Source organism: Halohasta litorea (genome assembly GCF_024494645.1).
Classification (GTDB): Archaea; Halobacteriota; Halobacteria; order Halobacteriales; family Haloferacaceae; genus Halohasta; species Halohasta litorea.
In genome coordinates, this window is sequence record NZ_JANHDJ010000006.1 from 159,186 (window position 1) to 274,528 (window position 115,343).

Sequence of the window (115,343 nt, forward strand, 5' to 3'; positions counted from 1 at the left end):
GTGAGCGTACTCACTCCCATTCCTATCGAATCGCAGAGAATGTGGCCCTTCATATCCACTAGAGGAATATGATGCACCGCTGAGCGCCAAGTCGAAATTGCTGAACTCATCCGTGACCGGACCAGAGCCATCATTCATCATCCAACGGGCCACCCTACCTTCCGATATCTCACCTGTTTGAAGTGGAGATTGGCCCACTAGATCGTCGGCCACGAGCTCGACGTTCTCAGTGGTGCCAGCTTCCCAGTCCGCTTGACCAGCCCAAGATGCCTCTTGGTGAGTACGCCGATCGCTAGTAAACCGACTCGATCCATCAGTCATACGCTAACGCTCAAGACACGCAATATTAGCCATTCCGGTCGATCCATCTGGATAGGTATAAGCATCAAACTCAGCTACTCCAAGACCACGTAATCATACACTTCATCAGCTGTACCAGCCGAATTGAATCCGATCCCACCGGAACTCCAACGAGAGTCATTCCCGACTAATGGACCATCAAGAAGAGAACCGTCCTCACCGTATATCTCGACTACAAAATCACCGCTGCTGCCCCAGTCAATCCTGATTTGATACCACTCGCCCAATCGATAATTGTAATCCAGAGAGTGATACCCCGCATAGTAGTGTCCCAATTCGCCAATGTGGATTTCACCATGAGACAGTCGGGCAAGTGGATGTCGATATGGGATGACCGAACCCTCGAAATTTTGTCGATGGAGGGGCCAAAAACCCCGAGTAAGATCTCTGAGCGGGATAACATCCGAGTCGGATCGAGCAATATCTCGCGCCGGCTGAGTAAGCTCGCCGACCACAATCTCGTCGATCACCTAGGTAATGGTGTGTACAGGATCACCGACAGCGGCCACGCCTACCTCGCCGGAAAACTCGATACCGGCGATTCAGAGAACACATAACTCCTGATTTAGTTCACACAAATTCTCACGGCGCGACTCGCTTAACGACACAGTTCTAGCAGACTGTTAGATAACCGCATATACGCAAGTTCCAAGCAATCCCCGTAGAGGAAGTCAACCCCCTAGTCTTCGCTTACGTAGAACGTATCAGAATCCTCAGACCCTTCAGGAGCGAACATCGTCGAGATGTCGACGCTGCCCGTGAACGTCCCCGCCGTCCCAAGCTCCGCGCCCGGAGCACAACTCATCTCCGTCCGCCAGCACTCCTTTGCGATCAGCTGGACGAACTCGATACTCGTCGACTCATCCGGGGCGAGACTCTCCACAGCGAACTCCTCGCGAACAACGCGATCCATGTCGTGATTGTAGATGAGCAACTCCCCAGTCGTCGCCTCCGCCTGCGTCTCACCGACGTTCGTCACATCGACCCGGATCGTCGTCTCCGAACCCATTTGGACGTCGTCGATCGTCAGGTCGGCACGAAGGTCAGGAGAGATGACGCGGATGTCATCCTGATCTTCAGTCCCCAGCGGGAACTTCGGGTAGTTCACGTCGACGTGTGCTGTCGCATCCCCGCTCGTGTTGAGAGTCGCGGTGAACTTCTCGCTCTGTGAACCACGCTTGGCAAGCGAGCCTACCTCCATCACATCCGTAAACACCGTCTCACCGTTAGCATTGGTGATCCACACGTCAGCGGTGGTCGGCGCAGCGCCGTCGTTGCCGACGTTCTGGACGGTCACTTCGAATTGCGTCTCACTCTCAACAACCGTGTAGCCCTCATCGAATTCGACTTCACCGTTCAGGTGGCCGTGAATGATATCGATAGTTTCAGTGTTATCGGTCGTTCCTTCGGGGAACTCGGGGTCCTGTACCTGAATCCGACCGAAGTAGGAGCCAGGGCGGTCAAACACATGATCGACAGACACCTCATGGGACTCACCCGAACCGATCGGGGGGACATCAATCGTTCGCGTCCCGACGATGTTCCCAAACGAACCCAAGATATCCACGCTCGCCGTCGTCGATCGACTCTGTCCCGGCCCGACGTTTTCGATATCCACGTTCAGCGTTGCTGTGTTATCCTCGATGGTGGTGCTTTCCGCTTCGATGTGAGCGTGGAGGTTCGGCCAAGTGATGTGGAACTCCGTCTCAGCAACTGTCCCATCCGGACGATCGGCATCCTCCACATCGACAGTCGCCCGGTGTGTCCCGGCCTCCTCGGTCGTAAACTCGAGTGTCTCGCTGTACGAGCGACCAGCAGACAGCGCGGGAACATCAAGGTCAACACTCCGAATAGCAGAGCCATCCGGCGCTTCAATAACGACCTGGGCGGGCGCTGCGTCACTCCGGCCAGTCCCTTCGTTGACGACTGCAACCTGAACGTTGCCCTCGTTGACCCGCGTGACATCGTCAGCCGTGACGCTCGCAGTGAGGTTTGAGTACAGGACCTCGAACGAACGCACGGACTGGATCTGGTCATCGCTCCCCTCGAGCTCGCCGACCATCTCCACCTCATACACGCCAACGGCATCCAACTCGGTGTCGAACACCTGCTGAGAGTCGCTCTCGCCCTCCTCGAGGACGCCCACCGTGTATTGCTCATCAGCAACCACGTTACCATCAGGATCGCGCAGGACGGCAGTCACGTTCGTCTCCGGGCTTACGTCGGTCCCAACGTTATCCACCACGATATCAATATCCGTGGGATCGCCCTCATCGATATCGCGAGCATTCACCTGGCCCCGTAGTTCAGACCGGACAACCTCAATATACACACCCTCTCGGGGCTTGTTCTCTCCACCCGTGTCCACATCGACGATCACATCGTGAACACCAGCATCAACCAGCGTCGACTCAAACTGTAGCGTTTCCTCTTCACCGGGCTGGATCGGGCCAACAGTCGTCGAATCCGTAGAGACAGTCGAACCGTCTGGGGCGATGAACCGAGCCGTAACATCGTACGTCTCGGATTCGACAGCACCCGGATTCGAAACGGTCGCGTCGACGACGCCCTGTTCGCCCGGCGGGATGTGGCTCTCGACTTCCTCAACCTCAAGTGGCAAGGAGACATCTATCTCGGTCGAATCGGTGATTCTCCCAGACTCCGTGGTATCAACTCGGACGATAACGTCGTTCCTGCCGATGTCGTCGAGGACAGATTCGAACGCGAGCGTCGTATTCTCACCAACCCCGATACTCTCCACAGTATCCTGTTCAACAGCAATCGTCGACCCGCGGGGGCTGACGAACTCGACTTCAATATCGTACGGGTCGCTGCGGTGGTTCCCGTTGTTGAAGACCGTCGCTTCCACCCCACCAGTCGCCCCCGGTGGGAGGTCGCTATCGTTCGCACTGAGGCGCACCGAGAGATCCGACTGATACACGTGAATCTCCTCGGTGTGATCAACAGTGTTCCCCGGATAGAGGTCGTCATCGACATCTATCTTGACCTTATAGACGCCGGCACCGGGGAAGTTCACAGACACCCCCCGCTCTTGTTGCTCTCCGGCTTCAAGACTCTGAACAGAGATACGAGACGTATCAACTACGTCTCCATCAGCCGTGTCGTAGACCGTGATGTCCGCAGTTGTGCGATCACTCGCCTCAGAGCCCACGTTTCTGACCTTGGTGAGGACGTCCGTTCCAAGCCCGTAGACCTCCGTTTCCGTCGCCGTGATATTCCCCTCCAAGTTCGGCGACATACTGCTAAACGTCGCAGTGTCGGTGTCGCCATCCTCCTCATCGATTTCAACAGTCACGGTGTGAAGCCCATCAGAATCAAGCTCCACCGTGCGACTCCGCGTCTGTGAACGGCCAGGGTTCAACTCACCAAACGAGAGAGCTCGGCTGAAGACGATCGTATCTCCCTCGTCAGTAACAACCGAGTCAACATCAACGGACTCGCTTCGTCCGGTCCCTTCGTTCGAGACGGTTACGTGGATCCGGGCTTCGTTCGAACCAGAGAGTGGAGTCGCCTCTACATCGACAACGAGATCGACGTATCGCACCTCGAACCGATCCGAGTCCGTCGCCCGGCCCGTATCAGCAGTCGGGGCGACATCGACATCAACGTCGTAGAACCCCGCCTCGTCGATTACGACATCGAACGGCTGTTCGGTGTATCGCTCGCCGGCCTCGATCGGCGGCACATCCAGTTGCGTTTCGGCGACCACGTCACCGGACTCGTTTCGGAGAGTCACATCTGCGGTCGTCGCGAGTGACACGTCGGACCCGATGTTGGATATGTCCACGTCGATGTCCGTCGTGTCGCCCACATCGATCCGGGAGCCGTCGACGTTCGTCGCCAGGTTCGGCCCGATGCCGATGATCTGATCGGAGTCCTGAGTGCCGTACGGGAAGTCTTCGTCGTGAACGTCAAGCGAAACCGTGTGAACGCCACCGTATTCAATCGTCGACGTGAGCGTCGTTTCGAACGTCCCCCCCTCCTCGAGTTCAGGAACATCGACCACCCACTCATCAACGACATCGCCTTGGGAATTCCGAAGGTCGACATCAGCCGTCGTCCCACCACTCATGTTGAGATTACCGGCGTTTTCAACAACCACGTCGAAATCCGTCTCAGTGTCCACCCGCGAGTCTTCGTCGACGTTGACCAGTTCACCACGAAGATCGGGCGCGATAATATCGAAGTCTACCTCGTCGGTAGACCCCTCGGGGAACAGGGTATCGTGGACATCTATCTGGGCAGTGTAGCTCCCCGGAACCCGAAACACATGCTCAAAGTCAGTTCGTGTGACTTCCTGCGGATCCAATTCGGGGACCATCGGAGACCACGACCGGACCGTTCCACCATCCGAGTCGAGTATCCGCACGTCAGAGGGCGTTTCAAGGCTGTAAGCCGTCCCGTTGTTGAACACCTCAGTGCGAAGGTCGGTTTGATTGGCGCGCTCGACGTCGTCAGCATCAATCGAACTCTCGAGGTTCGCGTACAGAACATTGACCGTTCGAGTAGACCGCCCCGGCACGGTCGTCCGTTGGGACATCTCCCCATTCGGGTCGACCTCAGTAACGATCACCACTTCTCCAACAGCCCGAGCATCGATCAGCCCGTCGAACGAGACCTGTTCGTGGCTGAATTCACCACCGGTCAGCGGATCCTGCCGCCACGTCTGAGATGCTTCCGTGTGTTCACCCAAGAACCCAGTTCCATTAGCGTAGACACCAACGTCGAACGCCTCTCCCGTGGGCACGTGGCCGACGTTGTACACGCTGTAATCGATGTCAATCCCCTCACGAAGGATCACCTCCTCAGGTGCATCCATTTCCAACGCGATGGTGGGAAGAGCAACCGTCTGAAAACCAGTACAGAGCCGGTCGAGTTCCCCACCATCAGAACTGATCTGGATGGTCGCATCACCCTGGATTTCTTCGGTAAATGACGCCCGATATGTCGTCGTTTCATTCAGAACCAGCTCGTCGCCGTCGTACATCTGGATATGGAACTCATCTTCGCCGTACGAGTCCTGTGCTGGCGTGATCGAAACCATCCGATCGGCGTGGTTTGCCGCCGAGACACTCCGCTCTAGGGTCCCATCAATTCGGAGTGACCAGCCATCAGGCTGTATCTGGGCGCTTCCACTCGATGCCGACCACGCACCCATCTCACCATCCTTGAATTCTTGGCACTGCGACGTGAATCCGGGCGGGCCTTCACCGAGATCGACACCACTAGCAACACCAGTAGCCAGCCACGCCCCACCAGCAAGGATAGTCGGTGCTAACAGAAGCACGAGGACGATGATGACGCCCCCGCGGAACGACTGTTGTCCAAGATTGGTCTGAAAGTAATTCGACCTGCCCAAAAACACAAACAGGATCGAACCAAACACGATTGCGAGAATCCCGACGAAGAGAAGCGTTTCAACGTGTAGTGAGAGAACATTCTGTAAGGTCACCTCAAGTGGGTCGCTCTCGGCCGCTAACTGCTCCAAGAACGGGTGTTGAGAGCCCCCGAACAGCGAATCATACGGGAGTGATATCTGCGGGGAGACACGGGTGAACGACTCGTTCGGAGTGTACCAGCCAGTTGCGATCCAGCTGATAGCGTACAGAACCGGGAGGATGGAAAACGACACGAGCATCCCAAACGAAATGCGGTAGACGCGATCGCGACGGACCAGTGGGTCCACTTCGGACGGCCATTTCATCACGAGGAAAATCACCGACGCGAACACAAGAATCGAAATCAGGACGAACGTGACCGTCACTTGGTACGTGTAGAAGATGCTAACGAAGATGTCGGCCAGCATCCCGAGACCACCCGAAGCAGGCTCAGGTCCGATAAGACGCTCTTCCCACGAGGTCCCGAACACACCGCTCGATGGAAGATCGGCCGCCCGTCCATCATGCGACTCCGTCCCCGTGAGGAACCACATCGAAAGGTACAGGATGGGAAGGATGACGGAGATGGCAAAGAGACCGGTAGAGGAACGCCGAATCCGCCTGATCATCATCTCTGACCCGTAACTGCTGGGCCACAGACCGGCGTAGTAACTGACAACGAAGAAGAGCAGGATCGGGATGAAGATACTCGTCGTCGTGATAAGATACACTCGGAAGAAACCGATGAGGATGTCGACGAAGGCGTCAAGGCTCACCGCAGCGGCCTCCGTCAGGTCGCCGCCAAGCTGGAAACCGCCTTGCGGATCGTCGACTACCCCCGTCGCGTTGCCGTCACTACTCATAGGGCTTGTAGCAGGATACTCCAAGGGGTGTCATTACTCTTCCCCTCAGTCCCCCCGTGAAACACGGTGAGTCCGTTCCAAGTCACCGCTGTAGAACCCACAGTGAGGAGTGGAGGAGAGGAACCCCCGAACACCGAGTGTAAAAAGGAAGACTGAGATGAAAGATTGTTGAGGGGTGTTGAACAGGGTGACAGCGATGGAATCCTGATGTCCGCGATCGGCGATACCGGATGAACACCACTACCACATTTTCCGGCCAGACAGTATTGACACAGAACAAACACACTACCAACGTTCGTGGTTCAAAACACGACACAGAGGCCACCAAGACCGAGGATAGTGGAAGATCAATCTGTACGAGAGTCATGTTGGAGAATCCATTATGAACGCACAGTATGAACACCCATTGTGAACACCCATAACGAACAACCACCATTACGACTCTGTACCATCATACACACTGAACAGGAGGTGCTACAGTCACTAAGGTGATGTATGTCTTACGAACATTTATTACCCGCATGAACGATAACACGCACTATGGTCCTGCCATTAACCGTTTACAACCAGTCGGGTGGCCAAGCCAAATCGACGATCACCCGTGACCTCGCTGGCGCGTTCGCAGAACAGGAGCTGGACGTGCTCATCGTCGACTTCGACGCGCAAAACGGGAGCGTCTCGAACTACCTGGACCTCGACGAAGACAAGCACAACCCAGATGCCGACGACGTCACGCTCCATCTGATCGACCAAGGGAAAGGCCCGTTCGAGGATCTGATACGGAGTGTCGATGGGACCCAACACATCGATGTGATTCCGTCGCACAAACGATTCAACTCCGTCGACGACCGCCTCGACGACCACGCACAGTACCTCAAGTCGGGGAAGCCCGATGGGTGGGAGTACCCACGCTACAAGCGATTCCTCCAGATCCTCCAGCAGAACGACATCCAGAGCGAGTACGACGTGATTCTCGTTGACCCGAACGCAAAGGCCGACGAAGCACTCTACCTAGCCCTCTACGCCACCCGAAACATCCTGATCCCGGCCGTCCCCACTCGGGGTGGGTTCGAAAGCATCCAGGGGGTGAAAAACAGCACCGAGAACTTCGGCGATGCGATGGACATCACGATCACCAACGTCGGCGTCGTGCCCACGATGGTGAAGAAGTCCAAAAACATCCACCAGGAATACTCTCAGAAAATAAAGGAGACGTACCCCTCGCCAGTCTACTTCAAGAATCTGGGCGCGTACGAGAAGGCGGAGGACGAGTTCAACACGGTCTTCGACCATCTCAAAGGCCAGCGGATGCGCGATTACAACGCAGACATCATGCCGAAGTTCCGAACTCTCGCGGCATACATCGCACACCGGGCCGGTGCGGACCTACCGAACGGCGGTTGGGACGAAGACGAGCTGTTCCTTGGCGATGGCTTCTGGGGCGAGATCGACAGCTCCGAGTTAGCCGTCAAGGAGCCTGTCACGACGGAGGCCAGCCAATGAGCTTCGAGGACGGAAGCGAGCCGATGCAGGATCCGTTCAGCGAGGAGGAGGGTGGCGACGATACCGAGTTGGAACCGGACGAAGAAACAGAGCCCGTGGAAGACACGAGAGACGAGCAGAGCACGACCTCGGGAACAGAACAAGTAGGGACGCGAACAACCACCGCCGACCCCGCCCCGAAGGTGGAACAGGACTCGGCCCGCGGTAGAAACGTTCCAGAGCTTGGGGATGTCGACATTCTCCGACGCTACTCCCCGGAGGAGATAGCCCAGCTGCTCATGGATCGAGAGTACCACGAGGAAGACCCACAGGTCCCGTACGCGATGTGGAGAGACGGGACCTCGACCGGACGTAGCCGGACGACGATCGAACTAAACCCCGACCTCGACGACCTCGTGAAGACGGTGAGGCGAGAGTTCGAGAATCGCTACGACGCGGAGATCAACAAAGCAGACGTAAGAGAATTCGCCATGATCTACGGCCTGATGAACGCCGATGACCTGTTCGAAATGGCCGAGGAGTGGGGGCTTCAGTTCAACAGTTAGACGGCACTACTCTTTGTACGGTATCCGCGGCGAGTCCCCCCACAGGACCTTGTTCAGTTTCTCTTGACTCCGCCGAACCCGCTTCGAGAATCCCGACTGGGAAATCCCGAGTGACTCCGCAATCTCCGTCCCAGAGTCACCGCCGGTCAGGAAGTACCCACGCACGTACGCGGTGCGAAGTGTATCCAGTTCGATTTTCGTAAGGGTGTCACCAAGGATGGTGTTCCACGGGACCGTGTACGTAGACGAATTTGCCTCGTGGCAGTCGATCTTTGCGTTGGGGAAGAAGTCCTTAACTTCCTCGACAAATCGGGTCTGCGGCAGTTCAGGCGGCACTGTGTGTTTGAATCGGTAGCTCCCATCAGGCTTCGCGATTAACTCCCGAGCATTCATCCCATGCCCGCCGATTTTCGTCGGGATCGATTCACCGTCCACAGTCACCTCAAACAGAATCGGATCACCGTAAATCTCGTCGATATCCGTCACCCGTTCGTGAGACGAAGCCGCTTCAGCAAATTCACTCACGGAAATCGCCGAATCCGAGACACCGCAGTGGATGAGGTATGACCCCTCAGCGGTGGGAACGACATTGTGGACAAGCAGAGATGCCCCAAGCCGTTGAGCGATTAACGACAGCACACCCGTTTCTCCCCGCATATCGAATTCCATCTCGGTGGTTCCTTCGTTCATGAGACTGTGCTGCTGGCTGATCGAATTTAACGCGAAGCCGGTCAATAGACCAATCTCTGAAAGAACATCCACAGTCTGTGCGTCGAAGCGAGACGAGAGGGGGCTTTCAACCACCAGCACACCAAACCCGACCCCATCGTACGTGATCGGGACCGCAGCAACCGATCTGACTCCGTAATCGACCGACTCTTTCCGCCACGCAGGAGCGTTTTTCAGCCCCGATGCGATATTCGAAATCGCATCAGGCATCCCGGATGTCGAAACCTGCGCGGAGATGTGAGGTTGGTTGCTGTACAGATCGAAGTCCATCTCGTCCAGATACCAATCCGGAACACCAGACGACTCCATGGGGACGATCTCTTCGCGTTTTCGATCGGTGTAGCCGATCCACGCACCAAGGAAATCATCTATCTCGGTTAGGGAATCGACAACTGAAGCGTAGACCTCCGAGCGGGAGTCGGCACTCACAAGCGCGTGGTGAACTGCTCGCAGTTGCTCATTCAGGTCGTTTACATAATCCAGATGCTTCCGCTCGTTCCGCAGTTGCTTGTGCTTTTCACGAACAGATCTCACCTTCTCCGCCCGCGAAAGGGCAGATTCAACCGCTGTGGCGAATAGCTCAGCGATTTCGATATCGACCGGATCGAATTCCGACCCAGTACAATCAGAGAGTAGCAAGACGCCTTCATCACCTAACGGGACGATAATCTCACTCCCAACCCGATCACCCATACCGCCCCCCTCACCAGACAGCGTAACACCGTTGTAGATCTTGATTTGGCCATCGCGGTACGCCTCCCATGCGTTCGACCCGTCGGCCCCAAACGTGGGCTCAGTGACAACCCCCTCCGGCATCGGGCCAGACGAGCCCAACAATTGGAGCCTGACAGCATCCGAATCGAACTCGAACAACCCACACGAAGTGTAACCCAGTTCTTCAACCGCGGACTCGACAACCACTTGGGCGACATCAGACACGCCGTCGCGTTCGAGAAGGTCCGTTACGACGCTGTTGAGTGTTTTCAGACTGTCTTCATACTCAAGTTGTTCGCCGATGGGGCGGATAATCGTGTGTATGAAGTCGCTATCATCGATCCTCACCAGTTTCGAGTTGATACTAACAGGTACAGTCTCGCCCTGAGCCGTTTTCAAAATGATCGGCTCGCCATCGAAATATTCCTGGTGAGACCCCTCACCCCTGTCATAGATGTGGGAGAATAACTCCTCAGCACGGTCGCGATCTTTCTCTAAAGGCAGTTCATAGATACTCGTGCCCTCGAGTTGGAACGGCGTCTGATAGATATCACGTGCCGCCATGTTCGACTCTACGATCGTCCGGTCGGCTGGATCCACAACTAGAATTGGGTCCGGAGCGGCATTCAGTAGTTTACTGAACCGTTCCCGTTCAGTCTCCAGCTCACGCTGATACTCATACCGGCTGGAGACGTCTCGGACGACACAGATCAGCCAGCCCTCTGCGAGGCCCGTGAGAGAGACCTCCGTAGAGAACAAGGTCCCGTCTTCGCGACGGGCAGTCAACTCGCCCGCCCACTCACCCTCATCATCTACCTGTGGGAAGACCTCTTGTTCCAACCAATTCACCTCTTGAGGCCGGTAGCAGAGCTGCCACGTTTCTCCAAGGAAGTCATTAGGCCCGGTAAATCCGTAAATCTCAGCGTGGGCTTGATTCACGTAAACGTATTCCCCATCCGGGTTGAGAATCGCAATCCCGTCTTTCGCATTTTCGATCGCGTCGACTTGAACGTCGGCGATGTACTGGAGATAGTGCTTGCGTAACTCCTCGTTGATCTGGTTAAGCAGGACCCCATCAGAGGCCCCCTCCGTCGCCTTCGGGACGAAGGTCGTATGGGGTTCAGAAAGAATATCGCGCAACAACTCAGTATCGGAGTCCGCCGTCCAGAGAAGGAACGGGACCGGTCGGTCGATCGATCGGACGTCCGCAAGGAAATCCGCGCTGCTACTCGCAGGCACAGAAGAATTATCGACGATACAATCAACCTCTCCAGCTCGAACAGCATCAAGAGCCTCGTCATAGCTGTCGTGTCGCACCAGATCCCACAGTTGGTTCTCGGCAGCAGAAGCTAACCAACCACCACCTTCAGATTCACCGACAAGAACAACTGTCGATTCTGATATACTATCAATGGTGGCAGAATGTACCGTGTCAGAATGTACCGACGGAGAATCGCGGGACGTGGAGGCGGAGTTCTTCATAGTAGTCAGACCCTAAGCGGTAGTTCTTCAAATAACTATGGGGTTTATACTGTCGACCTGATTACGGGTGGAATATGATGAAGTCTGGCAACGGATTCGCAATCGGGGGTCAGCAGTAATGGAGGGCAGTGTTCTTATCGACGGCTCAACGGAGCGGCACCTTGCGCGGCTTGCGAGAGAATCAGGCTACTTCCAGCGTGAGTTCAACCCAGATCCCACCCGAACCATCCTCACTCAGGCAGGTATCAACTACGTCCCTATCCAGGACATCGAGATGGACACTGGTGAAATCGCGACGGTGTACAGCCTCGATCTGAACGGAGACTCGGAGAACAAGCTGGAGGAGGGCCTCATCTCCCACGGCAACACCGACGAAGCGTTCGCGACAGACTGGGCAGTCGACGCCAACCACGGGTACGACCACCTCACGTACTATTTCGATTCGCCCCCGACGAAGAACGACATCGAAAAGGCCCGGATCATTAACAAGGTCAAGCACGCAATCGAGATCGGGAAGCTCCAACAACAGTTCTCGTGTCGTAGCTGCGGGAAGAGGGTCCACTGGACGGATCTAATGCCGCCAACACCAGAACGTGAGAACGGCTACAAACAGCAGATAATCATGCTACGCGACCAACAGTGTAGCTGCTGTAACGACACCGACAACTTCGATCACATCGCCCACCCCAACGAAATAGACGAGTTCATCCAAGCACGGCCGGCGGATGTCATGGCGACAGCGCATGAGGAATAACTGACACAAGCCGACCAACCAACACCCACCCCAAACACACGAAAAACTGACAGACCGGAACCGGACCCACACCAAGATATTCACACCACCGGGTTGAAATACCCCCATATGTAATAGCCACGCCATTTTACACAAGCTTTGTATAGGAGTAAACCGTAGTGAATGGTAATATGGTGGGTTGCTGTAAGGTTGGGAAGGCTATCGACCGATACGACCTCAAAACCGACGTGGTAACTGGGGATCTGAATGACTACCTTCTAGCCCGGTGGAACGGGCATAACGAATTCCCGAAGACGGGGCTCCAGGAGCTAACGGATTACTTCAACCTCAGAATTCTCAAGAAGGTCTACACCGAGCACGATCGGAGGACCATCGAAACGCAGGTGGAATCCGACTATGAAGCCCTCACCGGGGATGACGAGATTGCGAAAGACGAGATAATCGCAGATCTGGAGCAAGATGGAATCGATGGAGAGCAGCTCGCGAGTGATTTCATCTCCAAGACAACGCTATACCGGCACTTCACCAACTGTCTGGAAGCGCAAAAGGAGTCCTCAGACGAGAAGACAGACTCGAACTGGGAAGCAGAGAGCATCCAGTACGCACTCAACAACGCACTCGACAATTCCCTCAAGGCGCTGAAGTCGTTAGAGAACAAGGGGAAAATCCCCCACGCGACGAAGGCAGAAGTGAGCGTGCCCCTGATGCTGTCCTGTCCGAAGTGTACGACGCGGGTCCGGTTCAAACGAGCTATCGATCGGGGCTACATCTGTAAGGAACACATGGGCGAAGATAGCGACTTCGCTGACGATGCCTCAGAAGATACCGCTGAGATGGAAGACGAGTTCCAGTCCTCGCCCGTATAGAAACCTTCCCAGCAGCCAACCAATCCACCTTCTACGGCGTTTTTAGGCAGTATATTGGGTAGGCTTTATTAGGAGAGACTCCTCACTATTCAATAACTACCATGTGGAAGCTTCAAGTCAAGAACATCGCCGGGATCAAATCGGGTACAGCGACGTTCAAGGAAGGCACAAACGTCGTACAGGCATCAAACTTTCAAGGCAAGTCGAGTCTCCTGAAGGCGATCCAAACGGTAATGGGGACTTCAGGCGTCGATGGTTCCCACCCCCTCACAGAAGGCCAAGATGAAGGATTCGCCGAGTTGGAAACCGACGACGGTACTTACCGAGTAGAGCTCAAGCGAGAAGGTGGGAGCGTCGTTCGGTCTGGGAACCCGTACCTGACTGAAGAGACAGATGTCACCTGCGCTCACCACTTCGCATTCCTCGGTGAGAACAACCCAGTCCGAGCCGCGGTGAGAGATCCGACCCCCGATGGTGACGAGCGGCTGACGGAGCTTTTGATGGAGCCGCTCGACGTCGACAAGATCGATGCTAAGATCGCCCAGCTCCAGAGCGAACGGAACAGCATCGAAAGCGAGATCGATGAAGCTGAGCGGGCGAACAAGAAACTTCCCAAAGCGCAGGAAGAAGTCACGAGACTTGAGAAAGAGCTTGAGGAAGCCCGAGAGCGCAAAGACGAGTTAGAAGACCAGGTAGACGAAGACAGCGAGCAAAAGGAACTCAGCAGCAAACTGAGCGACAAGCGGTCGCGTCTGAACAATACGAGAAACACAATCCAGAAGCTCGAATCGCGGATCGAACGCAAGAAGTCCAATCTCGAAGACAAACAGGACGAGCTGGACGAACTGGAGATCCCATCCGAGCCCAAGATCAACACGGACATCAACGAGAAAGAGGAGCGAATCGATGAGTTAGATCTTCAGATCGATCTCCTTCGGAGAGTCCACAGTGCGAACAAGCAGGTCCTCGACGAAGACGCAGTCGACCTTGTGACCGATGTCGAACACGGCATCGAAGGAGACAATATCGTCTGCTGGCTGTCGGGCGACAAGACCACCGCCGACGAGATCGAAGAACGGCTGGACCAGCTCAACGAAAAGCGACTCGAGCTCCGAGAGGAGAAGTCCGAACTCGAACAAGAAGTCGACGAGTTCGAAAGCAAAAAACGGACGATTCGGTCGAAAAAGCGAAAACGAGACAACCTCGAAGACGAGATCGGCAACCTCAAACTGGACATCCAAGAGGATGAACAGGAACTCAAACAGGCCCGTGAGCGTGTCGAGGACCTCCAAGAAGACATCGACGAACTGGAAAGTCAGTACGAGGAGGCCCAAGACGATCTTAACGAGGAGCTAACCGAGGTTCGCACAGAGATCGGCTCTCTGAAAACGAAACTCGAGAATGCCCGAGAAAAGCTCGAACGGCTTGATGAAACCGCCGGAAAAACCGACAATCTGGAAGACGAGCTCGAAACGATCAAAGACGAGATCGTGAACCTTCGCGAACGCCGCAACCAGAAGCACGAGGAAGTCGTCGATCGCTTCGAGACGGCGATGAAGAACATGCTCAAGCAGTTCGACCCCGGATTCGAGATGCTGCGTCTTGACCGGAGTGTCACCGATGACGGGTCGACCAAAGCCTTCGAACTCGTCGTCCTGCGAGACGGGCGCGAAACGTCGGTCGCAAACCTCAGCGAAGGTGAAGTCGAACTTATCGGCTTCGTGACCGCGCTCGCAGCGCACCAGGCGTTTGATGTCGACGAGATCGTCCCCGCTATTCTCGTGGACGGGGTCGGGCAGCTCGCCGCCGAGCACATCAAGGGTCTCACCGAATTCCTAGAGGGTGCGAGTGAGATGCTCATCACCACCGCCTACCCCGAGGCAGGCGACTTCGGTGGCCACACCCTCACCCCAGACGAGTGGGATGTGGTCTCTAACGAAGAGATGCGAGTCGTATAGGCAAACACTCCATTTTCCGGCCGTTAAACAACCTTTATACCCCCTTACGCGCTGATTTAGAGGTAGATAGCAAAGTCGGAAGGCACTTTGGAACGCCCTAAGTCCGTTTCAAAGACGAATACTCCGTTATACAACAACCACATGGGAACCAACACGACAGAGGAGAGCCACTATCAGGAGCTATCGATAGAAGAACGCGCACAACGGCGATTGGACAGACAGCACCGGTACACACAGCGGTATCTCGCGGTGGGTAGCATCTGTGGAGTGGGCTTGGTTCTTCCCCTGTTAGTACAGAATCCGGTCCTCGGTGTTGCCGGGTTCTGTGCCCTCACGATCGCAGGCCTCACGAGCATCCCAGGGATGGCCCATTCGAGTAAGCCAACATTTGCGCTTATCACCCTCGGCATGTGGACAGGTGGGTTCCTCGCGTTCGTTCTCGCCCTCCTGTACGTCGTGTTCGCCGATCTCCTTACCCTCGCCATGACCGGCGCTGTATAGCCCAGCCAATCCGCAAGGGAGCCGCGAGTTGTTTTTATCCCCCGAATGTAGTGAGGGATGACTTACGAGACGTCGGAATCTACGAAAGATGTTGAGGCAGTTGAACAGGCGCATGATGAACTCGCTACCGAACACGGCCGCGATAACGTCCTCGTGATGGAGGGTTCGGAGGGAGAAATTGTCGCTCTCATCGGCGACCAGATGGGTTTCGTCGAGCCGAACGATATCCAGACCTACGAGTACGTTCAGTCGCGCGTTCCGGATCACGGCCATCAGATCATTCGCGAACACCGGGGATCCGTCCTACAGGAAGTGATGAAGCTGGTGGACGGTGAGTTGAAGTACCAGCGTTCGGAGGTCCGAGAGACGTACAACAGTGAAATCGTCCTCTGTTGTACCGGGTGTGAGGAGACGTTCGCCCATCTCGGGGAAGCCACTGAGCACGTTCAAAAAGCGAAGGACGGAGAACTCGACACCGGAGTCCCTTCCGTGATCGTCACGGAGCCGGTCTTTCCGGACCTCGACGCCAACACCTCTCGATGGGCCACCTGCGAACTCAAGTGGGACGGCTCGGAGGAAGTCTTCGTCAACGAACAAGCGGATGTACAGTGGGAGATCGATGAAGACGCCGTCGACGACTCGACGTACCGGGTCAAGGATTCCGATGAGAAACACAGCTGCCTCTCCGACGCGATGCACGCGGCCCTCGAGGAAGCAGGCCACGAGATCGCAGAGCCCAAAGTGGAATTCCGACCGTCTGATACCGAAACGCCCGAGTGGGGCGGACACGCCTAATACAGAAATGACCACTAGAGAACGAGAAACCACCGAGCCACGCAGTTTCACACCGATCACCGAACACCCACTCCCGTTTAGCGACGGGCTCAGCGACTTCCTCGAGAGCCACCCACAATTCGACGCTGACGATGACGTCGGCGTCGACGAGCTCCACGAGGAGTACACGACGACGCTCGCAGACAACGGGTACTGGAGAGTGTTCCGCGTCGATCTGTACGGCTACAGCGACTGGGTGTATGTGTGGCATTCTGAGTTCGGCGACGGCCTGAAGATCCCGACGGGAGAGTGGCGATTCGGGAACTTTGCCGAAGTCTTCGCTCTCTTACTCAGTGACGAGCCGGGGACGATCGACGACCACACCGGAGACGGCTGTCCGTACTGCCAAGGCACCCTCAGTTCCAGCCTCCAACAGTCCGGGTCACACAAGCAGACCTGTACCCGCTGTGGGCGATCGCGAATAATCGGATAGCACAATGCCGTCACCGAAGTATCTACGAGGCACGCCACGGTTCGATAGAAACCACTGGCCCCAGACATGGACCCCAAAATGGCGATACCAAGTGGCGGATTACTTCTGTGGCAGAGGCGGTGTCGGAATTGCCCTCGATAAGTGGCTCCCCCGGCACATGTACTTCGGCGTCGATATCGAACCGTATGGAGACGACTACCCCGGACAGTTCCTCCAAGCAGATCTGATCAGCCCGTTCACCAGCCAGCACAGAGACTCCTCAGAGACCAACCTTCCCTTCTCAGGGACCATCGCCGACGTCGCGTGGGTCAGCTGGCCATGTACGGCCTACTCGAGTCTCTCAGCCACGCACTACGGGTCAAAGGAGGCCGCCCTCGAAGAGAACCCACGAATCCCCGATGCGTTCCGCGAGTGGCTTCTTGACAACCACGCGCACTACGTGCTGGAGAACGTTCCGCGAGCGACCGCCATCGGCGACCTCGACGCCAACTGCCGAGTGAACGGACTCGCCTTCGGCGAACCCTACAGCATGACCCGACATTTCGAGACGACCTTCGATGTGCCAGATGCGTACATCCAAGGAAATCCCGACCTCGCGATCGACACCCGAGGTGACCAATCGGTAAAGGAGCTCGCAGAGGCCAAGGGCGTCCCCGACTCGTGGAGCGGAAGAAAGCAAGACGTGCGCTCAGCGATACCCTGGCAGTACGTTTGGTGGATCCTCGGTCACTGTCCCGCCATCGAGATCCCCATCCCCAAGACGAAGAACCGATCAGTCGCAGAGTGGGGGGACGGCGTCGGCCACTACCTACGATACCCATCCGACCGTCTCGGAGGGACAGATCACACAGCAGACGACGAACTGAGCAGCGGCCCGCGCGGAGAAGTACGATAACACCAACTATGTGTCCACATTTTGAAGGTCCTGAGGACGCCCCAACAGCAGCGGATCTGTTCGCCGGCTGCGGTGGGATGACCTGGGGGCTCATGAGCGGCGGCTTCCGAGTCGTTGCGGCATGGGAGAAGGCAGACATGCCGCGGGTGACGTATCACCAGCACCATTGCGAGGCCAACAACATCGCCCTACACCGAGACGCGACCGACGTCGACGCTTCGAAGCTCCCCGACGATCTCGATCTCTTGGCCGGCGGCCCACCCTGTAAGGGATTCTCCTCCGCACAAGGCGAAACGAACACAGAGGATCCCCGGAACAGATTGGCGTTTTCCATGGTGGACTGGGCGGCGGCTGTGAACCCGAAGCTGGTCCTGATCGAAAACGTCACCGGACTCTACCACTCCCACCGAGACACGCTCACCGAGCTCACAGACGCCCTCGAAGATGTCGGCTACCAAGTCAAGCTACTCACCCTCAACGCTGTGAACTACGGAGTCCCCCAGACCCGCAAGCGGCTATTCATCCTCGGGGTTCGCGATGACATCACCCCACCGGACCAGTGGGAACCCCCGCGAGTCTGTAACGAAGGCCAGCAACGGCTGACGGACATCAACGGCGGGAACTGGCTCGAAGGATACACCACGGCTTACGAGGCGCTCAGCGACCTCCCAGAGCCTCTCAAAAGCCAGCCCGCAAAAGACGACCCGATACACCATACACTCGCGGAGCGGTTCCGCACGCACGATAACGCATACACCCGAACCCGTGTCGATCCCGGAACCGTCTCTGCCCCAGTCACTCGCGACGGCGAAGACGTTTGGATCCCGACGAACCACAAGCACCAGGACCACAGTCGGTCGCACCGTGAGAAGATGGCCGAGTACGAACTCGGGAAGTCCGGCCCGCCGACAACCGCCCGCCGGCTCGACCCCGAGAAGCCGGCCCCGACAATGACCCACTCCGATGGGACACCACCCGTCCACTACATCGGGAAGACCCCCTCAAATGACGGGAGCGTCGACGAGGTCCGCCGGCTCACCGTGCGCGAGGTCGCCCGTATCCAGACGTTCATTGACCCGTTCACGTTCGCCGGCACGAAGACAGAACAGTACGAGATGGTTGCGAACGCAGTCCCACCAGTCTTAGCGAGCAACATCGCGACGCACCTCCGTACGAACATCCTCTCAACCACCCCAGAACAGATCACTCCCGCGACCACCGCATCGTCGAAAAAGTCGGCGAAGGCGAACGAGTAAGAAAGTCAATCTGACCGAAGTGTTTTAACCACATACCAGCGAACCGTTCTTTTGCGATGGAAGAACTAACCTCCTTCCAGCGAGACATCCTGCATGTCATCGCTGGATTGGACCGCCCGCACGGACTGGCTGTCAAGCACGAGCTCGAAGACTACTACGGCAAGGACGTCAACCATGGTCGGCTGTACCCGAACATGGATCAACTCAGCGAACAGGGCCTCGTCGACAAGTCGAAGCGAGACGAGCGGTCGAACATCTACGTGATCACAGAACTGGGCAAGGAGATGCTGGCCGTTCGGCATCACTGGCAGAAGTCGTACTTCCAGCCCAGCGCGAAGCTCAACGCCGCCGTCCGGAGTGACTGACGATGTCGTTTCAAGAGAGCAAGACCGCGATCAGTGACCGGCTACTCGACCTGACCAAGGCAATCGACCACGAAAACGAAGCCGCCCGGCTTCAGTGTGGAGCACTCGCTGGCGCTCTTGTCGGCGGCTGGTCGATCGCCGCAAGCATCGAATTCGGATACAGCCCGCTCGTCGGCGCGTCCATCCTCACCATCGGCGTGATGGCTGGTCTCGCAGCGAGGATCATGCTGTGAAGAGTCTACCACAACGCTAACACCCCCAAATTAGAGCAACGCCCCGGCGGCTATGAGTTGTAACGCTGTTGCGGTTTTAGAACGTGACTGCCGGAATCGACGGCTAAAAACTCACACTGGGAGAGAGATTTTTAGCTCTCAGGGTGGGGTGATAGAAGTTGAATTGCTGATCTGACCCAAATGGGTTTATAATTGGTCCGTGAAGGTTAGATCAGTCAGCAGGACGTGACTATCCACAGATCATGAATATCAAATGCCAATACGCGAACCGGTCGAAGACGAGTGTACTCCTTACCGTTGAGGGGGTTCTCCAAGGACAGTCGGTGAACCTCCTTGTCGACCCCGGCCCAGGGGTCGATGTTGACGGGTTGCTCGGTCAGGACGAATACCTGACTGGGATCCTGCTCACCCACCTCCACATGGACCACTACGCCACGCTGGGTGAGAACATGCGAGATGGTGCGCCCGTATACACCTCTCAGACAAACATTGACCTCCTCGACGTCGCCGTCGACGACGCGAACAACTTTGTGGACACCGCCATCGACAAGTCAGAGATCAAACGCTCTGCCACCCCGGTGGACGACGGCGTTACCATTGGCGGGAAGATCGATATCACTGCCGTTCCAGCTGGGCACACGCCCGGCGCGATCGGATTTTACCTCGAGCTATCGAGCGGCGGGGAAACTGAATCCATCCTCATCACGGGTGATTTCACCCGGCGGCCAGTTGCCGGATATCCCGGTCTCCCACCTGTAGACGCCGATCTCGTTGTTCTGACAGGCGCAACAGAGGCAGACTTTGAGGACAACCTCACGGAGGCCGTCGCAACGACAATCCGACAGGGCCTCTCCGGTTCGCCCGCCCTTGTGACGGCTACAGCACTGAACGCCGTCCACTTCGCAACAGTGCTCGGAACGGCGATTGAAGAGGGCGACTTCGAGATGGGCGTGTCCGTCGTCGGGAAGGCCGCGAAGATGCTCGATAAACTCGGCCTCAACCCGCCTCATGTGACTGCGATCCCGAAGTACGCCCCAGAGACCGTCCTTTCCGAGAATCCAATCACGATCACCGGGCCGGACTTACCTACCGAAGGAGGTGCGAAGAAGCTCTTCAGGCAGATCAAAGACGATCCGAACGCTGGGGCCATTCTCCTGAGTGGTGACGAGGAAGCAGACATCGGTTCCTACAACTGTACTCTCAACCAGTTTCGGTTCAGCAATCACCCCACGGAGACCGCCGTCGACGAGTACATCGAACTCGTGAACCCGAGAGAGATCTACCTCACTCATCAGAAAGGGTCGGAACTCCGGCGATACCGGGACAAGTACAGTGCGATCGTCTGGGCACCCAGAGAGCGCAAGTGCTACACCCTGTACCGCAACGGCGAGTGGATCGCCCCCTTCTGGGTCAAAGACAAGGCGGCAAAACACCTCCTCAAGACGACACAGGAGCGATCGAACATCGAGTTCCGCTCCACTGGGGGCCACGCGCTGGACGCCCCTGACGGCGTCAGTCTCGCCGCTGAGGGGCTCGACATGAGCTCGATCACCTTCTCCAAGCCATCCCACCCCGTGGATGCGAAGTACAACACAACGTCCGGCGCGGAGCCGAAACCGGTCCGGACCGACGGGGCCGTCGCGGAAGCACCAACTCCCGAGAACACCCCACCAGCTCCGAAATCCGAAAGGGTCCTGGAAATAGAGTCGGCGATCGCGCACCTCGAGGAGCTCAAAGAAGAGATCACCGACGACACAACAGTCGCGACAGTCGAGAAGGTGACCAGCAAGCACGTCCTACTCAGGCCGATCAACGGCGGGACAGAAGGCATCACCGCCGGGGACACCATCGAAATTGGCCGTAGTAGAAGCTGACAGGCCCGAACCCGGAGCCACAGACAACAGTGGCATGAATAAACAGGGGGGCCAATGAATAATGGAACCAGCCAGGAACACTGAAAAACGATGTGGGGGGTCAATGAATAATGGATGTGGGAAAGAACACTGGAAAAACGGTGTGGGGGGTCAATGAATAATGGATGTGGGAAAGAACACTGGAAAAACGGTGTGGGGGGTCAATGAATAATGGAACGGTGAGACCCGTTAGTTGTAGAACTCGTTCAGTTTCGTATCCACGACCGAGGATATCAGTTCACGATCATCGAGCAAGTCGTGAATGCTACTGTCGTTCTCAGAGAGAGTCTCCACAAGTAATTCCGAAGAACGAGCCATTTTGATCTGGCGGTAAACACCGGTCGAAACCCCCTTGCTAGCATGTGAAGTCTCGATTAGACCGCCCTGTTCGAACTCGTCAACATACCGAGAGAGCGTCGGTTGTGATTTCTCAGAGAACTCAGTTATATCGCACATGAACGAGTACACTTGCTGCATGACAGGATTCGGGACAGAGTCAATCGGATCACTAGACCAAGCGTGGACAGCCGCCGTCGCGAACAGAACGAGTTTCTTCCCACTGCTGTAGCCATTTGCCTGCTCAAGCAGGCGATCGCGCTCGACCTCTTCTTGAGCCCGGTCGACGTGGTGTTTGTATACTTTCTCGGCGTCCTCATCGAGTGCTAGCGCCCCCGCGGTGCGGAGTAGGTCAACAGCCTTCCGAGCATCGCCGTGGTCTTGTGCCGCGAGAGCCGCCACATACGGGATGACGTCGTCCGAAAGGACACCCTCAACGAAAGCATCTTCACGGCGGTACAGAATCTGCCTCAGCTGGTTCGCGTCATAATCGGAGAAGACGATATCTCGGGGGTTAAACGAACTATCAACCCGTGGATCGAGCTCCTCGACGAAGTCGGGAGCGTTCGTGATTGCGATGACTCCCAACGTCTCGATATCTGTGAGATCCTCCGCGCGCGAAAGCTGGTACAGGAGAGACGAATAAGCCGGTTCATCTGTGTTGTCGACCGGATTCACCAAGTGATCGACCTCGTCGACGATGACCAACGAGGCATCGAAATTCTCCTCGAGTCGCTTGAAGAATTCCTTGAGAACCTTCTGAGTCGATTTTCCCTGAACGGTGATCGAGCCCGCTTCTGGGGGGAGAGATTCAGCAAGTTCGACGGCGGCCTGATAATTCGTATTCAGCCACTGGCAGTTGAGCTCGATTACAGCCAGAGACTTTCCAGATTCGGCAAGGACAGTCTGAAACTCGCTCGCAACACGGTGAGTGATCAGCGACTTCCCAGTGCCGCTTGGCCCATAGACGAGTATATCGGGCGGAGTATCGCCAGTCTTGAGCGACTGAAGCAGCGTGACGTACGACTGAATTTGCTCTTCACGACCCACAATACGATCCTCGTCCACGATGCGGGACGTGGAGAGCAGCTTGCGATTTCGGAATATGGCCGGCTCTTCAGTCCGGACCATATCACCAATAGAAAGATTGCCTGATCCTGTCATTGGAAACTACCTTACAGGGGAGGGGTTAAAAAGATATCCCCCTGTGAATATCTAAATACACTGTTTACAAGCCCTCTATCACACTATTAGGGCGATTTAGCCCGCCAGAGACACAGAGACGGATGAATAGTGGACGGAAAGCGTTCGGTCAAAAGGACGGACAAGGATTGTGTGGCCTAACTACCCATCAAACATTTGAAACACAGAATTGCCACCCGATCTCGAGATCACCACAGTCCAATCACGCAGATTATCGGTAAGGGTGGGGGGAGGGGGTCTATGAATAATGGATCGGGCTCAGAAGGTGTCCCCCTCACGGGAGATAACGACCAGAAAACACGGGAGATACCACGAGAGAGACACCGTAGCTACAGTCCACGGGAGAAGACAGAAGTCGATCTCACGGTGGTTCGGTCCTGTCAAACACCAATCGCGTTGTCTACTACACAACTTGATTATTTCCCATCGCGGATATGGTTAGCGTGTATCCTATATAAAACCCTCAGTTTTAAAGATAGGATCTTGGATATGAGGGTTTGGGAGGTCATGGAGCGAGTTATCGGCGTTTGACGGGGTCTAGCGGGAGATTCTGGCGACCCCCCCACCCCACCTTTTGGGCCGCTTCCATTATTCATAGACCCCCCCTCTCCCCCTCCTATACCAACATCCGATTCCGGAACCGAGTACTAGTCTTGGCGAGTGTAGAAACAATCAACAGAGAGAAACTAACCGACATCTGGTCGTGGCGCTCCGTCCAACGTGAGTTCGCTGTCTCTTCCGCCCCTACGTGTGGAACTACACCACAAACCGTATAGGAGCAAGCAACGAGTTCCGTCCTATGCTCTCAAGCCTACCGGCCCGCCCCCTGTCTGTTGACGAGCTCCAGTCTCTCCATAGGAGCGGCTCACTTGTCGCTGCCGCACCGATCAATGTTGTACTCGATCCGGACCAGGACCGCTCGCGATCGCTGGTCGTAAGCGCCGTTCTAGCCACCGAATCCTATGTCGTTGGCGTCAGCTACGATCCCGCCAAGCAGACTTGGAACAAGGTCATACAGAAAGAAAACAGACCAGACTCCGAGAAGGGACCAGATGGAACTGTCGAAAGCGTCGTCATGGAGGTCGAGGACGCACTCGAGCAAGAGGCAGAGCGGTTGGAAGAAGATGACGAGGTGGGTGAGATCTTCGATAGTGACGTGGAGGGTGGGGTTAATGCCGACTACCGGGATGGGACCGAGCTGAACAAAGTTCTTCAAAAACAGTACGACGAATACACGCAAGAGTGACACATACCCGGATTCAACACTGGGTTTGTGTTAATCGAACCGGTTGTCGCGTGGTTCAAGATCGTTCAGTCCTGTGTACTGGTCCCGTTCGTCTTCACGTGTGAATTCGTGGAAGATCACGCGTCGTAACATCGTGAGAGCTGCTTCGTAACCTGTGAATAAGTCGTCGAACGGAACATTCACCCGGTCATTATGGACGACAGCGTTCCGTGTCCCGACATAGAAGTACGCGTTACTCCCCTCTCCTGATTCTTCGAATCCGGTTGAGAAATCTGCGAGGTCGTTAACTGGTACACTAAGTTCATCAGCAAGATTATCGATAACCTCGTCCGTGCCACTCCCGACTTCGTCACTGTACGCTGCGTACCGCCGAGCGAGCGATTCGATTCCTGCTGCGATTGATGCGGTTTTCGCGTTTACAGTCCGGTTCTTCAGTAACGCGTCAAGGTACCACGATAAGCACCGCCGGTACTTGTACTCTTCTTCACGGCGTACGAACTGGTCGTACGCGTGGTCGAGAAAAGCGTACGGATCGTTTGCTCTACTGATACTCCGGCCGGCGAATGCGGATCCGATGTCCGTCCGCCATGATCCAACCCATTTTTCGTACTGCCAGTCAGGTTCCGTGCCGTTCACGGCCGTGATCGTGGCTTTGACTGGCGCTGGTAGAACACCTTGTGTGAATGCGAGGAGCCACGTGACTGGTTCGAGTGTGGAAGTTGCGTGACTGACTTGCCGATCGGGCGGGCCATTAACTTGCTGCGTGATGCGTAGTTTCCCGGTGCGGAGCGGGCGTCGCCATTCTTTGATTTCCTCGATTCGGCCGTCAGTGTCCGGGAGTTCGTTTGCGTGGATTTCGAAATCTTCGCGTTCAAGGAGCGGTGCGTCGTTGCTGAGCGGGACGTACGCGGTCGGCGGATCGAAGTTCAGCATGTCGAACTGGATAGTGACGGGACTGTCGAGGATTATTGTCTCGTCAGGCGCGGTACTTGTCGTGACGGCCCCGGCTCGGAACCCGATTTTATCGTCTTCAGTTCCGTGTTGTTCACGAATGTTCGTTGTAATGTACCCGTCACTGATTGTTACATGCCCACCGGTTTCCCGGTCAGTTCCGGTTACGTCGAACGTTGATTGTGACTCCTCGTTCACAAGTTTTTGAAGCAGTTCCATCCCGCCGACATCGTTTATCTCTGTGACTGCACCAACGATCGACCCATCCTCAGTAAGCGTCACACGGATTGTATTGAACTCGTCGTGCCCGGTAATATCGATTGTTCTCTCTCCGATCGCATCACTGAACATCTCGTGTCTACGACTGAGTGTGTGCTGTAGTATCGTAAATTATGATGCCCTGACGCGCTTCTGGACGGCGGTACTGCCCTGTGACTGGTTACGTCCCCGAATCAATCCCCCCTGTGAATTCTTCGATTGTACTGGAAATCGTGTCAAGCCCCTACGCTAAAGAAGTACATCACGCCCGCCGTCCGGCCCCTCACGCCAGTAGGATCAACCTCGTATCCTTCTCGACCAAGCAAGTCAACAGCTAACTGTTCCAGTCTGGCACCGTCTCCGATACCGCGGAGATTTGCTTCAAGAGCAGTGTTTGGGATCTATTAGTTCATCTGGAGAGTCCATGCTTACAAAACTACCCAGCTACTGTGGCTGCTTTGTTGACTTCTCGCGGTTATCGAGGAATTGATCACACCACGCCGGAAGAGAATCCATCGGTCCGTTTTCAGTTACTGTCCCACTAACTGCAATCCGGGTGAACACACCGTCCCGCCCCCACGCACACACTACTGGCTCCTGGTCTTGATCGGGTCGAGTCACGATTCGCTCTTGGAATCGCGACGGCTCCTCAGTTTCATCCAGTAGCACTGTGAGGAGCTGTCCGAGAAGTGGATGACCTGGCGCAAGGTGCTGAACCGATGGGAACTCATCAGCACACACAGCTGAGAACGTCACCGCTACTTCATCAGCAGCAGTCGCAATTGCCTGTGCAATCGTCTGTTCCCCATCTCCAGCTGGAACCTCAATCGGTGCGTTGCCTACTGAGAGGCGATATGTACTGTCCGCAAAGTCGAAGTCCCCGTCATCGTACTCGAAGTCGATGTCGTGAACCGGAGTGAATTCGACACCGGCCTCAGCAAGCGCGTCGTTATCGACCAACACTGACTGGAGGCTCGGCGTCTCGAACGGCGGCTGATACTCGTATTCCTCCTCGCCGACGTCGACGAGATCCGGGTGGCTGTAGGATTCCCACGCATCAAGTTTTGCTTCGTCGACGACGTCCTGAGCGACGAGGTCGTCGACGTCCTCAAGTGACTCACCAACATCAACGCGGTCGCCCTGATTGCGTTCTTCGAGCTCTTCGGAGAACTCACGGTCAGCTGATTCGACCGCAGACTGGTCGTCAGCGCTGTCGGCGTTCAAGGTCGCATCCCGAATCTGTTGGCTGACGCCGGAGAGTATGGGTTGCATCTCACCGACGACGTTTTCGAAGAGGCCAATCCGGTCGTCAAGGCGATCATAGATGTCCGTCTCAACCGTATCCTCGTAGCTGTAGTTGAGAATACGGATTTCGTCGAACCGTTGGCCGATACGGTCAATCCGACCGATACGCTGTTCTACCCGCATCGGGTTCCACGGCAGGTCGTAATTGATGAGCGCCCCACACTCCTGGAGGTTTAGCCCCTCACTCGCGGAGTCGGTACAGACGAGGATATCGACCTGCCCATCATCACGTGAGAATTCACGCTTCACACGCTCTTTCCCGACGTGCTCCCAAGATTCGGTCTCAGGGTCGTACAGCTCGCCGCCACGACCGGAGTACGTCGCGATAGTCGCTCCGAGAAGGTCCGCGAGACTGTCCCGGATGAAGTCCATTGTGTCCGCGTACTGCGTGAAGACAATCACCCGGTTGTGGCCAGCCCGGTCCAGCTCGTCAAGGTCGTCGTACAGCTGCTGGATCTTCGGGTCTGTTTCAACCAAGTCTAAGTCGTTGACGAATGCCTCCAGGGCCTCAATTTCTTCCTCGATAAGCTGTTTCCCCTCTTCAGTCACGCTCGGGATGAGTTCAGAGAGGTCCAAGTCGTCGCTACTAGCGTCGAGTTCATCCAGAACGTCCCCGTCGTCGAGGTCCGCGTTTTGTAGCGTTTCGAGGACGACCTGCTCCGCATCACCATAGTCCCGATCACGGGCGCGCTCTCGTCCGGCAAGCACGGTTCGTTGCGCCCGGAGTGTCTCAAGCCGGTGTTTCAGACTCTGACTGATGGCATAGACACTCGACGTGAGTCGCTGCCGGTACGTGGTCATCACGAACCCAATGGCGCGTGTTTGGGCTTCGTCAGTCTGTTGGGCTCGCTTGTAGAACTCACGTGTATACTCGTCGATCTGGTCGTAGACCGCCCGTGCCTCCTCCGTGAGTTTGATTTTCCGTTGTTCGGGATTCCGGTTCGGAACGGTCGTATCGAGGAGACCGACAGCCTCGTACTTCCGGAGAGTATCCCGCGTATTCCGGTGGATGAGCGCATCGACGGGTGTAGACGCCGCGAGAACATCGCGGATGACTCGCCAACCGCCCGGGGAGAGTTCGTCAAGTGCGTCCTGTCGGTCACTGCGCGACGCCATCAACCACTCGTCGGCGTCTTCAGGATAGAGGAGACGTTTGAGTTTCGTATCCTCGCTCGCCTCGAAGCGGTCGATGTCATAATCTGCCATCGCGTCGTCAACATGGTCAAGATAGCCGTCGTAGGCGTCTCCATAAGCTCGTGCGAGCCGGCACGCGGTCAGCACACGCTCTTTGGCGATGGCACGGTCCTGTCTGTCCTCATTTATCTCGAGCTCGTCTGCAAGGTGCTGGAAGACTTGTGAAGAGAATGGTCGGTCCGTCGGGAGCCGGTCTTGATGTTCCAGTCCATCGAGCGTAGCTTGCGTGTTCCAAGAGGCCTCCGCTTCGTCGGATTCTGAACTGGGAGTGCCGAGAACTTCGTTTAGGGCCTGCGACAGCCCGTCTCGGGTTTCGAAGAACTCCATGAAGGTGTCACGGTTATCCCAACCAGCCGGAAGATCCAGCAGCTGCATCAGATCGTAGAGCTCGCCAGCGTGCAATTGCATCGGGGTAGCAGTCAGGAGGTAGTAGGCGTGCGTATAATCGCGAAGCTGTTCGAGAAGAGCGTAGAAATTACTGCCGTGCCGGGCGTTATGCGCCTCGTCGACGATGACGGCGTCCCACACACCCATCCGGTCTTCCGTATCGTGGTCACGTCCGCGACAGCTTGCCGGGATGACGTCCCGAGACCGGTCGGATACCCGGTCTAAGGGAGCGACCTGATCCCATCGGTCGTCGAGACGAGCAGTATGCCAGGACATAATGACGATCGTCGGCCCATCCAGCGGCGACGATGCGTCAGTATCAGTCGACTGTTGCTCGTAGAGGAAGCGCCAGATGGGACTGTCCACCCACTCGGCCTCGCCGGCGAGATCGAGGTCCGTCACCGATGGTGGATAGTGGTCGCGACCACGGACATCTCGGAATACGTGATCTCCCGCTGTGTCCCGGTCAAAGCGAACGGCGTTGATGTTGAATTTCTCCCAGAGCTCTTCTTGCCACTGCCGTTGCAGACTCGCCGGAACCAGCAATAGCCCAGTTTCAAGCTCGCCTGTAAGCCCTAGCCGGGAGAGTGTCAGGCCGGCCTCAATCGTCTTCCCAAGCCCCACCTCGTCACACAGCAGGAAGCTCTGTGGATAGGTGTTGACGAGTGTATCTGAAACCACTCGTTGATGTGGCCACGGGGTAATCGTGCTTGCTTCCTCGGCGAGTGCGAGGCCGCCGGGGGAGAGGGGTCCATCTTGAATGATGTTCGCCTTGTCCCGCTCCGTCGGCGGTGCTGTCCCGTTCGCGATCTGAATCGCTTCCTGGAGGTCGCTCTCGGTGTCGGGAGCTTTCCAGTCGATAATGTCCTCTTCGATAGCCTTCGGGAGGTCATACACTTCGACGAAGGGGTGTTCATCATTCCACAGCCGCTCGAAGGTCTCCTCGTCGCCGGCGACGTAGTCCGCCTGCTCAGAAACCCACGAACGGTGGACTTTAAACCGCTCGTAGTTGCGAGCCCAGCCGCCAACAGTCTCGTTGACGCTACCCTCGAACGAAATCGTGTTGCCATCGCTATCGTGGAAGAGTCCGACTTTCGGGTGGAAGATCTCCCAATCGTGAGAGGGAGAGCGAGGATAGGCGACCTTGATGTGGATTCGGTCTTCGCGGAGGAGACGCGCCAGAATGCGAAGGTTCGCATCCAAACGTTCGTCGTCTAGGTCCTCAAGGTTCTCTTCGAGGCGGTCGGTGAGCGTCTCAAGAACCGGTCGATCCGACTCGTAGAGTTCGGTGCCGACGATGAGCCGCATTTCGCCGTCGTTCTCGACGAGGGCGTGAACGCCGTTAGCAGCAGCCGCGAGTGCCGTACTAGAGAAGTAGCCCGCGATCCGGTCATACTGCTGGCTGCGTTCCAGTGCGGGCTCGTAGAAGTCCTTGACTAAGTGGGCTCGTCCCTGCTCGGGTTTGCTCTCGTAGATGGACTGCCACTCGCGTTCACGTAGATTAGTCATGCTGGAAGGGTTTTGAGTTAAGCGTGGTCACCGAGTTCGCTTTGTTCGAGTGTATCTTCTGAAGGGTCAGTAAAATCGGTGGGAGTGAACTCGAGACCGAGAGCGTCGTGGGTCCGACCAATGGCGAGGTCGCGAGCAGCCTCCCATTCCGAACTGTTCTGGGGAAGAACTTGCAAGAGAGCTTTCAACGTCGCCTTGAATCCCGCGTCGGTGTCGAAGTTTCGTTCTTTGAGCCAATCGATTGTGACGTCCTCGCCCTGTTTCTCGTAAACGTGCATCGCGGCGTGAACCGCATCAAGGGCGATGGTGTAGGACAGTGCTTCGGGATCAACCGGCGTCCGGTTGGATCTTTCTTCGGGTGGGAGTGTGATGTCTTGGACACGGTCTTCGTGGGTCTTTAGCTGGATGTCACCACGTTTCTTCCCCCAGATTTTCGTAGAGCGTTTGATATCGTCGATATCAACGCCAACGCCGAGGCCCAGCTGGTGACCATCATCGTAATGGAAAGTATCGGACTCGTGAACCAGCCAGGAGAGAATATACCACTCTGTAATGTCATCCAGGTCATCCAGTCGTTCGCCTTCAAGGTATTCCTCGACGAGGACTCGCGTAACAGCTTCGCGTGCTTCTTCTAAGGCTCGACGGGGAGGAATTTCGTTGTCCTGGTCGTCAACCACAGGGTACGCATCTGCGTAGACCTGTAGTGTCGGTCCGAAAGCGGAAATAATGACGTCTGTTTTCGTCAGAGAGAGGCCAGCATCTAGCAAATCTCTCGCAGCCTCTTTCGCTACCTCACGAGTCTCAGCACGAACATCGCTCCACAGGGTGGGGAGCTTTTCAGATTCTGTCTTGCTTTCGTGCGGCTTTCTCCCTGTGAGCAGCAGGGTACTGTCAGCTGAACCTCCACCACGGGTGTCGGTCCGCTGGGGCATCTCGCTGGTGATTGGATGGGTAGATGTGATTGTGAAGCCAGACCGGATCAGCGACTTTGTGAGCGTATCCCACGCACTAGATTCCTTGTGGGTGAACATGACGGTCATGACTCCGCCGGGCTCAAGAACACGGTAGAGCTCCTGGAAAATCTCGGCCATCTTGTTCTCGTAGTCCTCGGCAGCTAATTCGGACTTAGACTTGGAGTCCGAAGCGACCTCCTCGTATTCAGCTACATTAGCGACTGCCTCCTGGCTTTTATCAGTAAGATCGCCAGAGAAGACGTCTGGATAGATATCTTGGAGATATTCTTTGAGCCAAACATAGCTCATATCCGACATTTCAGAATAGATGATGCTATCGTAGTAAGGAGGGTCAATTACGATGGCCTGAATGGAGTCTGATTCAAACGATAGATCAGCAGCATCTCTTTGTGAGACTTGGACATCTTCCGCATCCTCATTACGGAGATAATCAGCTATCTCTTCGTAAGAATCCCTAACTCTATCAACCGTATCCAGATAGCTCTGGTTCCCCGCCGACGGGTTGTTTTCGACAAACGACCACTGGAGTGTGAAGTGCTTACCACCAAGGGCATTTCCGAGGAGGCCATTACTGATGTCTAATGGCGCAAAGCGAACATTTCGATCTACAGTCTTACCGGCCACTAACGCCAATACTGCCAGTATTCCCTCTGCTTTTTGCTTACTGTACTGTTCAAAGATTTCATCTTGGCACTGCTTGTAAGCTTGGAGGTACTCATATTGGGTGACCAGCTGTCTTGGTGTGAACGCATCCCTCCACTTTGTGACCCCATATGGTCCTGCACGGTCTTCGTCACCGATATAGCGCGGGACATCCAGAAGCGAGCTAAGTTCGAAATCAGATTCAATTCGATCGGCGGCCTTTGATTGGGCCTCGTAATCCTCTGGAATAGGCGCTCGCCAAGCGGTCCCTCCACTCGATTTCTCATATTTCACGCCGTAGATTTCATACTCAAATTCGTAATTGCGGATCCGGTCTTGAATGGTGTCGGATTCCATTACAATACCGCAATTGAGACATTCGGCCCCACTCCGAGTATGAGGGCCCTCCTGGGGGTTGTATTCTGACTTTTCAACGTCATCGGGCAATCTAACAACCTCGTACTCAATTTCGGTGCCATCATTGGACACAGAGGGGCGTGCTGCCACACCCTTTGAGGAGGATTGCTTCTGAAGCCACCACTTCTTCGTTATCGGGATATCGCAGCCACATTCTGGACAATCGACTGCGTAGGTACACGCATAGTGAGAAGGAGTCTGGCGTTCACCATCACTCGGGAAATATGGCTCAAGTTCCTCGCTAGCCAGATTATTAATTCGGTCAGCCCACTGGTTGAGTTCACTCTGAAGTGAACCAACGCTTGGCGCATACTCAAGAAGAACCTTGAGCATCACAGTCGGGACGGGGTTAAGTTCGTTTGCTGCTGTCGGCAGGCCGTAGCGAAGAGATTCAAACGGAATGACGCCCCCGCCAGCAGTCGGATCTAAGACAGTGGGTAGCTCTCCATCCCAATGTTCCCGAAGTAACTCGTGCATCTCCGCTTTCTCATCTGTTGTCGGTGTCCGAGTGTACGGGCGAGGATACCCGTAGTGGTCCTCTAAGTTTCCATCTCGGTCATCTTCAGTACGCTTCTTTTCTGCCACGTACTCTTCAATATCGACATCAATGTCGTCACGGGGCTTGATCTGCATCCAATCAAGCAGCGTGTTGGCGTCCACTTCTGGAGGGAGTACAGACGAAAGAATAGCGAGTCTAGAAGCGGGAGTCGGACGGCGAGCAAACCACGGGTGAAGGTACCGATGCGGAGGCATAAAGTAAGGATTGGCCTCTTTCAGATTCTCGATACCAACCGCCTTCAGGGGAAGGTTCCCCTCAATTGCGACACGCTTCAGCTCCGAATCGCTATCCTGACTTTCCGGGTTTTGACTCATAGTTAGATCACTTGATGTGGTCCGTCAGCAACACTCGAAGTGCCTTTTCACCGTTCGGACTCGACGGAGACCGACACTTTGCGTACCAGTAGTAACACTCCTCATCGCTCATCCGTGCAACACCTCGAGCCAGCGACCGCATCCGGTCGATACGTTGGATCGGCTTCACGCCACGGAAGGCAACAGCAAGCCGCACGCCTGCCGTCTCGGGTAGGAACACGAATCCAGCCCCCCCGGTGAGAACTTCTGATGAATCTCCTGGCGTGCCCTCGATCGCTTCCCGGACGACGTCCTGGAGCGCACGGACGCGGGTCGGGTCAAGCCGTGCGACCTTTGCGCCGGCCCACTCATCCCACGTCCAACCATCGAGCTTGGAAAGGAGGTCGTCGCCAGCGATGTCCGAGACGAGATCCTCGACTGGAGTGATACTCAGCGAACGACCATCCCGCTCCAAGCGATCACGGCGGGCTTCGGCCTGCTCGCGAGGGAGTAGTTCGTGGAGCGTCCACTCGCCGCCACCGTCTGTCTCTCGGCGGACGAGCGTGAACGTTGGGCGACCACCGAACATACTCGTTCCGTAGCGGACCAACCGATCCTCCTCTGTTCCCTCAGCAGGTGAGGTCGCAAAATCCGATCCGCGGCTCGCCATCAGACCGTCACCTCCGAACTCGCCCGAATCGGGCCACGACCCTCGACCCGGACGTCGATGTTGCCCGCATCGAGGTCATTATCGAGGCCAGCGAGGAGGTCATCGCCCGCGTCGGTGATCGGTTCGGGCTCGTCGAACTGGAAGCGGAACTGGATTGTTTCTCGATCATCGCCGAACGAGCCGGGCTGGTCGATCACGTCCCGGAATCGGCTCGGTGACCCTGTGAATTCGGCGCTGTACGTTCCGTCGTCAGTCCGGGTTTCGTACTCCATTCGAACCGTCACCGCGTCTTCACGGGCTTTGAATCCAGGGCGCTGACTGACGAACTTGGCCGCCTGGAAGGGATCATCCCCGCCGACCTGGATAGTCACCTCTTCAAGTAGTGGCGTCCGGTCCGTCCCGGCCTTCGATTCCGCATCACGCCGGACTTCCGAGAACGCCCGTGAGGCAGACATCATCTTCTTGCTCGCGTCCCAGGACTCGTCGGGCTGGCACTCCTGGCAGCGACCGCGTTCGTCCAGCAACTGCTCGCTAGCGACCTCTTTGCCGCAGGAACTACAGGTCGTATCAGACTGGTGTTCCTCACAGTAGTGGGGTTCGGTACCTTCTGGGTTTTCAATCTCCGTCCCACATTCAGCACAGGTAGCGACCGTCTGTTCTGGTCGGTCGATTTCGTCGAGATGGTCGTCGACAAGCGCGTCGATATCTCGGTAGACGACGAAGGCACTCCCGATCTGGACGTTGCTGTCCCGAATCGATGTCTCAACATCGGGGGAATCCACGAACGGTTCGGGGTGTGGCCACGCCTTAGGCTCTGTTGTCCCGGCCCAGTACGCAGTTCCGGACTCGCCATCCCAATAGGCGTACCCGTGATCACTAACGAGGGTGGAGACAGTCTCGCGAATCGGTTTCGTGCTGAAGAGGTAGTCCAGTCCGGGCTTCTTCGCGTACTGGTTGACCAGCGCGTCGGTGGACATAACGTCCTGAGTCTGTTGCCAGAGTTTCTGTTGAACGTGCGCGGATCCACGAGCACCGGCGTCGCGTTTCACGATCTTATCTTCGAGCGTTGTCTGAACAGCATCGACCAACGTCGTCCCGCCGTTAGATTCGGTCGCGCCGATGGTGATGTGAGTTAGCCCGTTCCGGTCTGGGTAGTAGAGGTGACGATAGACGTTCCGTACGAGCTCCCCAAGCATCAGCTGTGCCTCGTCGCTTCGCTCTCGGAGCTCCTCGATTTGCTCCGACGAGAGGTCGGCCTTCTGCTCAGGACTATCAAGTAAGGCCTCAATTGCTTCGAGACGCCGAGCCTCATCGATCGCTGCATCCATCCGGTCAGCGTCAGGAGCGAGGAACAGGGCGTAGTTTTTGTAGATACGCGTCTCTGTCTCCCCCTCGTGTTTCGCGGCTTGCTGCTCGTAAAGCTGGGTCACACGGCTTGGCGGCGTATCACCACCATCCTCGACAGCAGCGGTGTCCGGATGCATAACCGCGAGTTTCGGTGTGTCGGGTGTATCAGGTAAGTCCGCCGGCGATTCGGGGAACACGACTGGCTGGAAGCCACCGTCCCCAATCTCCTTCGAAGTGAGACGGTTCTCGAAACGCGAATGTGCGGTCGCTTCTGGAGTGGACTCTATCCGCTGATCGATGATTCGAATCAGGTTTGGTTCTTGCTTGAACCGGATTCGCTCTTCCTCGTAGAGGAAATAACACGCGACGTCCATGTCGTCGCCCCGGAGCGCAGATAGTGCGGCATCGTAGTCGTCGAAGTTCAGGTCCGGGTGGCCGATGGCGAGGTTCAAGTCGGCGTGTGTCAGGCCGGCTGCCTGCTCACCATACGCGAGACTGTGCCAGAGAACCGTCGTTGTCAGGTGAGTGCCGAGCGGTGGAAGACCGTTTTCGGTCCATTTGCGGTCCTCAAGTTGGGCGTGAGCAGTCCCGTCATCGTCGTAGATGTCGGCAGTGACTGCAGGGCCAAGATCGACAAAGTCAAAGAGCCGCTCACGAAGAATCGTCTGAACCCCACCACCGGGATCGTCATCGGCGACTGTAAGGTCGTAAATCCGAATCCAGTGACGGTCATAACTCTCCGGTTGGTGATTCCAGAGATAGTAGACAGCTCGCGCAAGCAAGCGGAGGGCATCACGAGTACGCTGAAACCGGGGGATTGTATCGATCTTGTCCGTGAGCGCATTAATCAGTGAGGGGTGGAAGGGGTACTCACGTGCAAGGACATCTACGTAGCCGGCGTCAGTTGCTTCCTGTGGATATTGACGATCTTCCTGGTCGTAGAACTGGAAGTAGGTGTCAGCGGCTTCACGAGAAGTATCGTCTGGAACCTCAGTAAACAGCCGGTGTTGTAGCACTTTACCGATCTCATTTTCACCCGTGGGGGTGATTGTCTTGTGTTGTCGGCGACCAATCTCGTTGACCTCCTCGATGTGGTCATTAACGCTGTCCCGAACCCGGTCGGCCTGCTCGCCGAATGCTGTATCTGCGATAGAGTAGACGACCGTCACGTTATCCGATTCGGAAGCTGCTTCAAGCAGCGCCATCACAAACGAAAGCGTCTGATCGGCAAGCGTTTTATCGCCGACAGGCATGCCGGCGGCCTTGTTCATGTAGTCAGCAATCTCGTCGATCAGGATCAGCGCCGGCTGGTCATATTGAGCGAAGAGCTTTGAAAGAGTACCTTCACCAGGAGCAGCCTGGTCTTGATCGTAGTCTTTGACAAACTCGTAGCCATCAAGACCGTAGAGCTGGTAGGCCAGTTCGCCCCACATTGTACGGGTGTTTGGAGCATTCGGATCGTCGTCAGCGTGGCGAGCATCTTTGCTGTCGGCTTTCGTCCCGATGAAAACGCCGGTCGCAATATCGAGATTATCAGCAACTGCGTCCTGGTAGTTGGACGCAAGTGTATCGTCGCCATCCAAAAGATAGTGTGAGAGATTCTTGATCGTGCTCGGGTTTTCCGCGAGGTGGTAGGCAGCAATCAAGTCGTGTGTTTTCCCACCGCCGAAGCGTGTGTCAAGACAAAGAATACTCGAGGTGTATGAACCGGGATCGTACTCTGTCGTCGCAAGAAACCGCCCGGTGAGGTTTGAAAGGAGTGTTTGCAGCCCCTCTGTGGGGTAGGTCATATCATAGAAAGAGCCGGAATCGCGGTAGACAGGGGCAGCATTATCGGGGTTGTGAACAACGGTAGATAGTTTTGCAGCAAACTGTTCCTCCTGAAGAGAACCGTCGAGCACATCCTCGCGAGGTTGGCAACTGTCGAACAGAGAGGGATACTCGCTACTCATTTATTTCCCCCGTAGATGATGATATATTGACTGGTTTGGAAACAATAACGAATTCTTCTTCGACACTATTCTCTATGATGGCTTTAGCAATTCCCTTCGACTCAGCGACATCTATCTTTATTGGATCGCCGACGTCAGCATCGAATTGAGCAAGTTCAGGACCAGACAGATTCACACGGCCTGATTGGCCGGTATTCTGTCCGATTGTTTTCTGAGTCATTTGATACATATATTACGTAATGGTGGCCTTATAACCTTTACTTAGTCTAAACCAGAACCAGTAACAGTGACTTAGCTGCTGATGTCCCCAGAAATCTTAGACGAGGAGTACAGCGTTGTTGACCGGATTATCGAGCTCTCATATACTCAGTATGCCACCTATAGTTCCAGTTGTTCTTCGAAGAATCTGATTGCGTAGATGAGTGCTGCGTCAGGGAATCCGACCTCGTTGAAAATCCGGCGGGCCAGGTTCCGGCCTTTTGGTACCTGGCAGCTGGGACGCCTTTTGTCGTACCGGAGATGGGTCATGGTGGTACAGCCGGGTATGTCAGGAGAGATTTTTGGTGCTTGGTAGGCCGGAGTCTTTTCTACCTCTACGGTTTCCATAGATTCTGTTTCAAGAGGCATTGTGATTTCTTCTCTCCGGCGTACTTCGTCGATTCTGCTGTGTAGGCCTCGAATGTAGTCCTCGCTGCTGGAACTGGATATTACGGCGTTCTCTGCGTTGTGGAACTGGGTTAGATTGATCTGGTCGACGACGTCAGGTCTTTGATCAGGACCTGTCTCCGGGAGTTGCTTTTGAACCTGTAGATCTGTGGGTCGTAGAGGAGTAGCATCGGTCTTTAGTTAATACTCTCAGTAATACTATTCTAGCACAGTTTCCGCTCGAATTCTACCCATTTACCCTCGCTACGGTAAGAAAACCTCGTTTCTAGGTTGCTTCATCGCTTGGTTTCGATGGATACGCTGTCCAACTCGTTCGATTAGTACTTCTCAATACTTCTGAGCATAATACTACAGAGAAATATTACTATCAGACTTAACTAAAGACGGATGATCTTATCCTCATATCGCATAGAGAGGACGCACGGGACGTTCATAAGGACGTTCGTATGCTATCCGATCTCGTCTATAAAGAGAGTGAGAAGACTGCAAAAATCTACGAAGGCGCTGATACAGACGACCCGAAGAAAGTTCTATCTCAGATCCCTCAGACGGATTGGGAGTACGACACTCTAGAAGAATCAGAATAGGAGTGGGATCTGGACGACCAGACTGAGGACGTAGATTGGGACGATTTCTGGGGCCAATGCCTCTTTGAGAAGGATAATGGAGAGCGTTGTAAGAATCAGAATGGATTGAATGAACACGGGTTCTGCGCTATCCACGACGATTCGGGTCAAGCAGAACGAGTTGAGGAAAATGAAGAGAAGATGATTGAATTCCTCCGTGAGACAGCTCAACGAGAAGCGAAGGAAGAAAACGAAGATCAATAGACGACGAAGGGTTAGCGGGTTTTCGCCGTTCAAAATCTCTTTTCCACCTTGATTTTGTACTCTCAGGCGTTCTCTATAGGTTCTGGATGGGGTTTCGGGAAAACGACCCGAAAACACCCTCTATATGGGCTATATTCCGACCCCTTCAAACAGCGATTTTAGAGAGTTGAGTATGGTAAGGAGCTTGGTCTGTTCACGCCCGCCCGCACGACCGCATTGGAGTGGGGGGTGGGTAGGGTAGGTATGTAAGATCGGTTGGAGTAGTAGAGACGGTGTTCAGATAAGGTTTGAAAAGTGAGGCGGTGCGTTTTCAAAGTGGTCATGCCCGAAAACGACCGCCTCAGCGGCTGTTTGGACAAGATCAACTTAGAGTTTGTGGAGCGAGAAGCAACACCGCGGCTGTTGATGAAGCTCAGTATTCAGCTCCATTTGGCTGGATTATCGCTTTCGAATACTGTTTCGTTTCTTGAGGTTTTCGGTGTTGATCGGGTTCGATCCACCGTTCATAACTGGGTTCATAAGGCCGATTTACAGCCGGAATCAGATCGGAGCCCGAATCACGTCGCGGTTGACGAGACTGTGATTCAGCTTAACGATGAACAGTATTGGCTGTATGCTGCCGTCGATCCCGACTCGAACGATTTACTACATACAAGGCTTGAGCCGACAAGAACGAACGTGATCGCCGATCAGTTTTTTGCGGAACTCCGCGACAAACACGATGTGGACGATGCGATCTTTCTCGTTGATGGTGCGGTTCCACTTCATCGAGCTTGTGAAAAACATGATCTCAATTTCAAATACGAACGACATGGAAATCGGAACAGCATTGAACGTGTCTTTCGTGAAGTAAAACGTAGAACTACCAGTTTCTCAAACTGTTTCAGCAACGCCGAAGCAGAAACAGCAAACGAGTGGCTCAGATCTTTTGCCTTCGCATGGAATCAGCTTATCTGAACACGAGGGTAGTAGATAGGCAAACCATTATGAGACACTACAAATAAACGGCAGATATGTCTACAGAGGAGCGTATCGAGGCTCGAATTGAATCTGAATTTGAAACCAAGCGTAAAAGCCCTCATCCGAACGGAGATTACACAGTAGAGGTATCTATATCGAGTGCTGGGCTTACTGTTGAGGAAGTTTTAGATCATGAATGGGTCAAAGATGCTTATTCAGAGACTGACGGAGAATATGCGGTTCATGTGAAAGCAGAATCTAATATATACGTGGCCTCGACCTGATGAGTTCTATTGTCGATTTTCTAAAGAAGGTATATCCTGACTTTGCCCAAGCTCGGAAGTTCAGACGAGATATTAGAAGACAATACAGGCAGAACCTGAAGGCGCTTGATAGAGGAGACGATGTTTCGTTGGTGATGGTGGGCGAGGATAAGGAGGATTATCTAACACGAAGAGCTGAAAAAGCCGCTGTGAATGCTGATCATCTCGTCAAAAAAAGTGGTTCTCAATCTGATCCATATGTGTATAGGATCACGTCCGATGAAGATGATGTGAGAGACGCATTCAACGATACAATCGGGAAGATCAATCGCCGAAATTGGGTGAGCTATGGAGTAGAATTCCTGTTCGTTGCGTTTGTTTTTCTGGTCTTTGCATTCTCGGTCTCGGTTGGTGCATACGGTATTGAAAACGTCGTAGACTGGATCCAAGGGGCTGTCTGACGACTACTATCTACAGATTGAATTTTTGAGGTAGAACAGTTCAATCCATCTGGAGGTTTAAATGCGATAGCGCACAACGTAGCATATGACGAAAGAACAATACAAAGTCGAATGGTTACTCAAAGGAGCTGGAGAGCTGTCTGAAGAGGAGAAAATCGAACTAATCGAAGACCTAGCAAAGGAACTCGATGCAGAAGACGAGATTGAGTACGGCGGTCAATTCAAACGAAAATCTCTGTCAACCTTCGATGTCTCTGTAGGAATTCTACTTGTTAGTAGCCTCAACACCCTCATTAACATCTATAAACTCTTGCAGGAACGAGATGATTCTAACATTGGGATACGGCAGGTCAATAACAAGATGATCTTTATCAATGAGATTGATCAGACTATAATCGAGGAGAACAACGGCACTGTCCTCGCAAACGTCGATGGGGATGTATTCTACACCTCACCTGATGACATGGAAGACGAGATCGAACTAAAAAAGAAACTACGAGAGATGAGAGAGGAGGAGGACGAGGAGTAGATCCTATTCCAATAGGCGAGAGCAATTATAGAGGAGAAGTGCAAGCTGTTCTTCCTCCGTCATCTGTTTGTGATATCGTTCGAGTGTGAATAACTGGAGTAGATAACAATCGGATTAGGTATGCCCTATCTTTTTATACCTATGCTCACTCAACTGGCATATGGACAGAAGACAATTCATCGTCACCTCCGGTGTGGTTGGGATTAGCGCCTTAGCAGGATGTTCTGGAGATGGTGGCACAGATGATGGAGGAAGTGATGGAGGCAGTAACGATGGTAATAATGACGGGAGCGATGGAGGGAGTGATGGTGGAGATGAGCAACAGACACTCACACACGATATAGGAGAAACATTCACTGTTGGCGACGGAGCGCAGGAAATTCAATATACCGTGAATGATTATTCAACTATTGAAGACTACATTGGCTCTGGCCCTGATCTTGGGTCTACTCCTGACGGGATCTTCCTCGTGGTCAACTTAGACATGGAGAATGTCGGTGACGAGTCTCTGGACATCACCACAAACTTTCTGAAGGTGATTGATGGAGAGGATCGAACATTCGATGCAGACACAGAAGCAGGTATTTACGCTGACCAAGACAGCCGGATATCAGCAGAACCGATTTCGTTCGATCAGCTACAGCCGGGCTTGTCGGTCACACGCTCTGTGATTTTTGACGTTCCTTCTGGCACATACCGATTTGCGGCACAACCCGCAGGTATATTCTCTAATTCAGACACTCACTACGTCCCTCTTGGCGATGTATAGATAGAGTAGGCGTTTCGGATTATCCTGTATTTTCTGAAACTCAACGCCGAATAGACCCATCTACCCTACCCCTCGACCCTCCAAACTCGCCTCAAATTTCGCAAAATCTCTCAACCGACGAAAAGACTATTACCAATAAAGATACATTAATTATTTGCTATGTCAAAAGAACTTAGAGACTGTTCTAAGGAAGAGCTGGTAACAGAACTGGTGAATAGATATGTAATTCACTCGACGTTTCTCCCCGAAATCCACGATAAATGTCAGGTAGACGATACGGCTTTTCACGTTGACGGCGGACACGGTCGAATCATATTGTCGACAGCGTCTGAGATGAGGTCCATACCTTCGTCGGTGAGTCGTCCCCGTGGAAGAGTATCGTCTATACTGGAGAGAGAGATCGTGTAGATCGCCCACGGGAGGACGTACGTAGTCTTCTTGAGGTGGGCATTGTTGATGACATCGTTCGGGAGAACAGGCGTTGAGTGCTTGTACCGCTCGTCGGCCTTCGTGCCGAGACAAACAACAGTTGCTTCCTCTTCCAGGTAGGGCCGGTCAGCATCTGAGATAACAACGACAGGCCGTGGGTTCGTATGAGCTCCCGTCGGGTCAACCGCAAAGACGAGACTGCCCTGAAAATACCATGTCATATCAAGTCGCTACGCCTGCTCGGAGTCGTCGACGCTCTCAATCCAGTCTTCGGGTACAGGTTCTTCATCGGCACCGCTGTGCTGTCTGGTCTCGGAGTGTGCGTCGCTCGTGGGGTGGTCGTCCGTTTGTTCGATATCGTCAGGAGTGAAGTCATCGTCGTAGCGGTCGGTAAGAGCCTGGACTTGAACGAGGCCGCGGGCGAATCGCCGGAGGTCATCACGGCCCTTGAGGGCGTGGTAGTAGCCGTCAGCGGTCTTGCCGATGTCGCCGTCGTTGAGAAGACGGGTGAGCGTGCCCGTGATACTTCCCTTTGGGATGTCATCAAGTCGGTTGTGGATCTCAGAGGGGGTGAACCCGTAGTTGGGATTCGTATAGAGGACGCGGATAATAGCAGCCTTGTTCGTACGCGGGTTGATATGGACGTCGTCGGATGGGTCGTGAGTTCGAAGGTCGACAGGCATGGTGGAAGCCTCTTTGTAGTTGACTGTAGGCGATTGTAGGTGATAACTGTTTGGGAAGGTGAGACGCTGAGAATCAACCACGCTGTACGGCATCCTCCGAAGCGCCTGTTGGCAATCAGGCCAATTGCGAGACGCACCATCTGTCGTCTGGTTGGTGGTTTGTAGAAATCCAAACGCCGAATCTGTGAAAAAAATCGAGGAGATATTCTGTATAGCGAAATACACTTTAAAAGATGTGTTTGTTAGCTCACACAGCCTGTGCGGGGTGATTTCGCCGGAATTGGTGAATAGAGCACTACTTATGATTACTTGGATAATCAGAAGTAGTTTGAAGTACCCCGACGCCGTCACACAAACACGAAACGTGATCTCCAAAGAGAACAGGCCTCTACCCCCGGATTTCGACCGAGAAGCTACCCCGGCGGTGATCCGAGATGCTTAGTGACTCAGGAGCTGGGGGCAGCCTTGACGAGACGTTCACTCGCTACTTTCAGGATATCGGGAAGGGTCGAGGCAGCAGCGGGGGCCACTACCGGCGAAACAGCAAGCGAGAGTTAGAACGGTTCGTTGAGTGGGCAGCTGGCGAGCGAGGCCCCGACGAGTGGACCGGGATTGTCCCCGACGACGCCGATCGCGACCCGAAGTTCGACGACCTCTCCGAAAGCGTGTTTCGCGAGTACGCCCGTCACTTAACGAGTGACCGGGGTCTCAAGCAAAACACTGTCCAGACCTACTACGCTTACCTCTCAGCGTGGTGTGGTTGGTGCGTCACCGAAGGATACCTCGATACGCACTTCGCGCAGCGGGCGAGCGCGACAGCCCCCTTGCCCGATGACGACGGCCGGAGACCCGGTGATCAACAAGCGTGGACATCCGACCAGCGACACACCCTCACCCAGTACGTCGACGACGCCGCCTATGAGGCGAGTGAGAGGCTTTCAGAAGTCCCAGCCGATGATCCCGATGCGAAAGCTCGCGCCCGCTACAAAGCTCTTCGAGCAGCTCGCGATCGCGCACTTGTCTATCTCGTCGCCTACACGGCAATTCGCATTGGTGAGTTAGTCCGTGATGGGAGCGACCCCCGCCGTCGAGGAGTCCGCTGGGAGGACGTTAGCCTCAGCGACGGGAGTATCGACGTCTACCGGAAGAAGCAGTCATGGGACAGCGCGAGCCTCCCAGATCCCGTAATCGAACCACTACGCCTCTACAAACGGCGTCTCGATCCTCCCTCTGACCAGTGGGCGGTGTTTCCAACCCTCCACTTCGCGACTGTCTCGAAGCAGGTCAAAGAGGAATTGGCGAATAGAGGGCTCGACGAGGAGGAAATCTCCACTCTCCGTGAGGACAGTGACTACGATATCTTCCTCGCACTCTCAAAGAACATCCGCGTCCCCTCGATCACGACAGACGGCGCTCGCGGTACGCTGAAACGGATCACTGAGGACAGCGACGTGGACGTCGAGCATTCAAAACACGAGTATCTCGCGCCACACGGGGGACGTCGGGGGATGGGAGAAGTCCTAGTGCGAGCATTCGGCTACACGGTCGCTGCTCGATATCTAGACAACTCCGAGGAGATGGTTCGGAAACGGTACTCGCACATCGAAGCAGGCGAGCTCGGCGATGCCGCTGCCGAGGCGATCGAAGACATCGACGGATAGCTGGATTCGATAGCTCATAAGTACAGCCCGCATTTCCATATTAACTTTATATAGTAGTGAGCCGTAGCATGGCACATGAGCCATGAGACGGAATCGAGCCCCGAACAGGGTGTGTCCATATCCGTTCCAATACCCGCCTCAGACGCGGATTTATTCAAAAGCAAGGCAACGGACGACATCTTGCTATTTTTAACGAACCACCGATTCAAGCAGTTCTCACAGCGCGAGGTGGCTGACCAGATTGGCCATTCCCAACAGACAGTTCGGAGAGCGGTCAACACCCTCGTCAAGAACGGATTAGTGGTTGAACATCCTGATAACAACCAGCGGCTCGTTCAGATCAACCGAGAGCGACTTGCTGTGCCGGACGACCCGCTCCTCCGAATACCGCAACCAGAGTTCCAGAAGCCCGTGAAGGCCGCCGTCGACGAACTCACTGACCGTCTCAACGGCGTCATCGGGATCGTCCTGTACGGAAGCGTGGCGCGTGGCGAAGCCGATCGGCGTAGCGACATCGACCTCTGGGTGCTCACCACGAACGAACGAGCCCCAAACCAGCGGGAGGCGAACGCTGTTGGTCGCGACCTCGAAGACGCCGAGTTCGACGGCAACAGGTATGCGTACGACATCGACGTTGAAGCGGTCCAAGCGATTCCCACGTATACCGACGACATCCGGGAAATTGTCGTTTCAGGTATCCCGATCTACAGCACTAACCAGTTTGAGACGGTCGAAAAGCTCCTTCTCGAGGAGGGTGGTAGCGATGAGTGAGCGGTCTGACCCAGGTGACATCCTCGATGCCCTAGAACGGGCACAAGACGCCTTCGAGCTGATAGGCCGTGGTCGAGCAGAGTTCGAGGACGGGATTAGTGCCGACGAGGACTGGAAGACCCAGCTGACGAAAGCGTGCCGGCTTATTGAGGTGACAAACACCCTTCAGACGGAGGGAGACTACTACACAGCGATCATCGAGGTGAGCTTTGGAACCATAGAGAGATCCATCGAAGCGTACGCGCTCGCGATGTCGGACGATGATCTTGAGGACTTCCAAGATCACGAGTTCAGCTACAGACGCGCACACGAGATTGGTCTGTTCACCCAAGAAACGGCAGAAGACATGGAGGATCTGTATAGCGATAACCGAACAGAGAGCTACTACGGAGGCGGGAGACCGACAGAAGAGCAGGCAGACGCAATGGCCGAACTTGCTCTCGCAGTCCACGAATTCAGTGTGAACCAGATTCGGGAAGGGGGAGTCTGTCTCTGTAACTGACGGGCGATCCGTCTTTGCCGTATATGGCATATCACTATATGCTATTTCGGGGGGTGGGTGGGGTTGAGGAGGTATATTTTTAGCCACCGGGTGAGTCCAGAGTGAGTATTAGTATGAGTGGTGTTAGAGACGTATTCGATGAACTCAACACGGAAATCCCCTTCAGTGAGTTCGAGGAACTGGTCGAGAATAAGGTAGACGAAATGAGCGGCCTCGTCGACGAACACGCCGCCGCCATCCTCGTCTCTCAGGACTTCGATCAGGGGAAAGTCGAGAGCATCGAGAACCTCACGACGGCGATGGACAGCGCCGAATTCACGGCGAAGGTCACATCAGTCGGCCAGCTCCGGACCTTCGAGCGAGAAGACGAAGACGGGGAATCTTCCCAGGGACAGGTCTGTAACGTTGAGGTTGGAGACGAGACCGGGCACGTCACGCTCGCGTTGTGGGACGGGATGGCCAAGGCAGCAGCGCAGAACCTCGAGGCCGGCGAAGTCCTCGAAGTCAAAGGATACCCGAAGGACGGCTATCGTGGTCTCGAAGTCAGCGTGAAAGATATCGAGCGAGTGTCCGATGACGGGATCGACATTCGGACGTTCGACACCTACCAGATCGACGATCTCCACACCGACCTCTCCGGCATCGACGTGACGGGACTGCTCCTCGACACCACTCCTCTGAAGACCTTCGACCGCGACGATGGATCGACTGGTCAGGTCGCAAACCTCATCCTCGGAGACGAGACCGGGCGCATCCAAGTCGCACTGTGGGACGACAAAGCAGAGGTCGTCGACGATTTCGAGATCAGCGAAGCGGTCAAAGTCTCCAACGTGAACGTTCGCGAGCGAGATGAGAAGCTCGAACTCCATGCCGGGAGCTGGTCTACCGTTGAAGAGGTAGACGAGATCATCGAGTACCGCCCGAACACGACCGACATCAAGAACATCGACGACGGGGTTGTGACGATCGCTGGGGCCGTCAGCGATGCTTACGACAAGGACAGCTTCACTCGCGACGATGGATCGGAGGGCTCGGTCCGCAACATCGTCGTCGAGGACGGCACCGGGTCGCTCCGGGTCGCTCTCTGGGGCGACAAGGCTGACAGAGATATCGAACACGGGGACGAACTGCTCTTAGCCGACCTCTCGATTCAGGAAGGGTTCGAAGGCGGCACCGAGGGATCGGCCAACTGGAACTCCAGTATCACCACCATCCGGAAGGCGGCCGACGTCCCGAAACGAGAAACTGAGGCACCGACGGAGAAGAACTCCCAGGCCACCGGCCTCAACGAGTACGACAACGATGAGTCGGCAGCAGACGATCACGACGAAGACACGGACGAAGACGGGGAGACGATCGAAGTCACCGGGACCATACTCGGAACCGGGGAAACTGCCACCCTCGAAGCCAACGACGAGCAGCACACTGTCGTGACTGATGAGGACCTCCGACTCGGTCAACAAGTCACCGTACGGGGCGCGGTCAAAGATGGAGAGCTCCACGCCGAAGAGATATTCTAGCCACTCGAACCACCACTCTACCTCTGAAGACACACCGATTTTCCAGTGTTCTCCCCTGTGTCCATTATTCACAGACCCCCCACACCGTTTTTCCAGTGTTCTTTGCTTCTCGACACACCGTTTTTCCAGTGTTTATCGTGTCAACGGGTCACAGAGCAACCACACCGTTTTTCCAGTGTTCTTTCCCACGTCCATTATTCACGGGCCCCCCCCACACCGTTTTTCCAGTGTTCTTTTCCACATCCATTATTCACGGACCCCCTCCCCAGATTTCGTCTGTTCTTCAAGCCATCCATTATTCATTGACCCCCACACCGTTTTTCCAGTGTTCTTTTCCACAATTCAGCTAATACAGCCTCTATAGAGGCAGACTCCGATCTACGCCCCGATTCCACCTGGTGATAGGGACACACCGTTTTTCCAGTGTTCTCAACGAATCCATTGTACTACCCACCTCTATGCCACGACCCATTCTCGTCGTGAGTGATTGATGTATCTCAACTGTCTCTCAGAACGTTCCACCAAGCACATGAAACGTGGGAAACAGTGGAAACTACTAAGTCGAGTGGGGTTGACGAATCTCGCATGACCGATTCCGTATTCGACTCGAAATCAGAAATCATCGAGAACGCGGAGGTGTTCGAGGAGGATTATACGCCGGACGAGATTCTCTGTCGGGACGAGATGATGAATGAGTACGTGAAGGTGCTCAGGCCCATCTACAAAGGTCGCCCTCCGAAGAACGCCTTTCTCTACGGTGACACGGGTGTCGGTAAGACGGCAGTGACTAAGCGGCTCACCGACCAGCTCATTTCAGACATCAAAGAGCAGAAGGACGACCACACTCTCGTCGCGAACGAATTCTCAATTGTAAGCGACACGGTTGTTCTCCCCCACGAGGTCACCGAAGACGACGACGTCGACCTCACCATCATCCAGTTAAACTGCCAGAATCTGCCAACGAAGAGCGACACCAATTCCTCCTATCAGGTCGCGATCGCGATGGTGAACGAGATGAGGCATCAGGAAGATAAGATCGCCACAACGGGATACGCCCCACAGGCGGTCTACAATATGCTCTATGAGGAGATCGACCGTGTTGGCGGGACGTTCCTCGTCATCCTTGACGAGGTTGACGCCATCGGTAGTGATGATACCATACTCTATGAGCTGCCCCGGTCCCGTTCAAATGGAGACATCCACAACGCCCGGATAGGCGTGATCGGGATCAGCAACGACTACACGTTTCGGAAAAACCTCTCTCCGAAGGTTCAGGACACGCTGTGCGAACGCGAAATCAGATTCCCGGCATACGAGGCCCAAGAGTTGGGGGATATTCTCGCGGCCAGATGTGAGGTGGGGCTTGTCGATGGATCGTATTCTGAAGAGAACCTCAGGCTAGCCTCTGCTTTAGCCCGTCGTGATTCCTCTGGGAGTGCCCGGAAAGCAATCGATATCATAAAACGAGCCGCCGAGATCGCCGAGGACGAAGGAGCGACAGAGCTCAAAGACACATACATTCGCGAGGCGCATGAAGACCTCCAGCAGGGCGACATGGTGTCTTCAATCACTCATCAGGACAACCACAAGCTGATCGCCCTCGGCGCACTAGCCGAAGCGGAACGTCTCGGTCAGACGCCGATCCGAACCAAAACATTCCACGAAGCGTATCAGAAATTCGCGGAAGGGACGAACACAGAGCCATTGACGCTGCGTGGGTTCCATAACCATCTAAGCCGGCTCAGCATGTTCGGGTTCGTTGAGGAGCTCACGAATAATGAGGGGAGGAAAGGGGGCCGGTATAATGAGTACCAGTTCTCTGAGGATCTGTCTAAAGAGACCGTGAAAGAGGCGTTTGACACGATGAACGACATCAACTGGGTCACGATTCGTATTAGACCAGGCGCGGAGGGGTAACCCTCCCCCTGCGGTTTTCCAGTGTTCTTCCTCGAGTTGACCGTACCACCGTCCAGTTCGGGGGCCGGTCACCCACACCCCCACACCGTTTTTCCAATGTTCTTCGCCGTATCGCGGTTTTCAGACGAGTTGAAGACACCCCGTCTCCTGTTATAAATAAGACGATCTTAAGGGAAATCTACGCAGACAATACCCGCTACGTCTGTCTATCTCTCTATTATTATATTGCCTATACAATAAAATATATAATATAGTTATTGAGTGAGTGGCATACAGTAGAAGACACCCTTTGTTTGAGAACACTGGAAAAACGGTGTGGGAGGGTAATCGATACGACAGTGCTTCTGTCCTTGTGAGATCGGGATCAGACCACCGTTCGCTTCGTTTGGAGTGTCCACCCGATATCGTGAGAACACTGGAAAAACGGTGTGGGAGGGTAACCGACTAATCGAGGATAGCACTCGAAATACGGTGTGTACGGTGAGACAAGAACACTGGAAAAACGGTGTGGGGGAGACAGAACCGCCAGAGTAGAACCGCGTGTCCCTACGCGAAGGCCGTCGGGCCGCTCATCGCGACCGTCTCTTCCTCGCCGTCGTCCAGCTCCGCGTACGCATCGCGGAAGTCGCACATCTCCACGGTCTCACGGCCGTTGCGGATCGCGTTCATCCCGGCTTCCGTACAGACAGCCCGAATCTCCGCGCCAGTGATGGAGCCGACAGCCGTGGCGAGTTCGCCCGTGTCGACATCGTCGTCGACGTTCATGTCTCGCGTGTGGATATCGAAGATGTCCTCGCGGCCTTCTTCGCCGGCAGCCGGAACCTCCATCAGCCGGTCGAACCGACCGGGACGGAGGATCGCGTCGTCGAGCATGTCGAGACGGTTCGTCGCGGCGATGATCCGGACATCACCGCGGTCATCGAACCCGTCCAACTCCGCGAGCAGCTGCATGAGCGTCCGCTGGACTTCCGCATCGCCCGACGTCTTCGAGTCCGTCCGCTTGGAGGCGATCGCGTCGATCTCGTCGATGAACAGCACCGACGGTCCGTTCTCTCGCGCAACCTCGAAGAGGTCGCGGACGAGTTTGGAGCCCTCGCCGATGAACTTGTGGACGAGTTCGGAGGCAGCCATCCGGATGAACGTCGCGTCGGTCTCGTTGGCGACCGCCTTCGCGAGCATCGTCTTCCCCGTCCCCGGCGGACCGTGGAGAAGCACGCCACTCGGCGGGTCGATCCCGACCGAGTCGAACACCTCCGGACTCTCCAACGGCATCTCGATGGTTTCGCGGACCTCTTCGATCTGGTCGTCGATACCGCCGATGTCCGTGTAGGACACACTCGGAGATTCCTCGACCTGCATCGCCTGTGCGCGGGCGTCGGTCTCTTTGTCCAACTTCCCAGTCACTGCGAGGTTGTTGTTCACCGTCACCCGGTCGCCGGCCTCGAGATCCTCCAGCATCTCCTCGGTCACGTCCGTGAGGGCTTCCTGGTTGTTCCCGTGCTGCTTGACAATCACCTCATCTTCGGTGAGTTCCTGAACCGTCGCGATGAACAGCGGCGACTTCTTGAGCTTCGTATTCTCGCGCGTCACTCGGTCGAGCTGCTGTTCGGCCCGGTTCTTCTCAGCGGCCGCGTCCAGGAGCTTGTTCTCCATCTCCCGGTTCTGGGTTTCTAGGACCTCGACGCGCTCGCGAAGGTCTTCGGCCGTCTCTTCTTCCGTGTGGTCGGGGCCTGGCATGTCGCTGCGGTCGGTGGTTTCTGTCATCACTCCGTCCTCAGATGGTATCTCCATAAGAAGGTGTTGGGGGTGACAACCGTCAACACGATTCTGACCAATCTAACTGGCCGACCAGAGCCACGTTGATATACATGGGTCAACTTACCTGCGGTATGGACCACACGCTACTCGACGGACACACGCCCCCGGAGAAAGGCGATCGCGTAAGAGTCCGCGTTCTCAGGTCTTCGAACGGCAATCTTGCTGTTGACCGACCGTTCAAGGATCGCCCGCTTCGGCTGACCGGCGTCGACGATGCGTTATCTATCCCGGACGCGCCGGGAACGTACGAGGTGCGTGGGACAGTTACTACTGCTGCCTTCGCCGATGCGAATGGACCCGACTACTTCGTCTTCGAGGAGTACGCAGTCGACCACGTCTCCGAGGACCTCCTCCAGCTACCATCTGAACACTCGGACACCACACCCGACAGTGGAGAGGTTTCGGGAGTCGACGTCGACGTCGAGGATGTTCTCCCAGGGGAGCTCACCGAAGAACAGGACACGTCGGACGGACTAAGCAGTGGGACGAAACGCCTCGGGGACAGTCTCAACGACCTCCTCATCGGCTCTCGGTAAGCCCTGTTCGGCTGATCCGGTGGTTCAGCCACCTCACCGGGTCATTTATGCTATCATGCGAAGAGAGCAGTAGTATGAGCGACGTGCCGTATTTCATTAGCGACTCTCGCGACCCTTCGCGTTCCTCTTGGAGCGACGATGAAGATTGGAATGCCGGCGAGAGCTCGAACCTCGACATCGGAAACGGCGAACTCATCGGGAGAGTTCCGGTGATCGAAACGAGCGAGGTTCCAGCAGACGGAATCTCTCATGCCTGGACAGACATCACTTATACTAGCTACGAAGGTGAGTGGTCTATCGAGGAGGCCGCACCGACGAGTAGTGAGTTCAGGATCGAAATGGAGGTCACACAGAATGGTGGCCACAATGGTGATGAGAGCGTAAAAGTCGAGATGGGCCTACGGATGAAGGATGCTGATGGCTTTACCACTGACACCCTCTCAACAAGTGTGACTTTCGGCGGCTCCACGTCAGCCGGGACCACAAAATCGACATCTGTTACAGGAACTGTAACCGCCGGGACCGACTGGGTGCTGTTCATCAAGGGCTACCACGCCCCGACGACACCGTTCGGCCCCAATGCGATGAATGCGGATGCGTCCGTCGCGCTTTATGACTAACTCCTCCCGTTTTGTGAGCGATCGACGGACCAACCAGAATGTCTCTTGGAGTGAAGAACTGGACTGGCAAGCTGGGGAGCGAACCAACGTGGAGATCGTCGACGGAGCTCTCGTGTCTCAGATGGACCCACCGGAGAGTGGAGTAGCGCGATGGAATTTCGAACAGGACCTCTCAGATTCGTGGGGGACAAACCACGGATCCGACTACACGAGTTCGGGCTACACCTCAGCCCCTACCGGGGGATACGCGAAAATCTTCAATGGGAGCACAGACCGCGTTGTAGTCCCGAACGCATCAGAGCTCCAGTTTACGAACTCGATCACGATCTCGACCTGGTCATATCTCAACGGCCGGGACGATGAAAATAGCCGCATCATCACGAAGCGGACTGACGGCCAAACAGTAGAGTCGTACGGGCTCGTCAAGGATCAATTCGTAGACGGCGACGACTCAATGGCGTTCCGGGTGTACATAGATGGGGAACACGCTACTCTGGACTCGCCCGAACCAATACCGCTCCGTGTCTGGACCCACTGGATAGGCACGTGGGATGGAACTATCCAGAGGCTCTTCAAAAATGGCGTCGAGGTAGGCTCACAGCCCTTGACTGGAACCATCGCAACGAACCCGGATGCTCTTGGAATTGGATGTCGGGGCGACGGGAATAACGACTGGTGGAACGGGTATATTGACGACCTTCGGCTGTATTCTAAGGGTATCACCGCAAGTGAGGCCTCGAATCTTTACACCACAGGTCGGATCAGCGGGTGACGACTCGGCAAAAATCGGATCCTCGATCCTCCGTTATCGGTACACGAGCCGTCCTTCGCGTTCCAGCATCGTCACAGCGGCAACCACCTGCTCGATTTCATCTTCATCATTCAGATCGGTGAACGTGTGTCGCGATAGCCCTTCCCTCCCGGAGATCTGGTGAATCCCGTCCAATTCATCTTCGCCGATTTCAGCGTAGGCGTCGAGTTGGACGCATTTCAGCACCTTCTCGGAGCCATCCGACATTTCGATCCTCTCGAAGCGAAGCGAGCCCGGTCGAGCCCGGCCAGAGACGATCCGATCGAGTCCATCTTTGTGAGCGACCAGGTACCCGCCCACGCGAGAGAACTCAAGGAGATCGTTCAGCGAGCCCCGTCCGGTAGCGTTGTCCACGGAAAGCGCCTCGGGATCGAGCGACGGTCCGGTTCCGTAATCGACCAGACCAACGACACCCTCGTCGAGCAGACCATCGATAACCTCCTCGGAAACATCGGGCGACACCCGGTTCGAAACTACCATAGCACCATCCTCAACAACACGACGGTCACGACCTGCGGCGGCGGATTCTTTCATGCCAACTACACGGTTGCCGAACCAATTGTTAAGTGTGGCGTTTATGGAGATTGTGTCGCTTCGGATGCGACAGCACCGTCTTGTCAATCATTACAACGTGGGACGCCCAACGATTGACAAGAGCCGTGCCGGGGAGTGCCCCGCTGCCATGTTGGGAACTCAACGTCCCACTATGAGTATCGCGACCACTGACTAGACGAGAAAATTCAGGACACAGCAAAAGGCAGGACTAGGGGGAACCGTTTCGCCGACTCAGTAGGCGTCACCAATTGCCCATCGAGACAGCATCTAGATCACCCCGTTACCGCCCGGCCACCTCCGGGGAGACGGCGGCCAGCTCACAACGACCAGAGCGTGGACTGGGAGACTCGGTAATCGCATTACTACGCCGGGTGTGGTTCTGTTGAGGCATTGTTGGCTTCACCGGCTTTCAGAGATTCTCCTCAGGCGAGGAGGCTACCGGCCCATGACGAGTGGGCCGGCCATGACAAACACAATGTTGCTATTCGACTCGAGGGGCCACCCGAACCAGTCTGGGGCAGGCCAGAGTGTCCGGCTAGGGTAACCACAACAACCGCTTCACATACCTTGATAATAAGTGTCGCGGTCAATCTGAGCGGAATTGCTATGTACTGCCCCGCAGGACTGGGCATATGACGAGCGCAGAAGCGGTGGTCGTGCTTGGGATTATTGATGGAGCGATCGGCACCATCACGCAGTCATGGTACCTCACCGCGATCGCGGTGGTCGCTATCCTCACTGTCGGTCTCTCGATCCTCAGTGGTTTGATCGACATCGCCGTGTATCTCACGATGCTGGGATTGGTTGCTCTAGTAGGACTGGGTGTTGTGAACTTCTTCGCCCCCGGTCTAATCCCCATCGTCGTGACTCCGGTGTTCCCGTTCGAGGCCAGCACCGCTGAGCCCATGATTCGCTTCACAGAATCAGCAGCGACCCCGCTCATCCCATCAGTCTAACGCAGAACCGCCGCAACATCGACCCTCTGTTATTCAGCAACTCCGAACGACAGTCCCGACTCGGATTCGTAGTCGTGAAGCTCGATATCGTCGAACGTGAGCTCATCGAGGGGAACATCGCGAACGGACACGCTCGGTCTCGACATCGGCGTCCGAGACAGCTGGGTGAGAAGCCCCGGCACGTGATCTAGTTGGTCGTCTCCCTCTGCTTCCTCCGGTGCGTTCTCTTCGACCCACTCGCGGACCTGGAGGTACCCGTCGGCTTTATCGACAGCCGCGAGGCGGTCTTGGAGAGCCTCGAGATTTTCATCGTACCACGCTCCGCGTTCGCCGGCCCCACAATAGACGTGGGCGTCGACGATCGTGTGGCCGAACTCGCCGACCTCGAAGCCGGTCCGCTGAGCGATGATCTTCAGGAGTAGCGCGTACGCCGCGATGTTGAACGGGATCCCCAGAGCGATATCCCCAGACCGCTGCGTGAGATGGAGGTTGAGTCGATCGCCCTGGACGTTGAAGACGAAGGTGTAGTGGCACGGCGGGAGCGTCGATACTGCCGCGTTCGACGGGTGCCACGCACTGACGACCAGTCGTCGAGAGTGCGGTGATTCCCGCAGCGTGTCCAGTACGTACTGAAGCTGATCGAAGGTCCGCACTGTCTCACCATCCTGCGTTTCGGTCGACACCCAGCGGTGGGCGTCATCGGGCCACGATTCACCCGGTAGTTGCTGTTCGAGCTCCGGGACAGGATACCGCCGCCAGAACCGACCGTACGCCGTGTCGAGTTTGCCGTCTTCATCTGCCCACTCATTCCAGATCCCGGTTTTCTCGCGAAGCTCTCTGATGTGGGCCTCGCCAGAGAGGTACCAGAGCAGCTCATGGATCATCGACCGCCATCGAAACCCATCCATCTTCTTCGTCGTGAGAAGTGGGAATCCCTCCTCGAGATCTATCTGGTAGCCAACGTTGAATCGGCTGATCGTATCGACACCCGTCCGATTCGGCTTGTACGTCCCACCGGCTAATGCCCGCTCAACAGCAGAGAGGTACTGTTTCATACTCTCTCTCACCCCCCCGTCTGTATGAAGTTATGGGGTCTCCACCCCTGAAACAGCCTTACCGCGTTCCAACTATTCGCCCGAACCATCTGACCGGTCTCTTTATGTCAGAGTACATATTCAGTAGGAGCATGAGGCGACGTCAGTACCTGACAACGGCAGTTGGCGCGATCGCAGTTACCGCCGGCTGTACCAGCAACGCCACTACTCAGGCCATCACCGCGGATGTTCGCGATCCCGATCCGAATCTGACCGAGGCTGGGCTCGCACCCGACCCAATTGATCTTCCCGAGCGCGAAGTCGATGAAAGCCAGTTCACCGACTACAACTCCGAAGGGACGGAGATTCAGCAAGTCCCGTTGGACGTCGCGTATTATTGGTATCACACCCGGAAGGCCCGATTTGTCGACGCCCGTACTGCCGAGCGGTACAACCAAGTCCACGTGAAAGGGGCGATAAGTAGCCCTGCCCCTGACGGAACGGCGGACGATCCCATGAACGACATCGGCGACCACGAGCGCATCGTGACCTACTGTATGTGCCCGCATTACCTCTCAGGCCTTCGGGCCGCCTCTCGACAGAACTCTGGCAACGCAGGCGCGTATGCGCTCTACACAGGCATCCGACCGTGGGTCGACAAAGGCTACCCCATTGGAGGCGTCGAAGCAGAGGAGCCGGTGCTTCCTGAAGAAGAAGACTACAGCAACGCCGACAAGTAACCACTCCACCCACGTCAGCGAAATACACGACCGCAGCTGACGCCCACTCAACACCCATGCAAGATACAATCGTTGTCATCGTCACCGCGTTCGTCGGTGCCATCGTCCTACTGATTGGAGCTGCTACTTCACAATTCGACCCGCGAGAGGACGAAGAGGAAGGCAGCAGTTCCGTCGAAATAGCGACGGGTGGAAGCGGCGGTCACAGTAGCCACCAAGGGATGAGCGACACGCTCAAAGCCGAGTACACATCCAACAGTGACGAAGCAGACATCCAAGTTGGGGTCACTGGCCCACTCGACCCCTCACACTCGAAGAAACGCCGGCAGAGCCAGAAGGTCATCCAGAACAACCCCAAGCAGTGTACTCACTGTGGCGCTCTCAACGGCAGCACTGGTGGCCCGTGTTGGAGTTGTGGGTCACGTCCTGAAGCGACGTTCTCGAGTGAGGGCATCGACGCGGTCAACAAGCACCTTCGCGAGACGCCCATCGACTCTTCGTATCTTGCCCGCGGCCCCTCAACAGAAGAACAGGAACGGCCGCGCTCACCAGGCTCGCTTGAAGACCTAGAGAAGGCCAAAGCGGAACGGGACGAACGGCGTAAGCAGGCGACCACCGAAGACGACGTCCGCCGCCAAAAGGAGATCCCGTTCTACTACAAATGGGCAGGATACGCGCTCGCGTGGGTCGACAAGTGGAAATCCATCATCGACACCCACGCTCGAAGTCTGATGATCGTCACATCATTCGCAACTTCGATTTGGGGGCTCAGCATCATCTACGGGGCGCTTACGTTCAACGGCACCGGAATGACCGCTCTCGTCATGGCCGTCCTTATCGCAATCGTCTCCGCGACGATCGGCGCACTCTGCTTTCTCGCACCTGGGAAGGTCAAAACCGTCCTGCTCGGGTACCCGTTCGCTCTCAACGTGATCCTTCTGCCGCCCGTCGTCATCGCGGTCTATGACCCACGCCTGAACGTGATCCTCGAACAGAGCGTGCTATTCGCCGAATATCTGCTCACGAACTATGCGACAATCCTCGGCCTCGAGACGTGGCTCCGTTCGACGTTCACGCTTGAAGGCATCAATCACCTCTTCATGTGGTTCTCGATCTCTTTCCCGCTGGGCTGGCTCCTTGGAGGAACAGTCTACGCCGGCAAAACCACGGTCCCGTACACCGTGGAGTTAGCACAGAATATCGCGCGTGAAGCCCGGCGAACACGGACAGCCACTCCGCAACCACCGACAGAGGAAGAACCACCGGAGATACCAGACTCCAAGTGACTGACGGACCCCGAGATGACATACATTCATACACCAATTTTCTTCCAAACCGTTGAACTATCTACCATCTGTACGCTTCTTCTTCCAAACTGTTGAACATTACCGCCGATTTTTCAAATAATCGCCCGTTAGATTCATATTAGCTGGCTTTGAGTGTTCGAGTATGCGATTGCCAAGTGGAGGAGCCTCACGTATAGGTGTAGCCGCCATGCTGTTTTCCATGGTCCTAATCGGTGCTGGAGGGGCTGTTGGGATGGTTGCTGCGGACGACTGCCGACTCACAAGCCCTGAGCAACTGTCTGAATGCGAGAACCCCGGCGATAGTGTCGGCGACCTCCTGTTCTCCGATGTGCTCGACAACATCTTCGACTTCGCGAAAGCCACGCTTCAGTACGCTGGCTTCGTGGCCGTCTTCGCAGGTGTGACGCTCTGGTTCTCGACCGGGAAGAACTCTGATCGCGGCTCAGTGGGTGTCTGGCTGACCGTCGGTGGTCTGGCCATGATCGTCTTCTACTTCGGGTTCTCGTCCCTCGTCGGACTGGCTCGATACGTCGCAGAAGGCAACTGAATCGCCACTGACCAACCTTCGCGTTCTCCCTCCGTGAGCTTTCGCTATCTCTCCCGACACACGGGGTAGTCTGACCGGGACCATTATAGCCATTCAACGAGAGCCGTCATCTATGCCGCAAGACCCCGTTAGCAACCGAGAGTACGAGGATTCCTTAGAGGGATTCAAACTCTGGGCAGACACCGAGCTCCCGCATGGACTCCCGTTCCTGTACGCAGGCGTTGGCTTCGTCACCATCGGACTGGTCTTTTCGATCGCCGCCGTAGTCGGAACCTGGCTCACCGGGCTTTCGATACCCAGCTGGGGGTGGGCCGCCATTCCCATCCTCAGTCTGTTCTGGGCGCATGGCGGATGGATCCACGGCCAGGACGCCCGCGACGATCTCGACACCGATGCCTCATCGTTGGAGTACCGCTACTGAGCCCAAAAGGCCAAACAGTTAACAGACAGCCCCTTCTCCGACTCAGTATGTACCCGACACACGAAAATCAGGTTGAAGCGACCCCATGGCGTCGGAGCCGGCTTCAAGGGTACCTCCTGCTCTCGGGCATCGGAATGTTGTACTTCACGTGGTTAGCTACCACCGAGTTCGTTGAAACGGGCGAACTCACAACCACGTTCCTGAGCCACATTGCCGTCGCGTTCTTGTGGGTACTCCATGCGCGACTCCAATACTGGGTCACTCAGGTCGCCATCAGGAACGAACTCCACACTGCGCGAATGAAACAGCGCCTTGACGAGCTCGAAACAACCGAAGACTCTGGAGCGTAACCTCGCCTTAGCCGCCAGCTCCCGACAAATCTGACAACAACACCTATCACCCCCCACGCAGACTCCTATACATGACCCCGAGTGCCAGCGTCGACGACGACAGTCCCGACGATCCAGAAGAACCCGATTTCTACATCGGCAACGAAGAGACAGCCACGCCCCCAGCACGAGAGACCAGCCGCCTCTCTGACGTGCTGACCCACGTCCAGACAGGCGACGTCGTCGAGATCACGTTCGGAACCGCTGAACAGATCGACTCCGTAGAGTGCCGCGTCGAGGCCCGCCGCGGGGAAAACGACCGCCGAACCCCCGACATCGACTGGGACTACACACTCGAGCTCGTTGAGCGAACAGCCGGCGATGCGACCTACATGTACCGCACCGGAATCGGTGACCCCACCCGTGAACCGTGGCAGGTCCGAAGCTACCTCTACTACTCGAAACTCCAGATACTGGACGACGAAAGCGAGTGGGGCCGTGGCTGGGTTGTCGACGCCCGCGTTGTCAACTCCCCCGAGCCCGTCTCCGAGTAACGCCACCGCCTCTTCGGGCCGATAACTATGCACTTCCAGCCTGTTTTATACCTCTTGTCTAGATTGACAAAATGCCCTAATCGCTATAGTTATAGACTCTCCTGTTGATATGAAATTGATGGCGCAAGAACTCCCCACACAAAGTGGGATTGAATCAGAAATTGAGGAGCACGTTTCCCGCCTCCCGAGCACCACCGAGGATCATCTCCCACCCGCATTCAGGCTGTGTAAATTCCAACACGTCGGGACGGTCTGGGGAACTGTTATTCTGTACTACTTCGAGCCAGCTGAACACAGATTCCAGGTCCAAGTGTCTGTTAATGAACCATTCCATGGTTCAAAAGGGATTACTACGGACGACCTCTCTGTAGCTGTGGCGCAATTACTGGAATTCAAGGACGAATTCCTTCCCCCCAACCCTAGCTTCACAATCGGCCAAGATATTGAGCCTGAGATTACTTGGTGGGATTAGACCACTCTCTGAAGATAACCCCCGTCAATAACCGGGGTGAAAAGCACCGCTGAGATTATTTATAGCCCCCGAGGAGCCCTGAAGGGTCTGAGATTAGCTGTAGAGAGATTTCAGATCCAGTGAGTGATTCAATAATGTCTCAGAGTCAGTCCAACAGTAACTCCGGGTTCGGCCAGACGGTCAGCGCGACTACCAGCGTTCCCGTGACCGATCTGCTCGAACAGGAAGGCACCGTCCCGTTCCTCGGCGTGAACGAAGCCGCACAGGCCACGTATCCAGACGCCGTCTCAACGGCAGGCCGGCGCTACGTCTCCAGTGGCACCCAGACGTTCAAAGACGCACTCGAGGTCCTCCCCCACGCAGGCGAAGGCGAGTTGTGGGCCGACAACGAGTTCGTCTCCGAGGCCGAGGACGGGTCGGGCGTCACCGTCGACGTCGACGCGCTCACCGACGTTCACGGGCTCGATTTGAGCGAGTTGGCGAGTGCGACCGGTCGGACGGTCGACCAACTGGTCGCGAACGCCAAGCCGGAATCACAGATCAAGGTCAGTACGCACAAGGACATCGTCGATCGGCGTCGACTCGCGCTCCGGACGCTCGGGTACGATGTCAAGTTCCGCTGGCAGATCGCCTCTCGTCGATACAACCCCGGTAACATGCGGTCGTTTTTCAAGCGGAAGATCGCCGCCTGCGAGAAACACGGCGCAACGGACGCTTTCGGATGGATTCGCCATTACGACTGGGGTGGCTCAGTCACGATTACGACCATCTACCCATCCAAGGCCTACGAGATCGGGACGCCCGATGAGACCGACATCGACTTCGAGAACAACGAACTGACCCTCGCGACCGCCGACGCCGACGCCAACACGACGCCGAGTGAAGATTCGGTGACCATCTACTACGGCGACCGGATGGGCTACGACTTCCGTGGGCATCAGAAGTTGTGGGTAAAGCCCGTGATCTTCATTCCCTCGGTAGGGACGATGATCCCACTGCCGTACGCAGGGACGGACCTCAGTCGCAAGCACACGGGTGATTTGATGGCCGACGCGATCGACTGGCACGAGACGATTCTTTCCAAGATCGACTCGCTGTGTGCGGACATCAACAAGGAGATCACTCGGGCTCGGGCCGTCGCGATGGACTTCGAGGAGCTGCCCTTTTCGATCACGGAGTTCTACCAGTATCTCGGCATCCAAAACGAGACGTACGCCGAGAAGGCCGCCGACCGCGCGACCGCGCTTGCGGACCCGCCGAAACGCCCCACGCTGTGGAATCTCCAACTCTCGCTCAAACTCGCCATCCTCGACAACTACAGCGGCTCGAAGGCCGGGGCGACCTACCAGGAGTACCAAGAGCTCGCCGGAGAGATTCTGCGTCACCCAGCAACCCAGATCACGCTCGCGAAAGAGCAACACCAGCTCGAAAGCGACACCGACGACACCGAGACGCTCGACGCCGCCCAGCAGACGCTCGGCGAATCCCTCCAAGACGTGATGGACTTGACGGGCGTCACCGAAAACCGCCTGAACCCCACCGAGGCACAGAAGATCGAACAGCGCGTCCAGCAGCGCCTTCCGAGCGCCGACAGCGGCGCGACGGGTGACTGATAATGTCCACGACAGACACCACTTCTCCCGACGCCGTGCCCACCGAGGAGGTCGTTGCCCACTTCGCGAATCGGCTCATCCGAGAGCGCGGCGGCCCCATCTCGACCGACGACCTCGTCTACTCCGTCGAGAACGCAACCTCGATCAACCGCGACACCGTCGCGAGTCTGCTCAAGGACGCCGACACGTCTCGCTTCGAGACCGACCGGGACTCCGGCGGAGAACTGCTGATCACACGAGCGACGACGACTGCCCCGGAGCCGGCCGCCGTCACCGCCCACTTCGGCGCACTCAACCAGGTGACCAACGACCTCACTGCCATCGAAGCGGTTGATGACGATGTAGAGGCGCTGTTGAACGACGCCGGCTACCGCTCGTTCCGCGACCTGACCGAAGCAGATGCCGCCGCCCTCCGTGAAACCCTCAACAACGATCTCGAAACGGATCTGGACGCGGCCGACCTCTCCACCATCCCCGGTCTCACCAACTCCGACGTCGAGGCGTTGGCGAACTCGGGGATCCAGACCGATCAAGAACTCATCGATGCTTCCCCTGAGCAGGTCGTTGAGCAGGCCGACCGAGCCACGCTGACAACCGCGAAGATCAACCGTGCTCAGTCCGCGCTCGAAGACGCCTCCCGTACGTTCACGCCGGGAGAAGTGAACCAGATCGTTGGGCAGGCGTACATGAACCTCCCTGTCGGTGGGGAACTGGCCGCCGAGCAACTCCAGCGTCACCACGACCGCGTGGCCACACTCGGGCGGGCCGGCGCGGTCGTCTCCACCGTGGCCGAAGAAACCGCCACGGTCGGTCGCCCGCTCATCGACGTGCGTGACGACTTGAGCGTCGATGACGACGGCGGTGTGTACGTCTCGGATACGGGCCACAACGCTGACTCACCGGTCAACACGGGACTGACCGTCCTCGAAGACGTTGGCTACGGCATGGTCCCCAAAGCGGCGAACGAGCCGGACGCCGGCCACTCCGCGCTCCCCGTCGACGATGATGGGGAGGTGATCGCCCCGTCGATCCCACTTGAACGTGACCTCCAGATGCCCATCGACGAGCTGCTCGCGAAGAAACTCGCCCGGAACGTCCCTGTTCGGATTGTCGGGCCGCGTGGCAGCGGGAAGAACTACCTCACGAAGTACATTTGCCACAAGACGAACCGAGGCTACCGCTCGCTCGACGTCGACAAAGCGACGATGCCACAGGACCTGTTCGGGCCGATTTCTCCCAACGAAGACGGGAAGCTCGAACCGAAGAACGCGGACGTGAAGCAGGGTCTCCTCAACGGCGACGTCATCGTGATCAACGAGTTCCCCGTCATGCAGAGTGGAGCGGCAATGGCGCTCCACCAGCTGCTCAACGAGAACAAGATCGTCATCAAGTCGCACGGACAGACCATCGACCCGCATCCTGAAGCGCGGATCGTCGTGACCATGAACCCGCCAACGCGCGAATACCGCGACTCCGAGCCGATGAACTCGGCCACTCGCGGCCGCTTCCGTGGGTTTTGGCAGGGCTATCCCGACACCGTCGACGCCGAAGTCGAAACCTTGGATAAGCAGTTGAACTCGCCGAGGCCTGTCGTCGACGAGGACACCCTCGAGAAAATCGTCGAGTTCGCCCACCGGACGCGCAAAGACGAATTCACCAACTGGCCGACGCTCTCAACGCGGAATCTGACAATCGTGATCGAGCATATCGCAGACGGAGCTTCCCCGCAGGCCGCTCTCAAGAACGTCCTCCGGATGGTCGCCGAACCGAACCAGCGGCCCGAAGACGCCCACGAAGCACTCCGCGGGATATTCTAGTGTTGTCGTACAGTCCCGTGAAAGCGGTGTAGTTCAGAAGGGTGCTAGTGGCTCCGTGTTGCCGATCACCCCCGGTCGGTTTGTGAAACACCAACCGTCGGCCCCTCCGATCGTAGAAGAGTAGGAAATACCACTTCCCACCCGAGACGCCCACACAGCAGAACCGTCTACAGCGTTCACAGCATGGAGATTTTGATCAAAACCTCCGATATACACTGTCCCATCCACCACAGCTGGCGACGATTTCACCGGATCCTCCGTTGCGTATCTCCACTGTTCACTCCCAGTGACTGAATCGACAGCGTACAGGTTCCCGTCGTTACTCCCGACAAACACGGTTCCATTCACCACCGCTGGCGAGGAGTACACAACACCACCCGTCGAAAAAGCCCACTCTCTACTCCCATCCGAAGCGTCAACCGCATGGAGTCTGTCGTCCATACTTCCGACATACACGCTCCCATCTGCCACCGCAACCGACGAAAAGATACCACCGCCCGTCCCGTATGTCCACTCTTCGACTCCGTCGGCAACCCGAATAGCCCCAAGAGTCCCATTGTAGGTCCCGACATAAACCATGCCGTCAACGACTGCTGGGAGCGAGTATATTGATCCTCCAATCGTGTGCGTCCACTTTCCAGTCCCGTCATCCGCGTGTATCGCATGAATCTCCCCACCGTGATCTCCGATATAGACAACTCCGTCAACAACCGCCGGGGACGACTTGACAATATTCCCCGTAGAATATGTCCACAGCACACTCCCATCCGCGGCAGAAACAGCATGGAGCTTACCGTCGTTACTCCCAACGTAGACCGTGCCACCAACAACAGCTGGCGACGATTGAATACTCCCGCCCGCTGAATACAGCCACTTCCTTGTTCCTTCAAGAGCATCGATAGCGTACAGATTCCCATCTTGTCTCCCAACAAACACCGTCTCATTAACTACAGCCGGTGAAGTGAATTCATCGTTCCCAACCGAATACGTCCACATCTCACCCCCATCTGTGGCACTAACAGCGTAGAGCCCACTACGCCCCCCGATAACCCGGTGATTACGTACAAATTCAGAGACTCCACCGTTTTGTACCGGAGGGCGACCCACTAACCCGCCAGCCGTTACTTCTACGTTTTCAGCAGTCCCCGCCGCCCAGTCCGAACCATCGGACCACGACGCCGCTCCGCGGGCACGCCGATCGCTGGTAAACCGACTCGATCCGTCTGTCATAGCTCTTCAGTCTCTATCAACAATAATATGTATTCCGGTGAGATATGCTGGAGGATTTCTGGGCAGTTTCACAACGGCGAGAACGCCACCGACAACACACGACCACCCGATTCAGTCAACGTCTGCTCCAGTCCCCACCCCGAGGTATTGTGGACGTACACGTTGCGGTCGTTTGATCCATACGCAAGAGACCCGCTGTCCGGCGAAAAAGCCACCGAATACAAGGTCTGCCGAGCTTCAGTCAGCGTCTGTTCAAGCTCCCAATCCACCGTGCTATGGACGTACACGTTAGCGTCGGACCCACCATACGCGAGAGAACCACCATCTGGCGCGAACGCCACCGACCGAACGTCGGTCCCCGATTCAGTCAGCGTCTGTTCGAGCTCCCCATCCGAGGTATTGTGGACGTACACGTTGTCGTCGTACCCACCACACGCGAGGGACTCGCCGTCGGACGAAAACGCCACCGACGACACAATCGATCTCGCTTCAGTCAGCGTCTGTTCGAGTGCCCACTCCAAGGTATTGTAAATATAGACATTCCCCTCGCCAGATCCATACGCGAGGTAACCACTGTCGGGCGAGAACGCCACCGAAAACACGTTGCTACCCGATTCAGTTAGTGTCTCTTCAAGCGCCCAATCCGAAGTATTGTGGACGTACACGTTGCCGTCGAACCCACCATACGCGAGAGATCCAGCATCTGGCGCGAACGTCACCGACCGCACGGCACTCCCCGCTTCAGTCAGCGTCTGTTTGAGTGTCCACTCCGAGGTATCGTAAATATAGACATTGTCGTCACCAGATCCATACGCGAGGTAACCACCGTCGGGCGAGAACGCCACCGAATACACGTCGCCCACTTCGCTCAGCGCCCGTTCGCGTGTCCAATCCACCGTGTTATGGAAGTACACATTGCTGTCTCGCGACCCATACGCGAGTTGATCAGACACTCCACTCACGCTTCGAGAGACCAACTCACCGTTAACCACCGCAACATTTTCAGCAGTCCCCGCCGCCCAGTCCGAACCATCGGACCACGACGCCGCTCCGCGGGCACGCCGATCGCTGGTAAACCGACTCGATCCGTCTGACATATTCGATTCTTCTCACAACAACCCAATAGCTATTCCGGTCATTGGACCCACTAACCCGACCACTTGAATATCACTGTCAATAATCAGGCGCGAACACTCATGCCACCCCCCGAATGTACCTAAACATGGCAAACGCAGCGACTAACACACGTTCGAAATCAAATAGCCGTGGATTCTCTATCCGGGAAGTTCTCCAGTACATCCCCGACGGCTCGTCGATGCCGTCCGAGATGTGGAGCTCACGTCACCGTGGGATTCTGCTTCTAATCGTCGCACAGGTTCCGCTGCTTGTCGCCCTCGGGCTCTTCGAGGGGACGATGCCGCTCACTGGCGCGGAGATTCCGGCCCTCATGCCGATGATGATGGCGGCGTTCGTGACGATCATCCTCGGGGCTGCCGCGCTCGCAAGTTGGTCGCGATTCGACCGACGTACCCGCACTGTGCTTGCGGCGTTCAGCGCGATGACCGTCTCGATGTCGCTCGTGAAACTCTCGGGCGGCTACATCGAGGCCCACTTCCACTTTTTCGTCTTCATCGCTGTTCTCGCGCTGTATGAAGACTGGCTCCCGTTCGCGGTCGGGATGACCTACGTGGCGATTGGCCACGGTGTGTTCAGCCTGATAGACTCCAGTCTCGTCTACAACCACTCCGCGGCGATCGCCAACCCCGTCGTTTGGGGCGGCATCCACGCCGTCTTTATCATCGGACTTGCGGCCGCGCTGATGACCAACTGGTACTCAATCGAGAAGTCCCGTGAAGAGGCAGACGCCAAGCTGGACCAAGTGGCGGCCCAGCAAGAGCAGATCCAGAACGTCGAAGAAGCGAAAGCCGAAGTCGAAGCACAGAGGGAGGAAGTCGAGGAGCTCAATGCTCACCTCGTAGAGAAAGCCGACCGCTTCAGCACGCTAATGAACCGAGCGGCCAACGGCGATCTCACGGTGCGGACAAACCCCGAAAGCGACAGTGCCGCGATGGAACAGATTGGAGAGTCCTTCAACGGGATGATGAACGAGATCGAGGCGACGATAACCGATGTCCAGTCGTTCGCCGACACCGTCTCCGACGCAAGCGGCGAGACGGGCATCAGTGTCGAACAGGCAAAACGGCGCAGCGAGGAACTCGACGACTCCATCGGCGTCATCGACGACGGCGCAGACCAACAGCGCGAGATGCTCGGTCAGGTCTCCCAGGAGATGAGCACGTTATCCGCAACGATCGAAGAAGTGGCGTCCTCCGCAGACTCCGTCGCACAGGCCGCCAACGAGACGGCATCGGTCGCCGAAGAGGGAGAGGAGACGGCCAAGACCGCGATCGGCACCGTATCGGAGTCGCAAGAGGCAATCCAGTCGACCGCCCAGACAGTGGACAACCTCGACGACCGGATGAAGAACATCGGCGAGATCGTGGACCTAATCAGCGACATCGCAGAGCAGACCAACCTGCTCGCGTTGAACGCCAACATCGAAGCCGCTCGCGCGACTGGATCGAACGGCTCGGGCGAGGGCTTCGCTGTCGTCGCAAACGAGGTGAAACAACTCTCCGAGGAGACACAGGACGCGGCTCAGGATATCGAGGCGCTGATCGAAGAAACCCAAGAGCGGACGACCGCCACCGTGAGCGAAGTTCGCGACGTCGAGGCGAACATGGAGCGGAGTGCCGCCGCCGTCCGAGACGCCGTTGAAGCGTTCGAGCAGGTGGCCGACAACGCCGTCGAGACGAACTCCGGCATCCAAGAGATCAGCACCGCGGCGGACGAACAGGCCGCCAGTACCGAAGAAACGGTCTCGATGGCTGAGGAGGTCTCGACTATCAGCAGGAAGACGGCCGGCGAGGCCGACGACGCAGCGACGGCGGCCAACCAGCAGGTCGCCGCGATGGAGAACGCGACCTCGGCGACCGACACGCTCTCCGAACAGGCGAGCCAGCTCCAGAACCTGCTCAGCGGCTTCTCCGTGGGAACGGCAACACCGTCCACGTCAGCCACCGCTGGGGATGTGGCTGTCGGCGACGGTGGCCACCCGTCGCGGTAACGACTTCGCGTCTGCGGTTCTTTTTCGAGTACCGGATCCACGAACAGCCGCAGAACGCACCCCTCGCCGTCGACACACAGTGTATTATAGTTTTGGACGAGTGAAATGGGATTGTATTGGAGAGTCCATTCATACACCCCGCGGGTGTAGACAGAGAGCATGGACACCCACGACGTGGAAAACATCGGACCAGACGACGAACTGTATATCGACGGGAGGGAGGCAACAGTAGACTGGGCGCTCGGCGGTGAATTCTGTGTCACCTACGAAACTGGGGGCTCAAGGACGATCAGCAGTGATGAGGCCCACAACCTGATCAAAGAAGAGGATCTCAACCGCGAGGGGCGCATCGCCAAGTTCGTACCGTATTTGGGCATGAGATGCCACGATCTTGGCAAGACCACGAGCGAAGAAATCGAAGAACCGATGGTGGCCATTCACAACAAATTCCATGGTGCCGAATGTGTGTTCAACGCCACCGCGATGAAGCGGGGGCATCTCCACCAATACCAACATGCGAATCTGTTGGTCTCCGACCAGCCGTACGTATTCGCCATTTCTCCAGTGGTTAAGAGCGAAACTCACTCTGGCTCAGTCGAATTCAACTACCGCAGTCTCGACATCTCGAATCTGGCGTATGAACTCAAGTTGACCAAGTTCTTTAAGAGAGACGGCATGGGCACCCACAGGTGGGTGCCAACTCAGTGGGACGAGATGAACGAGATGTTCATCATTGACGTCTCGATGCTCTGTGAAGATATCATCGTCGACCGCAAGACCAATCGGAAGTAGGAGGTTGGAAGGCCACAGAACGTGCCCCAGCCATCTATATAAGCCGTAATAAGTCTTTGTACGAATCGACAGATGGCGATTTGGAGAATCCGTTAATGCACCACCGAGCGAAGTTGCTACTGTTCAAAATGGGTATCAACGACATCAAAAACATCAGTCCGGGCGATGAACTGATCATCGACGGGAAAAAGGCGGTTGTAGAGTCACCGATCGGTACCGAATTCACTGTCGCCTACCCGAATGGAGGCACAAAGACGTTCAGCACATCCAAAATCCATCATCTGGTCAAAGAAGAAGACCTCGACCACAACCACCATGTCGCGACGTTCGTGCCATATTTCGCCAAGTCGAGCTACGATATTGGGGACGCCACAGGCGAAGAGTTCGAAGAGCCGATGGTGGATATTCGTGATGCCGGCCATCGGATCAAATGTGTGTTCAACTCCGCAGCGGAGGTGCGGGGACGTCTCGGCCAATACCAACATGCGAACCTGTACGTGTCGAACCAGCCATACGTATTCGCTATCTCACCAGTGACAGAGAGCGAAACACACACTGGCACGGTCGAATTGAACCGCCGCTCCGTGGACATCTCGAAGTTGGCGGATTCCCTCGGGTTCAAGACGTTCTACTGGAAGGAGGGCATGGGCAACCACAGGTGGCTGCCAACTCAGTGGGACGAGATGAACGAAATGTTCACCGTGGATGCTTCGTGCCTCACGAGAGATCCCGTCATCGACCGCAAGACCAACCGAGAATAGGCAGTTGAGGAACTGTTGAAAAAGGCCGTTAACCGGTAGGTAGCCTGTTTGTATCTCTCGACTGGTAGTAGAAGAGTCTCTAGAGGTGTCAATAGAATTCAATGAGTCAATCTCAACATTCCCGGACAAGCAATCTAGCATCGACGCTAACACCCCCCAAGCCGAAACAGACACGCTGTTCGGGGAGTCGCACCACCCACCTCCGCGAGTTTGTCCACGGGCTGCTTCCGGCGCACATCACTTCTCGTGTGGAAGTTCGGGTCACCGAGAACGTCGCCACGGCGGCCGTGGTCCCAGCATCCGCGGAGGCACTCGTCGACGGCGAGCAGACGGAGTTCTCCCCAAGCGAGGCCAGCAACCTTGTCGAAAGCGTCAACGCCGACTACCTCGTCCTCGTCACGGGGAGGGCCGCTCCACTCGAGTCCGTCTGTCTCAACGACCAGCTCACTGCCGACAGCGCGTATCAGTTCGGTCTCACAATCCACGAGACGCTCCACATCCTGAAGACAGCCTTTGGGGCGCTCCAGTCACTGACGGAGGATCGAGTCGAGCCTGCCCACCGCGAGTTCGTCCACGAGCTGATCAACATCACCGAGGACGGCGCGATCGAAAACGAAGCGATGACGGGAGATGACTTCTCTCAGCGGTCGGCCAATCGGCTCACGCTAATCAACGAGGCGCTCACGCAGAAACCGGACGAGTACCCCGAAGACCACGAGTTCTCCTTTGGAGATGCCCTCCTCAAGGCCCTCCACGACCGGCTTATCTACGACTCAGGCGTCACGGACCTCCTGTTGGACGAGACGGACACCCAGTTCACATTCGCGACCGACGCCGACCGCAAGGCCTTCACCGAGATCGACGCAGCCATCGACCAACTCGCCACAGACATCCTCTCGTTGCGGTCCGACGCGACCGTCGCCATCCACCACCACGATAAGGCGGCCTCGATCAAGCGGATTAAGCGGACGATTCGATTCTGGAACGAGGACCTCAAACCGCTGCTTGCCGACCAGGACGACCCAGAGGGGGACGCCGACGCCAACGACTCCGACGAAGCCGGCGAGCCCGAATCCCAACAGTCCGGTGGAGACGGCGACACAGAGACCGCCCCCGAAGACGGCTCCGACGGTGGCCCCTCGCTCGAAACGACCGAGAGCGGGGACAGCCGGCAGTCTGTCGACCAGTATCCGACCATCGGCGACGAACCGGATCCGGACGGCGTCGACGAAGGGGACGAAGACTCGACCGACACTTCAGACGGGACCGACGCGACCGACACCACTGACGACACCGGCACGACCGACACTTCAGACGACACCGACGACCCCGCAGGTGAGTCGCCGGCTTCAGAGCCCGCCGAGACGACGGGAGAGGACACCCCCACCGACGACGAGACAGACACTCCGGACACACCCGAACAGACCACTAGCGGACAAGCATCGCTCACGGACTTCGGACAGGACGACGATGGAGACGACGGGGAGACAACTCCGGACACCGACACCGGGGGTGACACCGGCCCCACGGCCTCGCGAGACGAGCCGGCGGCCCCCGACACGGCCGCTGGGGCACCCGAAGTGGAAACCGCACAGGAGGCAACTGCGCCCGATACAGACACCACCAGCAACCAGCCCCCAACCGAGGAGGAGGGACAGGACTCCCCGGAGGTCCCCTCACCGGTTCACGAGCCAGAATCACTCTCCTCAGCCGACTTCGAAAGCGATCGCCAACAGGCCGCCGAGACCGCAGCTGACGCCACCGTAGATGAAACCGCGCTCGAACGCGACCTCGAAGCTATCGACGACCAGCTCGCCGTTGAGGGCGCTGGGCAGTTCGCCGCCGTTGAGGACCTCGACATCCTCCCCGAACCGGATCCTCGGGATGTACCCGACATCGACTGGGCGACGATCGAGGGGTCTGCGGCACTCGTGGGCGGCACGCTCGCAAAGGAACTCCGCTTGGATCAACAAACGAACCACCGTGACGGCCTCTCATCGGGCTCCACGATCAATGTGAAGACAGCCTACCGACTGGGGTATGGCGACCCGCGGACGTTCACCGAAACCCTCCCCGGCGATGAGAAGGACTACTTCTTAGTGCTGATCCTCGACCGCTCGGCGTCGATGGGGCCGAGCTACTACGACGACGAGGCGGAAAGCAAGATCTCCGTCGCGACCAACGGCGTCGCTCGCTTCGCGCTTGCGTGTGAGTCCTTGGATATCGACGTCGCCATCATCGACTTCTACCGCGACGATGTTCGCCTCGTGAAGCCACCAGCCGTCGAAACGGAGTTCGCCAGCGAACAGATCCTCTCAACAGAGACCGGCGGAAAGACGCCACTCGCGGAGGCACTTTCGTTGGCGCGGACGCTGGCCGATTCGAGCCCGCGTGAGTCGCTAATCATCTCGATGACCGACGACAAGCCATCGGACATCGACGCCGTCGCTAGCGAGATTGCGGCTTCATACGACCCGGTTTGCTCACTGACGATCGCGACCGACTGTAAGCCGGGGCACCCACCGGAACAAGCTGAAACGCTACTCAGAGAATACGATCAGACGACAACAGTGTACGACCCGTCACAACTCGAAAGCCGACTCGACGAGCTCGCAAGTCTCCTGTCGGTGTATTAATCGAAACCAGTCGACCCGACGACACCGAACCCACTGTAGCCGTCCACGTCGAGGACGTAATCGAACAGATAGGTGATCATCGAGAGCGTCTGTTCGTCGTGTGAGTCCGGGTCGATGGTGAAGACGCCGACCGAGTCCGTTGCCTGAATACAACCGACCATTGTCTGGAGGAACCGGAACAGGACCTCGATGTCTGCGTACATGGTCATTGGACAGATCGAATCCAGAACGAGTCGGACTCGCTCGTACCCACGGTTGTTCATCGACTCGATCATCTTCGTGACTTCCACGCCGACGCCAGTCAGGTCGCCGGGGCCGCCCACCTGGACGACAGATGCTTCTCGCACTGAGTACGGTGTGGGGCTCGGCATACAATCGATGATGCCGAGAGGCGGGTGGATGTCGGTTCCCTCTAATCGCGAGTGGTACCGCTGGGCGACGTTCTTCCCGACTTCGTTGGTCGTAACCACAACTGACGGGTCGGCCAGCATACCGTTATCCGACTTGAGGAGATCTATGACGAAATCTCTCCGTTCGGGGTCTGAAGGGCCTTTGACCAGAATCGACTTTCCTTTCTCTACTTCATCCACCGGGAGTTCCCGCCCAAACGTATACCCGTTAATGGCGGACCTCTGTATTTGACTTGACATGGCTCGTGCGTCTCGTGGTGAAAATCTACACAGCACCCCTAATTAAATCCACCGGGGGGTGGGGGGAGCTAGAATTCGGCTGTTTATAGCCTCCATAGGGGAGTGAGAGGAATTTGGATTAGAGCCCATGAGCACCATAGCCCACACTACCGCCACCGAGGAAAGCCACCCGAACACGCTTCTCTCGTACTGGTCAGACACGACCGAGGGGTCAACGTTTCAAAGCGAGAAGCTCCGCTGGTGGACTGAATCACATCTCCAAGACGCAGAGCACATCCTGAACCCGTGTGCCGGCGTTGCGAGATTAGACGTACCGGGTGACGTCCTACGTCTTGACATCAATGAAGACGCAGACGCCGACCTCCACATCGACTTTCGGACCATCGAAGACCACGTAGAACCAGAGACCTACGACGCGATCGTCTACGACCCGCCCTACACGTGGGGACAGGCGGTGAAGAAGTACGATCTGGATTTAGCCCGCGACGAGTTCTATTTCTATGACGACGAAGTGATGGAGATGTTCAATCGAATCCTGAAGCCCGGCGGGATCATCATCCAGTTCGGATACTCGACGTCGGTGATGCCCCTCTCGCTCGGCTATGAGACCGAGGCTGTTGCTCTGTTCAACAAGCTGGGCGCGCAAAACGACTACCTCGCGACGGTGGCCCGGAAGCCGACCACCCCAGGGCAGTCCCCCTCAGCCACTACCGTCAGTCAATCCGTCGTCCCAAACGCTGGCGCAGAGAACATCCGCGGGTCGAACATCTCCAAGGGCGGAAACGGCGGTGAAAACATCCAGATGGAATACCGCCACTCCCTCAGCAACGGCTCACTCAACAAGGCGCTCAAACCGTCCATCACATCGTGGCTCGATGATGACGATCGCGTTCTCCATATCTACCAGGACACCCCGCGGTTCTCGCTCGATGAGTACACCTGTACCACCTGTACCTACACGTCAGCCGACTTCGATACGGACGCCGATTCCCTCTCCGCTGATGTGGTCGTCGCCCCGTGGAACATCGACAGCACGTTCGCAACAGGCGAGTTCGACGCGGTCGTCCTCGACATCCCGTATGAGGCCTTCCAACGCAACATCCGAAGCCCGCAAGCAGAGGCCAGCTCGAAATCTGGAGTCACCCACATCGACACGATCCTCAAGCGGAGCATTACGAACCTCGTCAAAGGAAACGGCGGGCGTGTGATTCAGATCGGGCAGACAGCGACGCTGATGAGCGGGGCGGATTACGACTACACCCGTCGCGGCGTCACAATCACGAACCACGCACCGGAACCCCACGACTGGATCATCGCCGTCGACGAGAAACCCCACGAGAACCTCGAGGTTGCCACGCTCGGTGATGGTGAGGTCGATGGACTCTACCAAGATCCACACGGGGCACCGAACATCACCGACAAGCAGAACCGGACCAACTTCGAGCCTCACCCCAACTCCTCCCACTGTGAACACTGTGGGAACTCCTACTTCCACCACCCTGCGGCCTATGTGGACTGTCCGGATTGCGGCGCGATCGCCGGGAACCTCTGTCTCTCCGAGAGCGGCCAGCCCATCAATCCTTCCGGAGCTGACCACCGTATCACGGAGTCCGACGTCTGTCCCGGTCGGCTCACAGAAGCAGAAGCACTTCACGACGGGTCCTGTAATCGGAAGGATCCGAGCTACGTCGCTGCCGATGACGAGCTCGTTTCCGAAATCACCGATCACCTCCCGTCCGATATTCTCTCGGGGGAATACGCCTACATCCGGCGCAAACACCTCGAACAGGTCCTCGAAGACAAGCTCACAGCAGAACCGCGCTCAACCGACATCGTTGAACGAGTGATCGAGAAACTCGGCACCGGGCCTGCCAGCACCCCAGAGACCAACACTCCAGCGGACACAACCGCGTGTACGCTCGATGAGTATCTCTAATGCGAATCTGACCAAAGCACTAATGACCACGTACTGTCCACGGTATAACTACAACACATGAGTCAGGTCCGTACATTCATCTCAGCCACGGGTATCGGTATCGGCGGATACCTTCTCATCGGCATCTGGTCGGGTATCCTCTTGGGCGCGCTTTACTTCACAACTGGCGCAGTCCCCTTCGAGCAAGAGCTCTTCGTGAGTAACCTCGGCCTGCTGATGGGAGCTATAACTACCACGGCACTGTTTTTCCAATTCACCGATCACAGGTACCAGTTCCTCAGAGTCAGAACACCAACCTCGAAGGAGATACTGCTGGTACTCGGCGGTGTCGTAGTTCTACTTGCCGGTGCGATGGGACTCGAATTCCTCCTTGGCCTTCTCAACGTAGGCACCTCCGATCACCAGATCTACGAAGCCTTCACGACCTCAGAATCTCCCGCTGACCCCACGATCTTACTCGCGCTCATCCCTATCTCGATTCTGATCATCGGCCCGTGTGAGGAACTCATCTTCCGAGGGCTCGTTCAGGGGTCGCTCTACCAATCGTTCGACCGGCAATATGCTATACTCGTTTCGAGCGTCATCTTCGCGATGGTTCACTTCCCGGCTTACCTAACCGCAAGCGCAGCGGATGCAACGAGTACACTCCTGATCGTTCTCTTTCTTTCACTCATCCTTGGCTGGCTGTACGAGACCACAGACAACCTCATCCTTCCCTCTCTCGCACACGGCATCTACAACGCGGTCCTCTTCCTCTTCCTCTATTTCGAAGTTACCGGGGTTGTGTAACCCCCCTCATTTCAACTGGAAAATATTACGATCCTTCCCCCTCGACCTTGCCTTTGTAGTCCCAGTTTTGACCGCCCTTCCCGTCCGGTGTGACGATGTACTTGTACGGCCCGTGCGGGCAACCCTTACAGTCTGAACCGCAGTTGTTCCGCCGAATAACAACCGTCCCCTCGTCGCTATCTTGGACGTCGACGACCTCGTCTGACTCATCGACATCTAAGTCATCCTCGTCGATCATCTGGTCCTGTTGACCGATCCGGTATTCGCGTAGTTGGCGGGCGTACTCCTCGATTAGCTCTAACTGATCGATTTCTTGGCGGCGGAGTCCATCAACGATGTACTGCGCGATCTCGTCCGGTGGGGCCGGTTTGGTGTCTTCCATCTTGTCAATAGATATGAGCCGCAGCATTGTAAAGCTTGACAAGAAATACTGCTCAAATCCGTTTTTGCCTTCCGAGAGAAGGTGAGAAGAGGGTTTGAATAGAACCCAGACGCGCTACTACCGACAGACGATACCATGGTCGTATTCATTTCCACCGTCTCCAGTCCTGATCGCCCAAACAAACTGGCGCAGTTTTACCGGAAACTTGGTGTGCTAAAAACGCAAACAGGAGGCCCATTCTACCTCTCAGATGTCGATGGAACGATGGACTGGCCTCACCGTGGGATCTACATCTTCTTCGACGAATCCACAGACCCGGAGATCGACCCGGTTAGCGAGTGGCACATCACTCGGATCGGTACTGTCGGCGTTTCCAAAGGAAGTTCCAGTTCGCTCTGGCAGCGACTCCGCACCCACCGAGGAACCACCAGTGGAAACTACGCAGACGGTGGTAACTGCCGAGGGTCCGTGTTCAGACTCCATATCGGAAACGCGATCATCGAAGACGAAGGCCTGGAAGACAAATACCCTCACTGGGGCGTTCCGCACCGTCAGCTCCCAGACAACATATCCACCTCAGAGATTCGCGCCCAAGAACACCCACTCGAACTACGGGTCTCCGAGCGGATTCGAAACCTCCCGTTCCTTGTGATTGACATCCCTGGCAAGCCCCACGCAGACTGCGATCGGGCACGCCTCGAGAAGAACCTCATCGCGCTTGTCTCTCACGCACGCCGAACGAATCCCCATCTGAAAAAGGACGACTGGCTCGGTCACCACTCACCGCGGGCCGAGATCAACAAAACCGGACTCTGGAACCTCGACCATGTGAACTCCTTTTACACGGACAGCATCATCTCGGAGGTGACTCCCTACATCGAGTCCACCTCTCCCATCAGCGAAACCGATTCTGAGGGCCAGTAGTCTTTTGAGCAGGCTCTGTCTACGTGCGTATGCTATGGTCGCAGAAATCACTACAGAGGGGCTAATGCCCCGCGTAAAGTCGGGGGTGGGCTATCTGATGGGCTTACTCATCATTATGAACGGCGTGGGGATACTCGCGATGCACTCTGTCGGGAGTGGGCTCCTGCTACTCTGTGGCGGTGTCTTCCTCTTCCCCATCACCCGGAGGACTATCGAATCTCGGCTGGATACGGAGCTCACACTGATGGTCGCCGCGAGCATCTTCCTCCTGTTCTTCTTCGCCGCGTCGGTGCTCTTGTTGATGAACGTCGACGTCGCAGAGGAAGGCCCAGAGATGCTGGCCCCCTACTTCTAACAGCGGTCAATCTGACCGGAGCAGATATTACACCTGCCTTTGAACTCCGAGCTACACCCCATGGTAGCCTACTCTATCATCCTATTCGGGAGTATCGTCATCATTAGCCTCATCGCGTCTACCGCGATCGGCTTTGGCGTTCAGTGGGCGGCTTCAGAATTCCAACTCGGCCCTCTCCCGAGAGCATTCATCGGGTTCGCCATCATCATTCCGTCAGTGCTACTGAAAGCAATCGACCTAGGGATGATCCGGATGATCCCGCTGTTCTTGGTCATCTACTACGTCGGCACTTTCCAGATCGGGACCAAACTCGGTCTCGCAGCTGGCATGGAAGCCCCCGACGACAACGACCCGCCAGACTTCTTCTTCGATATGCTGAACAGATACCAATAACCCGATGAGGATTTTGTCGGACACCGCGATAATCTTTTTATAGCCACCCTGCGGTGTTCAGTATAGGCCATCCGACAACTCATGGCACAACCATCCGCCCCATCAGATTCACCGAACAGACCGCACTGGTTCTCCGACGCGATCGGCCGGTCGGAGGCCGGCGTCACAATTACAGACATCTCGTTAGGGTCCACCGCCCTCAACGAGATGCTCATCAGACTCGCGGTCAAGTTCGACAACGACTATCGGGAGCCCAGACGGTACTACACGCTCCGACATGATGGATCCTCATGGGAGTGCCAGACCCCACGCAAACCGTCAATCTGCGCCTCTGTGACCGAGTGGTTAGACTGTAACCTCAGTTCGCCAGACGGGTTACGAACCCCGTATTAATGCCGGGCGAGTCGCACCGCTTCACCACCAACAGGCGGCTGAAATCCAATACTAAGGAATTAGGATGGGGCGGCGGTCGCGACTGGCAGTCAGATATTGATGGGAACAGCGAGATCGAGATCAACTCTGGGAGTGTGTTTCCCTGGGACGGTCCTAACATCCCCACCGAGGGGCTCGTTTCCTACTGGGACCTCAATGCTGGCTCCGGAAATTCCATCACCGATATCGAAGGGTCACACGATGGATCGATCCACAATGCTACATGGGCCACTGACAGCGGAAGAGACGGATCGGTGCTCCAGTTCGACGGGGGCAACGACTACATCGTCCTCAACGGCTGGTCAGGAATAACGGGAACGCACCCGCGGACCTGGGCAATCTGGTTCAAGTCTGGTAGCTCCCGAGACCACCGCCTCATCTCATACGGGGCGAACACCACTGGGAACAAATATGATATCCGAATCGATGACGCAAATGGCGATGTCCTGCGTGTCGAAAACGCTAGCGGACAGAAATATGGCTCAGTAGATGTTATCGACGGCCAATGGCATCTGCTCACCGTCGTCTTCCCATCTGGTGGGTCAGCTGTCCATGACCACTCGCTGTACGTTGATGCGACCTTAGATTCAAACACTGGAGGTGGGAATCAGTCTTTGAACACAGCCACGTCGACCAATGTGTTCTTTGGGAAATCCCACTGGCACGGTGACGATACGAAAGGGCGTATCGGGGCCGTGTATGCCTACGATCGAGAGCTATCCCAATCGACGATCCAAACACTCTACGACGAGACCAAGTAAACGCGGGAAGCCACCCGGCCTTCTAGCCGATCTAAGTTGAGAGAGACGCCCGAGATATTGTTTTTACCCTCCGAGAGATGGTGATGAATCGTGGTTGTGTGGAAAGAGACACACAGCCACCGATTCCGACTAGAGGGTAGCTCCGCCGTCAGGAGACTCTTCTAGATTCGTTCGCGGCCTCGCCTCAGGATTGTTTTATATTTCCCGAGAGGGGTGAGGAGCAGTAGAAAAGAGGTACTCAAAAAAATGTCCCAAGCAGCAGACTCTCAGTCGAACGGAAGCACCGACACCGAAGACAACGACGCGGGCGGCATCGTGATCACGAACAAGCCGCAGACGGAACCGAGCGCGAGCGACGTGGAGAACAACCAGCCCGAGGCTGTTGAGGAGCCCGCCGCGGCCGACGAAGAAGTCGCTGAAGCGTCTGCCGTCGACGAACCCGAGTCGGAGCCGCAGTCCTCTGACTCTGTCGAGGATGTCGAGGAATCCTCTTCAGACGCACCCGACGCGGAAGGCGAGGGCCCCGCCGAGGCCGGCAAAGCCGAGGACGTCGAGCCGGTCGAGGAAGCCAGCACCGACGCAGCTGCGGTAGAGCCCGACGCCAACCCCGCCAGTTCCGCTGTTAGCGATGAGGTGACCGAAAGCGATACCGTCGACGAACCCGAAGCAGAAGTCGAAGCCGAACCCGACGACCTCTCCGAGGACGAGTCTGAGGCTCCGTCCGTGGATGCCGAGGAGGCGGCCACCGAGGAGGCGACCGAGGACGGCTCGACCAACGAGGAATCCGACATGAGCAACACCCAGGCCGAACCCGAACCCGCACAGACCGACGATGGCGACTTCTCTGGAGTCGACGAGGACGTGAAGTCCCCGCCCCAGGAGTTCGACGCGATCGTGGAAGCATCCACCCTCAAAGACGCAATCGACAGCGTCGGCGTTCTCGTGGACGAGTGTAAGATCCGCACGTCCCCTGAGGGACTCCAGATCCGCGCTGTCGATCCCGCCAACGTGGGGATGGTCGACCTGACCCTCTCCGCTCCCGCGTTCGAGAGCCTCAACACCGACGTCGGCATCCTCGGTATCTCGTGGGATCGGTTCGAGAAGGTCATCGGCCTCGCGAACAACGGCGACCTCGTCCACCTGGACTACGACCACAAGACGCGCAAGCTCAACGTGGAGATCAACGGCCTCTCGTACACGCTGGCGCTCATCGACCCCGACTCCATCCGCCAGGAGCCGGAGATCCCCGACCTCAACCTCCCGGCCGACGTGACCGTCGAGGGCTCGCAGATCGCGCGCGGTGTGAAGGCCGCGGACATGGTCTCTGACCACATCCGCCTGTCCGTCGACGACGTAGAACAGAGCTTCAGCTTCAGCGCGGAAGGCGACACCGACGACGTCGACCTCAAACTCGAGACTGACGACCTCGTGGCTCTCAGTTCCGCTGCGCCCGCGGATTCGCTGTTCAGCCTGGACTACCTGAAGGACATGAACAAGGCCATCCCGAAGGATGCCGAGGTTACGATGGAACTGGGCGAGGAGTTCCCCATCAAGCTCCACTTCGGATTCGCAGAAGGCCACGGGCAGACGACGTACATGCTCGCCCCGAGAATCCAGAGCGACTAACGCGCTAACACCTTTCGAAAAGTCGGTTACCGATTACCGATCGTTAATCTCCCGCATATCGTCTTGGAGGGACTGTCTCGTCACTTGTTCCTCTATGCTATCGCCCTCCTCTTGAGGGGGCTGCCTCCAAGGGTAGTCTGGTGATTCAGATTCATCCTCCTCGTCCGTCTCCTGCTCGTACGGGCCTGTAGGCTCTTCCGGCTGTTGAGCAACTTCTTGGTTACTGTCCGGGGACTGAGCCGCTTGCTGATCAACGTGGGGCTCAGACGGGTGCTGATGTCCTCCATCATTTTGATACACTGTCGGACCCTCTGCGTGCGGATCACCCGCCGCCGCCGGATCAGGAGAGACACCACCGCGAAGCCGGCGCTCCTTATCTTGCCGCATATAGTATTTGATCTCCTTGATAAGCTCACTCGGGTTATCCACTCCGTGGAAGTGAACTTCGCTCCCACCCGTCCCCGCGGTGAAGAAGTCGATGTGTCCAACACCGTAGAACCGCTCCGGCGGCGGGTAGTGATCTTCGACGTTCTGTATCTCGTGAAGGTCGAATCGCTGTTTCGTCGTGTTGAGGAGGTGAGACCGGTGAAGGATCTGCCGGTTCGTAACGATGTGCCATGTCGACCCCCGCTCGATCGCCTGCCGGGTAAGCAGCACCACGGACAGACCAATGAGGAACAAGGGGAAATACCACCAGCGGTCAGGGACGCTCAGATCAAGTACGGAAGGTGTGACGAGCGCAAGCATCTCGTCACCATACCCTAACGGGACGCCGATCGTCACGACCACCGCGACAACGAGCATCACGACCGCAACGAGGTACGGCCCCATCATCACCCACCTGCTCGGGTTCCCTTCGTGAACGATGAATTCGTCTTCCCCGATCATATCGTCCGGGTAGAAGTACCCCGAAATCCCTTCTTGCGGGTCCGCAGTCCCGGTTATTCTGGGGAGTATCCACTGTACCCCACCGACCAGCAGATTCGACACTTTACTCGCCGCCACCATCACGATCAGCATCAGTTTAACGTGAATCGGGCCTTCCACATCGGACCACCCCATCGCGTTTGACTCTTCAACTTCGCCAGCCCCATACCGCTGACTTGGGGGGACATAGTCTTCAGGAAGTTCGTCGAACTGCTCCGATGTAGCCGTTGCTTGGTGCGGATCGGTTTGTTGCTCACGGACTGGCGAGGTTGGTTCTCCCCCGTCTTGCCGTAGGTGTGGATCAGAGCCCTCGACACCGCGAGAAGTCTCACTACCGGTCGTCTCTCTATCGGATGGCGTCATAATTTGTTGATCAACTCTCTTACAACCCCAAATTCACCCGCATACGATAATGCTTCCCCTCGTTTTACCCCCTCCCCCTCTTCAGCCAGTAGTCAGTTCAATCAATATAGTTATAACAAATGACTGCTAACGCCAGCCATGCCCCGAGCGCATAAGAGGTCTCACACCGGTAGGTCAGTAGTGAACACTGGAAGCAGTGAACTTGGCCAGAACGAACGGTACGAGGACTGTGGCTCCTGTAATGAGTTAACAATTCACGAAGTCACCGTCGAATTCACATCAACTGGCTCAGGTGGCCCGAAGACCCACGGCAAAGCGCCGTTCCGAGTAACCAAGTGCCTCACGTGCGAGACGACATCGAAGCTGCGCGTGGGTTCGATGAAACAGAGTTAGGCCATTCCAAAACGCCGGGGATCGGCCCCTCAGAGCAACAGCTTTGGCCAAAAACAGGCGGTACAGACCCTATCTGACAGAACCACATATTACACCCCGCAGCGGAGCGCCGACTGTATGCCCACGTGTGAGAACTGCGAAAGTCACGTCACCGACAACTACGTCCGAGTCTTCACGCCGGACGGATTAGATAACCCGCGAGCCTGTCCCCAGTGCGATGACCTTATTCGACACAACGGACAGATCAGGAAGGCCCGTACCCCAAGATTCTAACCGCCCGCTACTCCGGCTTTCTGGCGTCCCTTGCGATCGGCTCTATCTCCGAGAGAACGACGTCCGCTTTCACGTCTGTCCAGCCACTCGCCGACAGCTCCTTCGCGAAGTTCAGCTTTATCGTGTCTTCACCCGCGTCTCCGCTCTCGACCGTGTGTTCGTACACGAGCGGGACGATCTCGTTCTCAGCAACGCGGGTACTGACCGAGACCCACCCGGAAAGGCCAGCTTCCTCGCCGAAGTAGATCTTCGAGTACGAATCCGCACTGACCGCCTCACCAGTCCGACCACCCGTTTGTGCCGGTTCCTCGCTTGTGACGCTCTTCGCCGCGACCGTCTCTTCTGACCCCGCCTCCTCAGCCGTTTCTCCGTGTTCATAGCTGAGTGGCGTTTCCTCCCAGAACGTGGACAACGCTCGCCCCACATCATCGGGGTTGGTCATGGCGAACTCTCGCTGCTCCTGTTCCGAGAGGTAGTCGTTGACGCCGTAGAACCCCGAAGATCCGTACCGTTCGTCGAGGAGGATCCGGACGCCGGTCTCCTCGGAGCCGCGGATCACGCGGCCGAAGGCCTGCCGAACCTTCCGGACTGCGGGAACAGTCAGCGCCGTGTCGAACCCGGACCCTTCCATACGGTCGTCGTAGGCGGCTTTGATCGCCCGGATCGTCGGCTGATACGTCGGCAGCAGCGGGATGCCAATCGCAACGACGCAGTGGAGCTTCCCACCGTCGTAGTCGACGCCCTCTGTGATCGTCCCGCGCGTACTCGTGAAGATGACCGAGTCCCCATCCGCGAAGAACTCCTCAAGCGTCCGGTCGGTCTCTTGTGAGGAGCTGGACTGGTCCAGATGGAGCCGCTTCGAACTCTGATCCGTTTTGACGAGTTCGTACGCCCACTCGGCTTCGTTGTAGTTCGGCATCGCGACCAGCACGTTACCGGGGCTCGACGCAACCTGCTTGATGACTCTCGCGTACTCCTGGCGAACCTCCGTCATCTCTAGCGGATCTTGGGTTGGGCTTCCGCGATTGTTATTGGTGTACTTCGGCAAGTCGCCGATCAGCGACAACCGATTCTCCTCGGGGAACCGAAGCGGGTACTGCTCGAACTCCGATGGCCGCTCACCGGGTTTCTCCTCTTCGTCGTCCTCACTCGGGTACGAGACCTCGTCGATACCCACGGCCTCGATGAAGACATCCTCGGGCTTGATGGTCGCGCTCATCAGCACACCGCCGCCTAACTCGGAGAACACGCCTTGGAGCTCTCGCCGCGGGATACAGTTGAACAGCTGGAGCTTCGGCGTCCACTGGCTGACCCAATCGGGGTACTCCCCCGGAACGGACTCTTTCGGACTGTGCTCGAGCACCACGTGCCGGTGGTACTCAACGAGGCCTTCGACCGCCCACCGCTTGAAGAAGTCCCCGACACCTACACCTTGCGGCGTCCGGTCGTGGATGCCCTCTTCTTCGAGACCCTCATAGACGAATTTGAGGGCGAGCATCACCGGGTAGACCTTTCGGTAGGTTCCAGCATCGTAGTCAGACTCTCGAACTGTCTCAGTCATGAGCGTGTCCGGATCGTCCGGGTCTTCAGGGTCGGTCAGCGGATGCTCGATATCGTTCAGGTTCCATCCGTAGTCGACCGCCTGCTCCCACGTCACGTCGTCAAACTCCTTGCCGATGCGCTCGGCCCCGTACCCGAGGATCTTCTCTTTGACGTACCGGAGGAACCGCTCTACTTCAGAGAGATCCTTCACCGAGACCGAATACCCCGGTATCGTACTCAGCGCCTCCTTCGCGAGTTTCTTCGCCGTGTGCCGCTTCTCCGTGGACAACCCCGACGACGGCGTCTTCTCGAAATCGCCGTTGGCGTAGTGGCGGGCGATTTCGACATCGGCGATCGCGCGGTCGAGTGTGTAGATATCCATCTCATCCGAGAGCATATCTCGGACTCTGGATTCGATCTGGTGTGCCTCGTCGACCACGATGATGGTCTCTTGATCGAGGATGCCCGCCTTCTCTTCTGTGAGTAGCCGCGTCTGTGGGTCGTACAGGTGGCTGTAGTTCCCCAGCACTACTTCAGCGTCCGACGCGAGGTGCGCCATCGTCTCGTGCGGGCAGATGCCCCTACTGGCGGCCTTCTCGATCAGCTCGCGCCGGTCGAAGACGTGATCTTCGGCGTCATCGAAACTGAACGGGACAGACGGTCCACCTGCGAAGAACCCAGCGTAGAACGGGTCGAACTTACCCTGAAGGTCCAACGGCAACTGACCAGTCCCGCGGCGCTCAAGCACTGCCGTGTCGACAACGTCGTTTGTGTGAGGGACGTAATCTGGGTAAGGCGTCTCCACCCCATCCACAACGAGGTTATCCGCAGTCTCTGCGCCACCTCTCTCCAGATCTGCCACGATCTGGCGGACGGCCTTCGCCCGTTCCGGGTCGAATCGGTAGTTCTCTCGGTGTTGCTCGGCCGCTTCCGAGGGATCACTCCAATCGTAATCGTGACGCGAAAAGTCCGGTGGCGTCATCCCGTCAGGCCAGTTCAACGGGATATTCGAGTCGAACCGGATCAACTCTGCCGTCATCTCACGGAGATCATCGATCTTCGCCGTAACAGGGTGCCGGTCGAACGGGGCGGCATCCGTGTAGGCGTACGGGAGCATGTCTGTCCGTCCGCGCATGACCACCGTCGAAACCGGGGATACACCGCTAGCGAGGGACTGGTTGATCCCCCTCATCTCTTCGATGAACTGCTTGAGTTGCTGTTTTAGCGGCGTCGTCACCACGACACGGGAATACTCGGGGAACGCCCCCTCTTCGCTACGGTGTTCGCTGAGGTAACTCCGGTCGCGAATCGCGTGGATTCCGGCAGTGACAGCCATCAGCGTCTTCCCAGTCCCACACGCGCCCTCGTGGACGTAGTAGCCGTTATCGGCCAGTAGGTCGAGGAACGTGTCTATCGCGTCCACCTGGTCGGAATACGCCGCTTCATACCGAAAATACGGCGTCCACGCTTCGTCCAGCTCAGACAGGTCGATCGTATCCGACCCACCCGACGAATCCGACCCATCGCTAAGCACGAGCTCGGGTTCCATCGGCTCACCGCCAGTCACCTCTGGAGGTAGTGGTGGCGGATCTTCCCGGCTCGGATTATTGTCTTGGGGCATTGTGATACTGAATATTACAACGGCTCCCCTCTTGAAGGTTGTTTGTTTCAGCGGTCTATTAGAGTATTTTCGAGCCCTCAGCCGCTCAATCTCTCACTCAGCGAAGCTCAGATCGATTCTCACACCCGAGACCGTGGCACCTCCGCGAAACAGTTATGCGTGGTAGTCGAGTCGGTGGATGTACATTGCCGATCTCCATCCCGCCGTGGCTATCCCAGCTTTACTACCTCCTCACAGCTCCTGGCGTGGTCATCCACGAATTAGCCCACAAGCATACCGCAGAAGACCTCGGCCTCGCCATTGCTGAATATCGGCTCTTCAAGTTCGGTAGCCCGGCAGGATACGTGAAACACGAGACGCCTAGGACGTACCGCGGTATCCTCGCAGTATCAGCAGCTCCGTTCCTGTTGAACACGATGCTCGCTTTTAGCCTGTACCTCGCGATCGGCATCTCAATCCACTACACAAGTCTCGAGTCTCTATCCTACCTCCAAATCGCCCTCCTATGCGGAGGCTTCTGGATTGCCCTCTCGTCGAGTCTCCACGCCTTCCCGAGCGCACAGGACATCTCCAACATCAACACAGCGGCCAAGGCGAGATGGGCGAACACACCGTTGGGGAGTCGCGGGGTTCTTGCCATCCTCGCCATGCCGATATTCCTCCTCAAGCACCCGTCTGTCGTTTTCTCCCTCCCGCTTGTGGGCGTACTGCTGCTTCTTGACCGGGCAAGAGCCATCGGATCTCACTTCCTCTTTGCTGGAGCCGTCATCGCGACCGCGTTGTACACTCTCGACATCATCTATCCGTTCCTCGCGACAGCCATCTGAGAGCCAGTTTCATAACACCTCGTTGTGAAGCAGAGACCACAATGGCCGAATCGAGCACGATCCAGAGCCACTCATATTCGCTTTACACACCCGGTGGACGTCGCACGCTCTTCGTCTCCCTCATCAGTATCGCGATTTTCACCCCCACGCTTCTAACGGAGTATCTTGAACCGGTTGTGACGTTCTTCCCGATCGTCGCGTTGGTCGCCATCGCGATGGTTCGAACCGGGTGGCCAGCAGCCATCCCCACGTGGACCATCTTCAACATTTTCAGTGTCTATTTGATGATCTACGCCGGCTATTCGTTCGGGACGAAGCTCCCAGCTACACTCCTCATCCTCTTTCTTCTCGGGATGCTGGTGTACGATCTGATCGGTGTGAAGGGTGGCCAGATGCAATCAATGGCCGCGAAGATGATCTCATACGGGATTCCGATCTTTATCCTCGTGCCTCACTCCAAGACCTTCTCGTTCGAGAAGTTCCGAGAGATTGTCTCTGAGGAGGGATTAGAAGGTCTCCACGGTTCGGATCATGGCATCTCGATGCTGGGGATCGGCGATGGATTCCTTCCGGGCGCGCTCGCAGTTAGCGCCGGGGCGTACGGTGCTGCCGCTCAGTTTGGCGCACTATCGATCACCCTCCCGCAGTTCACAACCGCCCTCGGCGGCATCATTGGCCTCGGGCTTCTCATGTGGGCGGAACTTCCGAAGGCGATCGCCGCGCTCATCGTCTCCGTCCCCGGCGCACTGATCGGATTCGGAGTCGGCCTGCTCGTTGAAACTCTCGTCTTCTAGAAATTCACGGAGGGCTAAACGCCTACAGGTCGCCCGGCATGTGGCCCGACCCACCATCGCGATCGCGATTGTCGAAATCTGACCCGCTGACCAGAATATCTGACCGTGAGAGGACTCCAAGGATGTCTGAAAACGGCGTCCCGAACATCTGGACAAGATCCGAGCCACACTCAGCGTAGTTTTTGTCCTGGATTTCGACACTCTCCAGAACAGGCGATTCTGCCTTTTTTCGGTCCACCACGGCTTCCAGCGCGTCGATGCTCTCAACTAAGCACTGTAGCGGATCGTGGTAATCTCGCGATTCGTATTCCAGTTCCAACGAAGTTGATCCCACGTTCGTCATCTGGGGCAATTCGTCGAACTCTCTCATCTTCCGCTGTGTGAATATCTGGCCGAAAACACGACCCCGTATTTCGAACATCTGTAGCCACATCGACAACGGCGGTGTAACGCTACGCGCCGGAATAAAATGGGCAGATACCACAGGTGGGCGAGAATACGAGACTACATTCTCATGTAGATCCGGTTCACTTCCAGGTCCATACCTATTCTCCATCGTTCTAACTTTTGCTTTTCATTGAGAATATAAATAGACTCCGGAGAAATCAAACGAACGTAAAATGATTTGAAATGACAGCACAGGTAATTTTTATACAACGATGGTAAAGTGAGTTGATTAGTGATTTAACTAGACACTTAACCACAAGTGATACAACCACTCCGCGAGAATGACTCGATGATAGCCTATGTACCAAGCCAAATCTCCACTGATTGCTTCGGAGTAATCTGTAGGGTGAGGCCCCAACGGCTACGAACTATGAAAACACAGACAACCAACCTATATGGCTGGAACCGACCAGCCTCCGTAGGTGACGCTCACCTACGTCAACCGCCACAGATTGCCCATGAACACGTCTGACTCACCAGACCTCCCGATCAAGCGGGAAGAAGCCGATACACTAGCTGAAACGCTCACAGACAACGCCTACTACAACATCCTGCCCGCTCGGTATCTTCGGAAGAACGCCGAGGGCGAGGCTGTTGAGGCACCTGAAGAACTGTTCGAGCGAGTCGCGCGCAACGTCGCTCTCGCAGAGGCAGTCTTCGAGGCCGACAACCTCGGCGTCGACGTGACTGTCACGCCCGACCAGATCAAGCCGGACCACCCGCGACGTGACGAACTCGCCGCAGAGGTCTTCGGTAAGGGGACCAAGGCCACTGACGACGCCGAGACGCTCCTAAGCGTCTACAACGTCAACAAGTTCGCCTACGACACGGTCGTCCCCGAGCTCCCGGATGAACTTCGCAATCACGTCGAGTCGAAAGCGACTGCCTTCCAGGAGAAGATGGAAGAGCTGTCGTTCATGCCGAACTCGCCCACGCTGATGAATGCCGGAGACGAACTCCAGCAACTCTCTGCGTGCTTCGTCAACAGCCCCGGCGACGACATCTCCGACATCCACCACACCGCAAAGGAGGCCGCAGAGGTCTTCCAGAGCGGTGGTGGTCAGGGGTATGCGTTCTGGAAACTCCGCCCATACGGCGACGCCGTCGGTTCGACCGGCGGGATCGCCTCCGGGCCGATTACGTTCATGCGAACGTACGACCAACTCTGCGAGACAATCGCGCAGGGTGGAGCTCGCCGTGGCGCACAGATGGGCGTCATGCGAATCTCCCACCCGGATGTCATCCAGTTCATCCACGCGAAGAACAAGGACGTCTCACTCGCCCACTCGCTGCGGCTGAACGATCCCGACGACTTCACCCACAACTCCTTCAAGGACGCACTTGGTGAAGCTCGCGAACTCATCGACGACGAAGGCCGTGTGCCGGAACACCTCCGGAACGCGGTCGAGGGCCACCTCTCGAACTTCAACATCAGCGTCGGCATCACCGACGACTTCATGGAGGCTCTAGAGGCGGGCGAGGAATTCGCCTTCACCAACCCCCGAACCGAGGAGCCGCACGTCGCGACTCCCGAAACGAAGGAACTCTACGAGATGTTCGGCCTCGGCGAGCACGTAGAAGCCGGAGAGGTCCTCTCCATCCCCGCACAGGAACTGTGGGACGACATGATCGAGGGCGCTCACGAGAACGGCGAGCCGGGCGTCATCTACCTTGAGCGAGTGAACAAGGAACACTCGTTTGATGTCGAAGAACACCCGGACCACCGCATCCTCGCGACGAACCCCTGCCTGACCGGAGAGATGAAAGTCGAACTGGCGGACGGCGAGACCGCCACCATCGGCGAGTTGGCAGAGGCGGGCGGTCGGGTTGATGTCTTATCGCGAAACAACCGAGAAGTCGTCACCCGATCTGCGAGAGCGTTCCAGACCAAGACAGACGCCGACATCGTCAAGGTCGCAACCGAATCTGGAACGGCCATCCGCGTCACCCCGGATCACGAACTGCGGAGTGCCGACGGGAAGTGGGTCAAAGCAGAGGACCTCTCGGCAGGAGACGCAATCGTCTCTCTGTCGAAGCCCCTCGCCACCCAGCAGGGAGCGGAGTACGAAACCGTCGCGAAGACTGTCGAGAGTGTCACCCTCGACGGGACGGCCGATGTCTACGACCTCACCGTCGAAGGCACCCACAACTTCTTCGCCAGCGTATCCGGCGAAGAGGGACTCAACGTCCACAATTGCGGCGAACAGCCGCTTGAGGAGTACGAGTCGTGTAACCTCGGGCACATCAACCTCTCGACGATCGCAGACCTCAACGCGCCCGACTGGCGTGTGTGGTCCGCAGAGAACGCAGCCGACTACGACTCTCACGAGGTGGCTGTCGGTGCGTTCCTCAACGAAGCCATCGACTACGAAGAGTTCGACGAGCGGATCGACTACGGTACTCGGTTCCTCGAGAACGTCGTCACGATGTCGGACTTCCCGGTCGAGAAGATCGAAGAGACCGTCCGCGACATGCGGAAGATCGGTCTGGGCATCATGGGACTCGCCCAACTCTACATCCAACTCGGAATTCGATACGGGTCCGACGAGGGTAACGAGGTCGCCCGTCAGCTGATGACCCACATCAACCACGAGTCGAAGCAGGCGTCTCACCAGCTCGCAGAGGAACGAGGCGTGTTCAACGACTGGAGCGACTCGAAGTACGCGAACCCCACGGAATACCGTGAGTGGTTCGAACACCACACCGGCCTCGACGCCGACGAGTGGGAGGATGGCTTCCCCATCCGTAACCACAACACGACGACGATCGCGCCCACGGGCACGACCTCGATGATCGGGAACACGACCGGCGGCTGTGAACCCATCTACAACGTCGCGTTCTACAAGAACGTCTCCGACGACGTCCAGGGCGACGAGATGCTCGTCGAGTTCGACGACTACTTCCTCCGGACCTTGGAGGAAAACGACATCGACGTCGATTCTGTCAAGCGTGAAGCGCAAGAGCAGATGGCGAACAACGAGTTCGATGGCGTGGACGGCCTCGACAGCGTCCCCGACGCAATCGGCGAACTGTTCGTCGTCACGGGCGACCTCACGGGAATCGAACACGCGGCGGTCCAGTGTGCCTGCCAAGAGGGCGTCGACTCGGCGATCTCGAAGACGTGTAACTTCCCCAACGACGCAAGCGCGGCCGACATGGAGGAAGTGTACCGCTACATCTACGACCACGGTGGAAAGGGCGTCACCGTCTACCGCGACGGCACTCGCTCGAAGCAGGTCCTCACGACCCGCGCGAAAAACGCCGAGTTCGCAGACGAAACAGAAGCGGCCGAAACCCTCGTCGAGCAGATCAGCGACGTGTTCGGCGGCATCGAAGCGTTCCTCAAGAACGAGGATGTCCAACAGGCGGTCGACACGGAGATCGCAAACATCCTCGAGGCGAGCGAACAGCCCCGCATCGACTACAGCCATCGGAGCCCGCGCCCCGACTCTCTCGCGGGCGTCACCCAACGGATCGAAACGGGATACGGGAAGGTGTACGTCACCATCAACGAGGACGAGAACGGCCGGCCGTTCGAGCTGTTCGCGAACATCGGCCACTCCGGTGGCTACACCAACTCCTTCACGGAGGCACTCGCGAAGGTCATCTCGACGGCGCTCCGCTCGGGCGTCGACCCCGAGGAAATCGTCGACGAACTCCGCGGAACCCGAAGTCCAAAAATCGCGTGGGACAAAAGCGAGCAGATCCAGTCGATTCCGGACGCAATCGGCACTGCGCTCCACCGGGCGCTCACGGGAGACATCGATCGGAACACCCCCAAACAGCAGAACCTCTCAGACGTGGACAACAGCCCCGACGCGGACGCTGTTGACACCACACCGTCAGAGAAGACGGACGGTGGGAGCTCCGTCACAGAGGAACCAGCGGCCGGAACAGAGGGCGTCAGTAAAGACGCCACTCAGGAACTCATCGCGGCCGGCGAGTCCCCCGAGTGTACCGAGTGCGGCGGGATGAGCCTCTACTACTCCGAAGGCTGCAAGACGTGCGAGTCCTGCGGCTGGTCAGAGTGCTAAACTAGCATCTCTCATCTACCTTTTTAGAACAGGCGAACCTCAACCGCCAAGTGTGGGGTCTCTAGTTCTCGGACTCGATTGCGACTTCGATCCGGTCGCCATCTTGAACAAGATCTCCCAACTCCGCGACCTCGCCGTTGACATGAACGGTGATATCCGCATTCGCCGTATCATCCGTGACCGCTTCAGTAACTAACACCGACCCACCATCGACGGTGACCACGCCCAGTTCTTCGAGCCCTTCGGCAATCCGCAGACGGTCTTCTGTCGGGACGTTCATGTGCCACATCGAACTCCCCTCAGCAACGTAGAACGCTTCACCGTCTGCGAACTCAGCCGCGTCCACTTGCTCGCCGTCGACGGTGATCTCCATTTCGCCTTGTTCGTACACCCAATCTCCAGTCGTATCCGCCGGTGTCGCATCAGCAGTCCCGATACCTAGCATCTGGACTGCGAACACACCGATGACAAGCGCGAACCCACCTGCGAAAATCCCCGCGACGATCGCCGGCTTGAGCTCCTTGTCATCTTCGAGTTTGCCCACGTTGCCTTCCCAGACATTTTCTACTAATCGCTTGTCAACCGCGCCAAGCTCATCAAAATGCTCCTCCGCCAAGTGCGTGAGAAACTCCTGATCGTGGCTGTCGCCACAATCGACAGTCTCCTCACAGTAGTCGCAATCGACCATACACACCCATAGCTTTCATCTGTAGAATAGTTTCTGGTCAACTTCACCCACCCGATGTGGTGCCTGCTGGGTTACAGCACCATCCAACACCCGCTAATCCGAGCCAAAAGCAAACTGCATCGTGACGTACGACACGAAAATGGTCAGTAGTATCTCTAATATGGGTAGATATTGCTCTGAACCGTGCAGTGTATGAATTACGGCACCGGCACCGATCAAGGCGACTCCAATAATCCTCCACCGTCGGTGGCTCTCCACCGAAAGGGGGAGAATCAATCGAGGCATCGTGAACAACGGATCGGTTACACAGTCCCGGATAGCTTCCGGGGGAATCTCCCACTTCCACTCGTCATCAAAGTAGGTGATGTCAGACCAATATTCGATAGTATGATCCCCTATAGTTTCAAACACGACTAGGGCCTCAGCCATATCTCCAGCATCTTCGATAGTAAACTCGTCAAAGTCCTTCATTAGCCATATCACCTTGCTATGAAGCATGTCATCTCTCGACCGGGTTATTCTGGGGTACGCCCAAATCCCACCCCCCAAAAAGAAACTACCAACAAGGAAAATAACTGCGACCAAAGCACTCATCAAGAAATCTGCCCACCCGGACAATACGCTTGTTACCATCAGTAGCCCCGAAACAATACTACCTCCCCACAGAACCTGAGGAAGCACGACGAACAACATCGCCAATATGTAGCCCGACTCGATCATAAAAGCACTCCAAGCCGGTGAGAGAAATGGCGGAATCGCACCGCTGCCATGTCCACTCAGCGACGCGGCAACGCCGATCGCGAGAAACACACTCATCCCACTCACCATCAGCGAATACCCCCCGACAATCCAATTAGATCCAAGGAGCGGGACGGACTCCACCGGATTCACCACTACTGCGATAAGAATAGCCCCGAGGAGACCAACGTGAAGGCCGATCGCCCGCGGTTGAGTGAACATCAGTTGAAACGACCTACCTACTTCCCGGATATACGCCATTCTAAACCAACCGACTCTACCCGCAACTATCTAGGTTTCGGTCAAATAAACCCCAAGATGGCCCTCCACCATGTTGATCAGGATTGGACGCCACCCATACAACGACAAGCCACCACCGGGGTAGACTTTTATCAAGTGAACGCGAACCAGCGTCTAACACCGTCTCAGAGCGGTTTGATACAATGTATAAAAACGGCCACATCGGATTAGCACTCTTGTTTGCCGCACCGTTCGCCTTCCTCTTCGGGATCCTCTTCGGACCTCACTGGGGAGTGCTCACTCTCGTATTCTCATTCACGACGGCCCGAGTTCCCGACATGGACCAACGACTCAAGATCCTCACCCACCGTGGATTCACGCACACTATCTGGTTCGCGCTCATCGTCAGTGTGGCTATGGGCTCTCTCGTCACACAGCTCGTTTCGATACTGGAGTTCAACACGATCGGCAACGGAGAATTCCTCTCGTGGCTCGTAGCAGACATACCGACCCTCCTCCTTGCGACATTCGGTTTCATGCTCGGATTCATCAGCCACCTCGTCGGTGACATCCTAACCGAGGCCTACGACTATACGATCAATCCGTATTGGCCCATCTCCAACAAACCGTACACTCTCGGCTGGGCAACGGCCGATTCGCGCCTCTGGAACTGGGGGCTACTGCTTTGCGGGTCCGTCAGTGCCGGTACTGTTCTGTTTTTGATCGCTCTGTCTTGAGATCCAGCTTATATTTTTAACCCCCGAGTTTAGCTGAAGGTTTAGTAGTAGGTGAACAAACATGTCTACCCGAACTAGCACACCGCCGAGCGACAGTGGAGTACAGCCAGAAGACCACGCTGAACCCGCAGACGGTACCGATAGTGGAGACGAATCTTCCCCGGCCAACAGTGACTCGACGACTGGTCGGGAAGCGTTCGACATCGCCGCAGAACAGCAGATGACGTTTGGCGATAGTGGCGAACTGGAGCCCGCAGAGGATGCGATCACGACCACTCTCGATCAGTTCGATGTCGACGTCGACAAGCGAGAACGGGAGAGCCGTCTTGACCGCCCTGAAGCCACGGGACTCCTGTGTGACGATCGCCCTGAGGTAACCCGCAGTAGCGAAGGTGAACAAGCCAATCTCTTCGCCGACGCCGAAGAAGACCAGCAGACCCTTTCCGGCGATAACGCTGCTAACCAGAGTCTCTTCTAACCCAGCTCGAACAGTCTCTACACTAGGTTCACCAGTTCTCCCGAAACACACTCTAGCTTACCTTTAAGGACTCTCACCAACTCATCTCACCCATGACCGACGACAATTACCCCGACGACGACCGCCTCCCCGAGGATGAAAACCTCGGTACTGCCGGGACGCCTCGGTCTTCTGGACGGGAATTACATACTCACTCCTCCAATTTTGAAGACCAATCAGACGAGCAGGCCCCCTCATTTTGCGAAATCTGCGGGTGTTCTATCCCACCGACCGACTCCCGGTGTGTTGACCACGAGGTCACCAACACCGCAGAAAAGCGCGATGCTGGACATCAGTGGAAATACTCCCACGTCGCGCTCGCCATCGTCCCCGCTAATAGCAAGATACACGCACTCGCTCTTGCCTCCGCGGTGTTCAAACGGCGAACTGGTGTACCTGGCGATGGGCGTAGCTTTGAACTCATCGAGACCATGGATAGCCCCTCCGACACGATCACATCTGGCTGGGGCGGTCACCTCCCCGAAGCTGTTCCCGTCAACGACCCGTCTGGGAAGTCGCTCCTCGAGTCGGCGATCTCCAAATTAGATGCGGAGGCAGACTCGACCAACGCCTCTCACGCCGACATTGATTTCAGCCAGTTTTCCACTCTATCCTCAAAGGATTACATTTTCCTCGAGAACAGCGATCCAGTCCACCCGGACTCACCCGATGACACGATGTTCTCTGGGGTAGAGGAGAATGGAAAAGAACAGTGGGTGGTCCCCGCGCTCCTCTTTCAGCGGAGCTACAACACTGGCGACAACCCAGTCAGATTCCGCAACTGCGCGCACTGTGAGTCGGCGCAAAAACACGTCTTCGACGGCATCAGAAGCCGAAAAGCTGGAAACAACCGGGCTGGTCGTTGGATCTGTTTGGCCTGCCACACAGCTTCCGAAGGTCCGATACCCCGAGCAAAAGCCACGTGGGAGAACTCGGAACCGGCCGACCCGACCGAGGAAGACCTCGACAAAAACCACCATGAATCCGTGATGAGTACCTTAGAAGAGAAGGGGGAACTTGAATAGGACTGCCGTCAGAGGGGTGTGTAAGAGGCAGATCATATGTTCGAGAAAATCCCCGGCGTAGGAAGCGGGGAGAAGACCGCTGATACCGACCCGGAGGATTCGCTCTCCGACATCACAGTCGAAGAAGTCAAAGAGAACGACGATCTCTCAGCTGAGGACCTCCCACGAGATGTGAAGATGCGACTACTGTTCTCAGAAGCACCGACCACATTCAGGCAGATGAAAAACAAGTGGGAAAACGAGCGGATCGAACTCTACTTCCTGCTATTTTCCGTCGTCGCAGCGACCGGGATGCTGGTTCTCATGCTCTACGATAGGACGTACTACGTCCTCGGGTTATTCGCACTCTACACCGTGATCATGATCCCGCTACTGTATATCCACGAAGAGGAGAGATACTTCCAGAACGACGGAGAATTATTCAAGTAACCCCCTAGGACGCATCAGACCGCTGAACCAGATCAGCAAGCTCCTCCCCCCAGTCACTCTCTGCCTTCCGTAGCTCAGCCCGGATCGTCTCTGGCTGGATCCCTTTCAGTTCCGCGAGTGCTTTAGGATCTGAACCCGCTTCAGTCGCGAACACACTCAGATAGTAGTAGACTGCCCGTGTGAACCCCTGCCCGTCTGCCGATAGAATCATAGACGCAAGCACATCTGCGCCATGTGAATACCCGGTGTTCCATCCATCTTCAAGAGTAACCAACACCCCAGCTAGATCACCGAACAACGCGGTCGCCTGAACGCAATCTTGCTCTTCGAGTTTCCGACGAACCGACTCTGGAAGGTCCTCGACTTCTCGATTCGACAGTTGCCGCCAAGGGACGCCACCCTGTTTCAACAGATCTGATATCCCCGACTGTCTACTCGCTACGCCTTCTATGTGGTCCACCCCGTGAACGAAGACCCCTGACGAGCCTCCGATATCGACCGGTCGAGAACGCAACTGCGGCGAGTCTGTGTATACGACGTATCCTACTGTTACCCTTGTAGGAAGGCCACCCCTCGTTTGAGAGGGTCGCTCTTCGGCGGAACCCGTTGATTCACTTCGATCAGTGGTGGTTTCTCCCTGCTTTTTTCTTTGTGTATCCCACATCTCGGGTTGGTTGGTACCCCCTCCGTCTTGCGATGCTGTGCCGACTAACCGAAATGGGTCTCGGGGTTCTCGAGACCGACTAAGTGATTTCTCTTTTCCCCTCATATCTACCGCGTCACGCCCCGAGAACTAAAATCTATGTGCGGGGCCTACCTCCTCACCACCCCCGGAAACATAATATAGGCAGGCTCAGAAGTAGAATTCACAACCGGAGACAAAGGCCCGCTGTATTAACGAGCCGAATCGTTGATCTGGCCTTTTCCAAAATGAACCCCTCCGGCAACTGAACACACGCATGACTGACATCAAACATCAAGATCACGTCGACGAGGTCCGTGAGGCATTGGAAAGTGCCGAAAAAGACGGTATCTCAGTCGAAACGACCGATGAAGCGATCTCGAACGCCATCGAAGATCACAGACAGAAACGAGTCGATCCCGAAGACGCAGTTCGCTACGTCTCCCGGAGTCTCCTCCGAGAAGCCGGCGCGGATAACCCTCGCCAGTACATCTCTGGTGGGAGTAACCCATCGCCTCCCTCGGGCGTCAACCCGCAACTAACCGCCAGCCAACTCGAAGAAGAAGGTGAGTGGATCGAGTTCATCGGCACCGTCATCGAGGCCTACGATCCCTCGTACAGTGAGATGGACCAGCAGGGACGTCTCGCTGATGAAACCGGGACTGTTCGATTCGTCTCGTGGCAGAACTCCGGCTTCGAGACCGAGCTGGTCACTGGGGAAACCTACCGATTCGATCCCGTTGTGACGACGGAATTCGACGGGAACGTCGAATTGAAGCTCACGGGAACGACCCAAGCGGAACGTCTCGAAGGCGACGACGCACTCGGCATCGATCCTGACACCTACACGGAAACCATCGAGGGCGTCCTCGTCGATTTCCAAGACCAGATGGGCCTGATCGAACGCTGCCCCAACGAAACGTGCCGGCGGGTCCTTCAGGATCCGACCGTCTGCCCCGACTGTGGTGAAGTGGAATCCGAGACAGACATCCGGACGAAAGCCGTCGTCGACGACGGCGAAGACTCTTGGACGGTCTTTCTCAACGCCGAGCAGACCGACTCGCTCGCGCAGTTAACGTTCGAGCAGGCCGAGCAGTTAGTCGAGAAATACGACTACACCGGAGTCGTCAAAGAGTACATCGTCAGCCAACTCCACGGTGAATACATCCGATTCCACGGTCGCGACCGCGGCCGATCGTTCAACGTCTCCGACTTCGAGTTACTCAACCCGCCGTCCGTGACTGACCTCGAGAACGTCAAACAAGAGCTCGAACAGCTCCCGTAACCAGACCCATGAGCCAAAGCACACCATCACGAAATCCCGCCCGGCGCGTGTTCGCGTGGGAATACAAAGACGCAACGTACGAAGAAACGAGAGGAGACGGCGATCGATCGCCCAACATGGTTCTCCTCCCAACCGGCCAGTGGGCGCACCGCGTGTTCCTCGTCGGATCCCTCGTCGACATCGTCGACGACCCGGACAGCGAGAACTACATCCGCGGCGAACTTCAGGATCCCACTGGGCGATTCCCGATCGACGCCGGCCAGTTCGAACCAGAGGCAATCGCGAACATGCGGCAACTTGACCCGCCCGAATTTGTCGCCGTCACGGGAAAGGCAGTCACGTTCTCTGGTGATTCTGGGCCAGTCCCGAAGGTCCGCGTCGAGAGCATCACCGACATCCCTGAGGCCCTGTACGATTCTTGGGTCAAAGACACCGCAGAGAAGACGGCCACCCGCCTCACGAACTTCAGTAACGACGCTAACGACGCAGCCGCTCTCGCAGCAGAGCGATACGGGACTGACCTCGAGCAGTACCGCGACGCGGCGATCGAGGCGACAGAGGAGGTCCAAGAAATCATCCGCGAGGAGATGGCCGAAACCGAACCCGACCCGGATGCGTCCCCCACTGCCCCCGGCGTGGGACAGGACTAGATCGGCCGAACCCCACACTCCACGCTAAGCTACGTATCACCGTTTCACCACACCAATCCCCTAATGGTCTACACCGAACTGACATCCTTCACTTGGCGTATTTTCGATATCAGCATCATCACTGCCGAAGCCCTCGGATGGGTTGCATTTATTATCGGAGGGCTGGGTCTCGTCGCGACGCGATCGAACCCAGCTACCCACAGGCGATTCAAAGGCCTCTTTCTGGGTGGCGGGATGGCACTCGTGTCCGTCCTCTTCGTCGGTGGATTCTACGAAGCTACCTCGTACATCATGACTGGCCACACAAACGGGATCGGACACGCTGAGAGTATGTACCCGAATCTGTATCTCGAACAGTTCAGTGATAACGATGGGATACTCCGGATACTGGACCTCTCAGGAACGTTCTCACAAATGGCTGCCATAACCGGTATGGCCGCAACGACATTCGGCTCGGCACTGTGGGGTATCACGAAACACCGCAGTATCTTCCGCTCAAAATCACAGAAGGTCACCTACGCTGGTATCGTTCTCATGGCCATGTCCGTAAGCGAACGGGCGTTTGCGGCGATCGTCCACGTCTTCATCAGCCTCATCTTCGGGGGCTGATTCGGGTCTGAAACGACCTAATGTTGTTTCAACTACGCGAGCCTACCCCCTAAAGGCTTATAAACACATTCGCTGTACACCGTAGTAGGCCTAATATGAGCCATAAGACCGAGTACACCCGACGCAAAGCAGTAGCCGCAGGAGCGTGTGGATTGGTTGGTGCGATCGCCGGTTGCGCCTCCGTGACGGGTGACAGTGGCGAAGAGTCGGTAGATGGACCCAATCCAAACCCAGAAATCGTTGAAGTTGTCTCCGAGATCGGCAACTTCAGAAATACCGACGACCGGGCTCGGACCCTCATCTTAGTGAAGAACACTGGTCGTCTGGGTGAGTTTCGATTAACGATCGAAGCGTTAGGCGAGTCAGTCGCCCTTGAAGAGGCAGAACAGATCTTCTCACTCGACGCCGGCCAAGAGTATCAGACCCGGTTCGACATTTTCACCCACACGGGCGCGACGGACATCCGTATCTTCATTGAGGCAACCAACTTCCCCGAGAATTTCGCAGAAACCGTGATCAACGAACAAGAGACGCCCGACAAAATCGACTTTAGCGGCTAACGCCCATCTGGAGGGAGAACTGCCAATCTGTAAAACGTATCACCGTTGTGTGTCTTTATTTTGAACCGGATCGGGAAATTGAGGAAAAGGTATAAATCAGCCCCTTTCGATGTCTCCACGTACATAGTACACATGAGCAATCAGAAGCGAACCCTTACCGTTCTAGTCGTAGCTATCGCTGCGTTGGCTGTGGCTGGAGTCGGTTTTGGAATGGTCAGTGGACAGATCTTGTCCGAGGAAACATACTACGAAGAGGAATTCGAGAACACCTCCCATGTTGATCCAGATCAATACGATCTGGAAGAGATGGACGAGATGTTCTTCGGCGGAACTCGCGAAAATCACAATAATGTCGCACTATACCGTGTAACGAACGACGGAAGCAGCCATCTCTGGCGATCTCGGACCAATAACAACGGCAGGATAGCGGGTATTGCCGTCATTGACGATGGAAGCATGGTGGCACACACCGACACAGATAGAAACGAACTTCGCATGAGGAGAGCGGACACTGGCGAACTCGTTTGGTCCGTTTCTGACTCGAGCCGTCATCTGCGTGCAACCTCCGACGGCAAACTCATCACATCGTCTTTGGGGGGCCGAGTAAGTGCGTACTCCAAGGAAGTGAACGAATCAACAGGCGAGCCAAACCAATACTGGCAGGTGAATATAAATCCCGACATTAGGTTTACTAAGATTCACCCCGACGGGGACAAAATGTACTACGGTGGCCATGCTGGTGTTGGCCTACTCAACCTCTCCGATGGGTCCTCTCTCTGGCACATCGATCAGAGCAACCCGACCAGCGATGCTGAGGGCTCTATCTACTCTGGCGCAATTGAGCCAGATAGTGGTGACTTGTTCTACCACGACCGCGGTGACCAGATGTTCAAACGTGTTGACGATACTGGTAGTCTTGTTGCTGAGTACCCTGACAGCACCGGAAACAGCTACTACAGTACAATGCACATCGGCCCGCGTGGTTACATCTTCGCACATGGCAACGATGCTGTCCACAAATTCAGTCAAACATTCTCTGAAGAATGGGCATATGACGTGGGTAACAACCCACGTGCCGATGTTGACACCATGACGGTCGACGCGAACCAAAATGTCTACACCGGAACCTCCAGAAATGGTGGTCGTTGGTACAAAATCGATGGCGAAACAGGCGATCTCAAATGGAGATATAGACCTGGTGGCGGTAACGACGACGAAACGCCCGGCACTGGTGCACTGAACTCTCTGAACGAGAACTTTGGATTCCCGAACTACCAAGGCCAGCCCGATACACAGGATGCTAGTGAGTTGGCTTCAATCGATGGGTTCAGCGGTGCTGTGTATAACCCTGGATTCTGGAGCACCCAGAGTGAACCAACCCTGTCCGCAGCTGGGGACATCACGAGATCCTTCAGTGAATCTGCAATCACAGAAGACGGCGTTCGCAACGTCTACGTGATTGCGACCGTAGAGACTGGTAACGAACCCGTTGACGCCTCTATCAGACAGTTCGGTCAAGAAGTCGGCTCTGGGAGTATCTCCGGAAACTCCCGATCGGAGCTGACTGTTGAGTTTGAACCTCAGACACACGAGTTCGACTACACTCTCTCGTCAGATACGGCCTTCGAGATCGTCGACCTCAAGCTCGTGACGCTACAGGAAACGACCGAGGGCGACCCATTGACTGCTGAGGGTCCCGTTGTCCTTGATGCTGATCAGGGATATGACCGAACTGTCGGCGTGCTTATCAGCGCACTCGACATCTCGACGACCCACCTGCTGATCATCGTCATGATCGCACTCGTCGTCGGGTTCATGGTGTTCACGTACACGAAGAGTGTTCGCGGACAGGAACTCGCCCAATCACTGCTATTCGGCGCAATCATCGCCGGGGTTGTAATAATCGGGGTGGTTCCGACGTTCAACCTCGCCTCCTGGGTCTTCACTGGGGACATCGATCGGGCTCCCCTTGCGAACCCCGCACTCGAGGCGGAACCCCCGACGTACTACAGCACTGAGTTCCAAGACGGGACGATGAATGGTTGGCAGTTCGACTACCAGCGATCGAGTGGAGAAGCTCGCCCTGTCTCTGTTGGTGAAACCTTCAACCTCGACTTTAGTGGAACACCAAATGAAGCAGGGGCGGTCAGATATGACGAACATATCTCGTTGGGGAACGCCTTAGACACGGGCTTCGTCGACGTGAGGGGGATCGCAAGCGGTCAATCTGGTCTTGTTGGGCCTGTTCACGAGACGACTATGAACATGCGCGTGTACGTCACGGAAGATGGCAACCTCGAATCGGGCGACATGCTCGACCCGGACACGAACTACGTCAGAGAAGAGGGGGACAACATCGACACGTTCGTCCAGAACCACGAGCACGCCGTTGCTGTTGAAGAGGTCGCCCTCTCATTCAACGGCGAGGTTGTGACCAACGACCACATGGTCACATTCCCGCTTGAGGGAGAGTACGTCCACGTCGTACTAGTCGCATCCGACAACCGGGACGACGTCGCAGCAGAAGCCCAACTCGCCCACGTGCGTATTGGAGCAACTGTCGAAGGCATCGGCGAACAAGGAGAATAACCACAACTGGGGGGAAACAATCATATCCCCCGGTTTAGAATAGCGACTTAACGGGTTCTCAAACCCTTGTCGCACGAGCCAAACCAAACCTACAACGAGCCAAAATGACGACCTCAACGAAATCCAATACGCGGGCCACGCTGAAGTGGAGTGCTGCCTTCGCGTTAGTAACGACCTTGCTTGTCGGTGAAGCAGCGGCCACCGGCAGCCCCAGTACAATCATCCAAACATCCGTCACCGAACTCGAGATCATCAGCCTACTCGGCCGGATCCACGAGCTGCTCCGGAACATCGCGTACCTACTCGGTCCGATCATCCTGCTCCACGGCATCACGCTGTGGGCACTCGGCAGTAAGAACTCCTCGTGGTCGCAGGCAGGCTACACCGCCATGGTCGGCGGCTTCATCCTGTTCGGTCTCGCACTCGCGATGGACATCCTGCTCCAGTTAGCAGCGTTCATCGGCGACGTCTGATAGGGACGAAACGCCCTAACTCCGTTTCATATTTTTCGCAACCCTGACCGAGGGGTATGTCCGCACAGATATCTTATCAAATAAACAGGACAACGCCCAAAGATATATTATAGCGGTCTGGGTTGACATAGACGAAGATGGAGCCAGTCCCTGTCGCTGAGAAGTTGCTCAAAACGAAGCTCTTTGGCTTTTCATTACAGCGACTTCTACAGTCATACCTCGTTCCGATGGCTCCTGGCCTCATTCTGACCGTTCTCAACTTCCCCGCAATCATCTTCGGTCCGGCCGTGCTTGTGGGGGGCGCGATCGGGACGGCTGTCTACGTCCGAACACCAGAGGGACAGAGTCCAGCTGCGTTCCTGTTCGGTATGGTCCGGTACTATCTCGGGCCTGATCGATTCATGTGGAAGCCGATCCAGACACAAACAGATCCCGTTGAGATTCAGGATGGACCAGAGAACACGCAGACGGAGAAGCCACCCGAAGAGGACCACGACACCAACGCCATGTTTGGAGACGAAAACACAATTGAGAACCTCGACTTTGAAGCGGTCCATGACGACGGCGTCATCGAAACGGATGAAGCGTACGCGCTGATGATCGAGATCGAACCCCGGCCGTGGTTGATCTTGGATAGTCAGTCCCGAAAGGCGGTGTATCACTCCTTCTCACAATTCCTCATGGGGGTGAAATCACCAATTCAAATTTTCACCCTCCCCGTCCCGTTCAACGCAGAGGAATACGCCGAGAACGTCAAGAAGACGAACAAGAATAAGCCCCCCAACGAGAGCAAGTATCTCGAATTCGGTCGAATCCACCACGTTCAGTGGTTGGAGAAGACGATTGAAATGGGGGAGATCAGAGATCGCCGCCACTTCATCACTGTAACTGCTCAGAAGTACGAAGAACACGAGGAGGCAGGCGCGGGCTCTTTCCTCGATCGGTTCAGGCCCAAGGGCTCGAAGGTTGACCAGGAGAAGCGATACGATGAACTCTGGTCGCGGGCAGACAACGTGAAATCAGCTCTCCCCCGGACGGGTGTAGATACCAACGCCATCGACAACCGAGACGATGCGTTGGAAGTCCTCTACTACTACTACAAGGGCCGAGACCCGCCGGCTTCACTAGACCACGGCTGGCTGACGAAAGGCCCGACCGACGCAGACAGCACGCCTTCCGGCACCGAGACCATCCAAGACACCGCCCAGACAACGCCCGAAGCAGACGATCCAACCAACCCCCCACGACCAGCAGACTAATGTCATCTGGACGAAAACGACTGGTCACTACCCACGTCTCGCCGTAAGAACAGCGGCTACACTATCATCCACATCACACTATGGCTATCAAAGACAACATCAAGGACAACTTCAACGACCTCATCGGAAGAGACACAGACACCGATGAAGGCGGTCGACTCGACATCGACAGTCTAGACGGTGAGCAACTCCAAGACGCGATCGAATACCTCGAAGCGATCGGGCGGGAAACGAAGCGAGCAGACATCGAGGAGGCCGCTTACTACCTCGATACTGTCGACGACGACATCGAGCTCTTCTCTGCGTTCGAAACAGGGGAAGAGCGAGGTCGTGTCGATCGTTCCATCGTCGCCCCGAACAACATGGAGCGGGAAACGAAATGGCACACTCGTGACGGGGACTTTTATCAGATCCTCACCACGACCAGCCTCCCGCGTCTTGTGACCCCCGGATGGTTGATCCCAGTTACGCTTTCAGAACACGACGTCCGACTCTCGATGCACATCAAGCCTCGAGACACCTCATCTGTGAAGGGGCGGCTTCAACAGCGACTAACGCAGATGAAAAGCGCGATTCAGTGGAAGCAGCGCCGGGGCCGGACCGACGTCTACGAAGAGGAACACGAGCGAAAGGAACTGGAGCGTCTCCTCCGCAACGTGATCGAGGGGACAACCAAGCTGTTCAACTTCTCGTTCTACATGGAGGTCCACGCCAACACTCTCGACGAGCTTGAGGAAGCCAGCCGGAGTGTCCAGCGAAAAGTGTCCGAACAAGGCATGGACCTAGCACCCGTCGAGGGCCGGCAAATCGAGAGCCAGCAAGCGATTGCCCCTGTCGGAACAGACCCCATCCGCAACAACAATACGGTTCAACTGGAGGCACTCGCGACGTTCTTCAATTTCGTTGAGCCGCCCGTTATTCAGCCAGAGGGCGTCCACTTCGGATTCGACGACAACAAGCGGCCCGTCATCGTCGACCGATTCGACCTTAGTGGATACTCAAAGGTTGTCACCGGGAAGATTGGCGGTGGGAAGACCTTCTCCGTCAAGATGGCCATGTACCGCCGCCAGCTCAACGATCCCGACATCAGGACGATAATCTTCGACCCGCTCGGAGACGACTTCGTGGACTTCACCGAGAAGATCGACGGAACCGTCATCAAGTTCGGCGGCGAAGACCGCATCAACCCGCTCCAGATCGAACCGCCGACCAACAACGAAGAGGCAACCGACCTCTACACGAAGAAGGTCCGGAGCGTCATCGAGATTCTGAAGACCTACTTCGACCAAGCAGAACGCGGTGGGATGGACGCTGGCGAAGAGGGCGTCATCTCTCAGTGTATCCACTACGCATACGCCAAAAAGGGGATCACCGCAGACCCCGAAACGTTCCACCACGAGTCGCCAATCCTTGACGATGTGATCGAGGGTGTACGGGTCGTCGCCCAGGGGGGCCTCAATTCCGAGACCTCGCCCGTCAACCAAGCGATGGCCGACGGTGCGGGAACGCTAGCGGACTGTCCGACTCGGACGAAGGAGATCGTCATGGACCCGTCCGACCAGCACATCAAGCTCGCTCAGAACCTCGTCCCGAAGTTTGAGTCGTTCAAAGAAGGCTCAGTCAACAACAACCTCAACGGCCATACGAACATCAAGCTCGACGACCGCACCGTCTGTTTCGACATGGAGGCGTTCGCAGACACGGGCGAGATGCCGCTGATCATGCACACGATGCTGGACTGGGCCTACCAGGAGGCTCGCAGAAGCCCCCACCGGATCGACATCACGTTCGAGGAGGTTCACTACTTGTTAGACCGCCCCGGCGCTCGGAACCTACTCAACCTCTTCATCCGCCACTCGCGCCACTTCGATGCGGGCCTGACGTTGATCTCACAGACGCCGGACGAGTTCCTAGAGAACGACCAGAAACGCGAAATCTACGACAACTGCGACATTAAGCAGCTGTTCTACCAAGAGAACGTCTCGGACAGGCTGATCGACTACTTCGACTTCAGTAGCGAGGAGGCTCGATTCCTCCGACAAGCAGCGAGAGGGAAGAACTCTGGCTTCTCAGAGTGTCTCCTGTCGACTTCAGAACACGGGCGGCGGCGTCTCGAGATCTGGACTGAGGACTTCGAGCGCCACATGATCGAAGAAACGCTCGACATCGAAGAGTACGCGAGACAGCAAGGCCACGAAGTCGGCCCCTCGGGCAAAAACAACGACGAGAGCAACTTCGGCTCGTCCGTCCCCACAGAGGTTTCTCCCGAGCAAGAGTCCGGACCGACAGACGGGTTCGACGGTTCCCCACCGACCGGCCCTGCCGTGGACACCACCGAATACGACCACGAGACATTCGAGAAAGGCCAAACAGAATCTGCCCCGGAACCAGAAAATCAGGAAGTGCGCGACCCCTTCCGGGTTAGCAAGCCGGCGGGCAACCCCGAGGTCCCAAGCGAATTCGAAGATGAACAGCCCACCGACGACACACCATCCGCCCCCCACCGTGACTCCGAGGCATCCACCCGGCCCGAGTCGGCTGTTGAGAATTCGGCACCCACGACCCCACCGGGAGACCCCTTCGAGGAAGGGACCGTCGAGGACGAACCCAACCGAGAGCCCCCCGTCGAAAGTTCGGACACCGACCCATCGACACAGAGCGAGTCCCCGGACGCACGTGACCAGATCGATGACGATACCGAATCGGAAGATACGCTCCTCGACCGCATCCTCCCCAACCGAGGCGGTTCAAGCGACGACGAGGAGGGGGGCATCTCTGAAACGGTAGACGAACACGAGAGCGAACAGGAAGACGGCCAAACGAGCCCGCTACCCGCGAAGATCGAGGCCTTCGCGGACACCGAGTTTGGCAGCTGGGCAATCAAGATGGTCCCACTGGTCATCATCATTATTGCCCTCATCGCACTCCTCGTCTTGTAGTCCCCATCGGGGGGTTAACTCACCGACATACTGATTACCCCCGGTTAAGAAGTAGAATTCAACGAAGCACACCCCCATCCCAGATACACATCCATATCCATGAATCCAACAATCCTCGGGAGTTTTCTCTGGTATAGCACCTTCCTCATCGCAGAGGGGCTTATCGATCGGTTCTTTTCATTTGCTCCAGAGTTCCTCATGGACGCGGGCAGGGGGGTCTTAGATGCGCTCCTCGATTTCGACTTAACCGACTTCATCATCATCGACCCGACCCCGTACGGAAATGCCGATGAAGCATGGATGAGCATGTTTGAGATCTCTCTCGCTCTCTTCCCAATCATGATCATCTTGGGTCTCCTCTCAATGCCGTTTGCAGATGAGCAGAAGACCAGCCTCTGGAGACAGGGGCTCCGAATCGTCGGCGTTGTCGCCCTAATGGCTGTCAGCCGACCGATCATCGGATTCGGCGTCGATGTTTCCAACGCGCTCACTCTCGCAATTCTCCCCGATGCCGGGCAAATAACTGGCATGTTGAATCCGGTCAGTGGCGGAATGCTTAGCATCGGTGTTCTAACTGCTGGTGGAATCATCATCGCGGCTTCCGCCGCAATTCTGGTGAAGGTGGTTATCGCGGTGTTCATCGCCCTCGCGATCGTTCTCACACTCCTCCAGATGAGAATCTTCCTCATCTACATCGTCTACATCGCCTCACCTCTCCTCATCGTCTTCTGGTATGCGGACTGGGGGCTTCTCGAGTCGGTCAATGAGTTCGCAAACAAATGGTTCCGGATGGGCACGTACACCCTCCTGTCCGGCCCCATCATCGCGATTATCATGCTCTCAATGGTCACAATCGCGTCTGACCCCGTGGCGGCAGACAACACCATCGCCGGTCTGTGGACGTACATGACGCTCATCCTGTGCTTCCCATTCATAATGATCGCATCCGTCTGGAAAATCGTCTCTTGGGCGGGCGAACCCATCGGTGCCGGACAGGCGATGACTGGGATGGCTATGGCAGGCGGCGCTGCTCTCGGCGCAGTCTCCGGAAAGCTCGGTGGTGCTGCGGGAGAAGCGGCACAGAGCGGGTCAAGCGCCGCTGAGCAAGCAAGCGGCATGGGCGGTGGTGGGGGTGGTGCCAGTGGCGGTGGTGGCGGTGGTGGCGGTTCCGGTGGAAGCAGCACTACTGGCTCAGGAACGGGAGGGGCAGCGGGCTCTGGGAGTGGCCTCAACGACGTGATGTCGAGCCAATCTGGAGAGACCATCAAAAGCTCCAGCACGGAGTCTCAGGGTGGCGTCGCCGGAGACATGCCCGGCGGGACCGGAGCTGAAGCCGGCGGCCCCTCCGACGAGGTCACTGGCGTTGCCGGTTCCTCCGAAGCGTCTGAACCCAAAGGCTACATCGAAGGTGGTGTCTCTCGTGCGAAAGACTTCAAGGACCGAAACAAGTCCCGCATCTCGAACGCCGTCAGCAGCGTCTCTTCCAAAGCGGCAAGCAAGGGCTCGCCTGCGAACTTGGAACGGCTCTACGGCGATTACAAGCAACAGAAAGGAGACAAACGGGGAGCACAACTCGATCAGTTCAACGACTCCGTCGACTGGAGTCAGGGTGAACACGGTGCGATCGACATCGACCAAGCTGGCGAAAGCTTAGGCACGACGCCGCAAGAAGGCCAAGGGGTGTCCGAACTCACCGAAGATGGGAAGTTCGGATACTTGGACGAAGACGGCGAACTCCAAGTTTCCTCTGTGGGCTCGAATCGGGGCCGACTCCGCGGAGAACAGAACGACCAGTACGAACAAGCACAGGCCCACCACGAGCACGCCGACGAACTCGACGAGAAGATGTCTCACCATGCAGAGCGTCTTCAGAAAACCCGAAACAACATCAACAAGCACGGTAGTGATGTTGCTGATGCCTTCTTCAAAGAAGGCATGAAAGGGACGATCGGAGCTCAGTCACCGTATCTAATGGCCGGTGGTGGGTTCGGTGGCGGTGGCGGCGGAGGCGGCGGTAGTGGCGGTGGTGGCGGCGCGGCCCCGCAAGCATCAGAAGGGGGACAAGGTCACGAAGGCCCTGGACGACACCCGCCCGCGAACATCAATGCTGGCGATGTCACCGAAAACGCTGAGACAGTCGCAGAATCTGGAGAGCGATTCGATCTCTCCGACGATGTCCAGCTTCAGTCCTCACCCAACGCTACCGCAGAAGGACACGCACAAGAGTTCTCTGTCCACGATCCCGAGAGCGGTGACCAACTTGGAGACCTCGCCGTCGGGGAGGATGCCGACATGCGCTTCTCACACGGGGATACAGCCCGTCTTGGGAATCTAACCACCTCTGAGGACAGCGATGGGAACTTCCAGATGATGGCAGATGAGCATTCCCGGACCTTCGATGAAAACGAGGTCCGTGTAGACGAGATGATCGGCGACAGCAGCATAGAGGGCGATAAGACAAAAGTGTCCGACGTTACCCTTCAAGAGGACCCCAACAACGAGGGGAACTACTACGCGCAAGCAGAGAACGGAGCGCGAACGCCTGTTCATGCTGGTAGCGAAGAAGCAAACGAAAGCCTCTCAGAAGCCGTCGGCGATCGGGTTGACCTCGAGGGAGTAACCGAACAACGCTACGGCTTCAGCGAGGATACCCACACCGGATACGAGGGGGCCCACAACTACAACTCACTCAGAATCGGCGGATCCGGAGAAGGTGGCTCAAAGACGAGTGAGAGTAGCACTTCCGAAGGATACGGGATCTACGACGCCGACACGCGGGGTAGTAGTGAAACAACCACAGAGACTTCCGCGTCGGGAGGTTCAGGAACCGAAGGTTCGGGCGAGACCGACACCACGACTACCACCGAGCCGGGATCCGAATCCGAACGTTCCACCGACTCAAGCGAAGCGGATTGGGATGTGAGCACTTCTGCCGGTAGCTCTACGACCACGAGTGCCGCAACATCGGGTGGTTCCAGTGGCGGTTCATCTGACTCCTCATTCGGTGGAGTCTCCTCACCATCGGGCGGAAGTTCACCCTCCTCCGACTCAAGTTCGGGATCTGGCGGGTGGAGTCGCACAGAGCAGAAGTCCGGCCACGAAGTGATGGAGGCAGATACCGAAAGTGACCTCCCCGGATCCGTTGCTATGGAAGGCGATTGGACCTTCAGCGACACCACGCCCGCAGGACACGATAAGATCGCCAAGCGAGGAATCTTCACCGAAGCAGACGAAAGTGGCTCTCCGGTGGAGGACGGCGCTGAAGTTGGCTACGTTCGCTTCAGTGATGAACACGCCATGGGTTCTGACGATATGCCCGAGATCGACGGAGAAGAGCGCGACCCACAAAGCGGAGAAGTCGTTAACTTCGACTCCGACAATGGCTTCGCGACCCGGCAGTGGGCAACGAAGAACGCCATGGGCGATGCGAGCATCAACTCCGAAAAGCACGGCGGAGCGGGAGAAACCCCAGCAATGGGCCGAGACTACGAACAGGGGGAAGAAGTCGATCCCGACGACGAGTACATGCAATTAGTCCCGCATAACGACTCCACCTCAAAGCTTCACACCACAGAAGAGATCAACCACTCGTCACCCGACAATGGCCCCTCCAGCGATGGACACAGCAGTGAACCCAACACGCCACACAGCGAGCCCTCGAGTCACGAGAGTGAGTCGGCCGCAGAACACGTCGCCACCGAGAGCTCAAGCGAACCAGAAACTGACACCGAAGCTCACTCTTCAGATGGTCAGTCGATGACCACTGAGCACGTCGCCACCGAGAGCTCAGGCGAACCAGAAACTGACACCGAATCTCACTCTTCAGATGGTCAGTCAGCGGCCACTGAACACGTCAACACTCCGTTCGACTTCAGCTCCGAAACTGAATCCGGCGGGTCAGACACAGTTGAAGATGAAGACGTATTCGTTAGTGAAGGCGGTCAGACGAGTGAAGGTACCGGAAGTGAACCCGCTGAGGAACCCACGGAGGAGGGTGGGGGTTCAGAAACGGAAGAGGGAGGGGGTGACACCGGCCCTTTTGAACACGGGGGTGGTAACGAAATACATTCGAGCGAGGCTGCCCCCACCCCCACCGCTGGGGAGGACTTCGGGCACTTCGAGGCAGAGGGCAGCGAGACCGCGTCGTCGGGGGCTTCCGAATCGCCGGATGCAGAGGGTGAACCGATCGTTAGCGTCTCCGATAGCGACGAATGGAGCCACGACGCTCACAACTGGAGAGACCACGTCGATGAATCTGATGGAGAAGACGAAGGGTTCGGCGAAGGCCTCAGTGTGGATGCCGGTGCGATGCGGAAAGAGACCCTCGAAGACTCCGGAGAGGACCTCTACATCACTGATTACGACGCACTCGGAGAAGCGAACGGTGAAGAGAAGGCAGAACAGCTGAAAACGCAGTCCCTGATCGGCCATCAGTACACGCAGGAGATGGGCCACGAAACGCCCAACGTCGCGTACAACGCGGAGGAGAACGAAGTCATCCAGCAGGAGGTTGGTGGCGCAGAAACGGAAACGTGGGCCGTCGAGGACGCCCCAGATAGCGCCCTAGAGAACGTCGACAGAGAGGAGTTCGATGACCTGATGGGCTCGCAATTGCTGGCTGGAAACTTCGACACCAGCCCCGACAACGTCCACGTCGATGAAGAAGGCGGCCTCCACGTGATGGACTTCGATCGGACTGCTGACGATATCGGCGACGTCTCCGATAGCGCAGAGATGGAGATCAACGCCGCAGCCGGCGCGGACACGGGAACCCACATCGGGGAAGTCAACGACGACTTCCACACCGACAAATGGGAGTACGAGAAAGAAATCACCGACAGCGCGATCGAGACTGCGACCGAGCTCGATGAAAGCGGCGAGGTTGATGATGTCCTCGGGCCAGTCGAAGAACTCGAAGACGAGGTCTCCGGCGGTGAACACAACCGGGCCGAAGTGATCCGGAGCAACATCGATGCCGTCGCTGGTGAAGACATTGTCAGCACGGACGGCCACGGGCATACTGGTGGCGACGAACCGTCACACGACAGCTCGGGAGGTGACCACACAGAAACCCACAGCCCGGAACCAGAATCGGGACACGCCATCGACGCCGATGTGGACTACGGGAATCTCTCAACCAAGCAGGCCGAAGAAGGTGAGGAGTACATGCTTGAGGTGGGCGAACGGGAGGAGCTTTTCGAGAGTCTGAAAGCCGAACACGGCGACGAAGACGTTGAAAACCTCTACACTCGCTTCCAGATGCGAAAGCGGTCCTCGAAGTTCAATAGTGAAGACGTGACCAAACAGGAGATTGTCGGGAACGAGGCCCTCGAAACCGATCACCCGGTCCGAGACGACGACGTCGACTACGAGCCCACAGAGGGGGAGGTGGAAGTCCACCGTGACTTCATGGAGGCGTCAAACAAGTTCGTCGAGGAGAACCTCGCAGATGAAGATGGAGAGGCCCATGTCCACCGCGGGATGGGCTACAGAGGTAACGACATCGCAGCAGACCTCATCGATCACCCGGAAGCAGACGAAGTCGAGGTCCCGGAACACGAGCAGTCGATGGCCTATTCGACCAAAGAAGGGGTCGCACAGGGCTTCTCGTCGATGGAGAATTCACCCGTCGTTACGAGAGCGGACGCAACTGAAGAGGATGTACTCGCCGTCGACGGCCTCGGTTACGAGCCCACCGAACACGACTTTACGGAGTTCAACAACCAAGATGAAGGAGAAATTCTCGTCCAAGGCAAAGAGTCGATCCCGATGGAGGACATCCGATTCACGGGCGAGGAAAACTACGAAGACTCCCACGCGGGTGAGCGGTTGAAAGAGACCATGGAGAACCCGGAGGAGGCTTCAGAAGAGGATCACAACTTGGTTGATTTCACGGTGCGGAACATGGCGGCCGACAAGACGACCGGGCTGGAGACGCAAGAAGGCGCAGAGCGACTCCACAACTGGGGCGAGTACGTCCATGAAAACGAAGATGCTGTCCCCAGTCCCGGAATCACTGAACACAGTGCAAACAAGGTCCTCAACGAGTCGGAGGCAGATGTAGGTGAAGTCGGCGCTTCGGAGGAACACGACGATGGAGATGACGGCGCAGAATTCCTCTAAAGAGGACACTACAGAAAAATTGTTTTGTAGCACCCGTTGTGGGTGATGGTTGTTGAACTCCGGGACAAAGGTATAAATGCGATTACCAGCCTAAGACAGTACATGCGACGAATCAAGGACATGGATATTACTACCCCGCCGCACCGGGATTCCGACGTTAACCCCGGCGGGAATTACCCCTCCGTCAACTACTCTGCGGTAAATCGGCCGAAGCCTACGAGTGGCCACTTCGAGGAACTCCACCCGTTCCACTCAGACTTCGAGCTGGTGAGAGCGTACCAGGAAGTGGCAGATGCCGAACTCAGAACGCCACTTCAGAAACACAAATCCAGCGGGAAGATATCCGTCCAAGCAGATCAGATCCGAGCGACGTGGGGCCTTGAGGCATCCACGGAAGGGACGATCGGACGAGACCCCACCACACGTGAGTTGATCACGCCTCTCGACCGAGCGAAAGGCATCATCATCGGACAGGCGTACGGAGACGCTCTGGGGCGTCCGGTCGAGTTCATGTCGGAGGATCAGATCCAACAGAAGTACGGCCGCGTAACCGACTTTCTTGGCGATGGCTCTCACCATCAACCGGCGGGGACGATCACTGACGACACGAATCTCGCTCTGTATCTCGTCGCCAGCCTGCTTCGGAACAACGGCTTCGATATGGACGATTACGCAGACCAGATCGTTGCGTGGTTCGAATCCATGCCGTTCGATATCGGTAGTACAACGTTGAGCTCTATCGACAAGCTCCGAAATGGGGTTGACCCACGAGAGGCAGGCCACCAGACGGTCGAGGAACGCGGCGAGTACCGCTCAGCAGGTAACGGGAGTATCATGCGGTGTGCCCCGCTCGCGATCGCCTACCCTGACGACCTCGACACGCTCCAAGAGGTGAGCCGGCAATCCTCAGAGATCACCCACGCAGATCCGCGGTGTACCCACGGTTGTGCCGCCCTCAACCTCGTCCTTGCGAGCATCATCCGCGGACGTAACGACCCGCTCGGGATCGCACTCGACGAACTCTCATCGGATGCCCCGGACGAACTGGTCGAACTCCTCGAGAACCTCCCCGATACGGATCCGGAGGAACTGAGCAACGGCGGCTACGTGCTTGACACGCTCGAGACGGCTCTCTACATCGGGCTCAACGCGAAACACCCCGGAGACGCACTCATTGAGGCCGTGAACCGTGGCGACGACGCCGACACTGTCGGTGCTGTGACCGGCGCGATCGTCGGAGCCCGCTTCGGCGACGGCAAGCGGCTCACGGAATACGCTCACAAGCCGAACAACAGCTTCCCGTCCCGGTGGGAAGAGAACATCCGACTCGATCTCGATGCCTACCGAGAGCGGATCATCCCGTCGTTGCTCGAACTCGGTCAGGTTGCCCCCGAGGGGATCACCTGTAGCGACTCTATAGCGATGGAGGCGCAGACCCTCGCAGAGAACGACGGCCAACTGGAGTAACACCGATCGGGCCAGTTTGCGGACTGTTTAAGACGACAACCACCAAAGTACGACCATGACAACACACAATTCGAACGACACAGATGGACACTCGACGGTTCTATCACAAGTCGGGCTTCCGAACTCCGCAACACTCCCAGAAGGCTCGGTTGGGATTTTCACGTTCAGCCGGGAAGAACTCAATCTCCCCTCCAGCGATCGCCAGTACCAGCTCAAAGGTATCCTCACTACAGAAGGCTGGATACCGCCAGCCCCTCGCACAATCGCGCACCTACTCGGTCAGGCGGGAGACTCACCACAGGACATGGCCGCCTTAGGCGAATACACTGCTGGGAGGGGAAGCCGGCTCGTGATCGAACCGCAGAAGCTCGATGAACAACTATCTGAGCAAGGGTCCGTAACCATCGACGACAATGCGGGCTCTCTCTTCGGCTCACCATTTCAGGATACAGCCGAGTATTATCTCCCCGATGGACTCTCTCGGGAACAGACTGTCGTATATCTACAGAATGCCGTAACAGCCGTGCGTGAATACGCCAAATCGCAGATCACGGAAAACCCCACCAGCGACGAACTCGCAAAGCTCCTCGCAGAACAGTATGGAGTCGCCCACGAGGTCGCGCTCGAGGCGGTTGAACAGAACGACAACTCCGAAAGCTAGAACCGACACGACCTCATCCCACTCGCCCGAAGAGCCCGACCCAACGCCACCAACGTAATGGGCCGATTTGAGACAGTTTGTATAATTTAGAAGTGGAGTTCACAGTGGGACGGGGGTTTTTGTGCCACTCTGAGCACAGGACACGACTTTATATATCAGTACCATTAAGAACCATCTAGAACGGAAACAATGAACCACAAACGCGCCCCTCAGCCGGTGTACGCCCGCCTCGGTCCGTTGGCGGAGTCTGAGAAGCGTCACGCTCTGTGGGGGAGTCTCTGATGATTTACTACATTCTCGCGGGGCTGCTCTTCGCGTGGCTCTCCTGGCGGTGGCTACTCCAAGTTGATCCCGCTCACCAAGACTATGCTGACGCCCCGATGGGATTCACATTCCTCGGTCTCCCAGCACTCATCCTCCTTGTGATGGAGACCTCCACCGCCTTCATCCTCCTCTTGGGCCTGATCAGCCTCGGGCTCCATCTGAACTACAAGCACTGGCGTCCGTTCCACAGCGGGATCGTTGCCAGTCTTGCCACCGGAGTGATCCTCCTAACCGCAGGTGTGATAGCTGGTACGACGCCGCCTGAATGGGCCAGTAGTTCCGCAGATGCGGCCACGCTGTTCGTTTCGACGGCGCTCGCCGGCTGTGGGACGACCCGGATCACCACCTCGACAGGCTACCTGCCCCGGTATTTCGCGGTTCTGAGTGGCCTGTACC

General features: G+C 56.6%; 94 protein-coding genes (2 of these 94 cut by a window edge). 69 read left to right on the top strand and 25 right to left on the bottom strand.

Annotated features, from left to right (window positions below; all coding sequences use genetic code 11):
• A protein-coding gene (locus tag NO877_RS14980) for a LamG domain-containing protein (RefSeq protein ID WP_256397158.1) crosses the window boundary here: on the bottom strand, window positions 1-321 show its 5' portion. It extends 486 nt beyond the left edge of the window; the window shows 321 of its 807 coding nt (coding positions 1-321); the start codon lies at window positions 319-321; the stop codon falls past the left edge of the window.
• Window positions 322-626: 305 nt separating this feature from the next.
• Here NO877_RS14980 and NO877_RS14985 point away from each other — a divergent pair, with 305 nt between their 5' ends.
• Entirely contained in the window at window positions 627-917 is a 291-nt protein-coding gene (locus tag NO877_RS14985; RefSeq protein ID WP_256397159.1) for a winged helix-turn-helix domain-containing protein, read from the top strand.
• 122 nt (window positions 918-1,039) lie between these two features.
• Here NO877_RS14985 and NO877_RS14990 read toward each other — a convergent pair whose 3' ends face one another.
• Window positions 1,040-6,622 carry a CARDB domain-containing protein gene (locus tag NO877_RS14990; protein ID WP_256397160.1) on the bottom strand — a complete coding sequence of 1,861 codons (5,583 nt, stop codon included), beginning with the start codon at window positions 6,620-6,622 and terminating at the stop codon, window positions 1,040-1,042.
• A 540-nt stretch (window positions 6,623-7,162) separates the two neighbouring features.
• Between NO877_RS14990 and NO877_RS14995 the strand changes: the two genes are divergently transcribed.
• Both NO877_RS14995 and NO877_RS15000 read left to right on the top strand, forming a co-directional pair.
• On the top strand, window positions 7,163-8,125 hold the full coding sequence (locus NO877_RS14995) for a ParA family protein (protein WP_256397161.1): 963 nt from the start codon (window positions 7,163-7,165) through the stop codon (window positions 8,123-8,125).
• Window positions 8,122-8,670 carry a DUF7970 domain-containing protein gene (locus NO877_RS15000; RefSeq protein WP_256397162.1) on the top strand — a complete coding sequence of 183 codons (549 nt, stop codon included), beginning with the start codon at window positions 8,122-8,124 and terminating at the stop codon, window positions 8,668-8,670. The genes NO877_RS14995 and NO877_RS15000 overlap by 4 nt, the downstream gene beginning before the upstream one ends.
• A gap of 6 nt (window positions 8,671-8,676) precedes the next feature.
• On the opposite strand, the gene NO877_RS15005 is transcribed toward NO877_RS15000, so the two are convergent.
• The gene (locus NO877_RS15005; protein ID WP_256397163.1) at window positions 8,677-11,595 is read right to left on the bottom strand and encodes a PAS domain-containing protein; all 2,919 of its coding nucleotides are present in this window, start codon (window positions 11,593-11,595) and stop codon (window positions 8,677-8,679) included.
• A 118-nt stretch (window positions 11,596-11,713) separates the two neighbouring features.
• On the opposite strand from NO877_RS15005, the gene NO877_RS15010 reads away from it, so the two are divergent.
• The 3 genes from NO877_RS15010 to NO877_RS15020 all read left to right on the top strand — a co-directional run bounded on the left by NO877_RS15010 (window position 11,714) and on the right by NO877_RS15020 (window position 15,173).
• Entirely contained in the window at window positions 11,714-12,349 is a 636-nt protein-coding gene (locus NO877_RS15010) for a hypothetical protein (RefSeq protein WP_256397164.1), read from the top strand.
• 158 nt (window positions 12,350-12,507) lie between these two features.
• Window positions 12,508-13,215 (top strand): rod-determining factor RdfA, encoded by a 708-nt coding sequence (rdfA, locus tag NO877_RS15015; protein ID WP_256397165.1) that lies wholly within the window; start codon window positions 12,508-12,510, stop codon window positions 13,213-13,215.
• A 101-nt stretch (window positions 13,216-13,316) separates the two neighbouring features.
• On the top strand, window positions 13,317-15,173 hold the full coding sequence (locus NO877_RS15020) for an archaea-specific SMC-related protein (protein ID WP_256397166.1): 1,857 nt from the start codon (window positions 13,317-13,319) through the stop codon (window positions 15,171-15,173).
• A 288-nt stretch (window positions 15,174-15,461) separates the two neighbouring features.
• Here NO877_RS15020 and NO877_RS15025 read toward each other — a convergent pair whose 3' ends face one another.
• Window positions 15,462-15,683, bottom strand: a complete 222-nt coding sequence (locus NO877_RS15025) for a hypothetical protein (protein ID WP_256397167.1) — start codon at window positions 15,681-15,683, stop codon at window positions 15,462-15,464.
• Between the two features lie 48 nt (window positions 15,684-15,731).
• Here NO877_RS15025 and NO877_RS15030 point away from each other — a divergent pair, with 48 nt between their 5' ends.
• The 7 genes from NO877_RS15030 (at window position 15,732) to NO877_RS15060 (ending at window position 21,564) form a co-directional block, all read left to right on the top strand.
• Window positions 15,732-16,469, top strand: a complete 738-nt coding sequence (locus NO877_RS15030; protein WP_256397168.1) for a hypothetical protein — start codon at window positions 15,732-15,734, stop codon at window positions 16,467-16,469.
• A 7-nt stretch (window positions 16,470-16,476) separates the two neighbouring features.
• Window positions 16,477-16,941 carry a hypothetical protein gene (locus NO877_RS15035; RefSeq protein ID WP_256397169.1) on the top strand — a complete coding sequence of 155 codons (465 nt, stop codon included), beginning with the start codon at window positions 16,477-16,479 and terminating at the stop codon, window positions 16,939-16,941.
• A gap of 157 nt (window positions 16,942-17,098) precedes the next feature.
• The gene (locus NO877_RS15040) at window positions 17,099-17,836 is read left to right on the top strand and encodes a hypothetical protein (protein WP_256397170.1); all 738 of its coding nucleotides are present in this window, start codon (window positions 17,099-17,101) and stop codon (window positions 17,834-17,836) included.
• 8 nt (window positions 17,837-17,844) lie between these two features.
• Window positions 17,845-19,092: a DNA cytosine methyltransferase gene (locus NO877_RS15045; protein WP_256397171.1), complete on the top strand. Its 1,248-nt coding sequence runs from the start codon at window positions 17,845-17,847 to the stop codon at window positions 19,090-19,092.
• A gap of 56 nt (window positions 19,093-19,148) precedes the next feature.
• Complete coding sequence (locus NO877_RS15050; protein WP_256397172.1) at window positions 19,149-19,457, top strand: PadR family transcriptional regulator; 309 nt, start codon at window positions 19,149-19,151, stop codon at window positions 19,455-19,457.
• Window positions 19,458-19,459: 2 nt separating this feature from the next.
• Window positions 19,460-19,690: a hypothetical protein gene (locus tag NO877_RS15055; protein ID WP_256397173.1), complete on the top strand. Its 231-nt coding sequence runs from the start codon at window positions 19,460-19,462 to the stop codon at window positions 19,688-19,690.
• A 242-nt stretch (window positions 19,691-19,932) separates the two neighbouring features.
• Window positions 19,933-21,564 (top strand): MBL fold metallo-hydrolase, encoded by a 1,632-nt coding sequence (locus tag NO877_RS15060; RefSeq protein ID WP_303646978.1) that lies wholly within the window; start codon window positions 19,933-19,935, stop codon window positions 21,562-21,564.
• Between the two features lie 228 nt (window positions 21,565-21,792).
• On the opposite strand, the gene NO877_RS15065 is transcribed toward NO877_RS15060, so the two are convergent.
• Complete coding sequence (locus NO877_RS15065; RefSeq protein WP_256397175.1) at window positions 21,793-23,103, bottom strand: AAA family ATPase; 1,311 nt, start codon at window positions 23,101-23,103, stop codon at window positions 21,793-21,795.
• An 838-nt stretch (window positions 23,104-23,941) separates the two neighbouring features.
• Here NO877_RS15065 and NO877_RS15070 point away from each other — a divergent pair.
• Window positions 23,942-24,388, top strand: coding sequence for a DUF7964 domain-containing protein (locus tag NO877_RS15070; RefSeq protein ID WP_256397176.1), 447 nt, complete (start codon window positions 23,942-23,944; stop codon window positions 24,386-24,388).
• Window positions 24,389-24,418: 30 nt separating this feature from the next.
• On the opposite strand, the gene NO877_RS15075 is transcribed toward NO877_RS15070, so the two are convergent.
• The 6 genes from NO877_RS15075 to NO877_RS15100 all read right to left on the bottom strand — a co-directional run bounded on the left by NO877_RS15075 (window position 24,419) and on the right by NO877_RS15100 (window position 37,066).
• A complete protein-coding gene (locus NO877_RS15075) occupies window positions 24,419-25,690 on the bottom strand; it encodes a hypothetical protein (protein ID WP_256397177.1) in 1,272 nt (423 codons plus the stop codon).
• A gap of 351 nt (window positions 25,691-26,041) precedes the next feature.
• A complete protein-coding gene (locus NO877_RS15080; RefSeq protein WP_256397178.1) occupies window positions 26,042-29,992 on the bottom strand; it encodes a helicase-related protein in 3,951 nt (1,316 codons plus the stop codon).
• A gap of 17 nt (window positions 29,993-30,009) precedes the next feature.
• The gene (locus NO877_RS15085; protein ID WP_256397179.1) at window positions 30,010-32,898 is read right to left on the bottom strand and encodes a DUF1156 domain-containing protein; all 2,889 of its coding nucleotides are present in this window, start codon (window positions 32,896-32,898) and stop codon (window positions 30,010-30,012) included.
• Window positions 32,899-32,905: 7 nt separating this feature from the next.
• Window positions 32,906-33,547 (bottom strand): DUF7680 family protein, encoded by a 642-nt coding sequence (locus NO877_RS15090; protein WP_256397180.1) that lies wholly within the window; start codon window positions 33,545-33,547, stop codon window positions 32,906-32,908.
• Window positions 33,547-36,684 (bottom strand): DUF499 domain-containing protein, encoded by a 3,138-nt coding sequence (locus NO877_RS15095; protein ID WP_256397181.1) that lies wholly within the window; start codon window positions 36,682-36,684, stop codon window positions 33,547-33,549. The genes NO877_RS15090 and NO877_RS15095 overlap by 1 nt, the downstream gene beginning before the upstream one ends.
• A 154-nt stretch (window positions 36,685-36,838) precedes the next feature.
• Window positions 36,839-37,066 carry a hypothetical protein gene (locus tag NO877_RS15100; RefSeq protein ID WP_256397182.1) on the bottom strand — a complete coding sequence of 76 codons (228 nt, stop codon included), beginning with the start codon at window positions 37,064-37,066 and terminating at the stop codon, window positions 36,839-36,841.
• 1,597 nt (window positions 37,067-38,663) lie between these two features.
• Between NO877_RS15100 and NO877_RS15105 the strand changes: the two genes are divergently transcribed.
• From NO877_RS15105 to NO877_RS15125, 5 genes are all read left to right on the top strand, one after another.
• Window positions 38,664-39,299 (top strand): IS6 family transposase, encoded by a 636-nt coding sequence (locus NO877_RS15105; RefSeq protein ID WP_256397183.1) that lies wholly within the window; start codon window positions 38,664-38,666, stop codon window positions 39,297-39,299.
• A 56-nt stretch (window positions 39,300-39,355) separates the two neighbouring features.
• Complete coding sequence (locus NO877_RS15110) at window positions 39,356-39,586, top strand: hypothetical protein (RefSeq protein WP_256397184.1); 231 nt, start codon at window positions 39,356-39,358, stop codon at window positions 39,584-39,586.
• Window positions 39,586-40,026: a hypothetical protein gene (locus NO877_RS15115; protein ID WP_256397185.1), complete on the top strand. Its 441-nt coding sequence runs from the start codon at window positions 39,586-39,588 to the stop codon at window positions 40,024-40,026. The genes NO877_RS15110 and NO877_RS15115 overlap by 1 nt, the downstream gene beginning before the upstream one ends.
• An 85-nt stretch (window positions 40,027-40,111) precedes the next feature.
• Complete coding sequence (locus NO877_RS15120) at window positions 40,112-40,555, top strand: hypothetical protein (protein ID WP_256397186.1); 444 nt, start codon at window positions 40,112-40,114, stop codon at window positions 40,553-40,555.
• Window positions 40,556-40,715: 160 nt separating this feature from the next.
• The gene (locus NO877_RS15125) at window positions 40,716-41,324 is read left to right on the top strand and encodes a DUF4352 domain-containing protein (protein WP_256397187.1); all 609 of its coding nucleotides are present in this window, start codon (window positions 40,716-40,718) and stop codon (window positions 41,322-41,324) included.
• A 284-nt stretch (window positions 41,325-41,608) separates the two neighbouring features.
• Here NO877_RS15125 and NO877_RS15130 read toward each other — a convergent pair whose 3' ends face one another.
• On the bottom strand, window positions 41,609-41,974 hold the full coding sequence (locus NO877_RS15130) for a type II toxin-antitoxin system PemK/MazF family toxin (protein ID WP_137708324.1): 366 nt from the start codon (window positions 41,972-41,974) through the stop codon (window positions 41,609-41,611).
• A gap of 9 nt (window positions 41,975-41,983) precedes the next feature.
• On the bottom strand, window positions 41,984-42,436 hold the full coding sequence (locus tag NO877_RS15135) for a MarR family transcriptional regulator (protein WP_256397188.1): 453 nt from the start codon (window positions 42,434-42,436) through the stop codon (window positions 41,984-41,986).
• A 434-nt stretch (window positions 42,437-42,870) separates the two neighbouring features.
• Here NO877_RS15135 and NO877_RS15140 point away from each other — a divergent pair, with 434 nt between their 5' ends.
• The 5 genes from NO877_RS15140 to NO877_RS15160 all read left to right on the top strand — a co-directional run bounded on the left by NO877_RS15140 (window position 42,871) and on the right by NO877_RS15160 (window position 48,807).
• Complete coding sequence (locus tag NO877_RS15140) at window positions 42,871-44,097, top strand: tyrosine-type recombinase/integrase (protein ID WP_256397189.1); 1,227 nt, start codon at window positions 42,871-42,873, stop codon at window positions 44,095-44,097.
• 75 nt (window positions 44,098-44,172) lie between these two features.
• Window positions 44,173-44,868 carry a nucleotidyltransferase domain-containing protein gene (locus NO877_RS15145; protein ID WP_256397190.1) on the top strand — a complete coding sequence of 232 codons (696 nt, stop codon included), beginning with the start codon at window positions 44,173-44,175 and terminating at the stop codon, window positions 44,866-44,868.
• The gene (locus NO877_RS15150; RefSeq protein WP_195155682.1) at window positions 44,861-45,370 is read left to right on the top strand and encodes a DUF8154 family protein; all 510 of its coding nucleotides are present in this window, start codon (window positions 44,861-44,863) and stop codon (window positions 45,368-45,370) included. The genes NO877_RS15145 and NO877_RS15150 overlap by 8 nt, the downstream gene beginning before the upstream one ends.
• Before the next feature lie 113 nt (window positions 45,371-45,483).
• Window positions 45,484-46,890: an OB-fold nucleic acid binding domain-containing protein gene (locus NO877_RS15155; protein WP_256397191.1), complete on the top strand. Its 1,407-nt coding sequence runs from the start codon at window positions 45,484-45,486 to the stop codon at window positions 46,888-46,890.
• Window positions 46,891-47,475: 585 nt separating this feature from the next.
• Entirely contained in the window at window positions 47,476-48,807 is a 1,332-nt protein-coding gene (locus NO877_RS15160; RefSeq protein ID WP_256397192.1) for a Cdc6/Cdc18 family protein, read from the top strand.
• 546 nt (window positions 48,808-49,353) lie between these two features.
• Here the strand turns inward: NO877_RS15160 and NO877_RS15165 are convergent.
• A complete protein-coding gene (locus NO877_RS15165; RefSeq protein WP_256397193.1) occupies window positions 49,354-50,571 on the bottom strand; it encodes a proteasome-activating nucleotidase in 1,218 nt (405 codons plus the stop codon).
• Between the two features lie 125 nt (window positions 50,572-50,696).
• On the opposite strand from NO877_RS15165, the gene NO877_RS15170 reads away from it, so the two are divergent.
• The 3 genes from NO877_RS15170 to NO877_RS15180 all read left to right on the top strand — a co-directional run bounded on the left by NO877_RS15170 (window position 50,697) and on the right by NO877_RS15180 (window position 52,553).
• On the top strand, window positions 50,697-51,161 hold the full coding sequence (locus tag NO877_RS15170) for a hypothetical protein (RefSeq protein WP_256397194.1): 465 nt from the start codon (window positions 50,697-50,699) through the stop codon (window positions 51,159-51,161).
• Between the two features lie 74 nt (window positions 51,162-51,235).
• Window positions 51,236-51,781: a hypothetical protein gene (locus tag NO877_RS15175; protein WP_256397195.1), complete on the top strand. Its 546-nt coding sequence runs from the start codon at window positions 51,236-51,238 to the stop codon at window positions 51,779-51,781.
• The gene (locus NO877_RS15180; protein WP_256397196.1) at window positions 51,774-52,553 is read left to right on the top strand and encodes a LamG domain-containing protein; all 780 of its coding nucleotides are present in this window, start codon (window positions 51,774-51,776) and stop codon (window positions 52,551-52,553) included. Before NO877_RS15175 ends, NO877_RS15180 begins: the two co-directional genes overlap by 8 nt.
• A gap of 33 nt (window positions 52,554-52,586) precedes the next feature.
• On the opposite strand, the gene NO877_RS15185 is transcribed toward NO877_RS15180, so the two are convergent.
• Window positions 52,587-53,126 carry a hypothetical protein gene (locus NO877_RS15185; RefSeq protein ID WP_154018009.1) on the bottom strand — a complete coding sequence of 180 codons (540 nt, stop codon included), beginning with the start codon at window positions 53,124-53,126 and terminating at the stop codon, window positions 52,587-52,589.
• Between the two features lie 653 nt (window positions 53,127-53,779).
• On the opposite strand from NO877_RS15185, the gene NO877_RS15190 reads away from it, so the two are divergent.
• The gene (locus NO877_RS15190; protein ID WP_256397197.1) at window positions 53,780-54,103 is read left to right on the top strand and encodes a hypothetical protein; all 324 of its coding nucleotides are present in this window, start codon (window positions 53,780-53,782) and stop codon (window positions 54,101-54,103) included.
• 29 nt (window positions 54,104-54,132) lie between these two features.
• On the opposite strand, the gene thyA is transcribed toward NO877_RS15190, so the two are convergent.
• The gene (thyA, locus tag NO877_RS15195) at window positions 54,133-55,158 is read right to left on the bottom strand and encodes a thymidylate synthase (RefSeq protein ID WP_256397198.1); all 1,026 of its coding nucleotides are present in this window, start codon (window positions 55,156-55,158) and stop codon (window positions 54,133-54,135) included.
• Window positions 55,159-55,289: 131 nt separating this feature from the next.
• Here thyA and NO877_RS15200 point away from each other — a divergent pair, with 131 nt between their 5' ends.
• The 9 genes from NO877_RS15200 (at window position 55,290) to NO877_RS15240 (ending at window position 62,937) form a co-directional block, all read left to right on the top strand.
• On the top strand, window positions 55,290-55,877 hold the full coding sequence (locus tag NO877_RS15200; RefSeq protein ID WP_052334901.1) for a rhodanese-like domain-containing protein: 588 nt from the start codon (window positions 55,290-55,292) through the stop codon (window positions 55,875-55,877).
• 56 nt (window positions 55,878-55,933) lie between these two features.
• On the top strand, window positions 55,934-57,163 hold the full coding sequence (locus NO877_RS15205) for a hypothetical protein (protein ID WP_256397199.1): 1,230 nt from the start codon (window positions 55,934-55,936) through the stop codon (window positions 57,161-57,163).
• Window positions 57,164-57,371: 208 nt separating this feature from the next.
• Window positions 57,372-57,731, top strand: coding sequence for a hypothetical protein (locus tag NO877_RS15210; protein WP_256397200.1), 360 nt, complete (start codon window positions 57,372-57,374; stop codon window positions 57,729-57,731).
• 112 nt (window positions 57,732-57,843) lie between these two features.
• On the top strand, window positions 57,844-58,152 hold the full coding sequence (locus NO877_RS15215; protein WP_256397201.1) for a hypothetical protein: 309 nt from the start codon (window positions 57,844-57,846) through the stop codon (window positions 58,150-58,152).
• 47 nt (window positions 58,153-58,199) lie between these two features.
• On the top strand, window positions 58,200-58,502 hold the full coding sequence (locus tag NO877_RS15220) for a hypothetical protein (RefSeq protein WP_256397202.1): 303 nt from the start codon (window positions 58,200-58,202) through the stop codon (window positions 58,500-58,502).
• Window positions 58,503-58,573: 71 nt separating this feature from the next.
• A complete protein-coding gene (locus tag NO877_RS15225; protein WP_256397203.1) occupies window positions 58,574-59,035 on the top strand; it encodes a hypothetical protein in 462 nt (153 codons plus the stop codon).
• Between the two features lie 118 nt (window positions 59,036-59,153).
• Window positions 59,154-59,507, top strand: coding sequence for a hypothetical protein (locus NO877_RS15230; protein WP_256397204.1), 354 nt, complete (start codon window positions 59,154-59,156; stop codon window positions 59,505-59,507).
• 134 nt (window positions 59,508-59,641) lie between these two features.
• Window positions 59,642-61,120 (top strand): hypothetical protein, encoded by a 1,479-nt coding sequence (locus NO877_RS15235; protein ID WP_256397205.1) that lies wholly within the window; start codon window positions 59,642-59,644, stop codon window positions 61,118-61,120.
• A 2-nt stretch (window positions 61,121-61,122) separates the two neighbouring features.
• On the top strand, window positions 61,123-62,937 hold the full coding sequence (locus NO877_RS15240) for an AAA family ATPase (protein ID WP_256397206.1): 1,815 nt from the start codon (window positions 61,123-61,125) through the stop codon (window positions 62,935-62,937).
• A gap of 33 nt (window positions 62,938-62,970) precedes the next feature.
• Here the strand turns inward: NO877_RS15240 and NO877_RS15245 are convergent, their stop codons facing one another.
• Together NO877_RS15245 and NO877_RS15250 are read right to left on the bottom strand one after the other, a co-directional pair.
• Window positions 62,971-64,167 (bottom strand): outer membrane protein assembly factor BamB family protein, encoded by a 1,197-nt coding sequence (locus NO877_RS15245; protein ID WP_256397207.1) that lies wholly within the window; start codon window positions 64,165-64,167, stop codon window positions 62,971-62,973.
• Between the two features lie 68 nt (window positions 64,168-64,235).
• On the bottom strand, window positions 64,236-65,081 hold the full coding sequence (locus tag NO877_RS15250) for a WD40 repeat domain-containing protein (protein WP_256397208.1): 846 nt from the start codon (window positions 65,079-65,081) through the stop codon (window positions 64,236-64,238).
• 308 nt (window positions 65,082-65,389) lie between these two features.
• Here NO877_RS15250 and NO877_RS15255 point away from each other — a divergent pair, with 308 nt between their 5' ends.
• The 4 genes from NO877_RS15255 (at window position 65,390) to NO877_RS15270 (ending at window position 71,483) form a co-directional block, all read left to right on the top strand.
• On the top strand, window positions 65,390-67,294 hold the full coding sequence (locus tag NO877_RS15255; protein WP_256397209.1) for a methyl-accepting chemotaxis protein: 1,905 nt from the start codon (window positions 65,390-65,392) through the stop codon (window positions 67,292-67,294).
• Window positions 67,295-67,453: 159 nt separating this feature from the next.
• Window positions 67,454-68,086: a hypothetical protein gene (locus tag NO877_RS15260; RefSeq protein ID WP_256397210.1), complete on the top strand. Its 633-nt coding sequence runs from the start codon at window positions 67,454-67,456 to the stop codon at window positions 68,084-68,086.
• Window positions 68,087-68,181: 95 nt separating this feature from the next.
• Window positions 68,182-68,847 (top strand): hypothetical protein, encoded by a 666-nt coding sequence (locus tag NO877_RS15265; RefSeq protein WP_256397211.1) that lies wholly within the window; start codon window positions 68,182-68,184, stop codon window positions 68,845-68,847.
• A gap of 248 nt (window positions 68,848-69,095) precedes the next feature.
• Window positions 69,096-71,483: a VWA domain-containing protein gene (locus NO877_RS15270; RefSeq protein ID WP_256397212.1), complete on the top strand. Its 2,388-nt coding sequence runs from the start codon at window positions 69,096-69,098 to the stop codon at window positions 71,481-71,483.
• Here NO877_RS15270 and NO877_RS15275 read toward each other — a convergent pair.
• Window positions 71,480-72,133 carry a DUF7504 family protein gene (locus tag NO877_RS15275; protein WP_425492955.1) on the bottom strand — a complete coding sequence of 218 codons (654 nt, stop codon included), beginning with the start codon at window positions 72,131-72,133 and terminating at the stop codon, window positions 71,480-71,482. The two genes, NO877_RS15270 and NO877_RS15275, sit on opposite strands and share 4 nt — an antisense overlap.
• Before the next feature lie 127 nt (window positions 72,134-72,260).
• Between NO877_RS15275 and NO877_RS15280 the strand changes: the two genes are divergently transcribed.
• Complete coding sequence (locus NO877_RS15280) at window positions 72,261-74,069, top strand: TRM11 family methyltransferase (RefSeq protein ID WP_256397213.1); 1,809 nt, start codon at window positions 72,261-72,263, stop codon at window positions 74,067-74,069.
• 57 nt (window positions 74,070-74,126) lie between these two features.
• On the top strand, window positions 74,127-74,858 hold the full coding sequence (locus NO877_RS15285) for a CPBP family intramembrane glutamic endopeptidase (RefSeq protein ID WP_256397214.1): 732 nt from the start codon (window positions 74,127-74,129) through the stop codon (window positions 74,856-74,858).
• 25 nt (window positions 74,859-74,883) lie between these two features.
• Here NO877_RS15285 and NO877_RS15290 read toward each other — a convergent pair whose 3' ends face one another.
• Window positions 74,884-75,240, bottom strand: coding sequence for a hypothetical protein (locus tag NO877_RS15290; RefSeq protein WP_256397215.1), 357 nt, complete (start codon window positions 75,238-75,240; stop codon window positions 74,884-74,886).
• Between the two features lie 135 nt (window positions 75,241-75,375).
• Here NO877_RS15290 and NO877_RS15295 point away from each other — a divergent pair, with 135 nt between their 5' ends.
• From NO877_RS15295 to NO877_RS15315, 5 genes are all read left to right on the top strand, one after another.
• Window positions 75,376-76,164, top strand: a complete 789-nt coding sequence (locus NO877_RS15295) for a GIY-YIG domain-containing protein (protein ID WP_465262061.1) — start codon at window positions 75,376-75,378, stop codon at window positions 76,162-76,164.
• A gap of 97 nt (window positions 76,165-76,261) precedes the next feature.
• Window positions 76,262-76,519, top strand: coding sequence for a hypothetical protein (locus NO877_RS15300; RefSeq protein WP_256397217.1), 258 nt, complete (start codon window positions 76,262-76,264; stop codon window positions 76,517-76,519).
• Window positions 76,520-76,579: 60 nt separating this feature from the next.
• The gene (locus NO877_RS15305; protein ID WP_048076098.1) at window positions 76,580-76,912 is read left to right on the top strand and encodes a hypothetical protein; all 333 of its coding nucleotides are present in this window, start codon (window positions 76,580-76,582) and stop codon (window positions 76,910-76,912) included.
• Window positions 76,913-77,304: 392 nt separating this feature from the next.
• Entirely contained in the window at window positions 77,305-78,105 is an 801-nt protein-coding gene (locus NO877_RS15310) for a LamG domain-containing protein (RefSeq protein WP_256397218.1), read from the top strand.
• Between the two features lie 861 nt (window positions 78,106-78,966).
• Complete coding sequence (locus NO877_RS15315) at window positions 78,967-79,731, top strand: DNA polymerase sliding clamp (RefSeq protein ID WP_256397260.1); 765 nt, start codon at window positions 78,967-78,969, stop codon at window positions 79,729-79,731.
• 33 nt (window positions 79,732-79,764) lie between these two features.
• Here NO877_RS15315 and NO877_RS15320 read toward each other — a convergent pair whose 3' ends face one another.
• Window positions 79,765-80,778 carry a PH domain-containing protein gene (locus tag NO877_RS15320; RefSeq protein ID WP_256397219.1) on the bottom strand — a complete coding sequence of 338 codons (1,014 nt, stop codon included), beginning with the start codon at window positions 80,776-80,778 and terminating at the stop codon, window positions 79,765-79,767.
• Window positions 80,779-81,159: 381 nt separating this feature from the next.
• Here NO877_RS15320 and NO877_RS20025 point away from each other — a divergent pair, with 381 nt between their 5' ends.
• Both NO877_RS20025 and NO877_RS19925 read left to right on the top strand, forming a co-directional pair.
• Window positions 81,160-81,414 (top strand): DUF7835 family putative zinc beta-ribbon protein, encoded by a 255-nt coding sequence (locus NO877_RS20025; RefSeq protein ID WP_465261988.1) that lies wholly within the window; start codon window positions 81,160-81,162, stop codon window positions 81,412-81,414.
• A gap of 117 nt (window positions 81,415-81,531) precedes the next feature.
• Window positions 81,532-81,687 (top strand): DUF7563 family protein, encoded by a 156-nt coding sequence (locus tag NO877_RS19925; protein ID WP_425492956.1) that lies wholly within the window; start codon window positions 81,532-81,534, stop codon window positions 81,685-81,687.
• Window positions 81,688-81,694: 7 nt separating this feature from the next.
• On the opposite strand, the gene NO877_RS15325 is transcribed toward NO877_RS19925, so the two are convergent.
• A complete protein-coding gene (locus NO877_RS15325; RefSeq protein ID WP_256397220.1) occupies window positions 81,695-84,778 on the bottom strand; it encodes an ATP-dependent DNA helicase in 3,084 nt (1,027 codons plus the stop codon).
• A 257-nt stretch (window positions 84,779-85,035) separates the two neighbouring features.
• Between NO877_RS15325 and NO877_RS15330 the strand changes: the two genes are divergently transcribed.
• Both NO877_RS15330 and NO877_RS15335 read left to right on the top strand, forming a co-directional pair.
• Window positions 85,036-85,677 (top strand): hypothetical protein, encoded by a 642-nt coding sequence (locus NO877_RS15330; RefSeq protein ID WP_256397222.1) that lies wholly within the window; start codon window positions 85,036-85,038, stop codon window positions 85,675-85,677.
• Window positions 85,678-85,718: 41 nt separating this feature from the next.
• On the top strand, window positions 85,719-86,471 hold the full coding sequence (locus NO877_RS15335; protein ID WP_256397223.1) for a presenilin family intramembrane aspartyl protease: 753 nt from the start codon (window positions 85,719-85,721) through the stop codon (window positions 86,469-86,471).
• 22 nt (window positions 86,472-86,493) lie between these two features.
• Here NO877_RS15335 and NO877_RS15340 read toward each other — a convergent pair whose 3' ends face one another.
• Window positions 86,494-86,841 carry a hypothetical protein gene (locus NO877_RS15340; protein ID WP_256397224.1) on the bottom strand — a complete coding sequence of 116 codons (348 nt, stop codon included), beginning with the start codon at window positions 86,839-86,841 and terminating at the stop codon, window positions 86,494-86,496.
• Between the two features lie 535 nt (window positions 86,842-87,376).
• Here NO877_RS15340 and NO877_RS15345 point away from each other — a divergent pair.
• Window positions 87,377-90,952, top strand: coding sequence for a TSCPD domain-containing protein (locus NO877_RS15345; RefSeq protein ID WP_256397225.1), 3,576 nt, complete (start codon window positions 87,377-87,379; stop codon window positions 90,950-90,952).
• 61 nt (window positions 90,953-91,013) lie between these two features.
• Here the strand turns inward: NO877_RS15345 and NO877_RS15350 are convergent, their stop codons facing one another.
• Together NO877_RS15350 and NO877_RS15355 are read right to left on the bottom strand one after the other, a co-directional pair.
• A complete protein-coding gene (locus NO877_RS15350) occupies window positions 91,014-91,640 on the bottom strand; it encodes a hypothetical protein (protein WP_256397226.1) in 627 nt (208 codons plus the stop codon).
• A 93-nt stretch (window positions 91,641-91,733) separates the two neighbouring features.
• Complete coding sequence (locus NO877_RS15355; RefSeq protein ID WP_256397227.1) at window positions 91,734-92,600, bottom strand: hypothetical protein; 867 nt, start codon at window positions 92,598-92,600, stop codon at window positions 91,734-91,736.
• A gap of 221 nt (window positions 92,601-92,821) precedes the next feature.
• Between NO877_RS15355 and NO877_RS15360 the strand changes: the two genes are divergently transcribed.
• From NO877_RS15360 to NO877_RS15435, 16 genes are all read left to right on the top strand, one after another.
• The gene (locus tag NO877_RS15360; protein ID WP_256397228.1) at window positions 92,822-93,355 is read left to right on the top strand and encodes a metal-dependent hydrolase; all 534 of its coding nucleotides are present in this window, start codon (window positions 92,822-92,824) and stop codon (window positions 93,353-93,355) included.
• A 61-nt stretch (window positions 93,356-93,416) separates the two neighbouring features.
• On the top strand, window positions 93,417-93,833 hold the full coding sequence (locus NO877_RS15365) for a hypothetical protein (RefSeq protein WP_256397229.1): 417 nt from the start codon (window positions 93,417-93,419) through the stop codon (window positions 93,831-93,833).
• A gap of 92 nt (window positions 93,834-93,925) precedes the next feature.
• A complete protein-coding gene (locus NO877_RS15370; protein WP_256397230.1) occupies window positions 93,926-94,897 on the top strand; it encodes a hypothetical protein in 972 nt (323 codons plus the stop codon).
• Window positions 94,898-94,933: 36 nt separating this feature from the next.
• On the top strand, window positions 94,934-95,326 hold the full coding sequence (locus NO877_RS15375; protein ID WP_256397231.1) for a hypothetical protein: 393 nt from the start codon (window positions 94,934-94,936) through the stop codon (window positions 95,324-95,326).
• A gap of 959 nt (window positions 95,327-96,285) precedes the next feature.
• Window positions 96,286-97,293, top strand: a complete 1,008-nt coding sequence (locus tag NO877_RS15380; protein ID WP_256397232.1) for a hypothetical protein — start codon at window positions 96,286-96,288, stop codon at window positions 97,291-97,293.
• A gap of 8 nt (window positions 97,294-97,301) precedes the next feature.
• The gene (locus NO877_RS15385) at window positions 97,302-97,943 is read left to right on the top strand and encodes a DNA-binding protein (RefSeq protein WP_256397233.1); all 642 of its coding nucleotides are present in this window, start codon (window positions 97,302-97,304) and stop codon (window positions 97,941-97,943) included.
• A 63-nt stretch (window positions 97,944-98,006) separates the two neighbouring features.
• The gene (locus tag NO877_RS15390; protein ID WP_256397234.1) at window positions 98,007-98,552 is read left to right on the top strand and encodes a hypothetical protein; all 546 of its coding nucleotides are present in this window, start codon (window positions 98,007-98,009) and stop codon (window positions 98,550-98,552) included.
• A 95-nt stretch (window positions 98,553-98,647) separates the two neighbouring features.
• Window positions 98,648-99,112: a hypothetical protein gene (locus NO877_RS15395; protein ID WP_256397235.1), complete on the top strand. Its 465-nt coding sequence runs from the start codon at window positions 98,648-98,650 to the stop codon at window positions 99,110-99,112.
• A gap of 132 nt (window positions 99,113-99,244) precedes the next feature.
• Complete coding sequence (locus NO877_RS15400; RefSeq protein WP_256397236.1) at window positions 99,245-101,701, top strand: outer membrane protein assembly factor BamB family protein; 2,457 nt, start codon at window positions 99,245-99,247, stop codon at window positions 101,699-101,701.
• 104 nt (window positions 101,702-101,805) lie between these two features.
• Complete coding sequence (locus tag NO877_RS15405; RefSeq protein WP_256397237.1) at window positions 101,806-102,174, top strand: hypothetical protein; 369 nt, start codon at window positions 101,806-101,808, stop codon at window positions 102,172-102,174.
• A 137-nt stretch (window positions 102,175-102,311) separates the two neighbouring features.
• Window positions 102,312-103,433 (top strand): hypothetical protein, encoded by a 1,122-nt coding sequence (locus NO877_RS15410; RefSeq protein WP_256397238.1) that lies wholly within the window; start codon window positions 102,312-102,314, stop codon window positions 103,431-103,433.
• An 80-nt stretch (window positions 103,434-103,513) separates the two neighbouring features.
• Complete coding sequence (locus NO877_RS15415; RefSeq protein WP_256397239.1) at window positions 103,514-106,372, top strand: VirB4 family type IV secretion system protein; 2,859 nt, start codon at window positions 103,514-103,516, stop codon at window positions 106,370-106,372.
• 99 nt (window positions 106,373-106,471) lie between these two features.
• Complete coding sequence (locus NO877_RS15420; RefSeq protein WP_256397240.1) at window positions 106,472-112,495, top strand: TrbL/VirB6 family protein; 6,024 nt, start codon at window positions 106,472-106,474, stop codon at window positions 112,493-112,495.
• A gap of 102 nt (window positions 112,496-112,597) precedes the next feature.
• Window positions 112,598-113,962 carry an ADP-ribosylglycohydrolase family protein gene (locus NO877_RS15425; RefSeq protein ID WP_256397241.1) on the top strand — a complete coding sequence of 455 codons (1,365 nt, stop codon included), beginning with the start codon at window positions 112,598-112,600 and terminating at the stop codon, window positions 113,960-113,962.
• Window positions 113,963-114,017: 55 nt separating this feature from the next.
• On the top strand, window positions 114,018-114,623 hold the full coding sequence (locus NO877_RS15430; protein ID WP_256397242.1) for a hypothetical protein: 606 nt from the start codon (window positions 114,018-114,020) through the stop codon (window positions 114,621-114,623).
• 281 nt (window positions 114,624-114,904) lie between these two features.
• Window positions 114,905-115,343, top strand: the beginning of a protein-coding gene (locus NO877_RS15435) for an ATP-binding protein (protein WP_256397243.1). The gene runs 1,193 nt beyond the window's last position; 439 of the gene's 1,632 nt are visible here — the first part of the coding sequence; it begins with the start codon at window positions 114,905-114,907; its stop codon lies off the right edge, out of view.

Coding starts and splice junctions, on each gene's coding strand:
- NO877_RS14990 (WP_256397160.1), bottom strand. CDS start 6,622: ATGAGTAGTGACGGCAACGCGACGGGGGTAGTCGACGATCCGCAAGGC.
- NO877_RS14995 (WP_256397161.1), top strand. CDS start 7,163: ATGGTCCTGCCATTAACCGTTTACAACCAGTCGGGTGGCCAAGCCAAA.
- NO877_RS15000 (WP_256397162.1), top strand. CDS start 8,122: ATGAGCTTCGAGGACGGAAGCGAGCCGATGCAGGATCCGTTCAGCGAG.
- NO877_RS15005 (WP_256397163.1), bottom strand. CDS start 11,595: ATGAAGAACTCCGCCTCCACGTCCCGCGATTCTCCGTCGGTACATTCT.
- NO877_RS15010 (WP_256397164.1), top strand. CDS start 11,714: ATGGAGGGCAGTGTTCTTATCGACGGCTCAACGGAGCGGCACCTTGCG.
- NO877_RS15020 (WP_256397166.1), top strand. CDS start 13,317: ATGTGGAAGCTTCAAGTCAAGAACATCGCCGGGATCAAATCGGGTACA.
- NO877_RS15030 (WP_256397168.1), top strand. CDS start 15,732: ATGACTTACGAGACGTCGGAATCTACGAAAGATGTTGAGGCAGTTGAA.
- NO877_RS15035 (WP_256397169.1), top strand. CDS start 16,477: ATGACCACTAGAGAACGAGAAACCACCGAGCCACGCAGTTTCACACCG.
- NO877_RS15040 (WP_256397170.1), top strand. CDS start 17,099: ATGTACTTCGGCGTCGATATCGAACCGTATGGAGACGACTACCCCGGA.
- NO877_RS15045 (WP_256397171.1), top strand. CDS start 17,845: ATGTGTCCACATTTTGAAGGTCCTGAGGACGCCCCAACAGCAGCGGAT.
- NO877_RS15050 (WP_256397172.1), top strand. CDS start 19,149: ATGGAAGAACTAACCTCCTTCCAGCGAGACATCCTGCATGTCATCGCT.
- NO877_RS15055 (WP_256397173.1), top strand. CDS start 19,460: ATGTCGTTTCAAGAGAGCAAGACCGCGATCAGTGACCGGCTACTCGAC.
- NO877_RS15060 (WP_303646978.1), top strand. CDS start 19,933: ATGAATATCAAATGCCAATACGCGAACCGGTCGAAGACGAGTGTACTC.
- NO877_RS15065 (WP_256397175.1), bottom strand. CDS start 23,103: ATGACAGGATCAGGCAATCTTTCTATTGGTGATATGGTCCGGACTGAA.
- NO877_RS15070 (WP_256397176.1), top strand. CDS start 23,942: ATGCTCTCAAGCCTACCGGCCCGCCCCCTGTCTGTTGACGAGCTCCAG.
- NO877_RS15075 (WP_256397177.1), bottom strand. CDS start 25,690: ATGTTCAGTGATGCGATCGGAGAGAGAACAATCGATATTACCGGGCAC.
- NO877_RS15080 (WP_256397178.1), bottom strand. CDS start 29,992: ATGACTAATCTACGTGAACGCGAGTGGCAGTCCATCTACGAGAGCAAA.
- NO877_RS15085 (WP_256397179.1), bottom strand. CDS start 32,898: ATGAGTCAAAACCCGGAAAGTCAGGATAGCGATTCGGAGCTGAAGCGT.
- NO877_RS15090 (WP_256397180.1), bottom strand. CDS start 33,547: ATGGCGAGCCGCGGATCGGATTTTGCGACCTCACCTGCTGAGGGAACA.
- NO877_RS15095 (WP_256397181.1), bottom strand. CDS start 36,684: ATGACCTACCCCACAGAGGGGCTGCAAACACTCCTTTCAAACCTCACC.
- NO877_RS15100 (WP_256397182.1), bottom strand. CDS start 37,066: ATGACTCAGAAAACAATCGGACAGAATACCGGCCAATCAGGCCGTGTG.
- NO877_RS15105 (WP_256397183.1), top strand. CDS start 38,664: ATGCCCGAAAACGACCGCCTCAGCGGCTGTTTGGACAAGATCAACTTA.
- NO877_RS15110 (WP_256397184.1), top strand. CDS start 39,356: ATGTCTACAGAGGAGCGTATCGAGGCTCGAATTGAATCTGAATTTGAA.
- NO877_RS15115 (WP_256397185.1), top strand. CDS start 39,586: ATGAGTTCTATTGTCGATTTTCTAAAGAAGGTATATCCTGACTTTGCC.
- NO877_RS15120 (WP_256397186.1), top strand. CDS start 40,112: ATGACGAAAGAACAATACAAAGTCGAATGGTTACTCAAAGGAGCTGGA.
- NO877_RS15125 (WP_256397187.1), top strand. CDS start 40,716: ATGGACAGAAGACAATTCATCGTCACCTCCGGTGTGGTTGGGATTAGC.
- NO877_RS15130 (WP_137708324.1), bottom strand. CDS start 41,974: ATGACATGGTATTTTCAGGGCAGTCTCGTCTTTGCGGTTGACCCGACG.
- NO877_RS15135 (WP_256397188.1), bottom strand. CDS start 42,436: ATGCCTGTCGACCTTCGAACTCACGACCCATCCGACGACGTCCATATC.
- NO877_RS15140 (WP_256397189.1), top strand. CDS start 42,871: ATGCTTAGTGACTCAGGAGCTGGGGGCAGCCTTGACGAGACGTTCACT.
- NO877_RS15145 (WP_256397190.1), top strand. CDS start 44,173: ATGAGCCATGAGACGGAATCGAGCCCCGAACAGGGTGTGTCCATATCC.
- NO877_RS15150 (WP_195155682.1), top strand. CDS start 44,861: ATGAGTGAGCGGTCTGACCCAGGTGACATCCTCGATGCCCTAGAACGG.
- NO877_RS15155 (WP_256397191.1), top strand. CDS start 45,484: ATGAGTGGTGTTAGAGACGTATTCGATGAACTCAACACGGAAATCCCC.
- NO877_RS15160 (WP_256397192.1), top strand. CDS start 47,476: ATGACCGATTCCGTATTCGACTCGAAATCAGAAATCATCGAGAACGCG.
- NO877_RS15165 (WP_256397193.1), bottom strand. CDS start 50,571: ATGACAGAAACCACCGACCGCAGCGACATGCCAGGCCCCGACCACACG.
- NO877_RS15170 (WP_256397194.1), top strand. CDS start 50,697: ATGGACCACACGCTACTCGACGGACACACGCCCCCGGAGAAAGGCGAT.
- NO877_RS15175 (WP_256397195.1), top strand. CDS start 51,236: ATGAGCGACGTGCCGTATTTCATTAGCGACTCTCGCGACCCTTCGCGT.
- NO877_RS15180 (WP_256397196.1), top strand. CDS start 51,774: ATGACTAACTCCTCCCGTTTTGTGAGCGATCGACGGACCAACCAGAAT.
- NO877_RS15185 (WP_154018009.1), bottom strand. CDS start 53,126: ATGAAAGAATCCGCCGCCGCAGGTCGTGACCGTCGTGTTGTTGAGGAT.
- NO877_RS15190 (WP_256397197.1), top strand. CDS start 53,780: ATGACGAGCGCAGAAGCGGTGGTCGTGCTTGGGATTATTGATGGAGCG.
- thyA (WP_256397198.1), bottom strand. CDS start 55,158: ATGAAACAGTACCTCTCTGCTGTTGAGCGGGCATTAGCCGGTGGGACG.
- NO877_RS15200 (WP_052334901.1), top strand. CDS start 55,290: ATGAGGCGACGTCAGTACCTGACAACGGCAGTTGGCGCGATCGCAGTT.
- NO877_RS15205 (WP_256397199.1), top strand. CDS start 55,934: ATGCAAGATACAATCGTTGTCATCGTCACCGCGTTCGTCGGTGCCATC.
- NO877_RS15210 (WP_256397200.1), top strand. CDS start 57,372: ATGCTGTTTTCCATGGTCCTAATCGGTGCTGGAGGGGCTGTTGGGATG.
- NO877_RS15215 (WP_256397201.1), top strand. CDS start 57,844: ATGCCGCAAGACCCCGTTAGCAACCGAGAGTACGAGGATTCCTTAGAG.
- NO877_RS15220 (WP_256397202.1), top strand. CDS start 58,200: ATGTACCCGACACACGAAAATCAGGTTGAAGCGACCCCATGGCGTCGG.
- NO877_RS15225 (WP_256397203.1), top strand. CDS start 58,574: ATGACCCCGAGTGCCAGCGTCGACGACGACAGTCCCGACGATCCAGAA.
- NO877_RS15230 (WP_256397204.1), top strand. CDS start 59,154: ATGGCGCAAGAACTCCCCACACAAAGTGGGATTGAATCAGAAATTGAG.
- NO877_RS15235 (WP_256397205.1), top strand. CDS start 59,642: ATGTCTCAGAGTCAGTCCAACAGTAACTCCGGGTTCGGCCAGACGGTC.
- NO877_RS15240 (WP_256397206.1), top strand. CDS start 61,123: ATGTCCACGACAGACACCACTTCTCCCGACGCCGTGCCCACCGAGGAG.
- NO877_RS15245 (WP_256397207.1), bottom strand. CDS start 64,167: ATGACAGACGGATCGAGTCGGTTTACCAGCGATCGGCGTGCCCGCGGA.
- NO877_RS15255 (WP_256397209.1), top strand. CDS start 65,390: ATGGCAAACGCAGCGACTAACACACGTTCGAAATCAAATAGCCGTGGA.
- NO877_RS15260 (WP_256397210.1), top strand. CDS start 67,454: ATGGACACCCACGACGTGGAAAACATCGGACCAGACGACGAACTGTAT.
- NO877_RS15265 (WP_256397211.1), top strand. CDS start 68,182: ATGCACCACCGAGCGAAGTTGCTACTGTTCAAAATGGGTATCAACGAC.
- NO877_RS15275 (WP_425492955.1), bottom strand. CDS start 72,133: ATGTCAAGTCAAATACAGAGGTCCGCCATTAACGGGTATACGTTTGGG.
- NO877_RS15280 (WP_256397213.1), top strand. CDS start 72,261: ATGAGCACCATAGCCCACACTACCGCCACCGAGGAAAGCCACCCGAAC.
- NO877_RS15285 (WP_256397214.1), top strand. CDS start 74,127: ATGAGTCAGGTCCGTACATTCATCTCAGCCACGGGTATCGGTATCGGC.
- NO877_RS15290 (WP_256397215.1), bottom strand. CDS start 75,240: ATGGAAGACACCAAACCGGCCCCACCGGACGAGATCGCGCAGTACATC.
- NO877_RS15295 (WP_465262061.1), top strand. CDS start 75,376: ATGGTCGTATTCATTTCCACCGTCTCCAGTCCTGATCGCCCAAACAAA.
- NO877_RS15300 (WP_256397217.1), top strand. CDS start 76,262: ATGGGCTTACTCATCATTATGAACGGCGTGGGGATACTCGCGATGCAC.
- NO877_RS15305 (WP_048076098.1), top strand. CDS start 76,580: ATGGTAGCCTACTCTATCATCCTATTCGGGAGTATCGTCATCATTAGC.
- NO877_RS15310 (WP_256397218.1), top strand. CDS start 77,305: ATGCCGGGCGAGTCGCACCGCTTCACCACCAACAGGCGGCTGAAATCC.
- NO877_RS20025 (WP_465261988.1), top strand. CDS start 81,160: ATGCCCCGAGCGCATAAGAGGTCTCACACCGGTAGGTCAGTAGTGAAC.
- NO877_RS19925 (WP_425492956.1), top strand. CDS start 81,532: ATGCCCACGTGTGAGAACTGCGAAAGTCACGTCACCGACAACTACGTC.
- NO877_RS15325 (WP_256397220.1), bottom strand. CDS start 84,778: ATGGAACCCGAGCTCGTGCTTAGCGATGGGTCGGATTCGTCGGGTGGG.
- NO877_RS15335 (WP_256397223.1), top strand. CDS start 85,719: ATGGCCGAATCGAGCACGATCCAGAGCCACTCATATTCGCTTTACACA.
- NO877_RS15340 (WP_256397224.1), bottom strand. CDS start 86,841: ATGAGAGAGTTCGACGAATTGCCCCAGATGACGAACGTGGGATCAACT.
- NO877_RS15345 (WP_256397225.1), top strand. CDS start 87,377: ATGAACACGTCTGACTCACCAGACCTCCCGATCAAGCGGGAAGAAGCC.
- NO877_RS15350 (WP_256397226.1), bottom strand. CDS start 91,640: ATGGTCGATTGCGACTACTGTGAGGAGACTGTCGATTGTGGCGACAGC.
- NO877_RS15355 (WP_256397227.1), bottom strand. CDS start 92,600: ATGTTCACTCAACCGCGGGCGATCGGCCTTCACGTTGGTCTCCTCGGG.
- NO877_RS15360 (WP_256397228.1), top strand. CDS start 92,822: ATGTATAAAAACGGCCACATCGGATTAGCACTCTTGTTTGCCGCACCG.
- NO877_RS15365 (WP_256397229.1), top strand. CDS start 93,417: ATGTCTACCCGAACTAGCACACCGCCGAGCGACAGTGGAGTACAGCCA.
- NO877_RS15370 (WP_256397230.1), top strand. CDS start 93,926: ATGACCGACGACAATTACCCCGACGACGACCGCCTCCCCGAGGATGAA.
- NO877_RS15375 (WP_256397231.1), top strand. CDS start 94,934: ATGTTCGAGAAAATCCCCGGCGTAGGAAGCGGGGAGAAGACCGCTGAT.
- NO877_RS15380 (WP_256397232.1), top strand. CDS start 96,286: ATGACTGACATCAAACATCAAGATCACGTCGACGAGGTCCGTGAGGCA.
- NO877_RS15385 (WP_256397233.1), top strand. CDS start 97,302: ATGAGCCAAAGCACACCATCACGAAATCCCGCCCGGCGCGTGTTCGCG.
- NO877_RS15390 (WP_256397234.1), top strand. CDS start 98,007: ATGGTCTACACCGAACTGACATCCTTCACTTGGCGTATTTTCGATATC.
- NO877_RS15395 (WP_256397235.1), top strand. CDS start 98,648: ATGAGCCATAAGACCGAGTACACCCGACGCAAAGCAGTAGCCGCAGGA.
- NO877_RS15400 (WP_256397236.1), top strand. CDS start 99,245: ATGAGCAATCAGAAGCGAACCCTTACCGTTCTAGTCGTAGCTATCGCT.
- NO877_RS15405 (WP_256397237.1), top strand. CDS start 101,806: ATGACGACCTCAACGAAATCCAATACGCGGGCCACGCTGAAGTGGAGT.
- NO877_RS15410 (WP_256397238.1), top strand. CDS start 102,312: ATGGAGCCAGTCCCTGTCGCTGAGAAGTTGCTCAAAACGAAGCTCTTT.
- NO877_RS15415 (WP_256397239.1), top strand. CDS start 103,514: ATGGCTATCAAAGACAACATCAAGGACAACTTCAACGACCTCATCGGA.
- NO877_RS15420 (WP_256397240.1), top strand. CDS start 106,472: ATGAATCCAACAATCCTCGGGAGTTTTCTCTGGTATAGCACCTTCCTC.
- NO877_RS15425 (WP_256397241.1), top strand. CDS start 112,598: ATGCGACGAATCAAGGACATGGATATTACTACCCCGCCGCACCGGGAT.
- NO877_RS15430 (WP_256397242.1), top strand. CDS start 114,018: ATGACAACACACAATTCGAACGACACAGATGGACACTCGACGGTTCTA.